Here is a 95,231-nt window from a genome sequence, read left to right as displayed (position 1 = left end):
GATCCGACAACCGCTCACCCGCAGGCGACTTGACCTGCCCCACCCTCGCCACACCACAACCAACGAGGATCGGAGGACAAAGTCACTGGCATTGGCCCTAGATCCACCCGTGCTCGCGGGCGATCCGCACCGCCGCGTGCCGGTTCTCCGCGCCCAGCTTGGTCGCCGCCGAGGACAGGTAGTTGCGCACGGTGCCCTGGGAGAGCGCGGCCCGTTCGGCGATCTCCGCGATCGGGGTGCCGTCCGCGGCCAGCTCCAGGACGTCCGTCTCGCGCGGGGTCAGCGGGGTCTCCCCGGCGCTGATCGCGTCCGCCGCCAGCTCCGGGTCCACGTACCGGCCGCCGGAGCGCACGGTGCGGATGATGCCGGCAAGGTCGGCCGCCGAGACGGTCTTCGGCAGGAAGCCCCGGATCCCGACCTCCAGCGCCCGCTTCAGATAGCCGGGGCGGCCGTGGCCGGTGACGATCATGCAGCGGCAGTCCGGCAGCAGCCGGCGCAGCTCGGTGGCCACCTCGATGCCGTCCTTGCCGGGCATCTGCAGGTCCAGCACCGCGATGTCCGGCCGGTGCGCCTGGGCCATCGCCAGCGCCTCCGGGCCGGAACCGGCCTGGGCGACCACCTCGATGTCGTCCTCCAGCGAGAGCAGCGCGGCCAGCGCACCGCGGATCAGGTGCTCGTCGTCGGCGAGCAGGACGCGGACGGGTGCGGTGTCGGTCATCGGCGGGGCCTTCCTCGGCGGCAGGGGGTCAGAGCGGGACGGTGGCGAGCATCCGGAAGGTACCGGGTGCGGCGGTCGGGACGGTCAGCTCGCCGTCGTGGGCGGCCAGCCGCTCGCGCAGGCCGCGCAGACCGGTGCCGCCGCCCTGGGAGGGGAGCGGTGCGGCGGGCACCCCGTCGTTCTCCAGCTCCAGGACCGCCCGGCCGTCCTGCTGCCGCAGCCGGATCAGGCAGTGGGCGGCCTCGCTGTGCCGCAGCACGTTGGTGGTGGCCTCGCGGATCACCCAGCCGAGCACGGACTGCACCGGGGGCGGCAGCCGGTCGGCCTCCTCGCCGAGGTCGATCTCGCAGCGGACGTCGGCGGCGCGCAGCACCGCGCGGGCGCCGATCGCCTCGGCGTGCAGGTCGGCGGTGCGGTAGCCGCGGATGACGTCCCGGACCTCGCGCTGCGACTCCTGGGCGATCTTCTGCACCTCGGCCATCTGCTCGGCCGCCTCCGGGCGCCCGCGCCGGGCGAGCTGGACGGCGAGTTCGCTCTTCAGCGCGATGGTGGTGAGGTTGCGGCCCATCACGTCGTGCAGGTCGCGGGAGAAGCGCAGCCGCTCCTCGGCGACGGCCAGCCGGGACTGCGCCTCGCGGGCGGCGTCCAGTTCCCAGACGATGGCGGTGAGCCAGGCGAAGCTGCGGCAGCTGGCCCCGAGGAAGGCCATGGCGACCGCCATGACCGTCAGGAACCCGGTGGCCGTGGGAACGCCGATCCCGGCCAGCACCATGGGCGGGCCGACCGCCAGCACCATGCCGAGTCCGGCGGGGGCGGACCAACGCGGGGGCAGCCCCACGCACACCGGGCAGAAACCGAAGATCAGCAGGTAGCCGACGACGAGCGCGGTGAACGGGAACCGCGCCGGTTCCGCCGTCATGTCGCCGACCGGTCCCACCAGCATGACCGCCCAGGAACCGGCCACCACCAGGCCGACGGTGAGGACGACCCAGCGCCGGTGGTCGGTGGGCCGCCGCAGGTAGTGGTCGAGGGTCACCCGGAAGGTCCGCAGCAGCACCAGGGTGGCGGCGAGGCCGATCAGGAGGGACACCTGGACCGCGGGGGTGTTCCCGGCCGTTGCGGCTCCGGTGCCGATGGCGGAGAGCACTCCGGGCAGGAGGAACAGGGCCATCAGGTAGAGGCACCAACGGAGGTAGAACTCGGTGCGCTGCGGCTTGCTCAGACGCCGCCAGTTGCGCAGCGGTGACCGCATTCTCAAAACTTCCGCCCCTGTTCGACAGCGATCATGCTTTCCGCCTTCCTACCAGAGGTCGAATCGGGGGCGGTCCTTCGGATCGCCTTTCCGCCGCGGTCAGCGACGCGGTTCCCAGCGGAAGTAGCGCACCGCGCCCCAGACCGCCAGACCGAGCCAGACGGCACCGGTGACCAGGTGCGGGGCGGCGGCGCCCCAGCTGCCGAGGAAGTCGGTCGCGGCGCCGGAGCCGTCGGTGCCGAACCAGCCGACCCGGATCAGCTGGAAGGCCGGGGTGGTCGGCAGCAGACGGCAGACGTCGGCCAGCTGCGAGGGCATGACCTCCAGCGGGACGAACAGGCCGGAGCCGAACTGCATCACCAGCATGACGGGCAGGGTGGTGATGCCCGCGCTCTCCACGGTCCTGGTGAAGGCGCTGGACAGCGCGGCCAGGGCGATCATGGTGGCCAGCAGCATCAGCAGGCCGACCAGCATCAGCACCGGGTTGACCGGGACGGCCAGGTGCAGGCGGATGCTGCCGCCGATCCCGATCAGGGCGGCCATGAACAGCCCGAGGACGAGCGAGGGGACGGCGGTGCCGAGCAGGATCTCCAGGTCCTCGGCCTCGCCGGTGCGCAGCCGCTTGAGCACCAGCTCGCCGCGCCGCCCCACGTACGCGGCGGTCAGGTTGTAGTACACGACGAAGGCCAGGATCATCCCGACGGAGCCGTAGATCAGCAGTGAGTGGACGTCCAGCCCGGGGTTGTTCTCGGACTGCTTCTTGAGCAGCCCCTGGAGGGAGCTGATCAGCACCACCGGCAGCACCACGGCGGTGAACAGCGCGGTGCGGTTGCGCAGCAGCAGGGTGGCCTCGGCACGGCCGAGGGCGAGCAGCCGGCCGGCGGTGCTGCTCGGCGGGCCGGCGACGGTGGGGGTGGCGTCGGTGGCGTCGGTGGCGTCGGTGGCGGCGGTGGTCATCGGGCGGATCCGATCAGGCGGCGGCGGGCGGGACGGTCGGCGGCGGGGGCCTGCGGCGGGGCCTGGTGGGCGGCCTCGGAGGCGATGGCGAGGAAGGCCTCCTCCAGCGAGGCGCTGCGGGCGTCCAGGGCGCCGAGCGCGATCCCGTGGTGCCGGGCCCAGCCGAGCAGGTCGGTGAGGGTGTCCTGGAGGCCGATGCTCTGCACGGTGACCTTGCGGCCGTCGATGCCGACCTCGGCCCCGGGCAGGACGGGCAGCGCGGCCCCGGTGAACTCCGGGAGCTCGAAGGTGATCCGGGAGGGCCGCCCGGCGATCACCTCGGCGACGGTGCCGGTGGTCACGACCTGGCCGCCGTGCATGATGGCCAGCCGGTCGGCGAGCTCCTCGGCCTCCTCCAGGTAGTGGGTGGTGAGCAGCACCGTGGTGCCCTGGGCGCGCAGCTCCCGGACCAGCCGCCAGACGGCGGCGCGAGCCTCCGGGTCGAGGCCGGTGCTGGGCTCGTCCAGGAAGAGCACCTCCGGGCGGCCGAGCAGGGCCATCGCGAGGTCGAGCCGGCGCCGTTCGCCGCCGGACAGCTGCTTGACCCGGACGCCGGCCCGGTGGCCGAGGCCGACCAGCTCCAGCGCCTCCGCGACCGGGCGGGCGCCGCTGGTCACCCCGGCCCAGGCGCGGCCGGTCTCGGCGGCGGTGAGCTCGCCGGGGAAGCCGCCCTCCTGGAGCATGACGCCGATCCGCGGCCGGACGGCGGCGCGCTCCGTGAAGGGGTCGCGGCCGAGCACCCGGACGGTGCCGCCGCTGGGCGCGGCCAGGCCCTCGATGACCTCCATGGTGGAGGTCTTGCCGGCGCCGTTGGTGCCGAGCAGGGCGAACAGCTCGCCGCGGCCGACGGTCAGGTCGACGCCGCGGACGGCGTGGTACTCGGTGGTGCCGGTGCCGTAGTGCCGGTGCAGGTCGGTGACCTCGATCACGTTGCCGCCGGGGCGACCGGGCTTGCTCGTTTCCATGCCCCAAGCCTTCCGCCGCCCCGGGCGCGCGGGCAGTGCGCGCCGTCATGGACCGGCGGTGCGGATCCACGGGTCGGCGATGACAAATGTCATGGGGAATGGGGGAAGGAGCCGGAATACGTCGAAGGCCCCCTCGATCGAGGGGGCCTTCGCTCTGGAGCGGACGACGAGATTCGAACTCGCGACCCTCACCTTGGCAAGGTGATGCTCTACCAACTGAGCCACGTCCGCATGGTCAAACTATTGAGTTGTGCTGTGCTCGCGCACTGCGAGCGGACGACGAGATTCGAACTCGCGACCCTCACCTTGGCAAGGTGATGCTCTACCAACTGAGCCACGTCCGCACGGTGCCTGGTGGGGCACCCGCCGCCTCTTCGGATCTCTCCGTTGCGGCGACGAGGAATACTCTACAGCATCGTTCGGGGTGGTCGCCCCACCCCTTCGGTCCGGGCGGGCAGGGCGACCGGGGGCGGTGCCCCGACGGGGTCAGTTCGCCTCGGCGAACGCCTCGTACACGTGCTTGGGGATCCGGCCGCGGGCCGGCAGTTCCATGCCGCGCGACAGGGCCCAGGCACGCACGGCGGCCGGGTCCGGGGTGAGCGCGGTGCGGCGGAAGGACTTTCCGGTGCGGCTCTGGCGCCGGCCGGCCGCGACGAACGGGGCGAGGGCCTCCCGAAGCTTTTCGGCGTTGTCCACGGACAGGTCGATCTCGTACGACTTCCCGTCGACGCCGAAGTGGACGGTTTCCGCGGCGGCGCCGCCGTCCAGGTCGTCGGAGAGCGTGACAACTACACGCTGAGCCATGGGTGTCAATCCTCTCGGGCAATTCGGCCGCCGGTTCACGGAGTGCGCCCCGTGGCCTGATGTGCACCAACTCGCGCAAGCGCACACGGGCAGGCCCGGTGGCCCGCCGGATACGCAGCACTTGCCGCGACAGGTGGCCCTATTCTGCACCCGAAGGGGGTCGAAATCGAAGAGTCCGGCATTCTTTTCCGGATATTCACGAGTCTTCGCGGGACTGCCGGATACCGATGTGCGGGACGGGCGGTTCTGTCCCCAAGTGCCGTATTCGGGTGTCCTCCGGGGGGTTCCCGTTCCGGGCGTCGAATCCCCGGAAACGGGCCGGCCCGGACGAGGGATGGCGGCGCCGGATCCCTTGCGGCGTAAGGGTCCTGGATCTACGCGCGTCACCTTCCCCGGCCAGCAATCCTGCCCCGAACGGCCGGTAGTCTGGAGTTCCCCCGCCTCACCGAAGACACCACCGGGAGTGCCAGTGGCACGCGTCGTAGTCGACGTCATGCTCAAGCCGGAGATCCTCGACCCCCAGGGACAGGCGGTGCAGCGTGCACTGCCCCGTCTCGGATTCACCGGGATCGCCGACGTCCGCCAGGGCAAGCGTTTCGAGCTGGAGTTGGAGGGCCCGGTCGACGACGCCGCGCTCGCCCGTATCCGCGAAGCCGCCGAGACCTTTCTCGCCAACACCGTGATCGAGGACTTCACCGTCCGCGTCGAGGAGGCGGCGAAGTGACCACCCGCATCGGCGTCGTCACTTTCCCCGGCTCGCTCGACGACCGCGACGCCCAGCGCGCGGTCCGCCTGGCCGGCGCGGAGCCGGTCGCCCTCTGGCACCGTGACAAGGATCTCCACCAGGTCGACGCCGTCGTCCTGCCGGGCGGATTCAGTTACGGCGACTATCTGCGCTGCGGCGCGATCTCCCGCTTCTCGCCGGTCATGGAGACCGTCATCGAGCAGGCCAGGCTCGGAATGCCGGTCCTGGGTATCTGCAACGGCTTCCAGGTGCTCTGCGAATCGCACCTGCTGCCCGGCGCGCTCACCCGGAACGACTCGCTGCACTTCGTCTGCCGCGACCAGAAGCTGCGCATCGAGAACGCGGAGACGGCCTGGACCGGGGATTACTCGGCGGGTCAGGAAATCGTCGTGCCGCTGAAGAACGGCGAGGGCCGCTTCGTCGCCGACGCGCACGTCCTGGACGAACTGGAGGCGGAGGGCCGGGTCGTGGCCCGGTACCTCGACGTCAACCCGAACGGTTCGTACCGCGACATCGCCGGCATCACCAACGCCGCCGGCAATGTCGTCGGCCTGATGCCGCACCCGGAGCACGCCGTGGAGCCGCTCACCGGTCCGACCACCGAGGGCCTGGGCTTCTTCACTTCCGTACTGAAGCAGCTGGTGAACGCCTGATGAGCCTCGACACCGTCAAGAACGCCGAGCAGACCCCGGACGCCGCCCAGCCGTGGGCCGAACTCGGCCTCAAGAAGGACGAGTACGCGCGCATCCGGGAGATTCTCGGCCGCCGCCCGACCGGCGCCGAACTCGCGATGTACTCGGTCATGTGGTCCGAGCACTGTTCGTACAAGAGCAGCAAGGTCCACCTGAAGCAGTTCGGCGAGAAGAAGCCGGATTCGGACGCGATGCTCGTCGGCATCGGCGAGAACGCCGGTGTGGTCGACGTCGGCCAGGGCTACGCGGTGACCTTCAAGGTCGAGTCGCACAACCACCCGTCGTACATCGAGCCCTACCAGGGCGCGGCCACCGGCATCGGCGGCATCGTGCGCGACATCCTGGCGATGGGCGCCCGCCCGGTCGCCGTGATGGACCCGCTGCGCTTCGGTGCGGCCGACCACCCGGACACCCGGCGCGTGCTGCCCGGCATCGTCGCGGGCATCGGCGGCTACGGCAACTGCCTGGGCCTGCCGAACATCGGCGGAGAGGTCGTCTTCGACTCCTGCTACCAGGGCAACCCGCTGGTCAACGCGCTGTGCGTGGGCGTCATGAAGCACGAGGACATCCACCTCGCGCAGGCCTCCGGCGCAGGCAACAAGGTCATCCTGTACGGCGCCCGCACCGGCGGCGACGGCATCGGCGGCGTCTCGGTGCTCGCCTCGGAGACCTTCGACGACACCAAGCCGGCCAAGCGCCCGGCCGTCCAGGTCGGCGACCCGTTCCAGGAGAAGCTCCTGATCGAGTGCACCCTGGAGATCTTCCGGGAGAAGCTCGTCAAGGGCATCCAGGACCTCGGCGGCGCCGGCCTGTCCTGCGCCACCAGCGAGCTGGCCTCGGCGGGCTCGGGCGGCATGCGGATCGACCTCGACACGGTGCACCTGCGCGACCACACGCTCTCGCCGGAGGAGATCCTCATGAGCGAGTCGCAGGAGCGCATGTGCGCGATCGTCGAGCCCGACAAGGTCGCCCGCTTCCTGGAGATCTGCGAGAAGTGGGACGTCATCGCCAACGTCATCGGTGAGGTGACCGACGGCGAGCGCCTGGAGATCTTCTGGCACGGGGAGCTCGTGGTGGACGTGCCCCCGCGCACCGTCGCCCACGAGGGCCCGACCTACCAGCGCCCCTACGCCCGCCCGAGCTGGCAGGACGCGCTGCAGGCCGACGCCCCGACCGCCGAGCGGCTGGCCCGCCCGACCACCGGCGAGGGCCTCAAGGCCGACCTGCTGAAGGTCGCGAGCCACCCGAACCAGGCCTCCAAGTCCTGGATCACCGACCAGTACGACCGCTACGTGCTCGGCAACACCGTGCTCTCGCACGGCGAGGACTCGGGCATGATCCGGATCGACGACGAGACCAACCTCGGCGTCTCGGTCGCCACCGACGGCAACGGCCGCTACGCCAAGCTGGACCCGTACACCGGTGCCCAGCTGGCCCTGGCCGAGGCGTACCGCAACGTCGCGGCCGGCGGTGCCAAGCCGCTCGCCGTCTCCGACTGCCTCAACTTCGGCTCCCCCGAGGACCCGGACGTGATGTGGCAGTTCGCCGAGGCGACCCGCGGCCTGGCCGACGCCTGCCTGGTGCTCGGCACCCCGGTCACCGGCGGCAACGTCTCGCTGTACAACCAGACCGGCGAGGTCGCCATCCACCCGACCCCGGTGGTCGCGGTGCTCGGCGTCATCGACGACGTCACCCGGCGCACCCCGGTGGCCTTCGCCGAGGAGGGGCAGCTGCTCTACCTGCTCGGCGACACGGCGGACGAGCTCGGCGGCTCGGCCTGGTCGCAGGTCGTCCACGACCACCTCGGCGGCCTGCCGCCCAAGGTGGACCTGGAGCGCGAGCGGCTGCTCGGCGAGATCCTGATCTCGGCCTCGCGCGACGGCATGATCGACGCCGCGCACGACCTGTCCGACGGCGGCCTCGGCCAGGCGCTCGTGGAGAGCTGCCTCAAGGGCGGCCACGGCGCGCGGATCGTCGTGCCCGAGGGCACGGACCCGTTCGTGTTCCTGTTCTCGGAGTCGGCCGGCCGCGCCGTCGTGGCGGTGCCGCGCAGCGAGGAGCTCCGCTTCAACGACATGTGCACCGCGCGTGGCCTGCCGGCCACCCGGATCGGTGTGGTGGACGGCGACTCCCTGGACGTCCAGGGGCAGTTCACCGTCTCGCTGGCCGAGCTGAAGGACGCCCACACCGGCGTCATCGAGGCCCTGCTCGCCTGACCCGGCGGTTTCGAGAGGCGGACGGTTCTCCGGAACCGTCCGCCTCTCGGCGTATGTTGGGCCCCATGCCTGCCAAGTCCCGTACGTACCAACCGCAGAAGGTCCGCGCCGCGCTGGCCGCCCAGACCGGGGCGCTGCGCGCCGCCGTGGCCGGGCTGGGCGACGAGCAGCTGGACCTGCCGACCAGGTTGGGGGACTGGCGGGTGCGGGAGCTGCTCGCTCACCTGGCCGTCCAGCTCGACTTCCTGCCCGTGCACCTGGACGACCCGCTGGAGGGGCGGCCGGCGCTGGACCTGCTGGGCTGGGTCTCGGCGGTCGGCACGGTCGCGCCGGCACTGGACTCCCAGACCCGGGAGCGGGCCGCCGCCGGGTTCGGCGGGGACGCGGCCTCGGCGGCTGCCGCCTTCGGGCGGGCCGCCGACGCGCTGACCGGGCTGCTGGAGCGCCCCGAAGCCGCCGACCCCGCACGGCGGTTGGAGATCCGGCTGGGCTCGATGCTGCTCTCCGATCTGTTGGTGACCAGGCTGGTGGAGACGGTGGTGCACGCCGACGACCTGGCCGACGCGCTGGGCCTCGCCGCCTTCCCGCACGACCGCCAGGCCGTCGCCGCCGTCACCCGGCTGCTGGCGGACGCCTTCGCCGACCGGGTGCCCGGCGGCGCGGTCGAGCTGCGGATCCCGCCGTACGCGGTCGTCCAGGCCGTCCCGGGGCCCAGGCACACCCGCGGCACCCCGCCCAACGTGGTCGAGACCGACCCGCTGACCTGGATCCGGCTGGCCACCGGCCGGGTGCCGTGGGCGGCGGCGGTGGCGGACCACGGGGTGGCCGCCTCGGGGGAGCGCAGCGACCTGGGGGAGTACCTGCCGGTGCTCGGCTAGCCGGTCAGTGGATCTGCCCGACCAGGGCTTCGGCGGCCTTGCGCAGCGGTTCGCCGGCGAGGGCCGGGTCCTGCGCCGCCCGGCCGGTGGTGTTCTGGTCGAGCATCAGCACCAGGTCCCCGTCGCCGTGCAGCGCGATCCGGGCGACGGCGGCGGTGCCCCCGCCCGGGGTGAGCTTGGTCTGGCCGACGGCGGGCCGGTCGGCGGAGAACTGGGAGAGCTGGTCCACGCTGAGCAGCCCGGCGCGCGCGATCGAGGGGAGCATCATGCTGATGCCGTAGTCGTTCTTCGGCACGGCCAGCAGCTCGACGTCGACGGTGGACGCGCCGACCGTGTACGAGCAGGTGATCTGGGCGCTCGGGGGAGTGGCCGGCATCTCGGTCACGGTCGGCGGGTGATCGGTGTTCCCCGAGGGCCAGGGCTGGGCCGGGACGCCCTCCCCGGCGTTGCCCGTGACGGAGCGTCCGTCGGTCACGGCGGGGGCGACGGCGCCGGTGATCCCGGCCGCGGCGGCGGCCTTGGCGAAGTCGAGGCCGAACGGGCAGGTGCTGGAGTCGTTCTTGAACAGGTCCAGGGCGGTCGACCGGACGCGGTCGTAGGAGAGCGCTCCGCCGCCGGTGGCGGTGGAGGTCGAGGTCGAGGACGAGGACGAGCAGGCCGCGGTGCCGAATGTGATCCCGGCGACGGCGAACGCGGCGGTGAGCCTCAGGCGTTGGGCAGCGGTCATGATCGGAGGGTAGGCCGTGGACGTGCCGGAGGGTTGCCGTTCAGGTCTCAACTCCGTTGCACTGCGGGACGGCGGCGAGGGGCCGCGGGACGGCTACGGCACCGCCGGGCCGCTCAGGTAGGTGCCGTCCGCCGAGTACGGCCAGGCGTTCGGCGCGCAGCCCTTGAGACCGTAGATCTGCTGCATCATCGCGGGCGCGGGCTTGCCGGGGCCGGGGCAGGTCTCGTGTCCGTGGCCGATCCGGTGGCCGACCTCGTGGTTGACGATCAGCGCCCGGTACTCCTCCAGCGGGCCGCTGAACTGCGGTGAACCGGTGTTCCAGCGCTTGGAGTTGACGAGCACCTGGTTGCCGACGTTGCAGTTGACCTCGCCGTGGGTGTCCAGCCCGGAGGCGCCGCAGATCTTGTCCACGGTGGCCGGGGAGGCGATCTTCACGGTGAAGTCGTACGAGCCGCCCGCGACCAGCTGGAAGGCGTTCTTGTGGTCGTTGGTCCAGCCGCGGCGGTCGCCGAGGATGCCGTGGATCTGCCCGGCGGCGGAGGCGGCGTCGATGCCTATGCCGTCCTCGACCTCGACCCGGTAGCGGCGCACGGTGCCGCGGCCGACGGCCTTGGCGCTGGCGGGGGCGATGCTGAAGGTGCCGGCGCCCTTGGTGGGGCCGGGGTCGGGCGCGGTGGGCGTGGGCGTCGGGGCCGTCGTGGGGGTGGGGGTGCCGGTGGGTGTCGGCGTAGCCGGGGCCGTGCCGGGTGACTGCTCGCCGGGCGGGGCGACCCGGGCCTGGGCGGTCGCGGCGGGGGCCGGGGCGTCCGAGGGGCGGTCCAGGGCGAAGGCGGCGACGCCCAGCAGCAGGACGGAGGCGACCAGTGCCGTGAGCATGCCAGGGCCGATCCGGCGGGGTGGCCTGCGGCGTCGACGGGCAGTGCGAGCGTTCTTCGGTGGAGCGGCTCGCCTGCGGGCGGTTCTGGCTGCGGGCACGAGCGACACCCTGGCATGCGAACGGGTGAATGTCTACATACCTGGTATGCAGCCGCGGCCGGCCCCGGTCGACCGACGGCCCCGGGGAGCGGACCGGGTCCAGCGGCTCGCGCCGGTACGGCCGGTCGGGCGGTGCGCCCGCGGGCCGAGGCGCCCCCGCAGCTCCGGGGCGGCCGGGCCGTGCATCCGCCCCGCGGGGCCCGGTGACCGGAGCGGGGCGGTTGACCCCTGGGCCCCGGGTGGCAGACTGCACTGCATGGCGATTCACAGGAATCTTCTCGACGGCCCCGACCCGACCCTCCTGCCGGAGGACGAGCAGCCCTACCGGATGCTGGCGGAGGAGTCGGCCTCACCGACCCAGGTGGCCGCCGACTTCCCGGCCTTCTGCCTCGCCTGGGCCATGCTCGCCGACGACGCCTACGCGGCGGGCCGCTACGTCGAGTCCTACGCCTACGCCCGCACCGGCTACCACCGGGGCCTCGACCAGCTGCGCCGCAGCGGCTGGAAGGGCCACGGGCCGGTGCCGTGGGAGCACCGCGGCAACCGCGGCTTCCTGCGCTGCCTGGCGGCGCTCGCCCGGGCGGCCGGCGCGATCAAGGAGACCGAGGAGGAGGCCCGCTGCTGGCAGTTCCTGAAGGACAGCAGCGCGGAGGCGTACGCGGAGCTCAAGCAGTAGGACCACGGAACCATCCGGACAAGACCGTGCCCCCGGCGGGATACCGCCGGGGGCACGACCGTTGTCACGCGCGACCGTCACCCGCGACCGTCACGCGCGCTCCGGCGGGCTCACTTCAGGCGCTTGCCGGCCGAGCGCAGCTGCTCGGCCGCCTCGACCACGCGGGCGGCCATGCCGGCCTCGGCCAGCTTGCCCCAGGTGCGCGGGTCGTAGGTGTTCTTCTTGCCGACCTCGCCGTCGACCTTCAGTACGCCGTCGTAGTTGGCGAACATGTGGCCGGCCACCGGGCGGGTGAAGGCGTACTGGGTGTCGGTGTCCAGGTTCATCTTCACGACGCCGTTCTCCAGCGCGGTGGCGATCTCCTCGGCGGTGGAGCCCGAGCCGCCGTGGAAGACGAAGTCGAACGGGTCGGTCTTGCCGTACTGCTTGCCGATCGCGTCCTGCAGCTCGCGCAGCAGCTCCGGCTTCAGCACGACGTTGCCCGGCTTGTACACGCCGTGCACGTTGCCGAAGGAGGCGGCCAGCAGGTAGCGGCCCTTCTCGCCCAGGCCCAGGGCCTCGGCGGTGCGCACGGCGTCGTTGACGGTGGTGTACAGCTCGTCGTTGATCTCGTGCGAGACGCCGTCCTCCTCGCCACCGGTCGGGGTGATCTCGACCTCAAGGATGATCTTGGCGGCGGCGGCCTGGGCCAGCAGCTCCTGGGCGATGGACAGGTTGTCGGCGAGGGTCTCGGCCGAGCCGTCCCACATGTGCGACTGGAACAGCGGGTTCTCGCCCTTGGCCACGCGCTCGGCGGAGACCGCCAGCAGCGGGCGGACGTAGCCGTCCAGCTTGTCCTTCGGGCAGTGGTCGGTGTGCAGCGCGACGGTGATGTCGTACTTGGCGGCGACGATGTGCGCGAACTCGGCGAGCGCGACGGCGCCGGTCACCATGTCCTTGTTGTGCTGGCCGCCCAGGAACTCCGCGCCACCGGTCGAGATCTGGATGATGCCGTCGCTCTCGGCCTCGGCGAAACCGCGCAGCGCGGCGTGCAGGGTCTGCGACGAGGTGACGTTGATGGCCGGGTAGGCGAACTTGCCCGCCTTGGCCCGGTCGAGCATCTCGTTGTAGACCTCGGGAGTTGCGATGGGCATGCGATCCGCTCCTGTCGGGTTGCGGCGTACGGACGGTGCTGTCCGACGCTGTGTACGCCTTCGTGACGACTCCGTGCCGGCCCGCCGACGCGCGGCGCTGCGGTGTGGCTCTCCGGCACCAAGGTTCGAGGCGACCTCCGCGGTACGGCCATGAGGGTGGTGGCCCGGCCGCGGACCGGACGCCTGTGCCATCTTCCCAGACTCGTGCCCGCAGGTCAGCAGGAGCCCGCCTGTCGGGACGTCGCCGGGGGAGGCTCGGCCGGAAGTCGACGGCGGGATCCCCGGACCTGGGCCGGACCCGGGCCCGATCGGAGCCGGACCTGGGCCGGACCCGCGCCGGACCCGGGCCCACCGGCTCGGCCGGGAGCCGTCCGAAAGGTACGCCCGCTATCCTGCGCCCGTGGACTACAACCAGCTGGCCGTCAATCTGCTCGACGCCAAATCCCTGATCTCGTCCCTCGGCGCCATCGGGCTGATCGCGATCATCTTCGCGGAGACCGGCCTGCTGGTCGGCTTCTTCTTCCCGGGTGACTCGCTGCTGATCATCGGAGGTGTCGCCGCCTCGAACGCCGCCTCCTCGGTGCTCGGCGACGGCGCCAAGCTGCCGATCGCGGTCCTGCTCACCGGCTGCCCGATCGCGGCGATCGCCGGTGCCCAGCTGGGACACCTGATCGGGGCCAAGGTCGGGCCGAAGATGTTCGACAAGCCCGAGTCGAAGATCTTCCGCCGCGACTACGTGATCAAGGCGGAGGAGTACTTCAACAAGTTCGGCTCGGGCAAGGCCGTGGTGCTGGCCCGCTTCATGCCGATCATCCGCACCTTCCTGAACCCGGTGGCCGGCACCCTGGAGATGCCCGCCAAGACCTTCTTCGTGTGGAACGTCGTCGGCGGTGTGCTCTGGACCGAGTCCATGCTGCTGATCGGCTACTTCTTCGGCGACGCGCTCGCCCCGGTGATCGACAAGTACCTGATCCCCGCGGTGCTGCTGATCGTGCTGCTGTCGATCTCGCCGATCCTGGTCGAGGTCATGCGGGAGCGCCGGAAGAAGAAGGCCGGCCTCGTCGAGGCGCCCGCCGCGGACGCCATGCAGGGCAGCGGCGGCGGGCGGCACCGGCGCGGCTGAGGTCCTCGTTCACGGCCTCGCTGCAAACGCTTCGAGGGCCGGGCCCCGTTCCACGTGGTTTCACGTGAAACAGGGCCCGGCCCTTCGTCTTGCCCGGGGTTCCGTACGCTCAGAGACCCAGGTCGTCCAGGGTGTACGCGGTCACGTACTGCAGGCCCTGCTCCTCGACGGCGCCCGCGCCACCGCGCTCGACGATCACCGCGACGCCGACCACCTCGGCGCCCGCCTCGCGCAGCGCCTCGACGGCCTGCAGCACCGAGCCACCGGTGGTGGAGGTGTCCTCGACCGCCAGCACCCGGCGGCCCTTCACGTCCGGGCCCTCGATCCGGCGCTGCAGACCGTGCGCCTTGCCGGTCTTGCGGACCACGAAGGCGTCCAGCTTCCGCCCGCGCGCGGCGGCGGCGTGCAGCATCGAGGTGGCCACCGGGTCGGCACCGAGGGTCAGACCGCCGACGGCGTCGTACTCCAGGTGCGAGGTCGCGTCCAGCATCACCCGGCCGACCAGCGGGGCGGCCTCGCCGTCCAGCGTGATCCGGCGCAGGTCGACGTAGTAGTCGGCCTCCTTGCCGGAGGAAAGGGTGACCTTGCCGTGCACGACGGCCTTGTCCTTGATCTGTGCCAGCAGGGCGTCGCGGTCGTTGCTCATGAGCGTTCAGTCTAGGGCCTGTGCCGGGCCGGGCGGCCCGGGAAGCGCTCGTGGCTAGCGGCGGCGCAGCGCCCTGACCAGCACCACGGCACCGCCCAGCAACGCCACCGAGCCACCGATCACCCACGGCACCGCACTGCGGCCACCCGCGCCCGGCACCACGATGCCGCCGGCCTCGCCGCCCCAGCGGGACGCCGCCCGGGCCCGCGCGCTGCGGGCCGGCAGCGCCGGGGCGTAGCGGCCGCGCGGCGGGGCGTGGTCCACCTCCTCGGCCGAACGGCCGACGATGCTGCGGCGGACCGGGCCGGTGAGCTCCGGCTCGTCCTCGTAGGCGAACAGCGGCTCGGCGGGGAGCTCCTCGGCGACACCGTCCTGGGGGCCGTCGCCGCCCTCCCCGGCGGCGTCGGCCGCGTCGACGTCGTCCTCGTCCTCCTCGTCGGCCGGGCCGGTGGGGAGGCCGAAGCGCTCGGCGTCGGCGTCGGAGAAGGCGATCAGATCGGAGAGGTCGTCGTCCAGGTCGTCGCCGGGCTGGTCCTGGCGCTCCTCGATGAAGAGGATCTCGGCGTCGGCACCGGTCCCGTCCGTGCTCTCGTTGCCGGCCTCGGTCCCGGTACCGGTCCCGCTCGTGAGCTCCTCGTCGCCCTCCTCCGGGGCGTCCGCCGCGTCCGGGGCGTCCGGCGAGGTGAGCGCGGTGGCGAAGCGCTCCAGCAGACGGCGACCGGCGGCGTCGAGGGTCTCGGCGTCGAACTCGGCCAGTCGGCCGGTGGCGCTCAGGTCGCCCGTGAACCGGACCGTCGCGGTGCCGTCCTCGGCGCCGTCCGTGACGCTCACCCGTACGGTGGCGGTCGCCTCACCGCTGCCCCGGGCCTCCTGACCCTCGGCGAGCACGGTGAGCACCCCGTTGCGCCCCTCGATCAGCGACAGCACGCCCTTGAAGGTGATCGTGGAGCCGCCGATCCGCAGCTTCAGCCGCCCACCGATCTCCTCGGCCGACCCGGCCCCGACCGCCGCCGGCTCGGTGCTCAGCCCGGGGACGCTCCGCGCCAGCAGCGCCGGATCCTGCAAGGCCTGCCGCACCAGCTCGGCGGACATCGGGACGACAACCTCATGCTCCATGCAACGGAGCCTACCGACTGGGCCCCGCCCGGTCCCTACCCACCACCGCGCGACTTTCCGCCACCCCCCGCACCCGCCGCGTCCGCTCGCCCGCGGGCCCGCCCGCGGCCCTACGGGCCGGCCGGTCCGCGCGGCGCCCTTCCCCTCGCATTCCGGCCGCCCTCCCTCCCTCAGCGGGGCCCGAGGAGCGTGAGCGGGGCCGGGGGGCGAGGTGGCCGGAGGGCGGTGAGGCGGGCGCTGGAGCTACGGAGGGCGTCGGGGGTGAGGGCGCGGGGCGGTGGGGCGTCGGGGCCGAGGGTGAGCGGGGGCGGGGTGGCGGCGGCCAGCACGAAGTCCTGGGTGCTGTCGGGCGGGCCGGGGCGGCAGGCCGCGGTGGCGCTGTCCTGGACCGCGTACGGGGTCGTCCGCAGGCCGGCGGCCCGCAGCCCCGACTCGATCCGCCACAGGCCGCCGCCCCCGCCTTCCCCACCCTCCCCGCCCCGGACGGCGATCCGGCCGCCGGGGGCCAGCAGCCGGGCCGCGAGGCCGTAGAACTCCTGGGAGTGGAACTTGACCGGCCCGCCGTCGGAGGGCGCGGGCAGGTCGGCGAGCACCACGTCGTACTCCTCGGCGGGCGCGCCGCGCAGCCAGGCCATCGGGTCGGCGGCGGTGGTGCGGACCCGGGAGTCGTCCAGGGAGTGGCCGTTGAGGGCGGCGAGCCCGGGGTCGGTGCCGGCGAGCCGGGGGAGGGTCGGGTCGGCGTCGACCAGCCGGACGGAGCGGACGCCCCGGTGCCGCAGCACCTCCCGCAGGGCGAGGCCGTCGCCGCCGCCGAGCAGCAGGATCCGGGCGTCGGACCCGGCGGCCAGGGCGGGGTGGACTAGTGCCTCGCTGCCCCGGTACTCGTCGGGCCCGCAGACCGCGAGCCGTCCGTCGAGGTAGAGCCGGAGCGGGCCGTCGGCGGGGCCGGTGAGCACGATCTCCTGGTACCGGCTGCGGGTGGCGTAGCGGACCTGGTCGCCGTAGAGGGCGTGCCGGGCGGCGCGTTCGATGGAGTCGGAGCCCGCGGCGGCGGCCGCGAGCACGGCGAGGACGAGGGTGCAGCCGCCCCAGAGCAGCCGTCGTATCCGGGGGGCGGGCTCCTCGCGGAAGAGCCAGAGCACCACGGCGGCCCCGGCGACGGCGTTGACCGCCCCGGTGAGCAGGGCGCCGTCGCCGGGGCCGAGCCGGGGCAGGATCAGGAAGGGGAAGGCGAGGCCGCCGATCAGCGCGCCCACGTAGTCGGCGGCGAACAGGTCGGCGACCGCCCGTCCGGCGTCCTCGCGCCGGATCCGTTGGATGAGGGTCATCAGCAGCGGGATCTCGGCGCCGATGAGGATGCCGATGAGGCAGGTGAGGCCGACCATCGCGGCCTGGTAGCGGCCGATCCACGCCCAGCACGAGTACAGGGCGAGGACGGAGAGCCCGCCGCTGAGCGCGAGGGCGCACTCGACCAGGGCGAAGGCGGTCGCGGGGCGGCGGGTGAGCCGCTTGGCGAGCAGCGAGCCGAGGCCCATCGCGAACACCATGACGGACAGCACGACCGAGGTCTGGGTGACCGTGTCCCCCAGCAGGTAGTCGTCGAGCGCCACGAGTTCGAGTTCGTAGACGAGTCCGCAGGCCGCGCAGACGAACGCGGCCAGCAGGACGGTGAGCCGGGCGAGCCGGGGGCGGGAGCGCAGCCGGGACCGACGGCGGGCGGGCAGGGGGATGAGGCTTCGCCCGGGCAGGGGTGGCGTGCCCTCGTCGAGGTCCACTTGCGGGTGTGCGGGCGGACCGGCCGGATGGTTGATCACGAACAAACGCTAGGGGACGTGTGTGACGGATAGCTGCGCCCATCCGACGGACAGTGAGGGCTGCCGGATTGACGAATCGTTCCTGCGTGCGATTCATGGGCTTGTACTGAATAGCGTATGACCGGACAGGTGGTCCTGCCCGGGTCGTTGGTCCTCACGGCCCCGACACCACCAGCGAGGAGCGGGTGCAGACCAGCTGCCCCTCCTGCGGGTAGGCGTGCCAGGTCCGCCAGAGCAGCCGGTCCGGGCCGCCCTGGGTGACCAGTGCGGTGAAGGCGCTCGGGTCGCCCGGGAACACCCCGGCGAGACCGCGCGGGTGGCCCTCGACCAGGGCCAGCAGCTCCTGGGCGCGGGCCGCGAAGTCGTGCGGCGGCAGCGCCTCGATCCGGGCGGCGAATTCGTACTCCCATCCGCCGACCTGCTTGGCGACCCGGGCGGGCAGCGGGGTGCGGCGGCCGGGCAGGCAGGCGACGGTCTCCAGGCAGTCGCCGGGGCCGGCCGAGATCACCACCTGGTGCGAGGCGCCCAGCAGCCGCAACTGGAGGGTGCCGGAGGTGTCGGGGTGGCCGCCGTCGAGTCTCAGGTCGCGGACGGCGAGAGCGGGCAGCGGATCGCCGCCGAGGCACCAGGCCAGGTCACCGGCGCGGGTGTCCGTGTAGGAGGTCTGCAGTGTGGTGAGCATGCTCGGCTCCGCGTTTCAGCTCCGTGCGCGCCCGCCGAGCAGCAGCGACTAGGCCTAGGCGATGGCGAGGCTGTGCGTGGCTGTGCGGCCCTGGGCGCGGCCGACCGTGGAAGGAGGGATTCCGGCTGGAGATTCAGCAGCAGAGAAGCATGAATACGCCGGGTCCGTCGGTGATTTACCCAACTTTGTGAAGCATTCACCGCTTCGAGCACACCTGCTTCCCGGCCCTGATCGACCCGATGTGCGACTTTGCACAGCGCGCGCCCCTGTCACCGGCCTGCGCGCCGTGCACGCCGGTTGTGCGCCCTTGGCGCGCTCCATGCGCCGCAGCCCTCCAGACACAGGGCGTGGAGGGCGGCCGGGAGTGCCAGGAGGGTCGCCGGATTTGCCTCACGGGCAGCAAAGAGGCCTTCCGTTCATGAAAGTTGAGTGGAGATCAGAACTGGCGTCGGAGCGGCACCGCCCCCGTTCGAGGGGGGCGTGCGAACCCCACGCCACGCCGTGAGCGCGCAACCCCCACCCGAAGCACCCTGCCTCCTTGCACAAACCCGCCCCAGCTGGGCTAAGGCCCACTCCCGGACCCCTCGCCTCCCGCTCCGACGGTCCGTCCGCCGGTCGCGGCGGAACCGTCAAGTACGGTTCTCAGCAGGGGACTTACCGGGTCTTGAGTGCCCTTCCGAGATGCTGGAGGCGGCCGACGGCCTCCTGGGGCACTTCGTCGCGCTTGCAGAAGGTGAAGCGGACGAGGCTGCGGCCGGCGTCGGTGTTGTCGTAGAAGACGGCGTTGGGGATGGCGACCACGCCGCAGCGTTCGGGCAGGGAGCGGCAGAAGTCGATGCCGTCCTTCTCGCCGAGCGGGGTGATGTCGGTGGTGACGAAGTAGGTGCCCTCGGGGGTGAAGGCGCGGAAGCCGGCCGCGGTGAGGCCGTCGGTGAGGTACTGCTTGGCGGTGCGGACGGCGGAGACCAGCGCGGGACTCACGGTGACCCAGCCGACTCGGTGTTCGTACACCTGTTTCTGGCGCTCCCGCGTGAGCGAATGTGCCCTCGGTGGGCGGATAGCTGCGCTGCACGGCAAGTGTGGAGGACGGGTGATTCCCGGGCAGCGCCAGTGCCGATTCGGCCCCGGCCCCGGAGAACGCGTTCAAGACTCACGCCCGTGACGAGCTGGCCGGTGAGCTGTTGAGCGTGGATACTGCAGATCATCCAGGGCGAGGCGAGGATCTCGGCTGGAGACCTGAGGGCGGAATCGACACGCTGACGGTCCAGGAAAGAAAAAACGGGCTAAAGGCCAGAGGCCCACACCCGCACCCGCAGTTTAGATGGACCGCACCGAGGATTGCAACCATCGGTTACGCTGAGCTGTCGGCGCTGGTCGATGCGCTGCCGCCCTGGGCTGGGACGAGCTGGTTGTCGCGGTAGATCTTGATGTTGAGTGCTTCGGTCTTGCAGCCATTGAGGAACGTCGCAACCTCGTACTTCTGGCGGACGTAGCCTGCGAGTTGGGCCTTCGGGCTTCGCAAGCCGGCCGCGCCTACGCTCTGGCGGAACTCGAACGCAACGGCGCTTACGAGCAGGTCGACGAGTTGTAGGGCGTCGGCGGCCCGCGAGTCGAGCCGGACGACCTTGGAGACGGCAAGGCGTTGGAGGCGCTGGTTGACGCGGGCCTTGATGGACTCCTCGAACGTCACGCCCGCCGGGGTGGAGTAGTTGTCCGCGAGGACCGTGACTACCTCGAACGGTCGGATGCTTCCGAGGAGGAGCTGGAACGCGAGGGATTCGTATGCCTCGAACTGGCCGCCGAACCGTGCTACTGGATCAGCGGCGTCGCGGTCGCAGACGAAGCACGAGAATACGGCATCCGACTCGACGAGCAGGTCAACTACCTTGCGGTAGAAAGGCAGTGTGTCACGCGTGAGGGCGACGTAGTGGATCTCCTGGTACCAGTGCTCCCGGTCGCGAAGCAGTTGTACGGCGCGGAGAAGCCGTGCAGGCTCCTCCAGCTTGAGGCACCCGACGGCGAAGAAGCGGTCTTTCGCGATGGCGCCGCTCTCATCCAGGAACGCGACGGCCGTTGGCTGGTTCATCGGCACCACCACGCGGTCCGCAGGTTCGAGCTTGCTGATCGTCCCCACCACTTCCCTGATCATCATTGACAGCCTTGCCAGTTGCGATCCTGGCAGAGGAGTTCGTCTGTACCGGCGCGCCGACGTGCTGGCGGGTGGATCGGGCGATTGCCCGTCCTTGCCTACGCTGGCACCCTACCGCGGTACTGGTCAACTCCACCGCGGTGTTGACGAATTGATCCGCGGTCAGAGAACCTTGGGCATCGTGCTACCTCTCTCGCGGCTGCGGGCTCCCCGGCTCGCCGAAAGGACCCGGTCATGGTGCAGTCCTCCGACTATCCGGTGCTAGACACCAGCTCACTGCCTCTGCCCGGAATGCTCTTGCCATGCCTCGTTATTGACGGGCGCAGGTTCCTCATCAGGCCGACGCTGGAGGAGATGGAGTCCTTCGTGATCAACCCGAGCCTCACGGAGGACCCGAGGCGGCGGGAGGAGGACTACCGAGTGCGGCAGGCGTACGAGATGCGCACAAGAGCCCAACGGATGATCGCTGACAACAAGGCCAAACGTGAGAACGTCCCGGCCTACGCTGCCTACCTGGAGCGAGGCATGATCAAGGGCGATGACTACGTCACGCCGCCGATGAGTCTGGTGTTCCTCGACAAGATCGGCGTCTACCGGATGTCGGAAGCACCGAACGCGGTGACGGTTGCTCACATCCCCCCTGGTGCCAAGGCGTTTCATGACGATGGTGAGACTCAGTACTTGGCTCGGCTCAGCCTGCGGAATCGTCACCCGGAGACCGGCAGCGAGCCGCTTGCGGTCGTCGTCGATCACGACCGCTCGCTCGGATGGAGCAGCCAGGCCTTCCACGATCTCAACATCCTCGGTGTGGCTGTCACCCCTGCGGTTGCCATTGCTGCGGACGGCCGGGACTCTGCCACGGCCCTGGCAAAGGCGCTCGCCGAGACCGTTCCCGCCCTTGTTGGCAAGGTGTCCTTCAACGCCCGCCAGGTCAGTGCCGGCGGCGACGCGATCATGACGCTCACCACCTTGCGTCGTGCTGTCGCGGCAAGCTTGATCGGCCGGAAGATCTTCGCCTTGGGTAACAGGCCGCTCGCGCAGGAGATGACAGATGGCGATCGCCATGCAGTCACCGCGCTTTGGTCCGAGGTGTTCGAGCACCTTCAGCGGCACCTGCGGCACGACACTGTCGTCGGCTTGCCAGTAGTCCTTACTGCGATCGGTATCGCAGCACATGAGGCACGGGGCAGGGAGAACGGTGTGCGGGAATTGTTGCAAGACCTGGCAAACGTGAATTGGGACAAAGCAACTCCTGACGGAGCCCGGAGGTGGGCGGGTGTCGCCGGCAAGCTGACCGACCGCGGCAGGTTCTCGGCCGCCGGCGGTGTCAAGGAACTGGGCCACCGCACCCTTGAAGCGTTGACCGACCCTGCCTCCGAGCTCTATGCCAAGATTCGTGCCATTCAGCCAAAGAGGTGAGCCTGGCGGCAGGAGGGGCAGCCCGGCTGGTGCCCACCCTTCCGGGCGCTTCCGGCAGGGCCTCATGCACTGGTAATGCGTCTTGCTGTGCACCAGTTCATCCCCCGCGGCCTCGGTGTTCAGGTCAGCGTCTTGAGCCGGGCCACCGCTTCCTGGAGCACCTCGTCCTTCTTGCAGAAGGTGAAGCGGACGAGGCTGCGGCCGGCGTCGGTGTTGTCGTAGAAGACGGCGTTGGGGATGGCGACCACGCCGCAGCGTTCGGGCAGGGAGCGGCAGAAGTCGATGCCGTCCTTCTCGCCGAGCGGGGTGATGTCGGTGGTGACGAAGTAGGTGCCCTCGGGGGTGAAGGCGCGGAAGCCGGCCGCGGTGAGGCCGTCGAGCAGCAGGTCGCGCTTGCGGAGCAGGTCGGTGCGCAGGGTGCGGAAGTAGTCGTCGGGCAGCCGGAGGGCTTCGGCGACGGCGTACTGGAAGGGGCCGGCGCTGACGTAGGTGAGGTACTGCTTGGCGGCGCGGACGGCGGAGACCAGCGCGGGGCTCGCGGTGACCCAGCCGACCTTCCAGCCGGTGAAGGAGAAGGTCTTCCCGGCGGAGGAGATGGTGACGGTGCGCTCGCGCATGCCGGGGAGGGCGGCGAGCGGGTGGTGGGTGGCGCCGAAGACCAGGTGTTCGTAGACCTCGTCGGTGATCACCAGCAGGTCGTGCTCGACGGCGAGGGCGGCGATGGCGGCCAGTTCCCCGGCGGTGAGGACGGTGCCGGTGGGGTTGTGCGGGGTGTTGATCAGCAGCAGCCGGGTGTGCGGGGTGATCAGGGCGCGCAGCTCGTCGAGGTCGGGGCGGAAGTGCGGGGCCCGGAGGGTGAGCGGGCGGCGGGTGGCGCCGGCCATGGCGATGCAGGCGGCGTAGGAGTCGTAGAAGGGTTCGAGGGCGATCACCTCGTCGCCGGGCTCCAGCAGGGCGAGCAGGGCGGCGGCGATGGCCTCGGTGGCTCCGGCGGTGACCAGCACCTCGGTGTCCGGGTCGTAGCTCAGGCCGTGGAAGCGCTGCTGGTGCTCGGCGATGGCGGTGCGCAGTTCGGGGATGCCGGGGCCGGGCGGGTACTGGTTGCCGTGGCCCTCGCGCAGGGCGCGTACGGCGGCCTCGCGGACCTCCCCGGGCCCGTCGGTGTCCGGGAAGCCCTGGCCGAGGTTGATCGAGCCGGTGGCCGTGGCCAGGGCGGACATCTCGGCGAAGATCGTCGTGCCCATCCCGGCCAGTCGGCGGTTCAGCAGCGGCCTGGTACCCATCGGTGGCTCCTCACGGCTCGTCGTCAGGGGCCATCCTGGGGCAGCCGGGGGCCGGGGACAAGGACGGCCCGGCCGCCCGGACCTGCCGGGGGCCGGGCCGCGGAGTGCTGCCGGGGGTGCTGGCGGGGGCCGGGATCAGGCCTCCTCGCCGTCCTCGCCCGCGCCTTCCTCGCCCTCGATCTCGTTCTGCAGGCCCAGGCGCTCGACGATCCACTGCTCGAAGCCGACCGCGGCCTGGGTCCAGTTCGCCGTGGTGGTGACGAAGTAGTCCAGGTTGACGCCGGTGCCGACGATCATCTGGGCCTCGCCGATCAGGCGGACCACGCCGTCCTCGTGGGTGTGGGTGTAGACCTTGGGCCAGAGGGTCTCGCGGTTCCACTCGTCGATCAGGTCGAGGATCTCGCCCTTCTTCTCCAGCGGGTACGCGCGGTCGTAGAAGGCGCGCACCGCGAAGAGCTCCTTCTGCTCGCCGCGGAACATGTAGTAGACGCGGAAGCCCTCCCAGGGGGCGGTGAGGTCGCCCTCCTCGTCCACGACGTGCTTGAGCTGCATCTGGTCGAGCAGCTGGGTGACCAGGGCCTGGTCCGGGACGATGATCGGCGGAGGGCCGGCCGGCCGACCGCCCTGGCCGCCGGGCTGGCCGCCCTGGGGTGCGCCGAACGACGGGATGGACGACGGGTCGATGCTCATGGGGGGTCCTCTTCCTCAGTGCACGTGGTGGCCGGCAATGAGAGGCCGCCCTTTCCACCTCCCATCCTGCCTCATTCGGGGCTCTGCTCACAGGGGCACCGAGGGGCGCGTCGATCTTCGTTCCGGGGTCCGCGGAGGCCGTCGTCGGACACGGGTGCCCGGGGTGCCGTCGTCGTGCCGTCGGGTTGTCGTCGGGGTGGCGTCGGGTTGTCGTCACCCCTTCGGCGCTCGGCCGGCCGCGGCCGTGCGCTCGGTGCGCGCGTGAGCCAAGTCACGCTCCCGGCGGGCGGGTTCGCCTGCCGTGCGGGCCGGATGCGGTTAGCGTGCGACGGAACTCACCTGCGGCAAAGACCTTCCGCCCCGGGAGAGTTGAGTTGGTCTGAGCTGAATGGGGGAGCGGTGATGGAGCGTACGGTGACCAGGGAGGGTGCCTCGCTCGGGACGCTGCTGCGGAACATCCGACTGGCCCGGGGGATGACGCAGGAGCAGTTGGGCGAGGCGTCGGGGCTGAGCGTGCGGTCGATCCGCGACCTGGAGCGGGGGGTTTCCTGCCCGCGGGTGTCCACGCTGCGGCTGCTCACCCAGACCTGGAACCTGCCGGAGTCCCAGGGGGCCGAGCTGCACCGGCTGGCGCGCGCGTGGCGGGACCGCTCGCGACAGCAGCAGCGGGCAGCGGCGCCCTAGGAGACGGTCTCGGGGAGGGGCTGCGGAGGCGGCCTGTCCCACCGAAAGCGGTACCGGCCGCGGGAGCGGCACGGCTCGCCGAAGCGGTACGGTCCGCACTCCTCGCCCGGGCGAGGACTGCGGACCGTACCCGGCGTGGCCGCTACTTCTCCAGCGGGCTCCGACCGCGGATGGCGAGGTGGTCGCCCTCGTCGTCCCGGTCGACCAGGACGGTGTCCCCGTCGTGCACCTGGCCGGACAGGATCGCCCGGGCCAGCTGGTCGCCGATCGCGGACTGCACCAGTCGGCGCAGCGGGCGGGCGCCGTACGCCGGGTCGTACCCGGCGAGCGCCAGCCAGTCGCGGGCGGCCGCGGAGACGTCCAGGGTGAGCCGTCGCTCGCGCAGCCGTTCGCCGAGGCGGGCCACCTGCAGGTCCACGATGCGGCTGAGTTCGTCGGTGCCCAGCGGGTCGAAGACCACGATGTCGTCCAGCCGGTTGAGGAACTCCGGCTTGAACGCGGCCCGGACTGAGTCCAGCACCAGGGCCTTCTTCCGGTCCTCCGGGATGGCCGGGTCCACCAGGTACTGGCTGCCCAGGTTGGAGGTGAGGATCAGGATCGCGTTGCGGAAGTCCACCGTACGGCCCTGGCCGTCGGTGAGCCGGCCGTCGTCGAGCACCTGGAGCAGCACGTCGAAGACCTCGGGGTGGGCCTTCTCGACCTCGTCCAGCAGCACGACGCTGTACGGGCGGCGGCGGACCGCCTCGGTGAGCTGGCCGCCCTCCTCGTAGCCGACGTACCCGGGCGGGGCGCCGACCAGGCGGGAGACCGAGTGCTTCTCGCCGTACTCGCTCATGTCGATCCGGACCATCGCCCGCTCGTCGTCGAACAGGAAGTCGGCCAGGGCCTTGGCGAGTTCGGTCTTGCCGACGCCCGTGGGGCCGAGGAAGAGGAAGGAGCCGGTCGGGCGGTCCGGGTCGGCGATGCCCGAGCGGGTGCGGCGCACCGCGTCCGAGACCGCCTGCACGGCCTCCGCCTGGCCGATCAGGCGCTTGCCCAACTCCTCCTCCATGCGCAGGAGCTTGGCGCTCTCACCCTCCAGCAGGCGACCGGCCGGAATGCCCGTCCAGGAGGCGACCACATCGGCCACGTCGTCCGGGCCGACCTCCTCCTTGACCATGGAGGCGGAGGCGTCCTGGTCCGCGGCGCGGTCCTGGGCTTCGCTGAGCTCCTTCTCGGCGGCCGGGATCTCGGCGTACATCAGCTTGGAGGCCCGCTCGAAGTCCCCGTCGCGCTGGGCCCGTTCGAGCGCGCCGTGCAGGTCGTCGAGCCGCTCCTTGAGCTCGCCGACCCGGTTGAGGCTCTTCTTCTCCTGCTCCCAGCGCGCCGTCAGCACGCTCAGCTGCTCGTTCTTGTCGGCGAGATCGCGCCGCAGCCGGGCCAGCCGGTCGACCGAGGCCGGGTCCGACTCCTTCTCCAGGGCCAGCTCCTCCATCCGCAACCGGTCGACGGCGCGCTGGAGTTCGTCGATCTCGACCGGAGAGGAGTCGATCTCCATCCGCAGCCGGGAGGCCGCCTCGTCGACCAGGTCGATCGCCTTGTCGGGCAGGAAGCGGGAGGTGATGTAGCGGTTGGACAGGGTGGCGGCGGCGACCAGGGCGGCGTCCGAGATCTGCACCTTGTGGTGCGCCTCGTACCGGCCCTTGAGGCCGCGCAGGATGGCGATCGAGTCCTCCACGCTGGGCTCGCCGACCAGCACCTGCTGGAAGCGGCGCTCCAGGGCCGGGTCCTTCTCGATCCGCTCGCGGTACTCGTCCAGCGTGGTGGCGCCGACCATCCGCAGCTCGCCGCGGGCCAGCATCGGCTTGAGCATGTTGCCCGCGTCCATCGCGGAGTCGCCGCCGGCGCCCGCGCCGACCATGGTGTGCAACTCGTCGATGAAGGTGACCACCTGGCCGTCCGAGGCCTTGATGTCGTTCAGGACGGCCTTCAGCCGCTCCTCGAACTCGCCGCGGAACTTGGCGCCCGCGACCATCGCGCTGAGGTCCAGCGCGACCAGCCGCTTGCCGCGCAGCGACTCCGGCACGTCACCGGCCACGATGCGCTGGGCGAGGCCCTCGACCACGGCCGTCTTGCCGACGCCGGGCTCGCCGATCAGCACCGGGTTGTTCTTCGTCCGGCGGGAGAGCACCTGGACCACCCGGCGGATCTCGTGGTCGCGGCCGATCACCGGGTCGAGCTTGCCGTCCCGGGCGGCCTGGGTGAGGTCGGTGCCGTACTTCTCCAGGGCCTTGTAGGTGCCCTCCGGATCCGGCGAGGTGACCCGGCCGCTGCCCCGGACGTCCTTGAACGCGGCCAGCAGCGCCTTGGGCGCCGCGCCCTGCTGCACCAGCAGCTCGGCGACCGCCCCGCCCTCGGCGGCCAGGCCGACCATCAGGTGCTCGGTGGAGACGTACTGGTCGTCCAGGTCGTCCGCGCGCTTGCCCGCCTCGGTGAGCACCGCGAGGGTGTCCCGGGCCAGCTGCGGGGCGGCGACCGTCGAGCCCATCGCGCTGGGCAGCGCCGTCAGCAGACGCCGCGCCTCGGCGTCGATCCGGGGCACGTTCGCCCCGACCGCCTCCAGCAGGGGCCGGGCGATGCCCTCGGGCTGCTCCAGCAGGGCGATCAGGATGTGCACCGGCTTGACGTCCGGGTTGCCGGCCGCGCCCGCCTGCCGGATCGCGGCGGACAGGGCGTCCTGCGTCTTGGTGGTGAACTTGCTCGCGTCCACTGCTGGGGAATCCTCCCTCGTCGTCCTTCACTGCTGCCACGTACAGCATGCACTAAGTTGAGTGTACTCCGCTCAATTTTTCCCCGGCCCGCTTCCGGGCCCGGCGGGCCTCAGCCCTTCCGCTTCGGTGCGGGCTTGCCGGAGCTCCTGCGGGTCAGCCCCAGCAACTCCCGGGCCGGTCCGCCCGGCCGCTGTCCGGCCGGCCACACCGCGCGCAGCGGCCGCCGCAGGTCCAGCTCCTCCGCCAGCGGCACCTCGACCAGCCGCCGGGTGGCCAGTTCCTCCACCACCGCCAGCTCGCTCAGGCAGACCGGCCCCGCCCCGGTCATCGCCGCCGCCTTCAGCGCGGTGGACGAGGCCAGCTCCAGCCGGGGCGGCACCGCGCCCCCGTACGGCGTCAGCGCCATCTCCAGCACCTCCCGGGTACCGGAACCGGGCTCGCGCAGCACCAGCGGCGTGGCCGCCAGCTCCGTCCCGGTCAGCGGGGTGCGGCGGCGCGCCCACCGGTGGCCGGGCGCCACCACGACCACCAGCCGGTCCGCCGCCACCACGGCGCCGGCCAGGCCGGGCGGGGCGGACGGGCCCTCGACGAAGCCGAGGTCGGCGTCCCCGGCCAGCACGTGCCCGGCGACCTCCGCCGAGTTCGCCGTCCGCAGCGTCACCGCCGTACCCGGGCTGGCCTCGGCCAGCGCCAGCAGCCAGCCCGGCATCAGGTACTCGGCGACCGTCAGGCTGGCCACCACCCGCAGCTTGGCGTCCCGCCGCTCGCGCAGCGCGTCGATCCCGGCGTCCAGCGCCTGAGCCGCCTCCACCACCTGCCGGGCCCACTCGACCACCAGCCGGCCCGCTTCGGTCGGCCGGCTGCCCCGGGGCGAGCGCTCCAGCAGCGGGGCGCCGATCTGCCGCTCCATGCCCTTGATCCGGGCGCTCGCGGTCGGCTGGCTCACACCCAGCTCGGCCGCCGCCCGGCCGACGCTGCCCAGCCGGGCCACCGCGAGCAGCAGTTCCAGGGCGCCCAGTTCGGGGACGTGCGGGGAGAGGGCCATAGGTTCAGGCTATGCCCTCATAGAACCCGTGGCGCTACCGGCCACCGGCCCGCTCGGCGACGGTGGAACCATGTCCATCTCGGCCGACGTCCGCCCGCTCACCCGCCCCGCCGACCGGTCCCGGTTCTCCCGCCCCTCCCGGGGCACCGGACTCTCGCCGCTCTCCCGCCTCGACCTCGCCCAGCTCGGCCCCAACTGGTACGCCGCCGTGATGGGCACCGCGATCGTGGCCAACGGCGCCGCCGCCCTGCCGGTCCGGTTGCCCGGGCTGATCGGATTCGGCGAGGTGATGTGGGCGCTCGGCGCGGCCGCCCTGCTGGTGCTGGCCGCGGCCCGGCTGGTGCACCTCACCCGGCACCGCGAGGCGGCCCGCGCCCAGTTGCTGGACACCCCGGCCACCGCCGTCTTCTACGGCTGCCCGCCGATGGCGCTGCTGGCGGTCGGGCTCGGCACCCTGCTGCTCGGCTCGCGGGTCATCGGCACCGGCCCGGCCGTCGTCCTGGACGCCGTGCTGTGGGGTGTCGGCACCCTGTACGCGCTGGCCGTCGCGGGCGGCATCCCGTTCCTGATGATCACCCGGCACCCGGTCTCCGCACTGGAGGGCAACCCGACCTGGCTGCTGCCCGTGGTCGCCCCGCTGGTCGCCTCCGCGTGCGGCCCGGCGCTCGTCCCGCACCTGCCCGCCGGCCTGCCGCGGCAGACCCTGCTGTACGGCTGCTGGGCGCTGTTCGGGGTCGGCCTGCTGGCCACCCTGGTGCTGCTGCCGGTGGTGTTCACCGGGCTGTTCCACAGCAAGGTGCCCGCCCTGGCGCTCACGCCCGCGCTGTTCCTGGTGCTCGGCCCGCTCGGACAGTCCGTCACCGCGATCCACCAGCTCGCCGACGCGGCCGGCCCGGTGCTGCCCGCGCTGGCGCCCGTCATGCTGCCGCTGGCCGAGCTGTACGGCGTCGCGGTGATCGGCGTCGCGATGCTCTGGCTGGCCGTCGCGCTCACCGCCAACCTGCGCGCCCGGCGGGCCGGGATGCCGTTCGCGATGACCTGGTGGGCGTTCACCTTCCCGGTCGGCACCTGCGTCACCGGCGCCTCGGCGCTCGCCCGGCACACCGGCTTCGGGGGCTTCACCGGGCTGGCCGTCGGCCTCTACCTGCTGCTGGGCACCGCCTGGCTGCTGGCGGCGGGCGGAACGGCCGCCGGGCTGCTGCGCGGCCGGCTGCTGGCACGCTGAGCCGCGGGGGCCCGGGACCGTCCGGCGGGCACCGGCCGCCCGACGGCGAGCGGACACCCGCCGTCAGGGGCGCGTCACCGTTGCAGGAACGCGCAGCTGCAGGACGACGGTGCACAGCCGGCCGTGGGCCGCCGTTCCCGTCCCCCGCTGGCCTCGGTCTTCACCGGAATCCGACCTGCCGGCCGTGGCCCCGCGCCCCCGCCGGGATGCAGATAGCTGCAATTGCGCGAACCTGCACTCGGGCGGCACTTGTCCACCGGCCGTCACGCTGTGAGGGTGGAGGCACGCCAGGCCGTCCGGGCACCGCAGCCCGATGGTGGCGACTTGCTCTTCAGAACTGACCACGGGTGCAACGTTCCGCAGCCGTGGAACGGGGGGGAAGAGCCCCGGCCGGGGTCCATGTGTGGTGATGGCCCCCCGGAGCCGGAGCCGGCGAGGCGTTGCTGCTCCGCCTCGACGGAAGCGCCCAGGCACTGGCGTACTGATGGGGACCCCCGGGATCCCGGTGTGCGACGGCACCCGGCCCCGGGGGTCCACCGTCCGGCCGGTACCGTGAGACGCCCCCCGGCCGCCGGTACCCGCGGGCCGTGCGTGCGGGTGAGGGATCAGGGGAGAGGCGTCCGGCAGGGAGAGTGCGACGTGGCGGCGGAACCGGCGGTCACGCCGCACCAGGTGCCCGAGGGCGGCGAACCCGGCGAGGCGGCCCGGCAGTTGTACCTGGCGGTCATCGCCCGAGGCGGCCGCATCCCGTTCGCCGACATCACCGACGGGGAACGCACCGCGCTCCGGCAGCTCCTCGACATCGGCCTGGTCATGGTCAACCGGATGGACCGCTGCTACACCGCCGTCAGCCCGCGCTCCGTCAGCGACCGCCTCGGCGCGGAACTGCGCAGCGAGGCCACCCGGCTGCTGGTCCGCGCCGAGAACCTCCCCGGCGCCCTGGACGGGCTCACCCGCGCGTACGACGCGATGCCCCGCCCGTCCGGCGGTTCCGGCGGCGCCGTCCACGTCGAGGGCCACGTCCACATCCGCCAGCGGATCTCCCAGCTGGTCTCCGACTGCCGCTCCGAGGTCCTCACCGCCCAGCCCGGCCAGCGCCCCGCCGACGCCCTGCAGATCGCCCTCGCCCAGGACGTCCAACTCCTCCAGCGCGGCTGCTCGCTGCGCACCATCTACCAGCCCGTCGCCCTCGCCGAACCGCCCGCGATCGCCTACGCCGAGGAGGTCACCCGGTACGGCTCGCAGATCCGGATCCTCGACGAGCCCTTCCAGCGGCTGATCGTCTTCGACCGCAGCGTCGCCGTGATCTCCGCCAACGACGACAACAGCGCCGCCGCCTTCATCAGCGACCCGGCCGCCCTCACCTACCTGATCAGCGGCTTCGAACGCGACTGGTTCCGCGCCGACACCACCGAAGCCGCCGCCGCCCTCGGCCGGGGCCCCGCCCGTACCATCCCCGACCGGGTCGGCCGCCTGCTCGCCCGCGGCCTCACCCAGCGTGCCGTCGCCACCCGCCTCGGCCTGAGCGAGCGCACCGTCGCCGGCCACATCTCCCGCCTCCGCGACCGCTACGGAGCCCAGACCCTCTTCCAGCTCGGCTGGCTGATGAGAGGCGCCCGAGATGACGGATGAGCCCGGCCCCGCCGAACGCGCCCGCTACCTCGCCGCCGTCCGCGGCGGCCGCCTGCTCGCCCGCGGCCTGACCCATTGGCAGATGCGGGGAGCCCGGGCGGGTGAGCCCGGTGGGTGAGCTCCGCTCAGCCGGTGGCGGCGCCGGTCGGCCAGTAGCCGGGGACGGCGGTCTGCTGCCGGGGGACGTTGAAGCGGTCGCCGGGGGCGGTCCAGAAGCCCTCGCGGAGGGAGAGCGCCATGCCGGCCCAGTCCAGGGCGGTCTCGACGGTGTGGTGGAGGGCCTCCTGCGACCAGGTGTCGTCGAAGACCAGCGGCAGGACGGGGGCGACCTGCTCGATGGTGGCGATCAGCGGGTTGTGGGTGATGGCCTCGTCGACGAGCAGGACGATCGGCTTGCGCAGCGCCGACGCCCAGCCGAGTTCGAGGCTCACCCCGGCCGAGAGCGGGGCTCCGACGTAGGCGAACACCAGGTCCGCGGACTGCAGCGCACGGAAGTCGGACGGCACCCTGGGCTCGGGGGCCCGGCCGGCGACGGTCCAGGCGTCGCTGTGGTGCGCGCTGTACACGGCGGCACCGCTGCGGAGGAGGGTGGTGCGGAGCGTCGTCAGCCGCGTCCGGCTGGCGAGCGTCACCACACTGTCTGCGGGGCCGGTCAGCCGCATCAGCGGCGCGGCCAGGAACACACGTGCACGCCGACCCTCAGGGGCCTGGCTGTCGTGCTGACGCAGGTAGGGCTCGGTCATGTCGACTCCGGGGAAATGGTCTTCCGGTCTGATCTGAGCATCGGTCGAATGCAGACTGATCAAGCTGGAGGGCCTACGGGGGAACGGGGGTGATGGCGCATTTGACTGAACATTGCCAGGATTGGGAACTCTGTCGGACCATCGAGAGCGAACTGATCGTCCATCGCTGAGGGCCTGCGCGTCCAGGGTTCACTGGTGTCATGTGGATGCCTGGCAGGGAGATGACGCGTAGGCGAGCTTGGCACGCCTGTACGACCTGAGGCAGCATATGGACGATGGTGCTTGTCTTGTTGGTTGATGCAGTGCGCGCGAGGAAGGGGTAGGCGCATGTCTCGTTTGCGCCGATTTGTCTACAAGGCCGTATTGATGTCGGTCGTTGGCATGACCGCCCTGGCTGGTTATTGCGCAGCTGCTGGTGCGACGGCCGGTTCGAATGACGTCGTCACCGCCAAAGCGGTGGGGGTGAGTCAGGATCTGGACATCGGCTGGGCGTGATCCGGCTTGTCGCAGGTGCACCGGCCTCACCGGAACACGCCTGTCCGCCCGTCAGCTCGGAGCGTGCTCGGCGGCGCGAGCCAGCGCGTAGCCGAGTTGGAACAGTGACTCGACGTTGTAGTCCTCCCGCATCTCGGCGATGTGCCGGGCGAGGGTTCGCTCACTGATTCCCAGGCGGCGCGCGATGACTCGGTGGTTGATCCCGGCGAGCATCAGGTCAATGATCGTTTGGCGGAGTCGTGATACGACCTGCTGCGGCACGGCGCGGTTGCCGTCGAACTCCAGGGCTCTGTTCCAGCTGGGCTCGAAGACTTCTTCCGCCAGGTAATTGGCGATGACGGGCTCGAATATGAACGCTGCCAGCGTCATGTCGTCGGCTACCGGTATGACCGCCACTCGCCGGTCTATGACGATGAGTCGGGTGTACGGCTCGTCCAGGGTGCGGAACTGCCCGCCGGCTTTCGCGAGCTTGGCAACATAATCTCTGGTCGGCTGGTGATAGCGCGTGCTGGCGTGGTAGATGGTCCGCATCGATGTGCTGCGGTTCAGCGCCTCCAGATCGCGTTCGACCATGGCGGCCAGCAGTTCCGGCGGACGCGGCCCGCCAGGCTGGAGAGCCAGCGTTTCCTCGGTGCCGGTCGTGAAGAGCTGATCGAGTCGCTGATTTATCAGGACCTTTCCCTGAACGTATTCGATTGCGCCGCCGCTCTTCTCCGGCGCGTGGAATTCCTGGGAGAGTTCGTGGAGTTCGGCGGGGAGGGACACCGCCCGCGACAGGAGGTCGAGAGCCTGACGCTGCCAGGTGCCGCTCAGCCGTGCGGAGAGCTGGGCAGGATCGACGGCAACCAGCTCGTTGCGGTCGTCGGCATCGGGCATCAGAAGCCCGATCTCCAGCAACTCGCTCAGGCCGTTCAGCTGGTGGTAGGGGGATTCTGCTGAAACGCGCCCGTCAGCCTTGACGATCTCAAGGTAGAGCGCCCGAGCCTCCGGTGACAGAACGGGAATCCCACCCGCAGTCGGACCGAGTTGAGCCCGTCCACTCATCTTCGGCTCCTTGCCGTATATCCGAGGCTTTCCAGGATCTGCCAGCACTGGAGTTTAGGCTGCGAGTCCAGTGACCTGTGACCGTGTGGTGTGCCGGCCAGCTTGTCAGAATGTCACTCTCTCACCAACACCCAGCCGCCGGCACCCCCCGAACAGGAGGGAGCCGGCGGCTGGGGTGAGCAGGGTGCCCGGGTCAGCGCTTGGGTCGCCAGACGACGAGGGCGCTGGACTGCGGGGTGGGGGGCTGGTACGGGACCAGGTCGCGGCGGTAGGAGGCGTGGACGGCGGCCTCGCGCTGCTGGAGGGCGGTGGCGGCGCCTTCGAGGGAGTCGACCAGTTCGGTGATGCGGGCCTGGAGGGCGGTGACCTGGTTCTCCAGCTCGATGATCCGCTTGATCCCGGCCAGGTTGATGCCCTCGTCCTGGGAGAGCCGCTGGACCTCGCGCAGCTGCTGGATGTCGCGCGCGGAGTAGCGGCGGCCGCGGCCGGCGGTGCGGTCGGGGCTGACCAGGCCGAGGCGGTCGTACTGGCGCAGGGTCTGGGGGTGGAGGCCGGAGAGTTCGGCGGCGACCGAGATGACGTACACCGGGGTTTCCTCGGTGAGTACGTACTGCGGCGGGGCGGCCGCGCGCCGGGTGCGGCGGGGGCCGCTGCCGGGCAGGCCCTCGCCGATCCCGGGGCCGATCGGGCCGCCGGCGTCCATCGGGTTCGTCGGGTTCATCGGATTCGGGGACATCTGGTCGTCACGCTCCCTTCGCCGCCCGGAAGAGGGCGGCTCGTGGGTCGTCGGAGGCGGTGGCCTCTCGGTACTGCTCCAGGGCGTTCAGCGCGTCGCCGGTGACGTGCTGGGGCACCACGACCTCCACGGTGACGAGGAGATCGCCGCGGGTGCCGTCCTTGCGGGTGGCGCCCTTGCCGCGGGCGCGCATGGTGAGGCCGTTGGCGCTGCCCGGGGGCAGCTTGAGCTTGACGGCGGGGCCGTTGAGCGTGGGCACCTCGATGGTGGCGCCGAGGGTCGCCTCGGGGAAGGTGACCGGGACGGTGACGGTCAGGTTGTCGCCCTTGCGCCCGAAGACCGGGTGCGGGTCGACGTGCACGGTGACGTAGAGGTCGCCGGGCTGGCCGCCGCGTTCGCCCTGGGCGCCCTTGCCCTTGAGCCGGATCCGCTGGTCGGCCTGGACGCCGGCCGGGATGCGGACCTGCATGGTGCGGGCCGAGCTGGCCCGGCCGCTGCCGTGGCAGTCGGCGCAGGGGTCGTCGACGATCATGCCCCGGCCGCGGCAGTCCTTGCAGGGCTCGGAGAGCGCGAAGGCGCCCTGGCCGCGGCTGACGGTGCCGGCGCCGACGCAGGTGGGGCAGACCCGCGGGGTGGTGCCGGACTTGGCGCCGGTCCCGTTGCAGGTGCGGCAGGGGGCCTGGCTGGTCATCCGCAGGGGGACGGTGGCGCCGTCCACCGCCTCCTCGAAGGAGAGCGTCACCTCGGTCTCGACGTCGGCCCCGCGCCGGGGCTGGGCCTGCCGGGCGCCGCCGCGGTTGAAGAGGCCGCCGAAGACGTCGCCGAGCCCGCCGCCGCCGGTGCCGCCCTGGCTGCCGCTGAAGAGGTCGCCGAAGTCGAAGCTGTAGCTGCCGGTGCCGGGCCCGCCGGTGCGGAAGCCGCCGTTGGCGAAGAGGCTGCGGGCCTCGTCGTATTCCTTGCGGCGCTTGTCGTCGGAGAGGACGTCGTACGCCTCGGAGATGTCCTTGAAGCGCTCCTCGGCCCTGGCGTCGCCCTTGTTCGCGTCGGGGTGGAACTCGCGCGCCAGCTTCCGGTAGGTCTTCTTGATCTCGGTGGCGGTGGCGTCCTTGGGCACGCCGAGGACCTTGTAGTAGTCCTTCTCCACGTAGTCCTTGCCACTCATGCGCCCACCTCGCTGCGCTCGGCAGCCGCTGAGCGGGACACGCACCTCTTCATGGTTCGCTCGCTGCGCTCGCTCACGGCTTCCGCCACCTCCCGATGTCCATCGTCACTGCGCTGTCAACAGCCGCCGAAGGAGGAGCCGTTGACAGCGCGCTGCGGAGCCGGCCGCCGTACTGGCTGGCACGCGACTCCGCAGCGCACTGGTTGTCAGCTGTCACAGGTTGTCAGCTGTCCGAGCCACCGTCGGACTTGTCCTCGCCGGACTCGGCCTCGGCGTCCGGCCCGGGCGTCGTCTGGGTGCCCGGCTGGGGCTCGGCCACGGCGACCATCGCCGGGCGGATGATCCGCTCGCCGATGCGGTAGCCGGGCTGGAGGATCTGCACGCAGGTGTCCTCGGTGACGTCCGAGGAGTAGCTGTGCATCAGCGCCTCGTGCTGCGTCGGGTCGAAGGGCTCGCCCTCCTTGCCGAACTGCTGCAGGCCCAGCTTGGCTACGACCGTCTCCAGGGACTCGGCGACGGACTTGAAGCCGCCCGTCACCTCGCCGTGCTCGCGGGCGCGGCCGATGTCGTCCAGGACGGGGATCAGGGACTCCAGGATGTTGGAGACCGCGATCTCGCGGACGGTCAGCCGGTCGCGCTCGACCCGCTTGCGGTAGTTCTGGTACTCGGCCTGCAGGCGCTGCAGGTCCGCGGTGCGCTCGGCCAGCTCGCGCTTGGCCGTGGCGAGCTCCTCGGAGCCCTCGCCCGCACCGGCGGCGGCGGCCTCCTCGGCAGCCTTGATCACGGCCTCCTCGGCGGCGGAGTCGTCGCCGGGCTTGCCGCCCTGCGGCTTGTCCGTCATGCCGACGCACCGCCCTTGGGCTTCTCGTCGTCCACGATCTCGGCGTCGACGACGTCGTCTTCCTTGGCCTGGGTGGACTCGCCGGCCGCGGCGGCACCGGCACCGGCGGCGTCGGCGTTGGCGTAGAGCGCCTGGCCGAGCTTCTGGGCGGTGGTGGAGACCTTCTCCGAGGCCTCGCGGATCTTCGCGATGTCCTCGCCCTTCAGGGCTTCCTTGAGCTCGCCGATGGCGGACTCGACCTCGGTCTTGACGTCGGCCGGGAGCTTGTCGGCGTTGTCGGCGATGAACTTCTCGGTCGAGTAGACGAGCTGCTCGGCGGAGTTGCGGGTCTCCACGGCCTCGCGGCGCTTGTGGTCGTCCTCGGCGTACTGCTCGGCCTCGCGGCGCATGCGGTCGACCTCGTCCTTCGGCAGCGAGGAGCCGCCGGTGACGGTCATCTTCTGCTCCTTGCCGGTGCCGAGGTCCTTGGCGGCGACGTGCATGATGCCGTTGGCGTCGATGTCGAAGGTGACCTCGATCTGCGGCAGGCCGCGCGGCGCCGGCGGGAGACCGGTCAGCTCGAACATCCCGAGCTTCTTGTTGTAGGCGGCGATCTCGCGCTCGCCCTGGTAGACCTGGATCTGTACGGACGGCTGGTTGTCCTCGGCCGTCGTGAAGATCTCGGAGCGCTTGGTCGGGATCGTGGTGTTGCGCTCGATGAGCTTGGTCATGATGCCGCCCTTGGTCTCGATGCCGAGGGACAGCGGGGTGACGTCGAGCAGCAGGACGTCCTTGACCTCGCCCTTGAGGACACCGGCCTGGAGCGAGGCGCCGATGGCGACGACCTCGTCCGGGTTGACGCCCTTGTTGGCGTCCTTGCCGCCGGTGAGCTCACGGACCAGCTCGGCGACGGCGGGCATGCGGGTCGAGCCGCCGACCAGGACGACGTGGTCGATCTCGGCGAGCGAGATGCCGGCGTCCTTGATCACGTTGTTGAACGGGACCTTGCAGCGCTCCAGCAGGTCCGCGGTCAGCTGCTGGAACTGCGCGCGGGTGAGCTTCTCGTCCAGGTGCAGCGGGCCCTCGGCGGAGGCCGTGATGTACGGCAGGTTGATCGAGGTCTCGGAGGACGAGGACAGCTCGATCTTGGCCTTCTCGGCGGCCTCGCGCAGACGCTGCAGGGCCATCTTGTCCTTGGACAGGTCGACGCCGTGGCCGGCCTGGAAGACCTTGACCAGGTGGTCGACGACGCGCTGGTCCCAGTCGTCACCACCGAGGTGGTTGTCACCGTTGGTGGCCTTCACCTCGACGACCCCGTCGCCGATCTCCAGCAGGGAGACGTCGAAGGTGCCGCCGCCGAGGTCGAAGACCAGGATGGTCTGGTCGTCCTTGTCCAGGCCGTACGCGAGGGCGGCCGCGGTCGGCTCGTTGACGATGCGCAGGACGTTCAGGCCCGCGATCTCGCCGGCCTCCTTGGTGGCCTGGCGCTCCGAGTCGTTGAAGTACGCCGGGACGGTGATGACGGCGTCGGTGACGGTCTCGCCCAGGTACGCCTCGGCGTCGCGCTTCAGCTTCTGCAGCACGAAGGCCGAGATCTGCTGCGGCGTGAAGTCCTTGCCGTCGATGTTGATCTTCCACCCGGTGCCCATGTGGCGCTTGACCGAGCGGATGGTGCGGTCGACGTTGGTGACCGCCTGGCGCTTGGCCACCTCGCCGACGAGGACCTCGCCGTTCTTGGCGAAGGCGACGACGGACGGCGTGGTCCGCGCGCCCTCGGCGTTCGTGATGACGGTGGGCTCGCCACCCTCCAGAACGCTGACGACCGAGTTCGTCGTACCGAGGTCGATGCCGACCGCGCGTGCCATCGTAGATACCTCCACGGAAGAGTTGAGCTTTACGGGCTCAAGGATGCACGACCCAACCGGGGGCGTCAACAGGTGTGAGTGCGAGCCGCTCAACTTTGCTGAGGCCGGTCCTGGTGCCGATCACCGCGCCGGCCCCCGCCCGGACCGGGGCGGCCGGGCCCTGCGGTCCGCGGTCGCGGACCGGGGCGGCGCGCGTGCGGTCACGTGACTGCCGCCATAGCTTGGGAGCCTTCTGGACAACTGTTGCTCACCGGTAATGTCCGGGCCGTCGGCCCGGCAAGTTACCGACCAGTACAATCTCTTCGGAAAACCGCAGAGACTGCTCAACCGCAAGCCGCAGGAGACGGAGAGCGATGCAACTAGCAGCGATCGTCATCTCGCTGGTCACCTTCGTGATCGGCACCGCGCTCGCCCTCCGTGCGGCGTGGCACATCTTCAGGGTGGTGCTGACCGGCGCGCCGGACTCCACCCGCTTCGGGAAGCCCGCCCAGCGCGTGAAGACCCTCGCGACCGAGTTCTTCGGGCACACCCGGATGAACCGCTGGGGGATCGTGGGCATCGCCCACTGGTTCGTCGCGGTGGGCTTCTTCAGCCTGGTGCTGACCATCGTCAACGCGATGGGCCAGCTCTTCGACGCCGAGTGGGAACTGCCGATCATCGGCAACTGGATGATCTGGCAGCTCTTCGTCGAGCTGGTCGGCACCCTGACCACCCTGGGCATCGCCACCCTGATGGTGATCCGCCTGATGAGCCTGCCGTCCCGGTCGGGCCGCAAGTCCCGGTTCGCCGGTTCCATCGCCTGGCAGGCCTTCTACGTCGAGTACACGATCCTCGGCATCGGCATCTGCATCCTGATGCTGCGCGCCCTGGAGGGCGCCCTGGCCGGCGTCGACTCGTACGGGCCGGAGCACCTGGTCTCGTACCCGATCACCTCCGCGCTGAGCGGCCTGTCGCACGGCACGCTGGAGAACCTGGTCTACCTGTTCGCGATGCTGAAGATCTGCATCTCGTTCGCGTGGGCGATCACCATCGGCCTCAACCCCTCGATGGGCGTGGCCTGGCACCGCTTCCTCGGCTTCTTCAACATCTACTTCAAGCGCGAGGAGGACGGCGGCACCGCCCTCGGCGGCCTCCGTCCGATGACCAGCAACGGCCAGCCGATCGACTTCGAGGACCCGGCCGACGACGCCGTCTTCGGCGTCTCCCAGGTCGAGCACTTCTCCTGGAAGGGCATCCTCGACTTCTCTACCTGCACCGAGTGCGGCCGCTGCCAGTCGCAGTGCCCGGCCTGGAACACCGGCAAGCCGCTCTCGCCCAAGCTGCTGATCATGAGCCTGCGCGAGCACGCCTACGGCAAGGCGCCGTACCTGCTGGCCGGCGGCGGCAAGGACATGGAGGGCACCGAGAAGGCCACCGCCGAGCAGCTCAAGGACGTCCCGGCGGCCGCGCTGGCCGAGGCCGAGCGTCCGCTGATCGGCACCGCCGAGGAGAACGGCGTCATCGACCCGGACGTGCTGTGGTCCTGCACCACCTGCGGCGCCTGCGTCGAGCAGTGCCCGGTGGACATCGAGCACGTCGACCACATCGTCGACATGCGCCGCTACCAGGTGATGATCGAGAGCAACTTCCCGACCGAGGCCGGGACGATGCTCAAGAACCTGGAGAACAAGGGCAACCCGTGGGGCATGGCCACCAAGGCCCGCCTGGACTGGGTCAAGGAGCTCAAGAAGGAGACCGGCATCGAGGTGCCGGTGATCGGCGAGGACATCGACCCCGCCGAGGTCGAGTACCTCTACTGGGTCGGCTGCGCCGGCGCCCTGGAGGACCGCGCCAAGAAGACCACCAAGGCCTTCGCCGAGCTGCTGCACACCGCGGGCGTCAAGTTCGCGATCCTCGGCAAGGAGGAGACCTGCACCGGTGACTCCCCGCGCCGCCTGGGCAACGAGTTCCTCTTCCAGATGCTCGGCGCGCAGAACGTCGAGACCCTGAACGCCGCGCTGGAGGACGCCCCCACCAAGCGGATCGTGGCCACCTGCCCGCACTGCTTCAACACCATCGCCAACGAGTACCCGCAGCTCGGCGGGCACTTCGAGGTGATCCACCACACCCAGCTGCTGCAGCACCTGATCGACGAGGGCAAGCTCGTCCCGGTCAACCCGGTCGAGGGCCTGATCACCTACCACGACCCCTGCTACCTGGGCCGCCACAACAAGGTCTACAGCCCGCCGCGCGAGATCATGGACAAGGTCCCCGGTCTGCGCCAGCAGGAGATGCACCGCCACAAGGAGCGCGGCTTCTGCTGCGGCGCCGGCGGTGCCCGGATGTGGATGGAGGAGCGCATCGGCAAGCGGATCAACACCGAGCGCGTGGACGAGGCGCTGTCGCTCAACCCGGACATCGTCTCCACGGCCTGCCCGTTCTGCCTGGTGATGCTCTCCGACTCGGTCAACGGCAAGAAGAACGAGGGCGCGGCCAAGGAGCACCTCAAGGTGGTCGACGTGGCCCAGCTGCTGCTCGACTCGGTGAAGGCGACCCCGCCGACCGAGGCCGAGGCGCCGGCCACGGTGGACGCGTAGCGGCGGACCGCTGTTCGACAGTTCTGCTACAACTGCCCGGCCCGGTGGACGCCGCCAAGGCGCCCGCCGGGCCGGGCCTTTCGGTGCCCCGGGCGACCACCGGCGGTACGGCGGACGGACGGCGAGTGACGTCAATCGCACGGCCGCCGGACGGGCATTCGGTCGGAAGGAAATACAGTAGGCGCCGGACCGGCGACGAGCCGGTCGACCCGTTCCGGACGGGAACGGACCACCGACGGAGGCATCGGCCCGCCGGGCCGGGCCGCAGAGAGCACAAGGGGAACAGCGCAGACCATGACCGAGGCGATCATGCTCGTCGGTGGTAAGGGCACGCGACTGCGTCCGCTGACCACCCACACCCCCAAGCCGATGCTGCCGGTGGCAGGCGTCCCGTTCATCGCGCACCAGCTGGCCCGCGCGGCCGCCGCCGGGGTCACCCGGGTGGTGCTGGCCACCTCCTACCTGGCCGAGGTGTTCGAGGACCACTTCCAGGACGGCACCCCGTACGGCATCGAGCTGGTGTACCTGACCGAGCGCGAGCCGCTGGGCACCGGCGGGGCCATCCGCAACGCCGCCTCCGGGCTGACCTGCGGCCCGGACGAGCCGGTCCTGGTCTTCAACGGCGACATCCTCTCCGGCCTCGACATCGCCGCCCTGCGCGACGGTCACGTGGCCGCCGGGGCCGACGTCACCCTGCACCTCACCCGGGTCGAGGACCCGCGGGCCTTCGGCCTCGTCCCGACCGACGCGAACGGGCGGGTGCTGGAGTTCCTGGAGAAGCCGGAGACGCCGGAGCAGATCGTCACCGACCAGATCAACGCCGGCTGCTACGTCTTCACCCGGTCCGTCATCGACCGCATCCCGGCCGGCCGGGAGGTGTCCGTCGAGCGCGAGACCTTCCCTGAGCTGCTGGCCACCGGGGCCCTGCTGCGCGGTGTCGTCGACACCTCGTACTGGCTGGACCTCGGCACCCCGGCCGCGTTCGTCCGCGGCTCGGCCGACCTGGTGCTCGGCAAGGTCGACTCCCCGGCCCTCCCCGGCCCGACCGGCGACGCCCTGCTGCTGCCCGGCGCCACCGTCCACCCGGGCGCGGTGCTCAGCGGCGGCACCGTGGTGTCCGAGGACGCGGTGGTCGAGGCCGGCGCGATCGTCGAGGGCAGCGTCATCCTGCCCGGCGCGGTGATCGGCCCCGGCACCCTGGTCAAGGACTCGATCGTGGGCGCCTTCGCCAGCATCGGCGACCGTTCCGCGCTGGACGGCGCGGTGATCGGCGACGGCGCGATCGTGGAGTCCGACAACGAGCTGCCGAGCGGCATCCGGATCGCCTGCGGCACCCTGCTGCCGGTCGGCGCCGTGCGCACCACGGCCGGCCCGGGCGGCTGCCCGGCCGGCACCGCCGCGGCCGCGGCGGTGCACGGGCCGTCGGTCACCGCCCAGCGCTAGCGGATCCTCGCGGGGCTCCTCGTGGGGCTCCTCCGCCGGTCCCGGGGGCGGCTTTCGGACCCGTTCGTCTCAGGCTCGCTGCAAACCGGCCCCGGCTCCGTCCGGGGCCGACGCGCATTGGGCCGGACGGGTACCTTCGGAGCGTGGCTGGTAATCGATACGACAGCGGTCAGGGCACCGACCGTCCGCGCGGCGGGTGGCCGGCTCCTCCGCCGCCGCCGGCGGGGGCGTCCGGGGGGTACGGGCGGGCGGACGGGCCCGTGGACGGGCCGGAGTACTTCACGGCCGCGCACCCGACGGCGTCCGGCGGGCCGGGCGGCCGTGGCGGGCCGGGCGGCACGGTCGGCGACGGGTACGACCCGTACGGGGCCGACCGGCCGGGCAACACCCGGGCCTTCCCGCTCGGCGACCCGTACGAACAACAGCACGACCCGTACCAGCAGCAGCCGTACCACGCCCCGCCGCCGGCTCCGGGCCACTACGACGACGGCGGCTACGGGCAGCAGCCGCCGTACGGGCAGCAGCCCCCGCCGCCCTACGGCGGCCAGGACCAGCAGCCCCCCTACAGCCAGGACAACGTCACCGTCTACCGCGCCGGCGGCCGGTCCGCCCCGCACGTCAGCGGGCCCCGGCCGCAGTGGCGCGAGCTGTTCGTCGGCATCTTCCGCACCCCCACCGCGATCTTCGACCGCACCCGCGACCACCAGGTCTGGCTGCCCGCCCTCACCGTCTCGCTGCTGTACGGCGTGCTCGCGGTGCTCGGCATCGGGCTGACCCACGACGACATCGTCAACTCGACCTTCTCGGTCGCGCTGACCGGCCTGTTCGCCGCGGCCGTCGGCTTCACCGTGGCCGGGGCGGTCTTCGGCGCGGTCACCTACGCGCTGGCCCGCCAGCTCGGCGGCGACGGTCCGTGGAAGTCGACGATCGGCCTGGCCGCGCTGATCGGCTGGCTGACCGACGCCCCCCGGCTGCTGCTCGACCTGGTGCTGCCCTCCGGCAGCGCGGTGGTCCAGGGCGTCGGCTGGGCCACCTGGATGCTCTGCGCGTACCTGCTGACCAGCATGGTCCGGCGGGTGCACGACCTGCCCTGGGGCAAGGCGGCGGGCGCCGCGGCCGTGCAACTGGTCGCCCTGCTGGTGTTGATCAAGCTGCCGACACTGGGCTGAGGGGCGAAGGGCACAATGGTGGGCGGGTCCGGCCGGTAGGCGCGGGGCCCGCCCACCCTCGTCCAGTCCCAGCCACGGAGTGCGCCATGACCCTCCCCACCACCCACGTCAGCTTCCCGGCCGGGGCGGTGACCGGCGAGTCCCCCGTGCTGGCGGTGCACCCGCTGGCCGACGGCCGGTACGCGGTGGTGACCGAGGCCACCCCGTTCCACCCGCTCGACCACACCTGGCCCGACCAGCCGGCCGACCACGGCACCCTCACCGTCGACGGCACCGAGCTGGCCGTGGTGGACTGCCTCACCGGCGCGGTCGGCCCGGACGGCGGCGCCCCGCTGGTCGGCGCCGAGATCCCGGTCAAGCGCGGCGACGAGGAGTGGTCCTGGCTGGTCCTGCACGTGCTGGCCGCCGACCCCGGCGACCTCACCGGCCGCACCGCCGTCCTCGCCGTCGACGCCGAGCGCCGGGCCGCCCTGAGCGCCTCGCACAGCGGCTGCCACCTGCTCGCCCTCGCCCTCAACGCCGCGCTCGCCCCGCGCTGGCGCAAGGACCCGGGCCGCTCGGACGCCTTCGGCAACCCCGACTTCGACAGCCTCGCCATGGCCAGTTCGGTGATGGACACCCAGGCCAGCACCGACACCTACCGGCTCGGCAAGTCGCTGAAGAAGAAGGGTTTCACCGTCGACGCCACCGAGGACTTCCCCGCCCTCGCCGACGCCCTGCCCGCCCTCACCGAGGCCGTCAACGCGCGGCTCGCGGCCTGGGTCGCGGCCGACGCCCCGGTCCGGATCGACGTCCCCGGCCCCGAGCTGACCGCCCGCCGCCAGTGGCACTGCGAGCTGCCCGAGGGCGGCGCGCAGATCTTCTGCGGCGGCACCCACCTGCACCACCTCGGCGAGCTCGCCGAGCTGCGCACCGAGCTGCGGCTGTCCGAGGACGGCGCCGAGCTGGTCGCGGTCACCAGCCCGAAGCGGGCCTGAGCGGCGCGGCGGGCCCGGGAAACGCCGCGGGCGGCCATTCCCTCGTCCGAGGGGATGGCCGCCCGCCGTGCGTGCACTCCGTCGTGGTGCGGTCAGGGTGGTGCGTGGTGCGGTCAGACCTGGCTGCGGTGGAAGTTCAGGTACGAGCGGGACGGCGTCGGGCCGCGCTGGCCCTGGTAGCGCGAGCCGTAGCGCTCGGAGCCGTACGGGTGCTCCGACGGCGAGGAGAGCCGGAACAGGCACAGCTGCCCGATCTTCATCCCCGGGTAGAGCTTGATCGGCAGGGTCGCGACGTTCGACAGCTCCAGCGTCACGTGGCCGCTGAAGCCGGGGTCGATGAAGCCCGCCGTGGAGTGGGTGAGCAGGCCCAGCCGGCCGAGGCTCGACTTGCCCTCCAGCCGGGAGGCCACGTCCTCGGGCAGCGTGATGACCTCGTACGTCGAGGCCAGCACGAACTCGCCGGGGTGCAGGATGAACGCCTCGTCGCCCTCCGGCTCGACCAGCCGGGTCAGGTCCGGCTGCTCCTCGGAGGGGTCGATGTGCGGGTACTTGTGGTTCTCGAACACGCGGAAGAAGCGGTCGAGGCGCACGTCGATGCTCGACGGCTGGATCATCGCCGGGTCGAACGGGTCGACGACGACCCGGCCCAGGTCGATTTCGGTCCGGATGTCCTTGTCAGAGAGCAGCACGCTTCGAGGTTACGTGCACGACGGGGCCCCGGACGAATCCGTCCGGGGCCCCGGGTGCCCTCCCGCCGGCCGTCAGGCCAGGAACTCAGCGGCCTCCAACCGCATCGCCTGCGCCAGTTGGGCCGTGGACAGCTCCCGCACGTCGGCCCGCACCGAGCTCCGGAGCCGTCCGCACTGCGGACAGCGGATCAACCGCCCGGGCCCGAGCCGGCCCGGACCGAGGTTCTGCATCGGGAACGTGGTGGTGCTGAACAGGTGCCCCTCGGCACAACGAACGACGGCGCGCTGCTCCATCGATCCCCTTCCCATCCCTAACCCAGTGCTCACCCGTACTCATCGCGCCCCGGCGGCCAGGCCCCGGGACAGCGTCACATTAGGGGATGTTCCGGACATTCCACACCATGGCTCGCCGCCCCGACCCCGCGCCCACCGGAGCACTCACACGCGGCCCAAACAGTACGCCCCCGGCCTTCCCCCGATCGGCTCCGCCACGGCCCCGGGCAGGCCGTGCAACCACAGCGGCTGATGGGGTACAGTGACACTGGATCGAGCGGTCTCTGACGGCTCATCAGGCGGGCGTAGTTTAATGGTAGAACATGAGCTTCCCAAGCTTAGAGCGCGAGTTCGATTCTCGTCGCCCGCTCCACTACCGAAAGCCGCAGGTCAGCGACCTGCGGCTTTCGCATTGTCTGGACCAGTCCGGCCCCGTCGTGCCCGATTCGCGCCAGGACGCCGTTCGGCCACCGATGAGTCGGGCGCACCTGCTGCCCCAGTATCCGGAAGCGTCGATTCCGGTCCGCCGGCCGGCCGTGGCTGACCTCGGGGCGGACGGACGCGGAGGACGAGCCCGGCCGGCTACCGGCCGGTCGGGTTCGTCCCGATGCGGGCGGTTACGCCTCGCGGGGCTGCGCAGTGGTGTCGGCGGGTTGCTTCGGGTGTCGGTCGAGGGCCTGGTCGAGGCGGCGGCGGAGGGCACGGCCGATGGGCTTCTCGACCACGCGGTGGATCAGTCCGGCCAGGAGGAGCATCGAGACGGTGGTGAGGGCGAGTCGGCCCCATGGGCCGAGCCAGTGGGCGTGGACGGTGAGTTCGCCGGCCATGGGCAGGCCGAGACTCTGGTGGACCAGGTAGAAGGGGTAGGTGAGCGCACCGGCCGTCATGAGCCAGCGCCAGCGGATGCGGGCGAGTGGGCCGATGGTGGCCAGGAGCAGGAGCGCCAGGAAGGCGGTCAGTAGTGCGCTGGCGACGGTCCAGGAGCAGAGCGCCTTGGACCCCCATTCCTGGTAGTGGCCGGACAACCGGATGGGGAGCATGGCCAGTTCGTAGCACCAGGCGAAACCGAGGAGTGTCCAGAGCATGAGGTTCTGCCCGAAGCGGTACATGAGGTAGACCGCGATACCGGCGACGAACAGGCCGGCGTACTGGCTGAGGACGAGGTCGTCCAGGAACTTGCTCTTCGTCTCCGAGGTGACGATCCCGGCGGCGAGCCAGACCACGCAGAACCCCATGACCCGGTGGTAGGTGGTGCCGAAGGCCAGGAGGACGGCCATGAGGAGGTAGAAGTGGGCCTCGACCGCGAGGGTCCAGGCGACGCCGTCCAGGAGGTCGGCGTGGAGGGCGTCGGGGAACATGGTGAGGTTGGCCAGGACGATCCGGGGGTGGATCACCGCGGCGACGTCGTGCGTCTGCATGGGGATCAGCGCGATCCTGGCCACGATCAGGACGAGAGCGCACCAGTAGGCCGGGTAGAGCCGGGAGATTCGCGAGACGGCGAACTGTCCTGCCGTGCGCCCCCAACTGCTCATGCAGATGACGAATCCGCTGATGAGGAAGAAGGCCTCGACGCCGAGCCAGCCGTACATCGATGCGTGGTGCAGCGGGTAGGCGAACTCCTTCGGGGACGGCCCCCACAGCGTGTGCGGGATCGCACTCAGGTAGTGGAATCCCGCAACGGCGAGCGCGGCGATCAGCCGCATGCCGTCGACGACGGCCAGCCGGGGCCCGGGCTCACCCCGGCCGCGGCCTTCGGCCAGGGCTCTCACCCGTGCGAGACCGTCCCGGGCCTGCCGACGGGTGGGCGGTGACGTGGGCGAATCAAGCACTGGCGGGAGTCCGATCATGTCGAGACGCCCGCTCTCGCCCGGGACCGCAGACGAGGGTCATGTGCGCAAGGGAACCGTGATGCCTCTCAGCCGTGCACGGGCACGCCACCCGCAGGCTGATCAACCGTGCGCTCATCCTAGGACAACGAATGTCGAGTCCGATTCCCGTTGCCCGCTCCACCACCGAAAGCCGCAGGTCGCATGACCTGCGGCTTCGTTGTTCCGCGCCGACGGTCGGCCGGGCCGGTTCAGGCGGTGGCGAGGAAGTCGCGGACGGTCTTGACGAAGGCGGCGGGCTCTTCGGCGGGGGCGATGTGGCCGGTGTCGAACTCGGTGTAGGCGCTGGTGGGGAGCGCGGCGTGGAGGCGGCGGGTGTTCTCGACCGGGACGGTGGCGTCCTGGGTGCAGCCGATCACCAGGGTGGGGGCCTGGACGCGGGGGAGGAGCGGGCCGAGGTCCAGGGCGAGGTCGAGGGCGATGTGGCGCAGGGTGCCGGGGGTCGGCCGCATGTAGGAGGTGTTGGCCTCGACGGCCTCGCGGCCGATGCGGTTGAGGAAGCCGCGGCTGAAGGCGGTGAGGGTGGCGTAGCGGCCGAAGGCGGTGGGGTCGTCGGCGAGGGAGAGCCAGGTGGCCATGGAGAGCCGCAGGTACTCGTCCTGTTCGGCGCTGATCCAGCCGGCCGTGGCGATCAGGCGGCGGACCTGGTCGGGGCGCAGGGCGGCGGCCGCGGTGGCGACGACGGCGCCGAGGGAGAAGCCGAGGACGTCGACCTGGCCGCGGCCGGCGTCGTCGATCACGGCGTTGACCTGCTCGGCGAGGGTTTCCAGGGTGAGCGGGGCGCCGTCGTCCTCGGCGGCCTCGCTGCCTGAGAGGTCGGGCAGCAGCACGGTGTAGCGGTCGGTGAAGGCGTCCAGCATGGCGTCCCACATCCCGGAGCCGGGGCCGGTGCCGTGGACCAGGACGAGGGTGTCGGGGCCGTCGCCGACGACGCGGTAGGGGATGCGGGCGGTGCCGACGGCGATGGTGGGCATGGCGGGGTTCCTCCGGATCGGTTCTGGGTCAGGGCTTGGGCGGTGCGGGCCTTGGCGGCTCAGAAAGTAAACTACACGGTGCAGATCAATGCTTCAACTGCACCGTGCAGTGCAATTTGAGCGAGCCGACAGAGGGAACTGTCCGTGCCCGACCACCGTCCAAGGAGTGACGGAATGCCTGCCCGGGTTGAACGCCGGGAGGAGTACGGAGGGCCCTGTGCAATCAGGTGGTGCCGAACTGAACCTCGGATGCCCGGACGGCTTCCGTAACGGTGCGTCGGCCGCGCCGGACTGGTGGCCGGTGCTGGCGCCCGATGTGACGGATGGTCAACTCGACGCCGCGGAGCACTGCGAGACGCTGCTCCGGGACACGATGGCCGCTGTTCGGCCGGCGCCGGTCTGGCGGGAGACGGTGCCGCGGGCGGGGATGCGGTTGTCCGCTCCGGGGCGGCGGGAGCCGGAGGTGCTCTGGTACGTCACCCGGGGGCGGGACCTGCTCACCGTCGTGTCGCCGGGCCGCAGGCCGGAGTTGGCGGCGATGGTGGAGCGGCACTGGCGGCGGCGGGGATGGACGATCACCTCGCTGAACGCCGGACAGGACCGGCCGGGAGTCGCGGCGACCACTCGGAGCGGCTCCCGACTGGTGCTGTGCTTCGGCGAGTTCGGCGAGGTGCGGCTGACCGCGAGCCTGCTCGGGGTGGCTCGTTCGGAGCGGGTGCCCGAGCTGCCCGGGGCCGGTGAACCCGACCCGGCGCCGCTGCCCCATGTGCACTGCGCGTACTGGAGTGCGCTGGTGTGAGCGCACGGCAGGGGCCGGGGGAGGCGTGGAGCGAGTCCCCCCGGACCCGCTCCACGCCGCCTCGTCGCGCGGCTTCGGCGCTGCCGCTCCCCCCGACACCCCGGCAATCCCGCCGCCCCCCCTGGCATCACCCTCCGGCGAGAGCGTCCGCACAGACCCCGGCGAGCCCCACCTCCGGGGGCGTCGTTGATCTCACGCTAACAAACCGCGTGGTTGGTTTGTCAATAGTGAGATCCACGAAAAATCCACAATCGTGGTGGTCCGGTCGGGCCGGTGTGATGGGCGTCCCACCAGGCAGTTGGGGCGTCGTCAGGGGCGTGCCGGGGTGGTGCGCTGTCGTGCCGCACGCCTGGGGCGCCAGGGATCGCGCGGCGCGGAATCCGACATTCCAAGCATCATGTCACCACGGAGCGACACCACGCGACTGCCCAGCGCAGTGAACGGTTCGGGTGACGGGTCGAGCGGGGGCCTCCCGAGGCGCGCGCTCAGCGCAGCAGTCGGCGCTCCTTGGCCACCGCCACCGCGCCCGCCCGGGTGTCCACGCCCAACTTGTCGTAGATCCGCCCGAGATGGGTCTTCACCGTCGCCTCGCTGATGAACAGCGCCCGGGCGATCTCCCGGTTTCCCAGCCCCTGCGCCAGCTGTCCGAGGATGTCCAGCTCGCGCACCGTGAGCTGCGGCGCGGGGGCCCGCATCTGCGCCATCACCCGGGAGGCGACCGGCGGCGAGAGCACCGTCCGGCCCTGCGCGGCCGCGTGGACGGCGGCGAACAGCTCCTCGGGCCGCTCGGCCTTCAGCAGGTAGCCGGTGGCGCCCGCGGCGATGGCCCGGGTGATGTCGGCGTCGGTGTCGTACGTGGTGAGCACCAGGACGTGCGGTCCGCCGGGGACGGCGGTGATCCGCCGGGTGGCCTCGACGCCGTCGATGCCCTCGCCGAGTTGGAGGTCCATCAGCACGACCTGCGGCGCCAGCTCGGCGGCCAGCGCGACGGCCTCCTCGCCGTTGCTCGCCTCGCCGACCACCTCGATGTCGCCCGCGCTGGCGAGCAGCGCCAGCAGGCCGGCCCGTACTACCGCGTGGTCGTCGCAGACCAGCAGCCGGACGGCCGACGGGCCCGGCGCCGTACCGGACGCACTGCCCGGTGCGTCGTTCGAGGTGTTGCGCGCTGTGTTCATCGCTGCTCCAGGGGGATCGCGGCGGACACGACGGTGCCCTCGCCGGGGGCGCTCTCCACCGTCAGCGTGCCACCCAGCTGCCGCAGCCGGGCGCGCATGGCCGGCAGGCCGTAACCGCGGGCGCTGCCTGCGGCGCTCCGCTCCCCGGCCGAGGGGTCGAAGCCCTGGCCGTCGTCGGCGATGTCCAGCACGGCCTGGTCGCCCAGGAAGGAGAGCGTGATCGCGGCCGCCGAGGCTCCGGCGTGCTCCCGGACGTTGGCCAGGGCCCCCTGGGCGATCCGCAGCAGCGCGGACTGGACGGCCGTCGGCAGCGGGACGGGCGCGCCGTCCAGGTGGAACCGGACCGGTAGTCCGCTCTCGGCGGACTCCCGCTCGGCCAGGGCCCGCAGCGCCCGGTCGAGGGTGCCGCCGTCGGCGAGTTCGGCCGGGGCGAGGTCGTGGACGAAGCGGCGGGCCTCGGCCAGGTTGCGGGCGGCCACCTCGGCGGCGGTGCGGACGTGGGTACGGGCGGTCGCCGGGTCGGCGTCCCAGGTGCGGTCGGCGGCCTGCAGCAGCATCTGCTGGCTGGACAGGCCCTGCGCCAGAGTGTCGTGGATCTCCATCGCCAACCGCCCGCGCTCGGCGAGCGTGCCCTCCCGCCGCTCGGTGGCGGCGAGTTCGCGCCGGGTGCGGACCAGGTCGGCGATCAGCGCGCGCTGCCGGGCGGCCTGCCGGGCCATGAACAGGAACACCCCGGTGGCCAGCGCGGCCACCGCGGGCGGCAGCAGCACGAGCGTGGCGTCCGCGGTGCCGGGCAGCCGGATCTCGGCGATCACCACCAGCACCGTCAGGGCCGCCACCAGCGGGATCGCCGCCTTCGCGGGCAGCGCCCGCAGCCCCGTGTAGATCAGCGGGACGGCGCACCAGGCGAAGCTCGGTGCGAGCAGCACCAGCACCACCCAGAGCGCGACCACCAGCGCGACCGGTCGGCGGCGCGGTCGGCCGGGAGCGGCCGGACGGCGGTGTTCGAGCCAGGAAGCGGCCGGCTGGGCGACGGCCAGGGCGGTGCTCAGCCCGATCACCCAGGGGATCCAGGGGCTGTCGGCATGGTGGGTGAGGTAGCGGCTGAGCGCGGCGGCGAGCAGCAGCAGGAAGGCGGAGTCCAGCAGCAGCGCCAGCCGGCCGGCGTCCGGGTCCCCGGCGTCGCGAGCGTCGAGGGACGGGCCGGCGGACGGGCGGGTCTGCTGCACGGTGGCTCCTGGCGCTACGGGCTCCGGACGTCGGTCGGTCGACTGCGGTGGCGGACCGGCGCTCGCCGTACGGACCTGTGCTCGGTGGCACCGCCCTGCGCTGTGCGCTCAGCGGTACGGACCTGCGCTCGGATGCGGCCGACCTGCGCCGATGCCTCGATGGTGACCCGTCCGGCCCGGTCCCGCATCAGCCGATCGGTTGACGGCGCCGTCCCCCATCATGCCCGGAGGGTCGCGCCGGACCGTCGATGCCGCGCGCCCGGAACCGGCCGGAGGATCGAAGCAGGAGCCGGGGCGGTCCCCCGCCGCCCGGCCCCGAATCCCTGCGGACCTCTGCGAGCCCACGGCCTCCCGTCGATCCCGCAGATCCCGCAGATCCCTGGACCTCGTAGACCCCGTGATCCCGTTGAGGAGCTGGACCATGAAGAAGACCTCAGTGCGCACCCGGGTGCTGGCCGGCACCGCCGCCGTCGCCGCGCTCGCCGTCGCCGCGCTCGCCGCCGCCGGCGTGGGCGCCGTCTCGGCCAGCGCCGAGACCACCGACACCCCGGCCGCGCCGACCGCCGTCAAGGTCGACACCCAGAACAGGAACCTCGCCCAGAGCACCGGCCTGAACGTCGACGCCGCCACCCGCGCCGCACAGGCCGCCCTGGACGCGGCGAACAAGGCCGGCCAGCACGTCTCGGTCGCCGTGGTCGACCGGGACGGCGTCACCCGGGTCCTGCTCAAGGGTGACGGCGCCGGTCCGCAGGCCACCGAGTCGGCCGAGCGGAAGGCCTTCACCGCGGTCTCCTGGAACGCCCCGACCTCGGAGCTGGCCAAGCGGCTGGCCCAGGCCCCGAACCTGAAGGACATCCCGGGCACGCTGTTCCTGGCCGGCGGCGCCCCGGTGCAGTCCAAGGGCGCCCCGGTCGCGGGCATCGGCGTCGCGGGCGCGCCCAGCGGCGACCTGGACGAGCAGTTCGCGCAGGCCGGCGTCGCAGCGCTGGGGAAGTGACCGCGGCGAAGTGACCAGCCATCGGCCGGCCGGCCCCGAGGGGTGGGCCGGCCGGGCGCACGGCTCCCGGAGCCGCCGCCGTGCTCCCGCCCACCACCCCGCCTCGTCCTCGTTCGGGTGAACAGGGGAGGGGTCGCCGCAGAACAGGCGATGACCCTTTGAAAAGCCGGTGTCGTTGTCAGTGCCGCGTGGCAGGCTTCCCGGTATGACGGTGTGGACCCTCAACGACATCGAACGTGCGATCCGCTCCTCCTGGGGTGTCGACACCTGCGCGCCCGAGGACCTTGCCCACTGGCGTCCCGACAATCCCGCCCGCGGCCAGTGCGGGGTGACGGCCATGGTCGTGCACGACCTGCTCGGCGGCGAGCTGATGATGGGCGAGGTGCACGTCGACGGGGTCCGGACGGACCTCCACTGGTGGAACCGCTTCGCGACCGGCTTCGAGATCGACCTCACCCGCGAGCAGTTCGGCCCGGACGAGCTGGTCGGCCCCGGCCGCCCCGTCGCCCGCCCGGCCCGCCCCGGCCGGCTCCAGGCCCAGTACGAGCTGCTGCGCCACCGCGTGGTCACCGAGCTGGAGCGCGGAGCCGCCGCGAACCGGCTCCGCCGTCCCGTCCGGGTCGCATAGGGCGCGTCCTTCGGATCACGCCGGGCGGACGCGCACGTAGCGCAGGTCGGGTACTGACCACCCCGGCCCCCTCGCTCCCCTGACGTACAGTCGGCTCGGACGGACCACCGTACGGGTGGCGGCGACGACGGGAGTGCGCGGATGAGCGGGGCGACGGTCGGTTTCGTGGGGCTGGGCGCGATGGGGCGGGGCATGGCCGGCAGCCTGCTGCGGGCCGGCCACGCCGTACGGGTCTGGAACCGCTCGCCCGAGCCGGTGACCGCCCTGGTGGCCCAGGGGGCGGAGGCGGCCGGTTCGCTCGCCGAGGTGTTCGCCGCCGACACGGTGGTCTCCATGCTGGCCAACGACCAGGCGGTCGAGGGGCTGCTGCTCGACCCCGGGCTGCTGGCGGGCGCGAAGGCGACCCTGCACGTCAACATGGCCACCGTCTCACTGGCACTGGCCGAACGCGCCGAGGAGCTGCACGCCAGGCACGGCATCGGCTACGTCGCCGCGCCCGTCCTCGGCCGGCCCCCGGTCGCGGAGGCGGGGAAGCTCAACATCCTGGCCGCGGGCGCGCCCGACCTGTTGGACCGGGCCGAGCCGCTGCTCGCCGCGATGGGCGAGCGCACCTGGCGCTTCGGTGACGAGCCCCGGCAGGCCAACACCGCCAAGATCAGCACCAACTTCCTGCTGGCCTGCGCGATCGAGTCGATGGCCGAGGCGTGCAGCCTGGCCGAGGCCCACGGAGTGCGGCCCGCCGACCTGGTGGAGATGCTCACCGGCACGCTCTTCCCCGGGCCGATCTACTCGGGCTACGGCTCGATGGTGGCCGAACGCCGTTACGAGCCGGCCGGGTTCCGGTTGCCGCTCGGCCTCAAGGACGTCGGCCTGGCGCTGGAGGCCGGGGCCGCGCGCCACGTCCCGCTGCCGTTCGGCGGCATCCTGCGTGACGCCTTCCTGGACGCGCTGGCGCACGGCGACGGGGAGAAGGACTGGGCGGCCGTCGCCGAGGTCGCCCGGCGCCGGGCCGGACTGCCGGACTGAGCGCCGCCCGGCAAGACCCCCTCGCCCTGCGTACCGAAGCGTCAGGCAGGGGCCGGGCGGGCTTCGGGGGTGTGCCCGGCGCGCGGGGCCCGGTCGGGGCGCGGGCGCGGAATACCCGGCGCGCGACGGGTGCTCGCACCCCTGTCCGCAACACCTGACCGGGGGAGTACCGATGACCGCCCAGCCGTCCGGCGCCGAGGCGCCGCGCCGTTTCCTGTTCCTCGACGCCAGCTCGCGCGCCGGTGGCAACTCCGAACAACTCGCCCGGCTGGCGGCCGAGGCGAGCCTGCCCGAGGGCGCGGAGCAGCGCTGGCTGCGGCTCGCCGACCACCCGCTGCCGCCCTTCCAGGACCTGCGGCACACCGGTGACGGCAGTTACCCGGAGCCGGTCGGCCACGAGCGGACCCTGCTGGAGGCCACCCTGGACGCCACCGACCTGGTCTTCGTCGCGCCGGTGTACTGGTACACGCTGCCGACCACCGCCAAGCTCTACCTCGACCACTGGTCGGCCTGGTTCCGGGTGCCCGGGGTGGACTTCCGCGCCGGGATGAACGGCGGCACGCTGTGGGGCGTCACCGTCCTGGCCGGCACCGAGGACAAGGCCGAGCCCATGATCGGCACGCTCAAGCTGACCGCGGAGTACATGGGGATGCGCTGGGGCGGCGCGCTGATCGGCAACGGCACCCGCCCGGGGGACGTCCTGCGCGACGAGCGGGCGCTGATCGCGGCCAAGTCCTTCTTCTCCGGCTGACCGGGCTGACCGGGCTGGCCGGGCTGACCGGGCCGACCCGGCGGCGACCCGGGTCGGCGCCGTGGCCCCGGGCGGGCACCACGCCACCCCGGGGCCACTGACGTATTCACGCCACCGAGGACCGTGCGGTACCGTCATTCCGGGCGTGTACCCGTCACTCTGCGGTCATCTTTTGGCAAATCGCAAAGGCCTTACCGGGGGACGTAGTTGGGCGATTCGGGCGCCCCGGCGCCAGGAGTGCGTCACAGCGGGGCACCTGCCTTCCGGATTGGCTGGATCGTTCGGTAATCTCCGTCGGACTTTCAGCTTCGCGGGGGGTTCGCGGCGTCTGCGGCCGCCCCCTCGCGCCCGGGCCTCGCCCGGACACTTCCGTGAGGTCTCCTTGTCCATACGTCGCAGTCTTGCCCTGGCCGGCGTCGCCGCGCTCGCGTCCTCGCTGGTGCTCACCGGCGCCCAGGGCGCCATGGCCGTCGGTTCCCCCGGCACCCCGTCCGCGGCCGCCCCGTCCGCCGCTGCCACGTCCGCCGCCGCTCAGGCCGGGCAGGCGAAGCACCAGAGCCTCGACCTCTCGGTTCGCGGCGTCCCGGACACCTTCGTCGCCGGCGGCCCCGCCCGCGTCTTCTCCTACCGGATCCAGAACTCGGCCACGAACGACTTCGTCGCCTTCCCGCTGCTGAAGTTCAAGAACAAGGCCGGCACGCTCAAGGCGAAGGACCTCAAGGTCGAGTACCAGCTGCCGGCCGGCCTGCCCGGCGGCGGCACCTGGCGGACCGGCTCGGTCGCTCCCGGTGGCGGTGACAGCGACGACAGCGCGGTGCTGATCCTGCTCGGTGGCGTGACCGACGGCGGCCCCGCCGACGACGCCCTGCTCTACCTCGCCCCGGGCAAGCGGATCGACATCGACGTCCGGGTCTCCTTCACCAAGGACACCCCGCTGGGCAAGGCCGGCGTCGTGCCGGTGGTCTTCTCGGCCAACGCCGACGACGAGTCCGACAACGGCCACTTCAGCTGCGACGGGATCAAGGGCGCCGGCTTCACCATCAAGGCCGGTGGCGGCAGTGGCAAGCCCAGCCCGACCCCCACCCCGACCAAGACCGGCAAGCCGAGCCCGACCGCCACCGCGTCGTCCACGACCACCGCGACGGGGACCCCCACCACCACGCCGACCACCACCACGCCGACCACCCCGGCGCCGACCACCTCGGCCACCGGCACCGCCTCGCCGTCCGCATCCCCGACCGACTCCGGTTCCGGTGAGACCACCACCCCGTCGCCGTCCGGTAGCAGCACCGACGCCCAGCAGCCGATCGACTTCCCGGTGGACGTCCCGAAGGTCGCCCCGCCGAAGATCACCCCGGCCGTCGTGACCAAGGCCAAGACGGCCGCCGCCGACGCGGACAAGAGCCTGGCCACCACCGGTGGCGGCGATGACACGACCGCGATCGCGGCCGCCGGCGGCGCCGTGCTGGTCGCCGGTGTCGGCACCCTCGTGGTGCTGCGTCGCCGCAAGGCGGGCCGGCAGAGCTGACCCGCGACCGTCGGGTCCCGGGTCGGCAGGGCCGGCCCGGGGCCGACGGGGCGGGTGGCTCTTCCCGAGTACCGCGTGTCGCCCGGCCGTTCTCACGGAGGACTGCCGGGCGGCACGGGCGGTACTCCTCCGTCACATAGGATGTCCGGCCGGAGGGGGGCGGAACGGCGGGGAGAGGGACAGGTGCGGGGAGAACGCACGACACGGGCCACCACCGACTACGAATCCGCGACCGGTCGGATCGCGGGTCTGCCGCTCCGCAGACACCATGTGCTGCTGACGGCGTGGACGGTGCTCTGGTTCTTCCTGGTCGAGCCCAGCGGCGGCTTCTCCTGGCACTACCTGCGCCAGGGCGAGCAGCTGCTCTTCAGCGGCCAGCCCGACGGCGGCCTCTCGCTCTACGCCCACCACCCCGAGCTGCAGATCGGTCCGGTCAGCCTGGCAGCCGCGCGGCTCACCGCCCCGTTCTCGCCGCACGTCGGCCAGCTGGTCGCCGAGGCGGTGAGCGCCGGGCTCGGCCTGGTGATGCTGGTGCTGGTCGGCCGCACCGCGGCCCTGTACTACCTCGGCACCGGCACCAACCACCGCCGGCTCCAGCAGCGACTGCTGATCGCCGGGCTGGCGTTCATCCCGATGTGGGTCGAGGTCTCGGTCCGCTTCGCGCACCTGGACGACGTCCTCGCGCTGTTCTTCACCACCCTCGCGGCCCACGCGCTGGCCCGCGGCAAGCCCGTCCAGGTCGCGGTCTTCCTGGCCCTGGCGGTCGACTCCAAGCCCTGGGCGATCGCCTTCGCCCCGCTGATCCTGGCCCTGCCCCGGCCCGCCTGGCTGCGCACCGCGCTCTGGTTCTGCGTCCTGGTGGCGATCGCCTGGCTGCCGTTCTACCTGGGCAATCTGGACACCATGGCGGCCGCCAAGTTCACCATCCCCACCCAGCCGGCCTCCGCGCTGCGCTGGTTCGGGGTCACCGACCCGTCCACGCCCTGGTGGGACCGCCCGACCCAGTTCGGGCTCGGGATCGGCCTCGGCTGCATCGCGGTCTGGCGCGGCCGCTGGCCGGCCGTGGTGCTGCTCGGCGCGGACGCCCGGATCCTGCTCGACCCGAGCGTCTACACGTACTACACCGCCTCGATCCTGCTCGGCACCCTGCTCTGGGACGCGGTCGGGCAGAAGCGGCTCGTCCCGTGGTGGAGCTGGATCGCGCTGGTGGCGCTGTACGGCGGCACGCTGTTCCTCCCGTCCGACCCGGCCCGCGGCCTCGTCCGGCTCGCCTTCGTGGTGGTCTCCGCCGCGTACGTGCTGCTCTGGCCCACCCAGCAGACCCGCCGACCGCGGCCGCCGGTCCGGGGCGGCGGGGACGGGCGCCGCCGGACGGCCCGGCGGCGCGAGCGGGAGCTGGTCGGCGCCTGAGCCCGTCCCGGGAGCCGGTCGGGTGCCCTGGGCCTCCCTGCTGGGAGCCGGTCGGCGCCCGGACGCCCCCGAAGCCGGTCGGCGCCCGAGCCCGCCCCTGGGGGCCGCGGCTTGACCCTCACGCGACGTGAGAGCGCAGGGTGGTGGTCACCACCAGGGAGGAGAGTTTCCGGATGAGCGAGGACCAGGGCCTCTCGGTCGGCGCCGTGGCGAAGATCGCCAAGGTGACCGTCCGCACCCTGCACCACTACGACGAGATCGGCCTGCTGTCCCCCGCGGGCCGCACCCGGGCCGGCTACCGCCGCTACGTGGACGCCGACCTCGACCGGCTGCAGCAGATCCTGTTCTACCGCGAGCTCGGGTTCCCCCTGGAGGAGATCGCGGCGATCCTGGACGACGACTCGGTCAGCCCGCACGAGCACCTCCGGCGGCAGCACCGGCTGCTGACCGACCGGATCCGGCATCTCCAGGACCTCGCCACAGCCGTCGAACACGCCATGGAGGCACGCAGGATGGGCATTCAGCTGACCCCGGAGGAGAAGTTCGAGATCTTCGGCGAGGGCTACCAGGAGGACTGGGAACAGGAGGCCGAACAGCGCTGGGGCGACACCGCGGCCTGGGCCGAGTCCCAGCGCCGCACCGGCGGCTACACCAAGGCCGACTGGCAGCGCATCCAGACCGAGATGACCGAGCTCAACACCCGCCTGGCCGCGGCGGTCACGGCCGGTGAGCCGGCCGACGGCACCGTGGCGACGGACCTCGCCGAGGCACACCGGCAGCACATCTGCCGGAACTTCTACGACTGCACCTTCGCCATTCACCGCGGCCTGGCCTGTCTGTACGTCTCGGACCCGCGCTGGAACAGCACCTACGAGGAGCTCGCCCCCGGCCTGGCGCAGTGGCTGCACGACGCCATCGTGGCCAACGCCGACCGGCACGAGCAGGCGTAGGGCGTCACACCACCCCGCGACCGAAGGAGCGCCGGTAGGCGGTCGGTGAGGTGCGCATCACCCGGCCGAAGTGGTGGCGGAAGGTCGCGGCGCTCTCGAAGCCGACCGCCGCGGCGATCTCCTCCACCGACCCCTCCGGCGACTCCAGCAGCGCCAGACTGGCCGCGATGCGCTGGGTGACCACCCAGCGCATCGGGCTGTTGCCGTTGCGGGCGGTGAAGTGCCGCAGGTACGAGCGGTCCGACATCCGGGCGGCCCGCGCCAGAACCGAGACGGTCAGCGGGTCGGACAGGTGGTCCAGGGCCCACTGCATGCTGCGGGCGATGCCGTCCTCGTCCTCCTCGACCGGACGGACCGCCGCCTCGATGAACTGGGCCTGCCCGCCGTCCCGGTGCGGCGCCACCACGAAGCGGCGGGCCACGCTGTTGGCCACCTTCGCGCCGTGGTCCCGCCGGACCAGGTGCAGGCACAGGTCGATGCCGGCCGCGCTGCCCGCACTGGTCAGCACGTCGCCGTTGTCCACGTACAGCACGCCCGGGTTGACCCGCACCCGCGGATAGCGCTGCTGGAGCAGTTCGGCGTACCGCCAGTGGGTGGTCGCCTCCCTGCCGTCCAGCAGCCCGGCGGCGGCCAGCGCGAAGGCGCCCGAGCAGATCGAGACGATCCGGGCGCCGCGCTCGTGCGCCGTCCGCAGTGCCTCGACCAGGCCGGGGGAGACCCCCCCAGCCTGGCGGCCGGAAGGTGCCCCCACGCCGCTGAAGGCGTCGCGTACCCCCGGGATGACGACGGTGTCGGCCGCCGCGAGGTCGTCCAGGCCGTGACGGGCCGTCAGCGCGAAGCCGCCCACCGCGTCCAGCGCCGTCCCCGGCCGGTCGGCGCACACCTTCAGGCCGTACCAGGGCGCCGCCAGCAGCCCGCCCAGCTCGGGCCGCGCCAGTCCGAACACCTCGACCACCACGCCGAGTTCGAACGGCGCCATGCCCTCGAAGGCGTACACCGCGACGTCGTGCACGGGCTCCGGGCGCCGACCGATGGTGACGGCCACCGGGCGGGACGAGGCGGCCCGGCCTCCGGCGTTCTGCTCGGCGGTGGGGCCGGCGATAAGCCCGGCGTTCTGCCCGGCGTTCTGCTCGGCGTTCTGCTCGGCCATGCGGAACCCCCTGCTCACGGGTGGCGGAATCCCGGTGAGTGTAGCCGTTGCGGCCACCCCGGATGTTTCCTCGGATCCCCCTGCAACCTCCGCCCGTCCCACACGTCCATCACTACGGGGGCGGAGGAAACGGGGCCGGAGGCGGCTGCGAAGATCTCCGCGATCAGGACCTTGATCAGTGCCTGACGGTGACGGCTCGCAAGCCGTCGCCGTCCCGGGGGAAAGCGGAACCGTACATGTCCATGGCCATCGGGCCGTTCGCCGCGCCACGGCGGGGTCGAGGCGTCTCCGTCCGCGGAGCCCGCGGAGTGCTCGTCGCCCTGTTCGGTGCGCAGGAGGCCGGTGAGCCCGACCACCTGGTCACCACCGACCAGCAGGCGGCCCGGCGACGCTCCGGCTTCCGGCTGCTGCTCGGCGGCCGCAAGCCCGCGGAGGACCGGCCCACCCTGACCGACCTGTACCACGCCCACCGGCTGGGCCTGGTCCGGATGGCCGTCCTGCTGGTCGACCACCAGGACCTGGCCGAGGACGTCGTGCAGGAGGCCTTCACCCAGCTCTACCAGCGCCACGGCGAGCACCTGGACGACCTCGACAACGCGCTCGGGTACCTGCGGACCTCGGTGGTCAACGGCGCCCGCTCGATGCTGCGCCGTCGTAGGACCGCCCGGGAGTACGTGCCCCCGCACGAGGCCGACGCCCCCTCCGCCGAGGACCACGCCGTGCTCAACGACGAGCACCGCCGGGTGCTCGTCGCCCTGCAGGAGTTGACCCCCCGCCAGCGCGAGGTGCTGGTGTTGCGCTACTGGTCCGACATGTCGGAGGCGCAGATAGCCGAGACCCTGGGCCTGTCCCGGGGTGCCGTGAAGTCCACCGCCAGTCGCGCCCTGGACGCCTTGGAAAAGCACCTGGAGAAGGTTCGATGACCGACAAGCTCCCCCGCCCGGGCGGCGGTGACGACGACGGATCGGCCGGTAGCCCGATGGAACGGCTGCTCCGCGAGGCGATGAACGCCCGGACATCCCTGATCACCGCCCACGACCTGCGTCCGGCCGCGCCCCCGAGGACCAGGGTGCGACGGCTGCGCCCGGTGTACGCGGTCACCGTGCCGCTGCTCGGCCTCGCCGCCGCGGCGGCGATCGGCGTGGTCACGCTGCACGGCAGTCCGGTCGCCAAGCAGGACGTCCCCCCGCCCCCGGCCGCCGGCCTCACCGCCTCGCCCGGTCCGACGCCCACCCCGACCCCGAGCGCCGGCGCCGGTGCCACCCCGACCGGTGACGCGCGGACCGAAGGCCCGCTGGCCGACGTCACCCCGACGTCGAGCCGGTCGGCCACCGGAGCTCCGACCGGTCCGGCCACGCCGTACACCTTCCGCGGCGTCAAGCTGAAGGTGCCGGCCGGCTGGCGGGTCTCGCCCGCCGACCCGGCGGACTTCCACCTGTGCGTGCTCAGCCCGGGGGCCCCGCAGGGCGCCTCCGCGCAGAACTGCCAGCCGTACGGGGTGGACCTGGCGGTCTTCGACACCGAGTCGCCGGGCTGGCCGTCGACCGCCGACCTCGACGCGCAGAGCGGTTGGGGCCACCAGCCCAACTGCCCGATCTGGGGCGATCCCCATCCGCCCGCCGCGGGAGAGGCCGTCAGCAGTACGGGACCGACGAAGAGCACGCCCACCGTCTCCGGCCGTCCCGCGCTCAAGTCGCAGTGGCAGGTGACCTGCGGCCAGTCGCCCTTCACGGCGCAGATCTGGGCGCTGCCCAAGGACCAGGTGTTCGTCTCGGCGGTCGGCCTCAAGGAGGACTACCAGCCCGGGCTGCAGTCGATCGTCAACAGCCTCGACGTGAGCGGGCACGGCCAGGCTCCACAGGCGACGGCGGCGCCCGCCCGAGCGACGTCGCGGTCAGCATCGACGGCCTCGCGGCCGGCCAGCAGCTGCGGGTGGGGAGTGCGGTCGTCACCTTCTCGGTGACCTTCCGGAACGACGGCCGGAGCGCCTCCGGCCAGCTGGAGCCCCTGGTCTTCACGGACCGCTACGCGGGCACGCCGACCGTGCCCGGCCAGCAGCTGCCCAACGACGGCAAGCTGGAGCTGCAGACCGACAGCGGCTGGATCACGAAGCCGATGTCCCCGGCCGGCGACACGTCCTACGCCACGGCACGGGACTCGGAGCTGTTCTCGCTGGCCCCGGGGCAGAGCAGGAAGCTGACCTACCGGCTGACGATGGGGCCCAGGAGCGGGCCCGGCGACATGCCCTTGCGGGCGCAGGCCGTGCTCCCGTACCACGGTGGTGACCTGACCGTGGTCGCCCGCCAGGACATCGCGGTCAGGCTCGTCTGGTAGTGCGCCAAGGGCCCGGCCCCCGTCACCGGGAGGCCGGGCCCTCAGCGCTCGGCCGGCGTTCGGCCGGCACTCTGGTCATCGGTTCAGGCGAGCGAGGCCATCCACGCCTCGACGTCCTCGGAGCGGCGCGGCAGCCCCGCCGAGAGGTTCTCGTTGCCGTCCGCGGTGACCAGGATGTCGTCCTCGATCCGGACGCCGATGCCGCGGTACTCCTCCGGCACGGTCAGGTCGTCCTGCTGGAAGTACAGGCCGGGCTCGACGGTGAGCACCATGCCGGGCACCAGCAGGGCGTCGACGTGCTCCTCGCGGCGGGAGTGGGCGCAGTCGTGGACGTCCAGACCGAGCATGTGGCCGGTGCCGTGGAGGGTCCAGCGGCGCTGCAGGCCGAGCTCCAGGACCTTCTCGACGTCGTACGCCGAGGCGTCCAGCAGGCCCCAGGCGAGCAGCCGCTCGGCGAGGACGCGCTGCGAGGCGTCGTGGAAGTCGCGGAACCGGGCGCCCGGCCTGACCGCGGCGATGCCGGCCTCCTGCGCGTCGTACACCGCGTCGTAGATCCTGCGCTGCAGCTCGGTGAAGGAGCCGTTGATCGGCAGGGTGCGGGTGACGTCGGCGGTGTAGAGGGTGTGGGTCTCCACGCCCGCGTCCAGCAGCAGCAGCTCGCCGGGGCGCACGTCGCCGTCGTTGCGGACCCAGTGCAGCGTGGTGGCGTGCGGGCCGGCGGCGGCGATGGTGCCGTAGCCGACGTCGTTGCCCTCGACCCGGGCGCGGCGCCAGAAGGTGCCCTCGATCCAGCGCTCCGAGGTGGCGACGGCCTGGCCGAGCTCGCGGACGACGTCGGTGAAGCCGTTGACGGTGGCGTCGCAGGCGGCTCGCAGCTCGCCGATCTCCCACTCGTCCTTGACCAGCCGCAGGCCGCTCAGGAACTCCTTGAACTCGGCGTCCTTGTCGGCGTCCAGCACCTCGGCGAGCGCGGCCTCCAGGCCGGCGTCGTAGCCGCGGACGATCCGGGTCGGTACGGCGGAGCCCTTGGCGCGCTCGGCCAGCTCCTCGGCGGCCTTGCGGACGTCGCGGGCCGGCAGGCCGAGCAGCTGCTCCTGCTCGCTCAGGCTGTGCCGGCGGCCGACCCACAGCTCGCCGTAGCCGTCGAGCCAGAACTCGCCGTTCTCGCGGTCGGAGCGGGGCAGCAGGTAGAGCGTGAACTCGTGGCCGGCGTCGCCGGTCGGCTCGCCGACCAGCACCGCGTCCTCGGTCTGGTCACCGGTGAGGTGCACGTACTCGCTGGCGGCGCGGAAGCTGTAGTCGGTGTCGTTGGAACGCACCCGCAGGTTGCCCGCGGGGACGACCAGGCGCACGCCGGGGTGGGCGGCGGACAGCTTGGCACGGCGCTCGGCCGCGTACCCGGCCTGGGCGATCGGGGCGAGGCCGTGCAGCTCGGTGTCGGCCCAGCCGGACTTCATCGAGGCGGACAGCTCGTCCGAGATCTCGCCGTAGAGGCCGTTCTTGCGGCCCTTGAACTGCGGCGGCTCCTCGCCGCCCTCGGCCTCGGGATTCTCGGCCACCGCGGGGGTCCGGTCCTCGGTCACGTGCAACGCCTCCTTGGGGGTGGTACCGCCGCCCTCGGGGGAGGTGTCGGGTCGCGACACGCGCGGGCGGCCGTGCGTCCATGGTACGGACGCCCGGCCGCTCACCGGTCCGGGGTTCGCACGCCTGCTCGAACGCCTACTCGAAGCGGGCGGCCAGCAGCATCAGGTCGTCGGTGGCCGGGGCGGCGTCCGGGTCCGGGCAGACGGCCAGCAGGTGGGCGCAGAGCCGGTCCGGGTCGATCCGCACGTCGCGCGGGGCGTCGGCGGCGGCCCGGCGCAGGTTGGCCTGTCCGGCGTGCAGGGTCGGGCCGCAGTGGCGGGCCAGGCCCTCGGTGTAGAGCAGCAGGGTGTCGCCGCGCTCGGCGGTGAACTCGACCCCGGGGGCCTCCCAGCAGGCCAGCATGCCGAGCGGCGCGGAGAGCGAGGTCTCCACGAACTCGGCGCCGTGCCGGCCGACCAGGACCGGCGGGCAGTGCCCGGCCCCGGCCAGGGTGATCCGGCGCTCCTCGGGTTCGACCCAGGCGTAGACGGCGGTGGCGGTGCGGCTCGGCTCGGTGGTCTTGAGCAGCAGTTCCAGGTCGCCGAGGACGGAGACCGGGTCCTCGCCCTCCAGCACCGCGTACGCCCGCAGCGCGGCTCGGACCCGGCCCATCGCGGCGGCCGCGCCGGGGGCGGAGCCGGGGCCCGCGCCGGGGCCGTCGCCGGAGACCGAGCCGACGGTGAGGCCGACGGTGCCGTCCGGCAGCGGGATGGCGTCGTACCAGTCGCTGCCGCTGGAGCGGTCCAGGCCGGCCGGGACGACCCGGCCGGCCAGGCGCAGCCCGGCGGCCCGGGGGAGGTGGTCCGGCAGCAGGCCCCGGCGCAGCGCCTCGGTGGTGCGCCGGATGCGCTCGCACTCCAGCTGCCCGGCGAGCAGCGGCGCGGCGAACTCGCAGTAGCTCCGGGCCAGTTCGCGCTGGCGCCGGGTGGGTTCGGCGGGCCGGTCGTAGAACCAGACGGCGGCGGCGAGCGGGCCGTCCTCGACGGTGGCGAGCGGCAGGCCGACGGCGCCGCCGAGGCCGAGGTGGACGGCGAGTTCGCGCAGTCGGCCACCGACGGCGGGGTCCTCGGCGAGGTCGGGGGAGTGCAGTTCCTCGGGCCGGTCGTGCTCGCTCAGCAGCCGGGCCAGCAGGCTCTGTTCGGTCGGGACGGTCTCCAGGGCGCCGAGGCTGGCCCGGTCGAGGCCGAGGCCGACGGGCTGGCCGGGGCCGCCGTCGGGCGTCAGGGTGACCAGGACGCCGCGGCCGGCACCGAGCAGGGCGGCGCCGGAGGCGAGGACGGCGTCCAGGGTGGCGGCGAGTCCTCGGGCGCGGGCCAGGCGCGCGGTGTGCTCGTGCAGGCTGGTGATATCGGACAGGCGTCCGGCCAAACGGTCCTGCAGGGTGGCGGACGGTGCCGCGGGGCCGTCGTCCACGCCGTCGGCGGGTCCGAGCAGGTCGGGCGGGTCGAGGACGGTGAGGCCGCCTGCGCAGCCCGGTTCGCCCGGTTCGGCGGTCGTCGGCGACGGGTGGGACGCCGACGGGTGGGAGTTGGTCATGCCGCCACTCCTGACGCGGTGCTACGTGCCATGCGGAACCCCCAGATACGGCCAACGTGGAGCGAGCACGGCCAAAGGGCGTGTTTCGCCTCGATTCGCTACTACTCGTCATTGATCGACAGCAATGCCACCACTTCTACACAGGCCATTCGGGGCATGTCCAGATCCGGGCCGACGCGGTGGCCGGTTGCGCGGCTGCTCGACCCGGTCGGAGGGCGTGCGCGGTCCCTGCGCGCGCCGGTCGTGCCCGCAGGCATGGAGCGAGCCGGGAACGGGCAGAACGGAGGGGACGGACCGGGCGGCCGTGCGGATCGTATGTCCGCGCCGCCCGCGCTCCCGGCTGGCCGGAAGTCTCTCACTCGTACGGTGGAACCAAGCGTGCCCGGGCGGCGTCCATCCGGTCGCGTACGGGATTCTCGTTCCAGGGGCTGTTCCAGTGCGCGGCCCTTCTCATGTCGTGCTCCACACCGTGCTCCACGTCGTAGCCGCGCCGTCCGCCGTGCCGCCCGCCCCCGCTCCGCGCTTCTCCGGGGCCGTGCCGCCGCCGGCCCGTGCGGCGGGTTCCGACGGTCGTCGGTGGGGCGGAGCGAACCGAGCGGTCAGGGAAAGGAACGAGCGCCATGCGTGAGAATCCGGAGAGCCCGAAGAGCCGGTCGCAGTCGCAGGAGTCGTCCGCCCGGCTGGCCGCGGCCCTGACGGCCGCCGTCGAACACCGTTGGCCGGTGGTGCCGGGCACCGTGCTGTGCGGCGGCCGCTGTTCCTGCGGCGACCCGGACTGCCCGGCGCCCGGCGCCCACCCGCACGACCCCTCGCTGCTGGCCGCCACCACGGACGCCCGGATGGTGCGCTGGTGGTGGGAGCGGCAGAGCCCGGACGCGCCGGTGCTGGCCGCGACCGGCTCCGCGGTGTCGGCGGTCAGCCTGCCCGCGGCGGCCGGCGCCCGGGCACTGGTGTACCTGGGGGCGCTGCGGCTGCCGCTCGGGCCGGTGCTCGCGATGCCGGGCCGCTACGCGCTGCTGGTGGCCCCGTACTCGCTCGACGCGTTGGGGGAGATGCTCGCCCAACTCCCCTGGGTGCCGGGCTCGTTGCGCTACCACGGCCCGGGCGGCTTCCTGCCGCTGCCGCCCGGCGGCGGGGCCATGGACCCCCCGGCCGGAGGCTGGGGGAGGGTGCGCTGGGTGCTGGCGCCGCGGCCGGCCGTGGGTGGTGGGGTCGCCCTGCCGCAGGTCGGGCCGCTGCTGGGCGAGTTGGTGGAGGCGACGGTCCGGCTGGACAGCGGCCGCTCGGCGCACTGACGGACCGCCGGTGCGTGCCGGACTCCGGGCCCGGCGGTGCGGGGCGTTCCGGAAAAACAAAAGATCCGGCCGCTGGCGACGGGGGATGCACCAGCGGCCGGACTCTTTAGACAGTAACAAGGATCCGCGTCCGCGCCAATTTCCAAGGCGCCCTCCAGGCCAGGAAATTGCGACTTCGCGGCGACAATGTGACGCGTATCACCCGGATCCTGCGCGCTTTAGTTCAAGGTGACCTGACGGTTCACCAGGTTCGCGCGGGCACGCCGCTCGTCGGCGGTCAGCGGAGTGGCGTCGGCGAGGACGGCGGCGAGCCGCTCGCCGAACTCGGCGGCCGGCTTCTCGCAGTCGGCGGCGGTCATGGCGAGCGGGAGGTCCCACACCGGGACGGTCAGGCCGTGCGCGCGGAAGGAGCCGACCAGGCGGGTGTCCGGGCCGAGCGAGGCCTCGCCGGCCGCGTTCAGCCGGGCCAGCGCGTCCAGCAGCTGCTCCTCGGGCACGGTCATCACCCAGCGCAGGTGGTTCTTGTCCGGGGTGCCGCACCAGTAGGCGGCGTCGACGCTGTCGAGCTTCTCGGTCGGGATGGCCGAGGCGTTGGCGCGCTCCAGCGAGGCGGCGACCTCGCCGGTGGCGGTCTCGGCGTCCTCCAGCCAGAACTCGAAGCCGGTGTGCACGGTCGGCGTGAAGGGGGCGGTGGTGTCCAGCAGGTCCTGCAGGCGGCGGCCGCCGGGGACGGTCCGGCGGGCCGGGACGGGGCTGCCCGGCTCGGTGGCCAGGGCCAGCTCCAGGGCGTCCGCGAGGTCGCGGCTGAGGTCGCCGGAGGAGGACTGGGTCTGCAGGCCCAGCAGGATCGAGCCGTCCGGCCGGCGCAGGGCCGGCCAGGCGAGCGGCAGCACGGTCGCCAGGGTCACCGACGGGACGTCACCCCCGGCGGTCGGGGCCACCCCGGCGGCCAGCGTCAGCGGCACCGTGGCGGCGGGCACCAGCTCGCGCAGCGCCACCCAGTCGGCCTCGCCCGGCAGGCCCTCGAACGGGCGGTGCACCAGCTCCTGCACGGCGTGCGAGGCCTCCCGGCCGTGGCAGGCCTTGTAGCGGCGGCCCGAGCCGCAGGGGCAGTCCTCGCGGGCCCCGACCACGGGGATCTCGCCCGTGACGGTGGTGGTGGACTGGCGCTGCGGCGCCTTCTTGGCGGCCTTCTTGCCCATGGTGCGGCTCTCCCGGGGACGGTGGTCCTGTTCACCGGGAAGCCTACTGAGGTTCCCCCGGCGCGCGGGAACACGCCGGGGCGGGCGTCGTGGCCCGGCGGACGGGCCCTACGCGCTGCGGGCGTCGCCCCCGGTGCGCCGGGCGTGCCGGGCGCGGGCGGGCAGCGCCGCCCAGACCGTCACCTCGCCGGGCGCGTCGCGGACGCCCCAGTCGCTGGCCAGTTGGTCGACGATGCCCAGGCCGCGGCCGCCGCGCGAGGACAGCGAGGGACTGGCGGGCGCCGGCCGGGTGGCCGCGCCGCCGTCGGTGACCTCCAGGGTGAGCACGCCGTCCGCGTGCATCTGCCAGCGGACCAGCACCCCGCCGTCCGGCTCGGCCGGGCCGTCCTCGCGCTCCCGGCCGCCTGGCGCCGGATGCGTCCCGGAGGGGACGCCGACCAGCAGCTGGTCCACCACCTCGGCCCGGGCCCCTCGGCCCAGGGCCCGCAGCGGGCCGAGCGGACGGGCGTACCGACAGGCGTTGCTCAACAGTTCGGAAAGGATCAGTACAGCATCATCGATGACCGGTTCCGGTATCTGCCGGTCACCGAGATCTCGACGCAGTCGGCGCCGTGCGACCCCGACACTCGCTGGGCCGTGCGGCACTGCCATGGTCGATGAAGTAGGCACTTCACGCGCCACCATCAACGCCACCCCCGGACCTCCTTCAGCGTATGCCGAGGGATGGATGCCCCTTGGTAATGCGTCGGAAACGACCATCGGGGGATCCCGCGAGTCCATTTCGAGCGGCGCGACCCAGGGTCGCCGAGGGGCCATTCCGTGCTCACCCTCCGTCGCCCGCGCGCAGGAATTCCGGCAATACCGTGCGCGGAAGGTTTGACTGCCGACCAGAGTGATCGGGCCCCACCGGTACGGCGGCGGTTCCCGTCCGGGACCACCGCCCGGGTCACCGCCCGAGCTGCGCCAGCACCTCGGCGGGCCGGTTGGTGATGATCGCGGAGACGCCGAGCTCCAGGCAGAGCTCGACGTCGGCCGGTTCGTCCACCGTCCACACGTGCACCTCGTGGCCCAGCTCGCGCAGCCGGGGCACCAGCTGCGGCCTGGCCTTGATCAGCTCGATGCCCGGACCGGCGATCCGCGCCCCGCCCGGCAGCGGACGGCCCGGCCGCAGCTGGCCGAGAAGCGGCAGCATCCGTTCGATCAGGAACACCCGGCCGTACGCGGGCGCGGTGACGGCCACCCGGTCCAGCGCGATCGAGGAGAAGCTCATGATCCGGGCGGACGGGCGGTCGCCCTCCCGGGTCGCGCCGATCTTGAACCGCTCCAGCATCCGCAGCAGCTCGGCCTCCACCCGGCCGCGGAACCGCACCGGGTGCTTGGTCTCGATCGCCAGGTCCACCGGGCGGCCGCAGTCCACCACCAGCTCCAGCAGCCGCTCCAGCCGCAGCACGCCGCGCAACTCGGGATCGGTGCTGGGCTTCCCGGTCTTCCAGGCGCCGAAGTCGTACGCCTCCAGCTCGGCGAGGGTCATCGCGGAGACGGTGCCGCGGCCGTTGGAGACCCGGCCGATCCGGCGGTCGTGGACGCAGACCAGGTGGCCGTCGGCCGTCACCCGGACGTCGCACTCGACCGCGTCCGCGCCCTCGTCGAGCGCGCGCCGGTAGGCCGCGAGGGTGTGCTCGGGCAGTGCATGGGAGGAGCCGCGGTGGGCGATCACCTGGACGGAGGGCGTGGTGCGCGCCGCCGCCGGGGGCAGGTCTGGGCTGGTCACGGGGCCAACGATAGGGGGCGCAGGTGTCGCGGAGGCGAAGACGGTCCCAACCTGCGGGGCCGTCTCCGCCTCCGCGCTCCTCCGCGGTCCGCCGTCGCCTCAGGCCCGGGCGGTGCGGCGGGTCAGCGGGGTGAGCGCCCAGGTGGCCAGCGCCGGGACCAGGAAGGCGAACAGCGAGGCGGAGGTCCACTCCTGCGGGGTGAAGTGCAGCGCCTCCTGGGCGGAGGTCCAGAAGTCCACCCACCAGTCGGCCACCGCGGTCGGCGCGATGAACTGGTAGACGGCGAAGCCCAGCACCCACGGCAGCAGCATCGGCCAGCGGGACGGGGCCCGCTCGGAGAGGTCCCAGCCGTGCCGGCCGGCGCCGAAGAAGTAGTCCACCGCCAGCACCGCCAGCAGCGGCACGAACACCGAGCCGATCAGGCCGAGGAAGTTGCTGTAGGTGTCGGTGAACCGGTCGATCCGCAGCGCCAGCACGGTGGTCAGCACGCCGATCCCGCCGCTCAGCACCCGGCGGTCCACCCGCGGCAGCAGGTTCTGCAGCGACATCGCGGTCGAGTACACGTTGGCGAAGGACTGGTCGGTCTCGCGCAGCACCAGCACCAGCAGGAACAGCCAGCCGGCCCAGACGCCGAGGAAGGAGTCGAAGATCCGGCTCGGGTCGCCGTCGGACTGCAGCAGTGCCATCAGGCCGAGCACGTAGCACCAGACCTGGGCGACGGTGTAGCCGGAGAAGCTGCCCCAGAAGGAGGAGCGCGGGGTGCGCGAGTGCCGGGTGTAGTCGGCGGCCATCGGGACGAAGGAGATCGACACCGCGATCATCGCGTCGGTGGCGCCCAGGAAGCCGTGCCAGTTGCCCGCGCCCGGGTCCGGCACGCCCTGCCGGCCCAGCTGGATGGTGAAGTACACCATCGCGACCGCGACCGCCCCGGCCACGAAGCGGCGCAGCACCGCGATCGAGCCCAGCGGCCAGATCGTCAGCGCGGTGGTCAGCGCGCCCGCGAGCAGCACGAACAGCCAGCGGTAGCCGGCGGTGTGGGCGACGGTCTGCGCGCCCGCCGCGATGGTCAGCAGCTCGAACACGCCCCAGCCGATGCACTGGACGATGTTCAGCACCGTCGGCAGGTAGGAGAGCCGGGTGCCGAACAGCCCGCGCAGGTTGGCCATCGCCGGGGCGCCGGTCCGGGCGCCGATCAGCGCGGCCACGCCGAGCATCGCGGTGCCGACGGCCGTACCGGCCACGATCGCGGTCGCCGCGGCGGCCAGCGACAGCTCGCTGCCCTTCTCGCCGAGCACGGTCGCCGCGGTCGAGAAGCCGATCAGGCTGACGCCCAGGTTCATCCAGAGCGCGAAGTGGTCCCGGAAACGCAGGGTGCGCGGCGGCTCGGTGTCCAGCACCAGCGGCGCCTCCACCCGGTGGTCGAGCAGCGCGGTGGCCGTGGCCGAGACGGTGGGAAGAGCGGAGAAATCCTTGGACTCGGGCGCGCCCGAAGAAGAGGATGGCGAAGCAGGCGGCATGGCCGATACTCCCTACGCCGGCATTACCCGGACAGGTTCCGGCGGTCAGCGCCCCCTCGACGGTCAGCCTGTCGCTCGCCTGGCGTACCGTCGACATGCGCACTCTCAGCCTGGTGGGTCCAAGCTCCCGCGTGTCAGTTTGGAGCGACAGGCTAACCGGCACGGGTACGAACGCCAAAGGCCGCGGGGTGCGCGGTCCGCATCGCGGGATGCCGGCGGGGGTGGGGAGCCCCGGTCGTCGGTGGCGGCTAAGGATTCTTATGAGTTCTTCAGAGGGGTCCTTACGGCAATCGAATCGACGGTGCGAAAAACTATGGTCCTTGGTTCTGTCAGCTATGGAGGTCGTCCGTGAGCACCGAGCGCGAGGTTGGGCCCACCGGGCCGCAGGGGGAGCAGCCCGCCGGGGCCCAGGAGGCGGCAGGCGCCGCTTCCGACAGCACCGCTCAGGGCGGCCACAAGCCGACCATGGCGTTCAGGCGGGTTCCGGAGCCGGCAGCGGAGCCCGTGGCGCAGGCGCAGGCGGTGAGCGAGGCTCCGGCCGACGGCGCTCCGGTGGCCGACAGCGGCCACAAGCCGACCATGGCGTTCAGCCGGGTTCCGGAGCCGGCGGGCGAGCCGGTGGCCGACCCGACCGCGGCGGACGAGGCTCCGGCCGAGGGCGGGCACAAGCCCACCGTCGCCTTCACCAAGGTCCCCGCGCCGGAGGCCCCGGCCGCGCCGGCCGTCGAGGAGCCGGCCGTCGACCCGGTCACCGGTTACATCGACGCCCCGCCGCCGGTCCTGCCGCCCGCGCCGCCCGTCGCGCCCGCCTCGGTCCCGGCCGCCCCGGTCCCGGCCGCCCCGGCCGTGGCGGCGCAGGCCGCCGCTCCGGCCGCGCCCGCCGTGCCGCCGGGCACCAACCCGTACGCGACCCCGACCCACGGAGTGCCCGCCGCCGGTGTCCAGGAGCCGTACGGCGCCCCGGCCGCCGGTGTCCAGGACCCGTACGGCGTTCCGGCCGCCAACGCCCAGGAGCCGTACGGCGCCCCGGCTGCCGGCGGGCCCGCCACGCACGCCCACCACCCCTTCGGCGCCGGCCAGCCGCTCGGCGGCTGGGGCGTCCACGACGCCGCCTCCGGTGGCACGGGCCACCCGGGCGGGCCGGGCGGCCCGCTCGGCTACCCGGCCGACTACCCCGGCGGCCCGACCGGCCCCGGCGGTCCGCGCAAGAAGCGCGGCGGCCTGGTGGCCCTGCTCGCCGCCGTCGCGCTGGTCGCCGGTGTCGCGGGCGGCGCGATCGGCGTGGTCGCCACCGGCCACAACGACGGCAGCAGCTCGGCCGACGACCACCGCAGCACCACCGTCCAGGCCAGCAACACCCAGAAGAACGAGCCCGCCCCCGGTTCGATCGCCAGCATCGCGCAGAAGGCGCTGCCCAGCGTCGTCACCATCAAGGCGCAGGGCTCCCAGGAGTCGGGCACCGGCACCGGCTTCGTCTTCGACACCGAGGGCCACATCCTCACCAACAACCACGTCGTCGCGCCGACCCTCAACGGCGGCAAACTGACCGTCAAGTTCGCCGACGGCACGTCCTACAGCGCCTCGGTGCTGGGCCACGCCGAGGGCTACGACGTCGCCGTGGTCAAGATCGACAATCCGCCGAAGGCCAAGCTGGCCCCGCTGGCACTGGCCGACTCCGACAAGGTCAACGTCGGCGACGCCACGATCGCGATCGGCGCGCCGTACGGCCTGGAGTCCACCGTCACCAGCGGCATCGTCAGCGCCAAGGACCGCCCGGTCGCCTCCGGCGACGAGACCGGCTCGCAGGCCTCGTACATGAACGCCCTGCAGACCGACGCCTCGATCAACCCCGGCAACTCCGGCGGCCCGCTGCTCGACTCCAGCGGCGCGGTGATCGGCATCAACTCGGCGATCCAGTCCAACGCCTCCGCCAACGGCCGGGCCGGCAGCATCGGCCTGGGCTTCGCCATCCCGATCAACCAGGCCAAGTGGGTCGCGGACACCCTGATCAAGACCGGCAAGCCGGTCTACGCCAAGCTCGACGTGCTGCGCAACGACGACTACAAGGGCGACGGCGCCCAGATCCAGACCCGCGACGTCCAGGGCCAGCCGGCCGTCACCCCCGGCGGCGCGGCCGACAAGGCCGGCCTCAAGCCGGGCGACGTCATCACCAAGCTCGGCGGTGCCCCGATCGAGAACGGCCCCGCCCTGGTCAGCCGGATCTGGACGCACAAGCCCGGCGAGACCGTGGACGTCGAGTACACCCGCAACGGCCAGACCATGACCACCAAGGTCACGCTGGGCCAGCGGGACGGCGACCAGTGACCCCCGGGCACGCCGAATCGTGTGCACCGAACCCCGCCGGACCCGTTAGGCTGACCTCCGCCTGGAGAGCTGCCCGAGCGGCCTAAGGGAACAGTCTTGAAAACTGTCGTGGCGTGACCCGTCACCGTGGGTTCGAATCCCACGCTCTCCGCCGGTAGGAGAACCACCTGCTCAGGGCGGGTGCCGACATCGAGTCGGCACCCGCCCTCGGTGTTTTCCGGAGCGGATCGGCGGCCGGGCTTGCCCCTGACACCGTGGGAGGCCGTGGAGTGGAAGCACCATGTTGAACATCGGAGACTTCGCCAGCCACGGCCGGGTGTCGGTGCGGATGCTGCGCCACTACGACGCGATCGGACTGCTCAGGCCCGCCCGGGTCGACCCGGTCACCGGCTACCGCTCCTACGAGGCCGGCCAACTCGCCAGGCTGAACCGGGTGATCGCGCTCAAGGAGCTCGGCTTCACGCTGCAGCAGGTGCGGGCCGTCCTGGACGAACAGCCGGACGCCGCCGAACTGCGGGGGATGCTGCGCCTGCGGCGGGCCCAACTCGCAGCGGCGATCGTCGCGGACGAACAGCGGCTGGCCCGGGTGGAGGCGAGGCTCCGAACGATCGAGAGCGAGGGGAACATGTCCGAGCACGATGTCGTGGTGAAGCCCGTGCCGTCCGTCAGGGTGGCCCAACTGACCGGTGTGGCGGCGAGTTACCAGCCCGAGGACATCACGCCGGTGATCGGCCCGCTGTTCGCGGAGCTGTGCCGCCGGGTCGCCGGGGCCGGGATCGAGCTGGTCGGTCCGTCCGTCGCCCGCTACGAGGACGCGCCGGAGGGCGACGGCTCGGTGCTCATCCGGGCCGCCGTGCAGGTCGCGCACTCGGTTCCGGGCGGCCGGGACGACTTCGAGGTGGTCGACCTGCCGCCGATCGAGGAGGCGGCGACCGTCGTCCACCGCGGCTCGATGGACGCGGCGATGGGCAGCTTCCAGGCACTCGCCCGCTTCATCGACGAGAACGGCTACCGCTCGGCCGGCTACGCCCGCGAGCTCTACCTGGAGGCCCCGGACGACGTGGCCGACTGGGTCGTCGAGCTCCAGGAGCCGGTGGTCCGCCGGTAGGGCCTGCACTGGCCGGGCCTTGCCCTCGACCAGGTCGAGGGCCCTAGCGTCGCCCGGCATGACCACCACCGCGCCGCCCCGCCCGTACCTGCCCCGGCCGTACCTGTTCTGGCTGGCCGGCGCCCAGGCCGGGCTGCTGGGTGACGCCGCGTTGGGCTTCGCGCTCGGCTGGGCCGCCTCCGGGTACGGGGGCGGCGCGGCCGGGCTGGTGCTCACCGCGATCACCGGGCCGCGCACCGCGCTCGTCCTGCTGGGCGGCGCGGTGGCGGACCGGTTCGGCGCCCGCCGGGTGATGCTCGCCGGGACCGCGGTGATGCTGGCCGCGACCGTCGCCCTGGCGCTCGCGGTGGCCGGGGGCCGGGGCACGCCGCTGTGGCTGCTGGTCGCGGCGGCGGCCGTGACCGGCACGGTCGACGCGTTCCACCTCCCGGCGAGCGGCTCGATGCCGCGCCGGCTGGTGCCCGCCGACCGGCTGCCCCGGGCGCTCGCGCTGCGGCAGGCCGGCGGGCAGAGCGCGGTGCTGCTGGGGGCCCCGCTGGGCGGCCTGCTGGTGGCGGCGGGCGGGCTCGCGGGCGCGGCGGCGGCGGACGCGGTGAGCTTCGGGGCCGTCCTGCTGGTGCTGCTGCGGATCCGGCCGGAGGGGGAACGGCCCGGTGTCCTGCACCGAGCGGGTCTGCTGGGGGAGACGGCGGCCGGGGTCCGGCTCGCCCTGGGCGATCCGCTGCTGCGGGCCGCGCTGCTGCTCACCGGCGCGGCCGCCGGGGCGCTGCTGCCGGTGGTGTCGCTGCTCGGGCCGCTGCTGGCCCGGGCACACGGCTGGGCGGCGGGGGCGGCCGGGCTGGTGAGCGGCGGCCAGGCGGCCGGGGTGCTCGCGGTGGCGGCGCTGGTCGCCTGGCGCGGCGGGCTGCCCCGGGCGGGCGTCGGGGCGGCGGCGGGGCTGTGCACGGCGTCGGCGGGCATCGTGCTGCTGGCCCTCTCCGTGGGCCCGGCGGGGGCGGTGGCCGGCAGCACGGTGGCGGGCCTCGGCTCGGGGCTGTTCGCCTGCCACCTCGGCCCGCTGGTGCTCGGCGGCGCTCCGGCGTCCCATCTGTCGCGGGTCCAGGCGCTGCTGACGCTGGTGCAGAGCCTCGCGCTGGTGCTGTCCACCGGCCTGCTCGGACTGCTGGCGGACGCTACGGGGCGCTGTACTGCCCACCCTCCTCTGCGCGCTCGCCACCGCCGCGGCCGGCCTGACGGCCCTGGCCGCCCCGGCCCTCCGCCGAGCCTGAGCGGGGCCCGCCCATCCCGTCCCCTGGTGCGCCTTCGCCCCGCCCGTGGGCGCCCGCCCCGCTCCGAGGCCCACTTGCCCGCCCCCGGCCCTGCGGGCAGAGTGCGGAGGTGGAGGCGGTGCGGCGGCGAGCGGAGGCGGCGATGAGTGACCTGACGGACCGACTGGCGCAGGGCCTCCCGGCAGGGGCGGTGGTGGTGGATCCGGACGTGACCGCCGCCTACAGCCACGACATGGCGGGCTTCTGCGCCGCCGGCGCACCCGCCGTGGTGGTGTTCCCGGAGACGGTCGAGCAGGTGCAGCACGTGCTGCGCACCGCCACCGATCTGCGGGTGCCGGTGGTGCCGCAAGGGGCCCGGACTGGGCTGTCCGGTGCGGCGAACGCCGTGGACGGGTGCATCGTGCTGTCGCTGGTGAAGCTGAACCGGATCCTGGAGATCGACCCGGTGAACCGTGTCGCGGTCGTCGAGCCGGGCGTGGTGAACGCCGAACTGTCGCGTGCGGTTGAGGATTTCGGGCTGTACTACCCGCCGGACCCGTCCAGCTGGGAGTCCTGCACGATCGGCGGCAACATCGGCACCGGCGCGGGCGGCCTGTGCTGCGTGAAGTACGGCGTCACCAGCGAGTACGTGCTCGGGCTGGACGTGGTGCTGGCGGACGGGCGGCTGCTGTCGACCGGGCGCCGGACGGCCAAGGGGGTGGCCGGGTATGACCTGACCCGGCTGCTGGTCGGCTCGGAGGGGACGCTCGGGGTGGTGGTGCGGGCGGTGCTGTCGCTGCGGCCGGCGCCCGCCCCGCAGCTGGCGCTGGCGGCGGAGTTCCCGAGCGCGGACACGGCCGGTGCGGCGGTCTGCGCGGTGATGGCGGCCGGGCTGACCCCGTCGCTGATGGAGCTGATGGACGCGGTCTCCGTCCGGGCGGTCAACGAGCTGGCGCAGATGGGCCTGCCGGAGTCGACCCAGGCGTTGCTGCTGGTGGCCTTCGACGGGCCGGACCGGCAGGCCGAGTCGGCGCGGGTCGCGGAGCTGTGCCGCGAGGCGGGGGCGACCGAGGTGGTGCCGGCCGAGGACCAGGCGGAGTCGGACCTGCTGCTGGCGGCACGGCGGCTGGCCCTGCCGGCGCTGGACCGGCTGGGGACCACGATGATCGACGACGTGGCGGTGCCGCGCTCGCGGCTGGCCGAGATGCTCAACGGCGTCGCGGTGATCGGGGAGCGGCACGCGCTGACCATCGGGGTGGTCAGCCATGCCGGGGACGGAAACACCCACCCGATCGTGATCTTCGACGGTTCGGACCGGGACCAGACGGTCCGCGCCCAGCGCTCCTTCGACGAGATCATGGCGCTGGGGCTGGAGTTGGGCGGCACCATCACCGGGGAGCACGGGGTCGGGCTGCTCAAGCGGGACTGGCTGGCCCGTGAGCTGGGCCCGGTCGCGCTGGACCTGCAGCGGCGGCTGAAGGCGGTCTTCGACCCGCTGGGAATCCTCAATCCGGGCAAGATGGTCTGATCTTCGAAGCGGGCGGATTCCTCCCTCCCGAGCCCCCGATTCCTTCGGCGCCCGCCTTTTTCGGTACGACTTTCCGATGGTCTGCGAATGGCTGGAAAAGTCGATATGGAAGGGTGGCCGAACTTTTCGAGGGCGTGTTCTGCTGCGGTGCGCGCCGGGGTGGTGCGCCCAGCGGTTCGCGTGATGGCGAGGCGCCGCTTCCCGACTGCCGTCGAGCGGCCGTCATTCGAGCGAATTCGCAGGTCATCGGCGGTGTGTCGGCGCGCTGTCCGATTCGGCGCCCGTTAGTCGCGGCCTCGTTGGATATCCCGCAAACGGGCGAAATACGCCCCGTCGGCTAGTGCTTTGTCGATTTGTTGCGGAAGGCTGTCTTCCGGCGTCGCAGCCGCAGGTGTTCGTCTGGCCGGCGAACCCCGCACTCCGCGCACCACCAAGGCACGATCGACAGCTACTTGGAGGCTCACATGGCTCGCATCGACACCCGCAGGGTGTCCGGGTTCCTGCTCGCCGTCCCACTGGCGGCGGGTCTGCTGCTGGCGGGTGCCGGGGCCGCCGCCGCCGACAACGGTGCGGGCGCCGCGGCCGGTTCCAACGCCGGCGTGGTGTCCGACACCGGGACGGGCAACGTGTTCGGAGGGGTCGACGGCAACTACGTCTCCAACCAGCAGACGGCCACCGGCTCCGGTGCCTCGAACCAGAACAACACCCTCGCGGCGAAGGACAACGCGGGCGACATCCTGGCCGGCCAGGACAACAAGAACGTCAACGTCGTCTTCTCCCCGTTCTTCGGCTGACCTCTCGGGCACCACCGCCGGCGGGGGCGCCGGAGGTGGGCGGCCGCGGGTGAGCTGAGCACCCGTGGAGGGAGATCGGACGAAAGCTTCGACCGGCCAGCGGAAAGGGTCGCCGCGAAACCGGCCCCGTGGGCGGTGCCGCCATCGGCATCGCCCACGGGTGTGTCCGGCGCCGGCCCTCGAAAGCGTGCGGGGTGCACCGCTCGTGCGAGCGGCCCGGATCCGCACACCGAGGGCCCGCGCCCGGAGCCGTCGGCCCACGGCGGTACGGTTGCGCTCCGACAGCGCTCCACGCGCCCGGGCCCGGAACGGACGGCCCGGCCGGGGCGGCGACCGCGGCAATCGGAAGGAAGGTGCGCGATGGCGGCGGAGGACGAGGGCCTGACCGGCCCGGACGGGGTCAGGCCCGCACCGGAGCCGCAGGCCGACGCGTGTCCGGCACCGCTGGAGGAGCGCCGGCCCGAGCCCAGGTCGGTCCCCGAACTGCTGCTCGGCCGCCCGCCGATGGCCCGCCCGCTGCCGTCCTTCGACCCCGAGGCCGCCCCCGCCGACCCCGGCCCCCTGTTCGTGGACTGGCTCGCCACCGCGCTGGACGCCGGGGTGCTGGACCCGCAGGCCTTCACCCTCTCCACGGTCGACGCCGACGGCATGCCGGACGCCCGGGTGCTGGTGCTGCGCGACGTGGACGCGGCCGGCACCGGCTGGAACTTCTCCGCCGCCGCCGACAGCCCCAAGGGCCGCCAGCTCGCCCACCACCCGGCCGCCGCGCTGACCGTCTACTGGCCGCAGCTGGGCCGCCAGGTGCGGGTCCGCGGCAGTGTCGAGCGGGCCGCCGACCTGGTCGCCGCCGCCGAGTTCGCCACCCGCTCGCCCGCCGCCCGGGTCGGCGCGCTGGTCGGCCGGCAGAGCGAGCCGCTCGGCGCGCTGGAGGAGTACGACGAGGCGGTGGCGGTGGCGCGCCGTCGGCTGGAGGCCACCCCGGACGCCGTCGCGCCCGGCCACGCGGTCTACACCCTGTGGGCGCACGAGGTGGAGTTCTGGCAGGGCGACGCCCAGCGCCGGCACGTCCGGCTGCGCTACACCCGCACCGGCCCGGTCCGCACCCCTGAGTGGTCCCGCACCCTGCTCTGGCCGTAGGCGCCCGGCGGCACGGGCCCCGCAGCCCCTACGGCCGTCACAGCCCCTACGGGCCCCGCAGGCCCCGCAGGCCCCACGGGCCCTACAGGTCCCGCAGGCCCGCGCGCCCGGTGAGCCGCAGCAGCGCCGCCCACCGCCCGGTCAGCGCCGTGCGGTCAGCGCCGCCCGGCCAGCGTGGCCCCCACGCTGGCCGCGACCACACAGCCGATTCCGGCCAGCTGCGCAGCCCCCAGCAGCTGGCCGAGCACCACCAGCCCGACCAGCGCGCTGACCGCCGGCTCCAGGCTGACCAGCACGCTGAACACCCGCTGCGGCATCCGGCGCAGCGCCGTCATCTCCAGCGCGTACGGGAGCACCGGCAGCAGCACCGCCACCCCGGCCACCGAGGCGAGCAGCACCGGCGGCGAGGCGCCGGGGGCGGTCAGCCCGTCCCAGGCCTCGCCGAATCCGAACGGCGCGAGGGCCAGCGCTCCGACCGTCATCGACACCGCCAGACCCTGGAAACCCTGGAAGGTGGCGCCGACCTTGTCGGTGAACAGGATGTACAGCGAGTAGCAGGCGGCCGCGCCGAACGCGTAGAGCAGGCCGACCGGGTCGAGCGAGCCGCCGCCGTCGCCCTCGCCGAGCAGGGTCAGCAGGACGACGCCGGCCGCGGCGAGCAGCGCCCAGAGCAGGTGGCTGGCGCGCCGGGCGAACACCAGGGCGACCGCCAGCGGGCCGAGGAACTCGATGGTCGCGGCGGTGCCCATCGGCAGCCGGTCGATCGCCCCGGCGAACAGGTACGTCATTCCGGCGGAGGCGACGCCGAGCAGGGCGGCCGCGGCGAGGTCGCGCGGGCGCTTGTCGCGCAGCCTGGGCCGGGAGACGGCGAGCAGGATGGCCGCGGCGAAGCCCAGTCGCAGGAAGGTGGTGCCGCTGACCCCGAGCGGGCCGAACAGCGGCTTGGACAGGGCGATGCCGGTCTGCACCAGGAACATCGCGACCAGACACAGAAGCGGCGCCGGGATCCGCTCCGGGCGCCGCAGGACCTTGCCGAGCCGGCCGGTGGACCGGCCGGCTCGAACCCCGGGGGGCGCCGCGGAGCCGGGCTCCCCACCTCGTCGCCAGCTGCCCCGCTCGCCGGCAGGCTCGCCCTTGGGGGCGGGCGGCATGGCAAGGGCCTCGGCGACGGCAGCGGCCGAGGTGGGGGCAGCGGTTTCGCTGGTATGGGAGGTGGGCATGCTAAGGAGTTTGCCGTAAGGAGCGATAAACGGGCAAGCTCGTTACAAAAATCGGGACGGATACGGACGGGTGCGCCGGAAAGGGCAGCCCCGCTCGGCCCGTCGATAAGGTGGCCGCTCACCGAGCACGAAGGGGGCGGTATGACGAACGGCCAGGAACGCCCGGGCGCGGCCGGGTACGGCGGCGCCCCGCAGCAGAACCCGTACGGTGCGAACCCGTACGGCCCCGATCCGTACGGCCCGAACCCGTACCGCGCGAAGCCGTACGCCCAGCCGGGCCCGCCGCACCAGCCGCAGCCGCACGCCGCCCCGCAGCCGCACGCCGCCCCGCCCCAGCCCCGCGCCGCGCTTCCCGGTCCGCTGCCGCGCCGCAACCGCCTGGCGGTGCTGCTGCAGTTCCTCCTGCAGTGGATCTACGCCCCGCTCTGGATCCTTGCCCTGGTGGTCGTCTTCGCGGTCCTCCTCGCGGCCGCGATCTTCTCCAACTACGGGGGCGAGGGCCCCAGTTCGGACGGCTGGCTGAGGGTCAACCGCAGCTTCGTGCCGCCGCGCCGCCTGCGGGCCGAGCTCACCGGCCGCCCCGAGGACTGGGAGCGGTACGTCACCCCGGTGCTCAGGCGCCGCATCGCCGCGGCCGAGGCGAACCACGCGGCCGGCGGCGGTCGGCTGCAGGTCGATCTCAGCCGCGAGGTGTCGGTCGAACTCGCCGTGCGGCTCTACCGGGGCCTCGGCGCGCAGGGCGTGGTCCGGGTCGCCGAGCGGTTCGGCTGGCAGGGGGCAGCGTCCGGCACCGACGCCGAGCGGGTCCGGCTGGTGCGCCGGATCCCCGCCCCGGCCGCCCTGGGCGCCCCCTCCCCGCAGGGCCCGCCGGCCGCCCCGGGCACCCCGTGGGGCCCGCAGCCGGGCCGCTTCGCGCCGCTGCTGCCGGTGATCTTCCTGCTCCAGATCGTCTACGTCCCGGTGTACGGCCTGCTGACCTTCTGGGTGAACCGCACCGAGCCCGACCACTGGGAGCGCTGGGGCGCCCGCTGGACGGTCGGCCCGCGCGCCTTCCGGGCCGAGTTCACCGGCAGTCCGGCCGCCTGGGACCGTCACGTCCGCCGCATCCTCAAGCGCGAGGCGACCCGTGAACTCGGCCGCACCGCCGACAGCTACGGCCGGCTGGTTGCCCCGGACGGCACCTTCCTGCGCCGCATCCAGCTGCACCGCGCCACCTACCGCGGAGCCGGTGCCCACCGCGCCCTGAGCATCGCCGCCGAACAGGGCTGGACGCTCGACCCGGCCTACGCCCCCGACCCCGCCAACTCGCTGCGGCTCTGCCGCCCCGACCACCGCTGAGCCGCCCCCCGCCGGTCCACGGGAGGAATCGGGGCGAATGCGTGATCCGTGCAACGGGTCCGGGATGCTGACAGCGGGTGGACGGAAACGGCACAATCGGGCACGTCCGCGGCATTACCGCCCGGTAGGTGTGCCGTTGGAGCCACCAGTGCCGCCAGGTCGAGGAGGACCCGTGTTCAGCACGATGCAGGACGTACCGCTCACCGTCGCCCGGATCCTGGAGCACGGGTCCACGGTCCACGCCCGGTCGACCGTCACCACCTGGGACGCCACCGGGCCGGTCGTGCGGACCTACGCCGAGGTGGGCGCCCGCGCCGCGCAGCTCGCCCACGCCCTGCGCGACGAGCTCGGGGTGGCGGGGGACGACCGGGTGGCGACCCTGATGTGGAACAACGACTCCCACCTGGAGGCCTACCTCGCCGTGCCCTCGATGGGGGCCGTGCTGCACACCCTGAACCTGCGGCTGCCCGCCCAGCAGCTGTCCTTCATCGTCAACCACGCCGCCGACCGCGTGGTCATCGTCAACGGCACCGTCCTGCCGCTGCTCGCCGCCGTGCTGCCGGACCTCGCACCCACCCTGAAGCACATCGTGGTGGCCGGCCCCGGCGACCGTTCGCTGCTGGCCGGCTTCGCGGGCGGCGTGCACGACTACGAGGAGCTGATCGCCGACCGGCCCACCGAGTACCCGTGGCAGCGCGACATCGACGAGCGCCAGGCCGCCGTGCTCTGCTACACCTCCGGCACCACCGGCGATCCCAAGGGCGTGCTCTACAGCCACCGTTCGATCTACCTGCACTGCATGCAGGTCAACACCGGCGACAACTTCGCCTTCACCCCGCGCGACACCGCCCTGCCGGTGGTCCCGATGTTCCACGTGAACGCCTGGGGCATCCCCCACGCGGCCTTCATGTCCGGCGCCAACCTGCTCATGCCGGATCGTTTCCTCCAGCCCAAGCCGATGGCGGAGATGATCGCCGCCGTCCGCCCCACCGTCAGCGCCGCCGTCCCGACCATCTGGAGCGGCCTGCTGGACGAGCTGGACGCCGGCGACTACGACACCTCCAGCCTGCGCATGGTGGTCATCGGCGGCAGCGCCTGTCCGCCCTCGCTGATGAAGGCCTACGACGAGCGCCACGGCATCCGGGTGCTGCACGCCTGGGGCATGACCGAGACCTCCCCGCTCGGCTCCTTCGCCCAGCCGCCGGGCGGCCTCACCCCCGAGGAGGAGTGGCCGTACCGGATCACCCAGGGCCTCTTCCCGGCCTCGGTCGAGGCCCGGCTGATCGGCCCGGGCGGCGAGCGGATGCCGCACGACGGCGTCGCGGCCGGCGAGTTGGAGGTGCGCGGCCCGTGGATCGCCGGGGCCTACTACGGCGGCGCCGGGCAGGACCCGGTCCGCCCGGACGACAAGTTCTCCGAGGACGGCTGGCTGCGCACCGGCGACGTCGGCACCATCACCGCCGACGGCTACCTGACCCTCACCGACCGGGCCAAGGACGTCATCAAGTCGGGCGGGGAGTGGATATCCTCCGTCGAGCTGGAGAACGCCCTGATGGGCCACCCCGAGGTGGCCGAGGCCGCCGTGGTCGCCGTCCCGGACGAGAAGTGGGGCGAGCGTCCGCTGGCCACCGTCGTGCTGCGCCCGGGCGCGACCGCCGGGCTGCGGGAGCTGCGGGCCTTCCTGGCCGAGCGGATCGCCTCCTGGCAGCTGCCGGAGCGCTGGGCGATCGTCGAGTCCGTCCCGAAGACCTCGGTCGGCAAGTTCGACAAGAAGGTGATCCGGGCCGGCTACGCGGCCGACGAGCTGGACGTCGTCACGCTCGGCAGGGAGTAGGACAGCAGGGAGTAGGACGGCAGGAGGGCCGGCCACCGTGCGGAACGGGGGCCGGCCCTCCGGCACGTCCGGGCTCAGCCCGCGGCGGCGACGCCCGCCTCGCCCATCGCGCCGATCCGGCCCAGCAGGTCGACGATCCGGGACTGGACGTCCTCACTGGTCGAGCGCTCGGCGAGGAACAGCACGGTCTCGCCGGTGCGCAGCCGGGGCAGCTCGCGCGGGTCGAGGTCCACCGAGGTGTAGACCACGAGCGGGGTGCGGTGCAGCCGGTCGTTGGCGCGCAGCCAGTCCAGCAGCCCGACCCGGCGGCGGCGGATCTGGAACAGGTCCATCACCACCAGGTTGGGCTGGACGCTGCTGGCCCGGGCGACCGCGTCGTTCTCGTCGACCGCGTGCTCGACGTGCATGCCGCGCCGCTCCAGGCTGCTGATCATGGCGGCGGCGATGTCCGGGTCGCCCTCGACCAGCAGCACCCGCGGGGCGTGGTGCTCGCCGTCGCGCGGGGCGAGGGCGCGCAGCAGCACGGCCGGGTCGGCGCCGTACGCGGCGTCCCGGGTGGCCTGGCCGAGGCCGGCGGTGACCAGCACCGGGATCCGGCTGTTGAGCGCCGCGGTGCGCAGCGACTGCAGTGCGGTCCGGGTGATCGGGCTGGTCAGCGGGTCGACGAAGAGCGCCGCCGGGAAGCCGGCCACCTGGGCGTCCACCTCCTCGCGGGAGCGGACGATCACCGGGAGGTAGCCGCGCGACTGGAGGGCCTGGCCGGTGGCCGGGTCGGGCTCGGGCCAGACCAGCAGCCGGCGGGTGTTGGCCAGCTCGCCGGACACGGACTGCGGCCGCTCGGCGTCCGGGCGGTCGCCCCCGGCGGCCGGCAGTTCGGCCATCGGACGGGGCGCGGCCGGCGCGGGCGGCTGTGCCGGGAGGGCGGGCACCGGCGGGGTGCCGACGGGGGCGACGACCGGGCGCGGCGGGGCGAGTTCGGCCAGTCCGCTGCCGACCGGGCGCGGGCCGGCCTGCTCCTCGGCGGCGGGCAGCACGGGCCGGGCGGGCTCCAGCGCGCCGCCGGGCTGCGGGGCGGGGGCTCCGGCCGGGGCGTCCGCGGCGGGCCCCGGGGGTACGGAGAGCCGCCGGCGGCGGCCGGTCGGTGCGGCGACCGGCTCGGCCGGAACGGGTGCCGGACCGGCGGGCAGGGAGTGCTCCAGGCCGGGGTACACGGGGGCGTCGCCGACGCCGGGCAGCGCGAAGCCGCCCGAGGAGTCCTCGGCCGGGGGCAGGGCGCGGCGTCGGCGCGGCTTGGCCTCGGCGCCGTCCTCGGCGGCGGATTGGCCCGGCTGGGCGGTGGCGTCGGCGGGTGCGGGGCCGAGCGCGAGCGGCTCCCGGGCGGCGGGACGGTCCTGCTGCGGGCGCCCGCCCTCGACGGGCACGGCGTAGGCGGGGCCGGAGCGGCCGTCGTCCTTGCCCCACGGGTCGCTCTGCGGCGCCTGAGGGGTGGCCAGGCCTCGGCGGCCGTACGCGGGATCGTTCCCGGTGCCGTTCCACTGCTCGGGGACGGCCCGCTCGACCCGGGCGGGGGCGTTCGGCCACTGGTCGGCCGGGTCGGCCGGGGAGGTGGCGGCCTCGGGGGCCGGGGTCTCGGCGGCGGGGCGGCCGCGGCGTCCGCGGCGCTCGGCCGGGGGCTCCTCGGCGGGTGCCTGGTCGGCTTCCGGGCCATGGGCGGGCCGCTCCCGCTCCTCGCCCGGGCCGCCCGCTCCGCCCGCTCCGGTCGGGGCGCCGGGGGCGGCCGGAGTGCTCCCGCCGTCGCCGGCGGCGTCGCCGCTGCTGGGCAGCTGGGGGATGCCCGGCAGCTCGGGAAGGACGGCGCTGTCGCTCTCCTTGGGCCGGTCGGAGCGGCCCTCGGCGGACGCGCGCTCGGCGGCGGCCTTCGCGGCGACCGGGTCCAACGGCAGCTCGACCACGTACGTGGTCCCGGCCTTGCCGGGCAGCTCGTGCGGCTGGAGCACGCCACCGTGGCGCTCGACCACCGCGCGGGCTATCGGCAGATGGACGGGGCTGCCGCCGATGCCGGGGCCGCGGATCTCGACCCGGGCGACCTCGCCGCGCTGGGCGGCGGCCAGGACGACGGTCGGCGGTTCGGCGGGCACGGCCGGGGCGGGCGGGTTGCCCAGCCCGGGCGCGGTCAGTCCGGGGACGGCCAGTCCGGGGGAGGGGACGGCGGGCGGGTCCAGCGTGAGGCCGGTGCCGCTGACGTCGGCGACCAGGTGGGCCAGCGCCTGGGCGAGCCGCCGCTCGTCGGCGATCACCTCGACCGCGGCGGCGTGCACCGAGAAGCGCACCCGGCCGGGGCCGACCAGCTCGCCGGCTTCCTCGACGGCCCGGCGGACCACCTCGTCCAGGCCGACCGGCACCCGCTGTACGGCCTTGCGCCCGTCCTTGCCGTCCTTGCCGTCCTTCGCGTCCCTGCCCTCGGCCGGTCCGCTCTCGCCCGCCTCGGAGCGCTGGTGTTCGAGGACCCCGTCGATCAGCTTCCCGAACCGGCGGCACTCGTCGGCGAGCCGGCGCAGGGTCCAGTTGGCCTCCGGCCAGAGCTGGCCGGCCGGGTCGTCGGCGAGCCGGTCCAGCCGCTGGTTCAGCGCGCTCAGCGCGCCGCCGAGCTCGCTCTCCAGGACGGCGGTGAGGTGCTCGTTGCGGGCGATCAGGGCGAGTTCGCGGCTGCGGTCGGTGAAGGTCATCACCGCGCCGACCAGCTGGTCGCCGTCCCGGACCGGGGCGGTGGTGAGGTCGACGGTGACCGGGCGGCCGTCCTTGCGCCAGAGCACGGTGCCGCGCACCCGGTGCTTGCGCCCGGAGGTCAGGGTGTCCAGCAGCGCGGACTCCTCCAGCGCCAGCGGGGTGCCGTCGGCCCGGGAGTGCTGGATCAGCGGGTGCAGCTCGCGCCCGCCCAGCTCGCTCGCCCGGTACTCCAGGATGTGCGCGGCGGCCGGGTTGACCAGCACGCAGCGGCCTTCGAGGTCCACGCCGAGCACGCCCTCGGCGGCGGCCCGCAGGATCATCTCGGTCTGCTTGTGCTGGCGGCGCAGCTCGGCCTCGACGCCGAGCCGCCCGGAGAGGTCGCGGACCAGCAGCAGGAGCAGGTCGGAGGACGAGGAGGCGCGGGGGCCGTCGCGGTACGGGTCGTACGGGGAGCGCCCGTAGCCGTCGCCGCCGCCGTCGGTGGCGAAGTCGTTGCCGGAGACCTCGACCGGGAAGGTCGTGCCGTCGGTGCGGTGGGCGGTCATCCGGACCGGGCGGTCGAGGGCGTCGCCGTCGCGGGTGGCCGGGCGCATCGACCCGGGGATGCGGCTGGGGTCGAACTCGGGCAGCAGGCCGAGCACGCCCATGCCGACCAGCGAGGTGCCCGGCGCCTGCAGCGCCTGGACCGCCGCGCTGTTGGCGTCCACGACGGTGCCGTTGCTGTTCACCAGCAGCAACGCGTCGGGCAGGGCGTCGAGTATGGCGTCGAGGCGAGCAGCGCCTCGGATCGGCCTGCTGCTCACGTCGACAGGTCTCCTCGGCTCAGGGCAGCTCCTCCGGAGTCGGCAGTATCTCATTCTTCTTTGCGGTGGGGACGACCCGCCTAGTAACGTTGGCGGTGGTTGGTGCCGAGCCCCACGGTTGTGGCATCATCGCTGACACACGGAACGGGTCCGCTTCGCGCGGGTGCGGTCCATGTGGGGAGGCTTCGCCTAGTCCGGTCTATGGCGCCGCACTGCTAATGCGGTTTCGGGGTTATTCCTGATCGAGGGTTCAAATCCCTCAGCCTCCGCAGCCGGGAGCCCCGTCGACGATCTTGTCGGCGGGGCTCCTCTGCATGTCCGGGGCGTGATCACCGGCCGGCCCGGAGGGGCCGGATCAATCGATTTCGTCCTACGTCGCAGGTCATGTAATGTTGTCCCCGCAACGCCCCGAGGACAACGTTCACCAGGGCGAGCGCTCATAGCTCAACGGATAGAGCACTTGACTACGGATCAAGAGGTTGCAGGTTCGAATCCTGCTGAGCGCACCAAACTCCGCAAGATCGGGTTCGCCCGTTCCTTGCGCTCATAGCTCAACGGATAGAGCACTTGACTACGGATCAAGAGGTTGCAGGTTCGAATCCTGCTGAGCGCACCAGCGAGAAGCCCTCGGCCATCGGCCGGGGGCTTCTCCGTTTTCCCGGCGACGGAGCTCTCGTGACGCGGGTCACCCCAGGTCGGTGCGGTTGATCCGGGGCACGTTCCGCCGGTCCGGGAACCGGTCCAGGAACCGGTCCACGGGCCGGGCCCGGAAGCCGGTCCGGGCCGGTCGGCGGTGAGCTGCTCCAGCAGCGCCTCGGTCCGCCCCCCGGTCGCGCCGGACGCGGTGTCCGCCGGACCGGCCGGAACTCCCGGCTCTCGTTCGTTCGGGTGGCCCGGTCGTTCGGGTTCCGTCCCCTGCCGACCGATGGACGGAAAACGGCCGCTCCGGGGCGTCCCGTCCTGCGGCCCGGGGCTGCCGAACGGGTGGGGCGCGGCCGGAACCACAGGTGTCGCGGGACGACCGGTCCGGGGTCGTGCTTCCGTTTTGTCGGATCTTGTGCCCGGACTGCCCGCCACTCCGGCAGCCGACAGTGAAGGAGAGCCGGATGAGCCGACGGTTTCCCCGCACAGCAACCGCCCTGGCCGTCCTCACGGTCGGGGCGCTGACCGGTTGGAACGCCCCGCTCTCGGTCGCCCGCCAGTCCCCTGACGCCTGGTCGGGGGAGCACCGGGCGGTGCTGCCCTCCCGCCTCACCGTCCAGCTCGACTTCACGGCCGCGCCGGGTACGGGTGTCAGCGCCGAGCCTGGCCGACTGGCCGACCGTTCCGGCCGGGGGCGTTCCGCGCCGGTGTACGCGGACGGAAAGCGCCCCGGCGACGCGGCCCAGGCCTTCCGGATCACCCCCGACCGTCCGCAGGCGGACGGTTCCTGGCACACCGCGGGAACCCTCCGGCTCGATTTCTCCCAGCCGGTCCGCAACCCCCGGCTGCATCTCAGCGGTCTGGCCGCCGTGGCCGCCGGCAAACCCGGCACCACCAGCACCGCGGCCCGGCTCGTCCTCACCGGCGGCTCGCCCGCGGCCCCCGCCCTGACCCGCCGCACCGACTGGCCCGGCTGGACGGTCGACGCCGGCTCCCTCGCCCCCCGGGGGAGCGACGGCTCCTCCGACGGAGCGCCCGGCTCCGCGGCCGAGGGCACCCTGGAGCTCACCGGCACCGTCCACACCGCGGTGTTCCGGGTCGAGCAGCGCTCCACCGCCCGGGACGGGAGCACCACCGCCCCGCCCGTGCTGCGTCAGGCCTTCACCGTCACCGTGGACGAGGACCTCGGCACCGCGCCGCGGTCCTACGGCAACGCCTCGCACGTGGTCTCCGACCTCTTCCTGGGCACCGGCGCCATCACCCCGGCCCGCCGGGACCGGCCCCGGCCCGGGGGCTCCGCGGACGGCGGGCCGGTGATCGAGCCCGACCATGGCGCCGTGCGGCGCGGCAACCCCTTCACGAGCCCCGCCGGCAGCCCGCCGCCGTCCGGGCTCCAGCCCGGCCGCGGCGAGTACCAGGGCGCCGACCCGTCGATCGGCTTCCCGGACCGGGCCGCGATCGGCCACTACTACCGGCTCACCGTCCCGGTCGCGGTGGGTGGCCGGCCCGCGACCCTGGCCGGCTGGATCGACTTCGACCACAACGGCCGGTTCGAGCCGGCCGACCGGGTGCAGACCGAGATCCCGGCCGGAGCCGACACCGCGACCCTGGAGTGGACCGTGCCGCCCGGCGCCGTGTCCGGCGAGACCTGGGCCCGGCTGCGGATCGGCCGCGACACCGTCCAGCTCGTCCCCTCCGGCGGCTTCGCCGATTCGGGGCAGGTATCCGACCAGCGGATCAGGCTCACCGTCGGTGCGGCGCGGCCCGAGATCGCCGAGCCGGTCGACGGCACCGTGCTGGCCGACGCCCGTCCGCGGATCCGCGGCGAGGGCGCGGTCCCGGGCGCCTCGGTGGAGGTCCGGGAGGGCGACGCCACGCTGTGCAGGGCCGGAGTCGAACTCGGCGGCGACTGGTCCTGTCGCCCCGCCGACGCGCTCGCCGCCGGGGCGAACCGACTCGCCCCGGTGGAGACCACCAGCGGGGGCGTGGTGCTGCGCGGCGAGGCGGTCGGGGTCGCCGTGAAGACCACGCCGCCGACCGCGCCCGCGCTCACCCTCCCCGCCTACACCAACGACCCCGGGCTGCGGCTCACCGGCACCGGTGAGGCGGGCAGCATCGTCTCGGTCACCGACCGGGCGACCTCCTCCGACCTGTGCAGCGGTTCCGTCCGGCCGGACGGCGCGTGGTCCTGCCTGCCGGTCGAGAACCTGGCGGACGGCAGCCACCGGCTCACCCCGGTCGCGGTCGACGCGGCGGGGAACCGGGCGGCGGGGCAGCCGGTGGCACTGGTGGTGGACACCGTGCCGCCGGACAGGCCGGTGCTCGGCTCACCGGCTGCGGGGGAGGTGCTGCGGGTGAGCCGGCCGAAGCTCGCCGGGCGGGCCGAACCGGCGGCGAACGTGCTGGTCACGGCCGCTTCGAGCGCGGGCGCGGGTTCCGGGCCGGGGAGCCGTACGGTGCTGTGCGGCGTGACGTCGGCACTGGACGGGAGCTGGAGCTGCACCGCCAACCGGGACCTGCCGGACGGGGAGCAGTGGCTGACCGTCACGGCGACCGACCGGGCGGGGAACGGGGGTTCGGCGGACCCGGTGCGGGTGAGGGTGGCAGCCGCGGCGCCGACCCCGGCGGCGGCCGACCCGAGTGCGCCGGTTCCGGCGTCGCCCGGTTCGGTCGCGCCGTCCCCGTCAACGGCCGCTTCCACGGCGGCGGTTGGGGCGGGTGCCACGCAGAGTGGAGGGACGACGCCGGTGGCGTCCTCGCCGAAGCCCGCCGGCCCGACCGCCGCCCCGGAGGTCCCGCCCGTTCCGCCGGGGCTGCTGCCGGTCGTCGTCCCCCCGGTGAGGCCGCTCGTGCCCGAGACCCCCGCCGGGGGGACGACGACCGGCTCGATCGCCCCGACCGGCTCGGCTCCGGCGCCGCGTGGTGCCGTTCCGTCCACGGGCGCCTCCTCCGACGCCGGTTCCTCCGGCGCTGCCCCCGCCCCGCAGGACGGCCGTCCGGGCCGGGCGGTCGAGCCCTCGGCGGTCGTCGCGGCGGGGCTCCCGTCGGCCGCTACGGCCGCTGACCAGGGCGGGTCCGGGGCCGATCGCGCCACCGCCCCACCAGTGCCCGCGCCGCCGGTCGAGGGGGTGGCGGCCGGGAGGCCCCGGGAGGCCCGTTGGCACGGCCTGCTCGCCGGGGTGCTGCTGGTGCTCGCCGGAATCGGGCTGATCACCCGGCGGGTGTTCGCCCGTGGATCCGGTGCCCGACGGCGCTGACCCGCGCCGAACCGTTCCGACCATCCGCTCATGTGTCTGCGCGTCAGGTCGGCTTAGGACGATACGTCAGGAAATGTCGACACACCTTGGCTCAAATGTCGCATTTGATGACGTATGAACTTAGCCTGGCTTCGGCACTGCCCGTCAGATCCGGGCCGCCCGTTGCGCGACACACCAGACCCAGAGGATCCGTGCATGGACGTCACCCGCGATTCTTCGCAGCGACCCGACAAGCTGCCCAGGCCGTTCCCGTCGGCTCTGCCGGAACGTTCCGCCTCCGGCGCCGGCCCGCTGGCCAAGGTCCCGACCGTCAAGCCGGCCGGCCCGGCCGACGGCGCCCCGGCGACCGCCCCGGTGGCCGTCGTCCCCGGTCCGTCCCCCGCCCGCCCCGCCGACCCGCGGGACCTGCGGGACCCGCTGGAGACGGCCGCCCAGGAGACCGTCGAACTCCCCGGGATCGGCCAGGCGGGTGCCCCTGCCGCCGCCACCTCGCGCCGCCCTCCGCGGGCGGACCAGGCGGTCCGCGAGCACACCGCGACCGCCGTGCCCGGCTGGGTCGCCCTGTTGGTCGTACTGCTCGGCCTGGCCGGGGCCGGGTACGTGCTGCTGCGCACCGGCGTCATCCCGCACTGGGACGTGCTGCCCGACCTCCGCGACGCCGCCGAGCGGGACGGCGGCCGGGCCTCGGTGGACGCCCCGGCGGTCGCCGCGGTCGGCGCGGCCGGCCTGCTGGTGGTCTTCGCGCTGGCCGGCCTGCTGGCCAACGCGGGCGGCGAGACCCGGGTGCTGACCCGCTGGGGCCGCTACCGGGGCACGGTGCGCAGGACCGGGCTGGTCTGGGTCAACCCGTTGCTGCGCCGCCGCCGGGTCGACGTGCGGCTGCGGCACTGGCGCAGCGAGCCGGTCAAGGTGGTGGACCGCACCGGAACGCCGATCGTCGTCCGGCTGCTGATCGTCTGGCGGGTCAAGGACACCGCGCGGGCGCTGCTGGCGATCGCCGACCACGAGGGCTACCTGCGCGAGCAGGTCCAGGCGGTGCTCACCCGCACCGCGTCCACGCTGCCGTGCGACAGCAACTCGGCTCCCGGCCCCGCGCTGCGCGACGGCCAGTGGTTCGCCGACGAGATGACCCGGGCGCTGGCCGCCGAAGCCGCCCCGGCGGGCCTGGAGGTCTACTCGGTGCAGCCGCTGGCGCTGGACTACGCGCCCGAGGTGGCGGAGTCGATGCGCCGCCGCCGGCTGGCCGACCTCGACGCGGGCCTGCGGACCGTGCTGGTCGACGACGCGGTGGAGGCGGCGGCGCTGGCCGTCCGCCGACTGGAGCGCGCGACCGCGCACGAACTGGACGAGGCCGCCCGCAGCGCGCTGATGGAGCAGCTGCTGGTCGCCTTCGTCGCCCCGGCCGGAGTGGCCGCCTCGGTACCGCCCCCGGCCGCCCGGGCCGGGCGGAAGGAAGGACGACCCGCATGAGGATAGCCACCGGCGCGTACGCCGAACCCGACACCGGTCTCGACGCCGACTCCGGTCTGATCGGCTTCGAGGAGCGCCTCGGCAGCATCCCCGCGATCACGGGCTGCGGCTGTCCGAACTGCGCCGCCCGGCCGCGCACGGTCCGGGCCGCCGCGGCGGGTGGGGGAAGCCGAATACGCCGGGCCGTGCGAAGTACCTGCCTGGCCACCACCGTGCTGGCGGGCGCCGGCGTGGTCGGCCTGACGGCCGGGGCCGGCTCCGCGCAGGCCGCGGCCGGCAAGCAGGGCTGGGACGGTTCGAAGTACTGGTTCGAGAACGGCGCCGGTGAGTGGCGCTGGACCAGCCGCTACGACGTCTACCTCGGCCGCACCGGCCGGTCCGGCGGCTCCGGCGGTTCCAGCGGCTCCGGTGCCGAGCCGGTGTCGAACGGCTCGGCCTCCTCCTGGGGCCTGCGCCAGGGCTGGGACGGTTCGAAGTACTGGTTCGAGAACGGCGCCGGTGAGTGGCGCTGGACCAGCCACTACGACGTCTACCTCAGCCGCACCGGCCGGTCCGGCGGAGGCTCCGACCAGGCCGCCGAGCGGCCGGACCACGGGTCGTCCTCGGGCGGCACGGCGTCCTCCCGGAGCACGGAGGCGGCCGTCGACTACGCGCTCGCCCAGCTGGGCAAGCCGTACGTCTGGGGCGGCGACGGCCCGTCCGGCTACGACTGCTCCGGGCTGGTCCAGCAGGCCTACCGGCGCAGCGGGATCAGCCTGCCGAGGGTGGCCGACGACCAGTACGCGGCGACCACGCCGATCAGCGCGGGGCAGCTGCGCCGCGGTGACCTGGTGTTCTGGTCGGACAGCGGCCGGGCCTCGGGAATCCACCACGTGGGGATGTACCTGGGCGGCGGCACGTTCGTGGAGGCGCCGCGGCCGGGCAGGACCGTACGGATATCGACGCTCAGCCCGGGCCACTACCCGACCCACTTCGGGCGGCCGTAGCCGCGGAGCACGCCGGGCCCCCGACAGCGGTGTGCTGTCGGGGGCCCGGTCGTGCGCTCAGGCGGAGGCCTCGTCCAGCAGCGCGGTCTGCTCCGGGGTGAGCTTCAGCGCCGCGCCGGCGAGCAGCGGGGGCAGCTGGTCGACGGTGCGGGCGCTGGCGATCGGGGCGGCGACCGTGGGGCGGGCGGTGAGCCAGGCCAGGGCGACGCTCGCGGGCTCGACGCCGTGGTCGGCGGCGACCGAGTCCAGCGCGTCCAGGACCCTGGGTCCGCGCGGTTCGGCCAGGTAGCGGGCGGCGCCCTCGGCGCGGGCGCTCTCGACGCCGGTGCCGCCCGGGCGGTACTTGCCGGTCAGGAAGCCGGAGGCTAGCGCGTAGTACGGCACGGTGGCGAGGCCGTGCTCGGCGACCACCTCGGCCAGCGGGCCCTCGAAGGTGCCGCGGGACACCAGGTTGTAGTGCGGCTGGACCGCGACGTACTTGGCCAGGCCCTCGCGCTCGGCGAAGGCCAGTGCCTCGGCGAGCCGCTCGGCGGAGATGTTGGAGGCGGCGACCGCCCGGACCTTGCCCGCGCGGACCAGCTCGTCCAAGGCGGTCACGAACTCCTCGACCGGGGTGTCGTCGTCCCGGTGGGTGTAGTACAGGTCGATGTGGTCCACGCCCAGGCGGCGCAGCGAGGCCTCGGCGGCGGCCTTGATGGTGGCCGCGCCCAGGCCGCTCGCCTCGGGGTGCAGACCGACCTTGGTGGCGATCACGATGTCGCCGCGGTTGCCGCGGCTGCGCAGCCAGTCGCCGATGACCGTCTCGGACTCGCCGCCGGTGTTGCCGGGGGCCCAGGCGGAGTAGAAGTCGGCGGTGTCGACGAAGTTGCCGCCGGCCGCCGCGTAGGCGTCGAGCACGGCGAAGGACTGCTGTTCGTCCGCGGTCCAGCCGAAGACGTTGCCGCCGAGGGAGAGCGGGTGGACGGACAGGTCGGAGGTGCCGAGGCGGACCCGGCTGGGGTTTCCGGTGGTCATGACCGCAGTCAACCCGCCTGCGCGGCAGCGCATTCCGTCGGTCACGGGGATTTCACGATCCCGTCGTACCGCCGTCGCACGCCCGGGTGGTCCGTGGGCCGGGGGAGGGGTCCGGGGTGTGCCTGAGGTGGGCGGATTCGTTAGAGTCCGTGCCATGGCTGACAACGACTACGACCCCGCCGGTAGCACCCAGATGTTCCGGGCGTTCGTCGACGAGAGCCCGGCGCGTCAGGCACCGGGTTCCGTCTCCACCTACGGCAGCAGCAAGAGCGGCAGTCGCACCGGCGTGATCGCGCTGGTCGCCGTCGTCGCCCTGGTCGTCCTGGGCGCCGTCGTCTGGCTGGCGGTCAAGTGACCCTCGCGCGGGTGGCTCCGGTCCGAGCCACCCGCGCGACGGTGGAGCCCGTCCTCAGCAGGGCTTGCGCCAGGCGTTGAGGTCGAGCTTCTTCTGCATCGAACTGAAGCCCAGCGCCTTGGTCTTGGCGCAGAACTGGTCCGCGTCGAGCTTGTACTCGACGTGGAAGACCGCCTTGCCCGCCTTGATGAAGGGCGAGACCCGGTCGCACTCGTCGAACTGCGAGCACTCCTCGTTGACCGCGAAGTCGAAGTCCGGCAGCAGCGCGGGGATCTGGTCCAGGTCGTTCTTCAGGCCGATGGCCATGCCGCGGTCGTGCGCGAGCTTCGCCAGCATGCGGTTGTAGGCGAGCTGGTCGTCAGGTGTCAGCGGGAAGCCGCTGTTCTGGTTGTAGGCCTCGATGGTGTCCGGCTCGATGGCGTCGAAGCCCTTGCTCTTGCACATGTCGAAGCGGGACGCCATCAGGGGCTTCAGCTGGTCGAGCTTGCGGATGTCGAACCACTTCTCGCCCTTCCAGCCGGTGTCCGAGCCCTGCAGGGCCTTGGCGAAGGCGGCGGAGTCGGGGCGGAAGTCCTCCCAGGAGCCCACCCGCCCAGCCCGCCGCAGGCCGGCCCGCCGGATCCACCGACAACCAACC

At 73.0% G+C, this 95,231-nt stretch carries 79 protein-coding genes, 7 tRNA genes, 2 pseudogenes and 1 riboswitch; of the genes and pseudogenes, 45 read left to right on the top strand and 43 right to left on the bottom strand.

What is annotated here, in order from left to right:
- Positions 1 to 97: 97 nt before the first annotated feature.
- The 7 genes from ACFV1W_RS18145 to ACFV1W_RS18115 all read right to left on the bottom strand — a co-directional run bounded on the left by ACFV1W_RS18145 (position 98) and on the right by ACFV1W_RS18115 (position 4,735).
- Positions 98 to 718 carry a response regulator gene (locus ACFV1W_RS18145; protein ID WP_380417660.1) on the bottom strand — a complete coding sequence of 207 codons (621 nt, stop codon included), beginning with the start codon at positions 716 to 718 and terminating at the stop codon, positions 98 to 100.
- 28 nt (positions 719 to 746) lie between these two features.
- Complete coding sequence (locus tag ACFV1W_RS18140; RefSeq protein ID WP_380417658.1) at positions 747 to 1,970, bottom strand: sensor histidine kinase; 1,224 nt, start codon at positions 1,968 to 1,970, stop codon at positions 747 to 749.
- A gap of 99 nt (positions 1,971 to 2,069) precedes the next feature.
- The gene (locus tag ACFV1W_RS18135; protein ID WP_380417656.1) at positions 2,070 to 2,927 is read right to left on the bottom strand and encodes an ABC transporter permease; all 858 of its coding nucleotides are present in this window, start codon (positions 2,925 to 2,927) and stop codon (positions 2,070 to 2,072) included.
- Positions 2,924 to 3,931: an ABC transporter ATP-binding protein gene (locus ACFV1W_RS18130; RefSeq protein ID WP_380417654.1), complete on the bottom strand. Its 1,008-nt coding sequence runs from the start codon at positions 3,929 to 3,931 to the stop codon at positions 2,924 to 2,926. The genes ACFV1W_RS18135 and ACFV1W_RS18130 overlap by 4 nt, the downstream gene beginning before the upstream one ends.
- Before the next feature lie 155 nt (positions 3,932 to 4,086).
- Positions 4,087 to 4,162 (bottom strand) — tRNA-Gly (locus ACFV1W_RS18125).
- A gap of 40 nt (positions 4,163 to 4,202) precedes the next feature.
- A tRNA-Gly gene (locus ACFV1W_RS18120) sits at positions 4,203 to 4,275 on the bottom strand.
- Positions 4,276 to 4,417: 142 nt separating this feature from the next.
- Entirely contained in the window at positions 4,418 to 4,735 is a 318-nt protein-coding gene (locus ACFV1W_RS18115; protein ID WP_030056585.1) for an Lsr2 family protein, read from the bottom strand.
- A gap of 469 nt (positions 4,736 to 5,204) precedes the next feature.
- Here ACFV1W_RS18115 and purS point away from each other — a divergent pair, with 469 nt between their 5' ends.
- The 4 genes from purS to ACFV1W_RS18095 all read left to right on the top strand — a co-directional run bounded on the left by purS (position 5,205) and on the right by ACFV1W_RS18095 (position 9,266).
- Positions 5,205 to 5,459, top strand: coding sequence for a phosphoribosylformylglycinamidine synthase subunit PurS (gene purS, locus ACFV1W_RS18110; RefSeq protein ID WP_030278336.1), 255 nt, complete (start codon positions 5,205 to 5,207; stop codon positions 5,457 to 5,459).
- Positions 5,456 to 6,133 carry a phosphoribosylformylglycinamidine synthase subunit PurQ gene (gene purQ / locus ACFV1W_RS18105; protein ID WP_380417652.1) on the top strand — a complete coding sequence of 226 codons (678 nt, stop codon included), beginning with the start codon at positions 5,456 to 5,458 and terminating at the stop codon, positions 6,131 to 6,133. The genes purS and purQ overlap by 4 nt, the downstream gene beginning before the upstream one ends.
- On the top strand, positions 6,133 to 8,388 hold the full coding sequence (purL, locus tag ACFV1W_RS18100; RefSeq protein ID WP_380417650.1) for a phosphoribosylformylglycinamidine synthase subunit PurL: 2,256 nt from the start codon (positions 6,133 to 6,135) through the stop codon (positions 8,386 to 8,388). Before purQ ends, purL begins: the two co-directional genes overlap by 1 nt.
- A gap of 65 nt (positions 8,389 to 8,453) precedes the next feature.
- The gene (locus ACFV1W_RS18095) at positions 8,454 to 9,266 is read left to right on the top strand and encodes a sterol carrier family protein (protein ID WP_380417648.1); all 813 of its coding nucleotides are present in this window, start codon (positions 8,454 to 8,456) and stop codon (positions 9,264 to 9,266) included.
- Between the two features lie 4 nt (positions 9,267 to 9,270).
- On the opposite strand, the gene ACFV1W_RS18090 is transcribed toward ACFV1W_RS18095, so the two are convergent.
- The gene (locus ACFV1W_RS18090; protein ID WP_380417646.1) at positions 9,271 to 9,993 is read right to left on the bottom strand and encodes a hypothetical protein; all 723 of its coding nucleotides are present in this window, start codon (positions 9,991 to 9,993) and stop codon (positions 9,271 to 9,273) included.
- A 93-nt stretch (positions 9,994 to 10,086) separates the two neighbouring features.
- Complete coding sequence (locus ACFV1W_RS18085; protein WP_380417644.1) at positions 10,087 to 10,869, bottom strand: DUF3152 domain-containing protein; 783 nt, start codon at positions 10,867 to 10,869, stop codon at positions 10,087 to 10,089.
- A 355-nt stretch (positions 10,870 to 11,224) separates the two neighbouring features.
- Between ACFV1W_RS18085 and ACFV1W_RS18080 the strand changes: the two genes are divergently transcribed.
- Positions 11,225 to 11,644 carry a DUF3151 domain-containing protein gene (locus ACFV1W_RS18080; protein WP_380417642.1) on the top strand — a complete coding sequence of 140 codons (420 nt, stop codon included), beginning with the start codon at positions 11,225 to 11,227 and terminating at the stop codon, positions 11,642 to 11,644.
- Between the two features lie 110 nt (positions 11,645 to 11,754).
- On the opposite strand, the gene fbaA is transcribed toward ACFV1W_RS18080, so the two are convergent.
- Positions 11,755 to 12,777, bottom strand: coding sequence for a class II fructose-bisphosphate aldolase (gene fbaA / locus ACFV1W_RS18075; RefSeq protein ID WP_380417640.1), 1,023 nt, complete (start codon positions 12,775 to 12,777; stop codon positions 11,755 to 11,757).
- A 400-nt stretch (positions 12,778 to 13,177) separates the two neighbouring features.
- Here fbaA and ACFV1W_RS18070 point away from each other — a divergent pair, with 400 nt between their 5' ends.
- Entirely contained in the window at positions 13,178 to 13,900 is a 723-nt protein-coding gene (locus ACFV1W_RS18070; protein ID WP_380417638.1) for a DedA family protein, read from the top strand.
- 109 nt (positions 13,901 to 14,009) lie between these two features.
- Here ACFV1W_RS18070 and pyrE read toward each other — a convergent pair whose 3' ends face one another.
- The 6 genes and pseudogenes from pyrE to ACFV1W_RS18040 all read right to left on the bottom strand — a co-directional run bounded on the left by pyrE (position 14,010) and on the right by ACFV1W_RS18040 (position 20,295).
- A complete protein-coding gene (gene pyrE / locus ACFV1W_RS18065) occupies positions 14,010 to 14,546 on the bottom strand; it encodes an orotate phosphoribosyltransferase (RefSeq protein ID WP_380417636.1) in 537 nt (178 codons plus the stop codon).
- Between the two features lie 54 nt (positions 14,547 to 14,600).
- Entirely contained in the window at positions 14,601 to 15,662 is a 1,062-nt protein-coding gene (locus tag ACFV1W_RS18060; RefSeq protein ID WP_380417634.1) for a hypothetical protein, read from the bottom strand.
- Positions 15,663 to 15,832: 170 nt separating this feature from the next.
- A complete protein-coding gene (locus ACFV1W_RS18055; protein ID WP_380417632.1) occupies positions 15,833 to 17,476 on the bottom strand; it encodes a polyamine aminopropyltransferase in 1,644 nt (547 codons plus the stop codon).
- Positions 17,477 to 17,630: 154 nt separating this feature from the next.
- The gene (locus tag ACFV1W_RS18050) at positions 17,631 to 18,158 is read right to left on the bottom strand and encodes a DUF2617 family protein (RefSeq protein ID WP_380417630.1); all 528 of its coding nucleotides are present in this window, start codon (positions 18,156 to 18,158) and stop codon (positions 17,631 to 17,633) included.
- 654 nt (positions 18,159 to 18,812) lie between these two features.
- Positions 18,813 to 19,157 (bottom strand): annotated as a pseudogene (locus tag ACFV1W_RS18045) (aminotransferase class I/II-fold pyridoxal phosphate-dependent enzyme); the annotation flags it as partial.
- A gap of 352 nt (positions 19,158 to 19,509) precedes the next feature.
- Complete coding sequence (locus ACFV1W_RS18040) at positions 19,510 to 20,295, bottom strand: DUF3800 domain-containing protein (RefSeq protein WP_380417628.1); 786 nt, start codon at positions 20,293 to 20,295, stop codon at positions 19,510 to 19,512.
- A gap of 246 nt (positions 20,296 to 20,541) precedes the next feature.
- On the opposite strand from ACFV1W_RS18040, the gene ACFV1W_RS18035 reads away from it, so the two are divergent.
- Positions 20,542 to 21,726, top strand: a complete 1,185-nt coding sequence (locus ACFV1W_RS18035) for a DNA sulfur modification protein DndB (RefSeq protein ID WP_380417626.1) — start codon at positions 20,542 to 20,544, stop codon at positions 21,724 to 21,726.
- A gap of 119 nt (positions 21,727 to 21,845) precedes the next feature.
- Here ACFV1W_RS18035 and ACFV1W_RS18030 read toward each other — a convergent pair whose 3' ends face one another.
- Both ACFV1W_RS18030 and ACFV1W_RS18025 read right to left on the bottom strand, forming a co-directional pair.
- Positions 21,846 to 23,009, bottom strand: a complete 1,164-nt coding sequence (locus tag ACFV1W_RS18030; RefSeq protein WP_380417624.1) for a pyridoxal phosphate-dependent aminotransferase — start codon at positions 23,007 to 23,009, stop codon at positions 21,846 to 21,848.
- A 135-nt stretch (positions 23,010 to 23,144) separates the two neighbouring features.
- Entirely contained in the window at positions 23,145 to 23,699 is a 555-nt protein-coding gene (locus ACFV1W_RS18025) for a YbjN domain-containing protein (RefSeq protein WP_380417622.1), read from the bottom strand.
- Between the two features lie 414 nt (positions 23,700 to 24,113).
- Between ACFV1W_RS18025 and ACFV1W_RS18020 the strand changes: the two genes are divergently transcribed.
- Positions 24,114 to 24,383, top strand: coding sequence for a helix-turn-helix domain-containing protein (locus ACFV1W_RS18020; RefSeq protein WP_380417620.1), 270 nt, complete (start codon positions 24,114 to 24,116; stop codon positions 24,381 to 24,383).
- A gap of 142 nt (positions 24,384 to 24,525) precedes the next feature.
- Here the strand turns inward: ACFV1W_RS18020 and clpB are convergent, their stop codons facing one another.
- A complete protein-coding gene (clpB, locus tag ACFV1W_RS18015; protein WP_380417618.1) occupies positions 24,526 to 27,132 on the bottom strand; it encodes an ATP-dependent chaperone ClpB in 2,607 nt (868 codons plus the stop codon).
- A 110-nt stretch (positions 27,133 to 27,242) separates the two neighbouring features.
- Positions 27,243 to 28,178, bottom strand: a complete 936-nt coding sequence (locus tag ACFV1W_RS18010) for a LysR family transcriptional regulator (RefSeq protein WP_380417616.1) — start codon at positions 28,176 to 28,178, stop codon at positions 27,243 to 27,245.
- Between the two features lie 70 nt (positions 28,179 to 28,248).
- Between ACFV1W_RS18010 and ACFV1W_RS18005 the strand changes: the two genes are divergently transcribed.
- From ACFV1W_RS18005 to ACFV1W_RS17995, 3 genes are all read left to right on the top strand, one after another.
- A complete protein-coding gene (locus ACFV1W_RS18005; RefSeq protein WP_380417614.1) occupies positions 28,249 to 29,403 on the top strand; it encodes a TDT family transporter in 1,155 nt (384 codons plus the stop codon).
- Positions 29,404 to 30,042: 639 nt separating this feature from the next.
- Positions 30,043 to 31,035, top strand: a complete 993-nt coding sequence (locus ACFV1W_RS18000; protein WP_380417612.1) for a LuxR family transcriptional regulator — start codon at positions 30,043 to 30,045, stop codon at positions 31,033 to 31,035.
- Complete coding sequence (locus ACFV1W_RS17995; RefSeq protein WP_380417610.1) at positions 31,025 to 31,153, top strand: hypothetical protein; 129 nt, start codon at positions 31,025 to 31,027, stop codon at positions 31,151 to 31,153. The genes ACFV1W_RS18000 and ACFV1W_RS17995 overlap by 11 nt, the downstream gene beginning before the upstream one ends.
- 7 nt (positions 31,154 to 31,160) lie before the next feature.
- Here the strand turns inward: ACFV1W_RS17995 and ACFV1W_RS17990 are convergent, their stop codons facing one another.
- The gene (locus tag ACFV1W_RS17990) at positions 31,161 to 31,778 is read right to left on the bottom strand and encodes a hypothetical protein (RefSeq protein ID WP_051824111.1); all 618 of its coding nucleotides are present in this window, start codon (positions 31,776 to 31,778) and stop codon (positions 31,161 to 31,163) included.
- Positions 31,779 to 32,105: 327 nt separating this feature from the next.
- On the opposite strand from ACFV1W_RS17990, the gene ACFV1W_RS17985 reads away from it, so the two are divergent.
- Complete coding sequence (locus tag ACFV1W_RS17985) at positions 32,106 to 32,273, top strand: hypothetical protein (protein ID WP_380417608.1); 168 nt, start codon at positions 32,106 to 32,108, stop codon at positions 32,271 to 32,273.
- Positions 32,274 to 32,324: 51 nt separating this feature from the next.
- On the opposite strand, the gene ACFV1W_RS17980 is transcribed toward ACFV1W_RS17985, so the two are convergent.
- The 5 genes from ACFV1W_RS17980 to dnaK form a co-directional block, all read right to left on the bottom strand.
- Positions 32,325 to 33,317, bottom strand: coding sequence for a helix-turn-helix domain-containing protein (locus tag ACFV1W_RS17980; protein ID WP_380417606.1), 993 nt, complete (start codon positions 33,315 to 33,317; stop codon positions 32,325 to 32,327).
- Between the two features lie 193 nt (positions 33,318 to 33,510).
- Positions 33,511 to 34,020 (bottom strand): heat shock protein transcriptional repressor HspR, encoded by a 510-nt coding sequence (locus ACFV1W_RS17975; RefSeq protein ID WP_380417662.1) that lies wholly within the window; start codon positions 34,018 to 34,020, stop codon positions 33,511 to 33,513.
- 40 nt (positions 34,021 to 34,060) lie between these two features.
- Positions 34,061 to 35,215 (bottom strand): molecular chaperone DnaJ, encoded by a 1,155-nt coding sequence (gene dnaJ / locus ACFV1W_RS17970; RefSeq protein WP_380417604.1) that lies wholly within the window; start codon positions 35,213 to 35,215, stop codon positions 34,061 to 34,063.
- 223 nt (positions 35,216 to 35,438) lie between these two features.
- Positions 35,439 to 36,056 carry a nucleotide exchange factor GrpE gene (gene grpE, locus ACFV1W_RS17965; protein WP_380417602.1) on the bottom strand — a complete coding sequence of 206 codons (618 nt, stop codon included), beginning with the start codon at positions 36,054 to 36,056 and terminating at the stop codon, positions 35,439 to 35,441.
- Complete coding sequence (gene dnaK / locus ACFV1W_RS17960) at positions 36,053 to 37,900, bottom strand: molecular chaperone DnaK (RefSeq protein WP_380417600.1); 1,848 nt, start codon at positions 37,898 to 37,900, stop codon at positions 36,053 to 36,055. Before dnaK ends, grpE begins: the two co-directional genes overlap by 4 nt.
- Positions 37,901 to 38,253: 353 nt before the next feature.
- Here dnaK and ACFV1W_RS17955 point away from each other — a divergent pair, with 353 nt between their 5' ends.
- The 4 genes and pseudogenes from ACFV1W_RS17955 to ACFV1W_RS17940 all read left to right on the top strand — a co-directional run bounded on the left by ACFV1W_RS17955 (position 38,254) and on the right by ACFV1W_RS17940 (position 44,065).
- Positions 38,254 to 40,476, top strand: coding sequence for a (Fe-S)-binding protein (locus ACFV1W_RS17955; protein ID WP_380417598.1), 2,223 nt, complete (start codon positions 38,254 to 38,256; stop codon positions 40,474 to 40,476).
- 294 nt (positions 40,477 to 40,770) lie between these two features.
- Positions 40,771 to 41,835, top strand: a pseudogene (locus tag ACFV1W_RS17950) (sugar phosphate nucleotidyltransferase); the annotation flags it as partial.
- A 344-nt stretch (positions 41,836 to 42,179) separates the two neighbouring features.
- Positions 42,180 to 43,088: a Yip1 family protein gene (locus ACFV1W_RS17945; RefSeq protein ID WP_380417596.1), complete on the top strand. Its 909-nt coding sequence runs from the start codon at positions 42,180 to 42,182 to the stop codon at positions 43,086 to 43,088.
- 86 nt (positions 43,089 to 43,174) lie between these two features.
- Positions 43,175 to 44,065, top strand: coding sequence for a metal-dependent hydrolase (locus tag ACFV1W_RS17940; RefSeq protein WP_380417594.1), 891 nt, complete (start codon positions 43,175 to 43,177; stop codon positions 44,063 to 44,065).
- A 113-nt stretch (positions 44,066 to 44,178) separates the two neighbouring features.
- Here the strand turns inward: ACFV1W_RS17940 and dcd are convergent, their stop codons facing one another.
- A complete protein-coding gene (gene dcd / locus ACFV1W_RS17935) occupies positions 44,179 to 44,754 on the bottom strand; it encodes a dCTP deaminase (RefSeq protein ID WP_380417592.1) in 576 nt (191 codons plus the stop codon).
- A 72-nt stretch (positions 44,755 to 44,826) separates the two neighbouring features.
- Complete coding sequence (locus ACFV1W_RS17930; RefSeq protein WP_380417590.1) at positions 44,827 to 45,048, bottom strand: hypothetical protein; 222 nt, start codon at positions 45,046 to 45,048, stop codon at positions 44,827 to 44,829.
- Between the two features lie 278 nt (positions 45,049 to 45,326).
- Between ACFV1W_RS17930 and ACFV1W_RS17925 the strand changes: the two genes are divergently transcribed.
- Positions 45,327 to 45,400 (top strand) — tRNA-Gly (locus tag ACFV1W_RS17925).
- Positions 45,401 to 45,644: 244 nt separating this feature from the next.
- Here the strand turns inward: ACFV1W_RS17925 and ACFV1W_RS17920 are convergent.
- Entirely contained in the window at positions 45,645 to 46,796 is a 1,152-nt protein-coding gene (locus ACFV1W_RS17920; protein ID WP_380417588.1) for an acyltransferase family protein, read from the bottom strand.
- A gap of 308 nt (positions 46,797 to 47,104) precedes the next feature.
- Entirely contained in the window at positions 47,105 to 47,887 is a 783-nt protein-coding gene (locus tag ACFV1W_RS17915) for an alpha/beta fold hydrolase (protein WP_380417586.1), read from the bottom strand.
- 217 nt (positions 47,888 to 48,104) lie between these two features.
- Between ACFV1W_RS17915 and ACFV1W_RS17910 the strand changes: the two genes are divergently transcribed.
- The gene (locus ACFV1W_RS17910; protein ID WP_380417584.1) at positions 48,105 to 48,686 is read left to right on the top strand and encodes a hypothetical protein; all 582 of its coding nucleotides are present in this window, start codon (positions 48,105 to 48,107) and stop codon (positions 48,684 to 48,686) included.
- Between the two features lie 485 nt (positions 48,687 to 49,171).
- Here ACFV1W_RS17910 and ACFV1W_RS17905 read toward each other — a convergent pair whose 3' ends face one another.
- Positions 49,172 to 49,861 carry a response regulator gene (locus ACFV1W_RS17905; protein WP_380417582.1) on the bottom strand — a complete coding sequence of 230 codons (690 nt, stop codon included), beginning with the start codon at positions 49,859 to 49,861 and terminating at the stop codon, positions 49,172 to 49,174.
- The gene (locus ACFV1W_RS17900; RefSeq protein WP_380417580.1) at positions 49,858 to 51,090 is read right to left on the bottom strand and encodes a sensor histidine kinase; all 1,233 of its coding nucleotides are present in this window, start codon (positions 51,088 to 51,090) and stop codon (positions 49,858 to 49,860) included. Before ACFV1W_RS17900 ends, ACFV1W_RS17905 begins: the two co-directional genes overlap by 4 nt.
- Positions 51,091 to 51,511: 421 nt before the next feature.
- On the opposite strand from ACFV1W_RS17900, the gene ACFV1W_RS17895 reads away from it, so the two are divergent.
- The 7 genes from ACFV1W_RS17895 to ACFV1W_RS17865 all read left to right on the top strand — a co-directional run bounded on the left by ACFV1W_RS17895 (position 51,512) and on the right by ACFV1W_RS17865 (position 58,380).
- A complete protein-coding gene (locus ACFV1W_RS17895) occupies positions 51,512 to 52,087 on the top strand; it encodes a heme-binding protein (protein WP_380417578.1) in 576 nt (191 codons plus the stop codon).
- Between the two features lie 205 nt (positions 52,088 to 52,292).
- Positions 52,293 to 52,715, top strand: a complete 423-nt coding sequence (locus tag ACFV1W_RS17890) for a hypothetical protein (protein WP_380417576.1) — start codon at positions 52,293 to 52,295, stop codon at positions 52,713 to 52,715.
- Positions 52,716 to 52,856: 141 nt separating this feature from the next.
- Positions 52,857 to 53,741 (top strand): NAD(P)-dependent oxidoreductase, encoded by an 885-nt coding sequence (locus ACFV1W_RS17885; protein ID WP_380417574.1) that lies wholly within the window; start codon positions 52,857 to 52,859, stop codon positions 53,739 to 53,741.
- 172 nt (positions 53,742 to 53,913) lie between these two features.
- Positions 53,914 to 54,492, top strand: coding sequence for a flavodoxin family protein (locus ACFV1W_RS17880; protein WP_380417572.1), 579 nt, complete (start codon positions 53,914 to 53,916; stop codon positions 54,490 to 54,492).
- Positions 54,493 to 54,874: 382 nt separating this feature from the next.
- On the top strand, positions 54,875 to 56,020 hold the full coding sequence (locus tag ACFV1W_RS17875; protein ID WP_380417570.1) for an LPXTG cell wall anchor domain-containing protein: 1,146 nt from the start codon (positions 54,875 to 54,877) through the stop codon (positions 56,018 to 56,020).
- Between the two features lie 183 nt (positions 56,021 to 56,203).
- Positions 56,204 to 57,430 (top strand): hypothetical protein, encoded by a 1,227-nt coding sequence (locus ACFV1W_RS17870; protein ID WP_380417568.1) that lies wholly within the window; start codon positions 56,204 to 56,206, stop codon positions 57,428 to 57,430.
- Positions 57,431 to 57,603: 173 nt separating this feature from the next.
- Positions 57,604 to 58,380, top strand: a complete 777-nt coding sequence (locus ACFV1W_RS17865) for a MerR family transcriptional regulator (protein WP_380417566.1) — start codon at positions 57,604 to 57,606, stop codon at positions 58,378 to 58,380.
- Positions 58,381 to 58,384: 4 nt separating this feature from the next.
- Here ACFV1W_RS17865 and ACFV1W_RS17860 read toward each other — a convergent pair whose 3' ends face one another.
- Positions 58,385 to 59,530 (bottom strand): helix-turn-helix domain-containing protein, encoded by a 1,146-nt coding sequence (locus tag ACFV1W_RS17860; RefSeq protein ID WP_380417564.1) that lies wholly within the window; start codon positions 59,528 to 59,530, stop codon positions 58,385 to 58,387.
- A 236-nt stretch (positions 59,531 to 59,766) separates the two neighbouring features.
- Here ACFV1W_RS17860 and ACFV1W_RS17855 point away from each other — a divergent pair, with 236 nt between their 5' ends.
- From ACFV1W_RS17855 to ACFV1W_RS17845, 3 genes are read left to right on the top strand one after another with little or no spacing between them, the layout of a single operon-like run.
- Positions 59,767 to 60,453 (top strand): RNA polymerase sigma factor, encoded by a 687-nt coding sequence (locus ACFV1W_RS17855; protein ID WP_380417563.1) that lies wholly within the window; start codon positions 59,767 to 59,769, stop codon positions 60,451 to 60,453.
- A complete protein-coding gene (locus tag ACFV1W_RS17850) occupies positions 60,450 to 61,493 on the top strand; it encodes a hypothetical protein (RefSeq protein ID WP_380417561.1) in 1,044 nt (347 codons plus the stop codon). Before ACFV1W_RS17855 ends, ACFV1W_RS17850 begins: the two co-directional genes overlap by 4 nt.
- A complete protein-coding gene (locus tag ACFV1W_RS17845) occupies positions 61,490 to 61,864 on the top strand; it encodes a hypothetical protein (protein WP_380417559.1) in 375 nt (124 codons plus the stop codon). Before ACFV1W_RS17850 ends, ACFV1W_RS17845 begins: the two co-directional genes overlap by 4 nt.
- A gap of 83 nt (positions 61,865 to 61,947) precedes the next feature.
- Here the strand turns inward: ACFV1W_RS17845 and ACFV1W_RS17840 are convergent, their stop codons facing one another.
- Together ACFV1W_RS17840 and ACFV1W_RS17835 are read right to left on the bottom strand one after the other, a co-directional pair.
- Positions 61,948 to 63,447 (bottom strand): aminopeptidase P family protein, encoded by a 1,500-nt coding sequence (locus ACFV1W_RS17840; protein WP_380417557.1) that lies wholly within the window; start codon positions 63,445 to 63,447, stop codon positions 61,948 to 61,950.
- 136 nt (positions 63,448 to 63,583) lie between these two features.
- Positions 63,584 to 65,023 carry a PP2C family protein-serine/threonine phosphatase gene (locus tag ACFV1W_RS17835; RefSeq protein WP_380417555.1) on the bottom strand — a complete coding sequence of 480 codons (1,440 nt, stop codon included), beginning with the start codon at positions 65,021 to 65,023 and terminating at the stop codon, positions 63,584 to 63,586.
- A 620-nt stretch (positions 65,024 to 65,643) separates the two neighbouring features.
- Here ACFV1W_RS17835 and ACFV1W_RS17830 point away from each other — a divergent pair.
- The gene (locus ACFV1W_RS17830; RefSeq protein WP_380417553.1) at positions 65,644 to 66,318 is read left to right on the top strand and encodes a bifunctional DNA primase/polymerase; all 675 of its coding nucleotides are present in this window, start codon (positions 65,644 to 65,646) and stop codon (positions 66,316 to 66,318) included.
- 218 nt (positions 66,319 to 66,536) lie between these two features.
- Here the strand turns inward: ACFV1W_RS17830 and ACFV1W_RS17825 are convergent, their stop codons facing one another.
- From ACFV1W_RS17825 to ACFV1W_RS17810, 4 genes are all read right to left on the bottom strand, one after another.
- The gene (locus ACFV1W_RS17825) at positions 66,537 to 67,520 is read right to left on the bottom strand and encodes a DUF5926 family protein (RefSeq protein WP_380417551.1); all 984 of its coding nucleotides are present in this window, start codon (positions 67,518 to 67,520) and stop codon (positions 66,537 to 66,539) included.
- Between the two features lie 108 nt (positions 67,521 to 67,628).
- Positions 67,629 to 68,171 (bottom strand): ATP-binding protein, encoded by a 543-nt coding sequence (locus tag ACFV1W_RS17820; RefSeq protein WP_380417549.1) that lies wholly within the window; start codon positions 68,169 to 68,171, stop codon positions 67,629 to 67,631.
- Positions 68,172 to 68,466: 295 nt separating this feature from the next.
- The gene (locus ACFV1W_RS17815) at positions 68,467 to 69,291 is read right to left on the bottom strand and encodes a glycerophosphodiester phosphodiesterase (protein ID WP_380417548.1); all 825 of its coding nucleotides are present in this window, start codon (positions 69,289 to 69,291) and stop codon (positions 68,467 to 68,469) included.
- A gap of 99 nt (positions 69,292 to 69,390) precedes the next feature.
- Positions 69,391 to 70,809, bottom strand: a complete 1,419-nt coding sequence (locus tag ACFV1W_RS17810) for a purine-cytosine permease family protein (RefSeq protein ID WP_380417546.1) — start codon at positions 70,807 to 70,809, stop codon at positions 69,391 to 69,393.
- A riboswitch (TPP riboswitch) is annotated at positions 70,802 to 70,950 on the bottom strand. (Overlaps the previous gene by 8 nt.)
- A 207-nt stretch (positions 70,951 to 71,157) precedes the next feature.
- On the opposite strand from ACFV1W_RS17810, the gene ACFV1W_RS17805 reads away from it, so the two are divergent.
- The 7 genes from ACFV1W_RS17805 to ACFV1W_RS17775 all read left to right on the top strand — a co-directional run bounded on the left by ACFV1W_RS17805 (position 71,158) and on the right by ACFV1W_RS17775 (position 78,948).
- Positions 71,158 to 73,134 (top strand): trypsin-like peptidase domain-containing protein, encoded by a 1,977-nt coding sequence (locus ACFV1W_RS17805; protein ID WP_380417544.1) that lies wholly within the window; start codon positions 71,158 to 71,160, stop codon positions 73,132 to 73,134.
- A gap of 63 nt (positions 73,135 to 73,197) precedes the next feature.
- Positions 73,198 to 73,285: transfer RNA gene (locus tag ACFV1W_RS17800), tRNA-Ser, on the top strand.
- A 129-nt stretch (positions 73,286 to 73,414) separates the two neighbouring features.
- Positions 73,415 to 74,242 (top strand): MerR family transcriptional regulator, encoded by an 828-nt coding sequence (locus ACFV1W_RS17795; protein ID WP_380417542.1) that lies wholly within the window; start codon positions 73,415 to 73,417, stop codon positions 74,240 to 74,242.
- Positions 74,243 to 74,300: 58 nt separating this feature from the next.
- On the top strand, positions 74,301 to 75,656 hold the full coding sequence (locus ACFV1W_RS17790; protein ID WP_380417540.1) for an MFS transporter: 1,356 nt from the start codon (positions 74,301 to 74,303) through the stop codon (positions 75,654 to 75,656).
- A complete protein-coding gene (locus ACFV1W_RS17785) occupies positions 75,653 to 77,017 on the top strand; it encodes an FAD-binding oxidoreductase (RefSeq protein WP_380417538.1) in 1,365 nt (454 codons plus the stop codon). The genes ACFV1W_RS17790 and ACFV1W_RS17785 overlap by 4 nt, the downstream gene beginning before the upstream one ends.
- A gap of 464 nt (positions 77,018 to 77,481) precedes the next feature.
- Positions 77,482 to 77,811 carry a hypothetical protein gene (locus tag ACFV1W_RS17780; protein WP_380417536.1) on the top strand — a complete coding sequence of 110 codons (330 nt, stop codon included), beginning with the start codon at positions 77,482 to 77,484 and terminating at the stop codon, positions 77,809 to 77,811.
- A gap of 360 nt (positions 77,812 to 78,171) precedes the next feature.
- Positions 78,172 to 78,948: a pyridoxal 5'-phosphate synthase gene (locus ACFV1W_RS17775; protein WP_380417534.1), complete on the top strand. Its 777-nt coding sequence runs from the start codon at positions 78,172 to 78,174 to the stop codon at positions 78,946 to 78,948.
- Positions 78,949 to 79,103: 155 nt separating this feature from the next.
- Here ACFV1W_RS17775 and ACFV1W_RS17770 read toward each other — a convergent pair whose 3' ends face one another.
- Complete coding sequence (locus tag ACFV1W_RS17770; protein ID WP_380417532.1) at positions 79,104 to 80,168, bottom strand: DMT family transporter; 1,065 nt, start codon at positions 80,166 to 80,168, stop codon at positions 79,104 to 79,106.
- Positions 80,169 to 80,309: 141 nt separating this feature from the next.
- On the opposite strand from ACFV1W_RS17770, the gene ACFV1W_RS17765 reads away from it, so the two are divergent.
- Both ACFV1W_RS17765 and ACFV1W_RS17760 read left to right on the top strand, forming a co-directional pair.
- Complete coding sequence (locus ACFV1W_RS17765; protein ID WP_380417530.1) at positions 80,310 to 81,506, top strand: hypothetical protein; 1,197 nt, start codon at positions 80,310 to 80,312, stop codon at positions 81,504 to 81,506.
- A gap of 172 nt (positions 81,507 to 81,678) precedes the next feature.
- A complete protein-coding gene (locus ACFV1W_RS17760) occupies positions 81,679 to 83,340 on the top strand; it encodes a long-chain fatty acid--CoA ligase (RefSeq protein WP_380417528.1) in 1,662 nt (553 codons plus the stop codon).
- A 74-nt stretch (positions 83,341 to 83,414) separates the two neighbouring features.
- Here the strand turns inward: ACFV1W_RS17760 and ACFV1W_RS17755 are convergent, their stop codons facing one another.
- A complete protein-coding gene (locus ACFV1W_RS17755; RefSeq protein WP_380417526.1) occupies positions 83,415 to 86,870 on the bottom strand; it encodes a PAS domain-containing protein in 3,456 nt (1,151 codons plus the stop codon).
- 178 nt (positions 86,871 to 87,048) lie between these two features.
- Between ACFV1W_RS17755 and ACFV1W_RS17750 the strand changes: the two genes are divergently transcribed.
- From ACFV1W_RS17750 to ACFV1W_RS17725, 6 genes are all read left to right on the top strand, one after another.
- A tRNA-Ser gene (locus tag ACFV1W_RS17750) sits at positions 87,049 to 87,139 on the top strand.
- A 164-nt stretch (positions 87,140 to 87,303) separates the two neighbouring features.
- A tRNA-Arg gene (locus ACFV1W_RS17745) sits at positions 87,304 to 87,379 on the top strand.
- Between the two features lie 31 nt (positions 87,380 to 87,410).
- A tRNA-Arg gene (locus ACFV1W_RS17740) sits at positions 87,411 to 87,486 on the top strand.
- Between the two features lie 490 nt (positions 87,487 to 87,976).
- Complete coding sequence (locus tag ACFV1W_RS17735; protein WP_380417524.1) at positions 87,977 to 90,769, top strand: Ig-like domain-containing protein; 2,793 nt, start codon at positions 87,977 to 87,979, stop codon at positions 90,767 to 90,769.
- 195 nt (positions 90,770 to 90,964) lie between these two features.
- On the top strand, positions 90,965 to 92,239 hold the full coding sequence (locus ACFV1W_RS17730) for an SPFH domain-containing protein (protein WP_380417522.1): 1,275 nt from the start codon (positions 90,965 to 90,967) through the stop codon (positions 92,237 to 92,239).
- Positions 92,236 to 93,225 (top strand): C40 family peptidase, encoded by a 990-nt coding sequence (locus ACFV1W_RS17725; RefSeq protein WP_380417520.1) that lies wholly within the window; start codon positions 92,236 to 92,238, stop codon positions 93,223 to 93,225. The genes ACFV1W_RS17730 and ACFV1W_RS17725 overlap by 4 nt, the downstream gene beginning before the upstream one ends.
- Before the next feature lie 57 nt (positions 93,226 to 93,282).
- On the opposite strand, the gene ACFV1W_RS17720 is transcribed toward ACFV1W_RS17725, so the two are convergent.
- Entirely contained in the window at positions 93,283 to 94,239 is a 957-nt protein-coding gene (locus ACFV1W_RS17720; RefSeq protein WP_380417518.1) for an aldo/keto reductase, read from the bottom strand.
- Positions 94,240 to 94,393: 154 nt separating this feature from the next.
- On the opposite strand from ACFV1W_RS17720, the gene ACFV1W_RS17715 reads away from it, so the two are divergent.
- Positions 94,394 to 94,594, top strand: coding sequence for a hypothetical protein (locus ACFV1W_RS17715; RefSeq protein WP_380417516.1), 201 nt, complete (start codon positions 94,394 to 94,396; stop codon positions 94,592 to 94,594).
- A 54-nt stretch (positions 94,595 to 94,648) separates the two neighbouring features.
- Here ACFV1W_RS17715 and ACFV1W_RS17710 read toward each other — a convergent pair.
- On the bottom strand, positions 94,649 to 95,231 hold a 583-nt coding region (locus tag ACFV1W_RS17710; RefSeq protein WP_380417514.1), incomplete at its 5' end, for an endo alpha-1,4 polygalactosaminidase.

This window comes from Kitasatospora sp. NPDC059648 (assembly GCF_042734825.1).
Taxonomy (GTDB): domain Bacteria; phylum Actinomycetota; class Actinomycetes; order Streptomycetales; family Streptomycetaceae; genus Kitasatospora.
This window is presented reverse-complemented; position numbering and strand designations above follow the sequence as displayed.

What these genes read in the sequence shown, in the direction of transcription:
- ACFV1W_RS18145 (WP_380417660.1), bottom strand. Translation starts at nt 718, where the DNA reads ATGACCGACACCGCACCCGTCCGCGTCCTGCTCGCCGACGACGAGCAC.
- ACFV1W_RS18140 (WP_380417658.1), bottom strand. Translation starts at nt 1,970, where the DNA reads ATGCGGTCACCGCTGCGCAACTGGCGGCGTCTGAGCAAGCCGCAGCGC.
- ACFV1W_RS18135 (WP_380417656.1), bottom strand. Translation starts at nt 2,927, where the DNA reads ATGACCACCGCCGCCACCGACGCCACCGACGCCACCGACGCCACCCCC.
- ACFV1W_RS18130 (WP_380417654.1), bottom strand. Translation starts at nt 3,931, where the DNA reads ATGGAAACGAGCAAGCCCGGTCGCCCCGGCGGCAACGTGATCGAGGTC.
- ACFV1W_RS18115 (WP_030056585.1), bottom strand. Translation starts at nt 4,735, where the DNA reads ATGGCTCAGCGTGTAGTTGTCACGCTCTCCGACGACCTGGACGGCGGC.
- purL (WP_380417650.1), top strand. Translation starts at nt 6,133, where the DNA reads ATGAGCCTCGACACCGTCAAGAACGCCGAGCAGACCCCGGACGCCGCC.
- ACFV1W_RS18095 (WP_380417648.1), top strand. Translation starts at nt 8,454, where the DNA reads ATGCCTGCCAAGTCCCGTACGTACCAACCGCAGAAGGTCCGCGCCGCG.
- ACFV1W_RS18090 (WP_380417646.1), bottom strand. Translation starts at nt 9,993, where the DNA reads ATGACCGCTGCCCAACGCCTGAGGCTCACCGCCGCGTTCGCCGTCGCC.
- ACFV1W_RS18085 (WP_380417644.1), bottom strand. Translation starts at nt 10,869, where the DNA reads ATGCTCACGGCACTGGTCGCCTCCGTCCTGCTGCTGGGCGTCGCCGCC.
- ACFV1W_RS18080 (WP_380417642.1), top strand. Translation starts at nt 11,225, where the DNA reads ATGGCGATTCACAGGAATCTTCTCGACGGCCCCGACCCGACCCTCCTG.
- fbaA (WP_380417640.1), bottom strand. Translation starts at nt 12,777, where the DNA reads ATGCCCATCGCAACTCCCGAGGTCTACAACGAGATGCTCGACCGGGCC.
- pyrE (WP_380417636.1), bottom strand. Translation starts at nt 14,546, where the DNA reads ATGAGCAACGACCGCGACGCCCTGCTGGCACAGATCAAGGACAAGGCC.
- ACFV1W_RS18060 (WP_380417634.1), bottom strand. Translation starts at nt 15,662, where the DNA reads ATGGAGCATGAGGTTGTCGTCCCGATGTCCGCCGAGCTGGTGCGGCAG.
- ACFV1W_RS18050 (WP_380417630.1), bottom strand. Translation starts at nt 18,158, where the DNA reads ATGCTCACCACACTGCAGACCTCCTACACGGACACCCGCGCCGGTGAC.
- ACFV1W_RS18035 (WP_380417626.1), top strand. Translation starts at nt 20,542, where the DNA reads ATGGTGCAGTCCTCCGACTATCCGGTGCTAGACACCAGCTCACTGCCT.
- ACFV1W_RS18030 (WP_380417624.1), bottom strand. Translation starts at nt 23,009, where the DNA reads ATGGGTACCAGGCCGCTGCTGAACCGCCGACTGGCCGGGATGGGCACG.
- ACFV1W_RS18025 (WP_380417622.1), bottom strand. Translation starts at nt 23,699, where the DNA reads ATGAGCATCGACCCGTCGTCCATCCCGTCGTTCGGCGCACCCCAGGGC.
- ACFV1W_RS18010 (WP_380417616.1), bottom strand. Translation starts at nt 28,178, where the DNA reads ATGGCCCTCTCCCCGCACGTCCCCGAACTGGGCGCCCTGGAACTGCTG.
- ACFV1W_RS18005 (WP_380417614.1), top strand. Translation starts at nt 28,249, where the DNA reads ATGTCCATCTCGGCCGACGTCCGCCCGCTCACCCGCCCCGCCGACCGG.
- ACFV1W_RS17995 (WP_380417610.1), top strand. Translation starts at nt 31,025, where the DNA reads ATGACGGATGAGCCCGGCCCCGCCGAACGCGCCCGCTACCTCGCCGCC.
- ACFV1W_RS17990 (WP_051824111.1), bottom strand. Translation starts at nt 31,778, where the DNA reads ATGACCGAGCCCTACCTGCGTCAGCACGACAGCCAGGCCCCTGAGGGT.
- ACFV1W_RS17985 (WP_380417608.1), top strand. Translation starts at nt 32,106, where the DNA reads ATGTCTCGTTTGCGCCGATTTGTCTACAAGGCCGTATTGATGTCGGTC.
- ACFV1W_RS17980 (WP_380417606.1), bottom strand. Translation starts at nt 33,317, where the DNA reads ATGAGTGGACGGGCTCAACTCGGTCCGACTGCGGGTGGGATTCCCGTT.
- ACFV1W_RS17975 (WP_380417662.1), bottom strand. Translation starts at nt 34,020, where the DNA reads ATGGACGCCGGCGGCCCGATCGGCCCCGGGATCGGCGAGGGCCTGCCC.
- dnaJ (WP_380417604.1), bottom strand. Translation starts at nt 35,215, where the DNA reads ATGAGTGGCAAGGACTACGTGGAGAAGGACTACTACAAGGTCCTCGGC.
- grpE (WP_380417602.1), bottom strand. Translation starts at nt 36,056, where the DNA reads ATGACGGACAAGCCGCAGGGCGGCAAGCCCGGCGACGACTCCGCCGCC.
- dnaK (WP_380417600.1), bottom strand. Translation starts at nt 37,900, where the DNA reads ATGGCACGCGCGGTCGGCATCGACCTCGGTACGACGAACTCGGTCGTC.
- ACFV1W_RS17955 (WP_380417598.1), top strand. Translation starts at nt 38,254, where the DNA reads ATGCAACTAGCAGCGATCGTCATCTCGCTGGTCACCTTCGTGATCGGC.
- ACFV1W_RS17940 (WP_380417594.1), top strand. Translation starts at nt 43,175, where the DNA reads ATGACCCTCCCCACCACCCACGTCAGCTTCCCGGCCGGGGCGGTGACC.
- ACFV1W_RS17930 (WP_380417590.1), bottom strand. Translation starts at nt 45,048, where the DNA reads ATGGAGCAGCGCGCCGTCGTTCGTTGTGCCGAGGGGCACCTGTTCAGC.
- ACFV1W_RS17915 (WP_380417586.1), bottom strand. Translation starts at nt 47,887, where the DNA reads ATGCCCACCATCGCCGTCGGCACCGCCCGCATCCCCTACCGCGTCGTC.
- ACFV1W_RS17905 (WP_380417582.1), bottom strand. Translation starts at nt 49,861, where the DNA reads ATGAACACAGCGCGCAACACCTCGAACGACGCACCGGGCAGTGCGTCC.
- ACFV1W_RS17895 (WP_380417578.1), top strand. Translation starts at nt 51,512, where the DNA reads ATGAAGAAGACCTCAGTGCGCACCCGGGTGCTGGCCGGCACCGCCGCC.
- ACFV1W_RS17890 (WP_380417576.1), top strand. Translation starts at nt 52,293, where the DNA reads ATGACGGTGTGGACCCTCAACGACATCGAACGTGCGATCCGCTCCTCC.
- ACFV1W_RS17885 (WP_380417574.1), top strand. Translation starts at nt 52,857, where the DNA reads ATGAGCGGGGCGACGGTCGGTTTCGTGGGGCTGGGCGCGATGGGGCGG.
- ACFV1W_RS17880 (WP_380417572.1), top strand. Translation starts at nt 53,914, where the DNA reads ATGACCGCCCAGCCGTCCGGCGCCGAGGCGCCGCGCCGTTTCCTGTTC.
- ACFV1W_RS17865 (WP_380417566.1), top strand. Translation starts at nt 57,604, where the DNA reads ATGAGCGAGGACCAGGGCCTCTCGGTCGGCGCCGTGGCGAAGATCGCC.
- ACFV1W_RS17860 (WP_380417564.1), bottom strand. Translation starts at nt 59,530, where the DNA reads ATGGCCGAGCAGAACGCCGAGCAGAACGCCGGGCAGAACGCCGGGCTT.
- ACFV1W_RS17855 (WP_380417563.1), top strand. Translation starts at nt 59,767, where the DNA reads ATGTCCATGGCCATCGGGCCGTTCGCCGCGCCACGGCGGGGTCGAGGC.
- ACFV1W_RS17850 (WP_380417561.1), top strand. Translation starts at nt 60,450, where the DNA reads ATGACCGACAAGCTCCCCCGCCCGGGCGGCGGTGACGACGACGGATCG.
- ACFV1W_RS17835 (WP_380417555.1), bottom strand. Translation starts at nt 65,023, where the DNA reads ATGACCAACTCCCACCCGTCGGCGTCCCACCCGTCGCCGACGACCGCC.
- ACFV1W_RS17830 (WP_380417553.1), top strand. Translation starts at nt 65,644, where the DNA reads ATGCGTGAGAATCCGGAGAGCCCGAAGAGCCGGTCGCAGTCGCAGGAG.
- ACFV1W_RS17825 (WP_380417551.1), bottom strand. Translation starts at nt 67,520, where the DNA reads ATGGGCAAGAAGGCCGCCAAGAAGGCGCCGCAGCGCCAGTCCACCACC.
- ACFV1W_RS17820 (WP_380417549.1), bottom strand. Translation starts at nt 68,171, where the DNA reads ATGGCAGTGCCGCACGGCCCAGCGAGTGTCGGGGTCGCACGGCGCCGA.
- ACFV1W_RS17810 (WP_380417546.1), bottom strand. Translation starts at nt 70,809, where the DNA reads ATGCCGCCTGCTTCGCCATCCTCTTCTTCGGGCGCGCCCGAGTCCAAG.
- ACFV1W_RS17795 (WP_380417542.1), top strand. Translation starts at nt 73,415, where the DNA reads ATGTTGAACATCGGAGACTTCGCCAGCCACGGCCGGGTGTCGGTGCGG.
- ACFV1W_RS17790 (WP_380417540.1), top strand. Translation starts at nt 74,301, where the DNA reads ATGACCACCACCGCGCCGCCCCGCCCGTACCTGCCCCGGCCGTACCTG.
- ACFV1W_RS17785 (WP_380417538.1), top strand. Translation starts at nt 75,653, where the DNA reads ATGAGTGACCTGACGGACCGACTGGCGCAGGGCCTCCCGGCAGGGGCG.
- ACFV1W_RS17780 (WP_380417536.1), top strand. Translation starts at nt 77,482, where the DNA reads ATGGCTCGCATCGACACCCGCAGGGTGTCCGGGTTCCTGCTCGCCGTC.
- ACFV1W_RS17775 (WP_380417534.1), top strand. Translation starts at nt 78,172, where the DNA reads ATGGCGGCGGAGGACGAGGGCCTGACCGGCCCGGACGGGGTCAGGCCC.
- ACFV1W_RS17770 (WP_380417532.1), bottom strand. Translation starts at nt 80,168, where the DNA reads ATGCCCACCTCCCATACCAGCGAAACCGCTGCCCCCACCTCGGCCGCT.
- ACFV1W_RS17765 (WP_380417530.1), top strand. Translation starts at nt 80,310, where the DNA reads ATGACGAACGGCCAGGAACGCCCGGGCGCGGCCGGGTACGGCGGCGCC.
- ACFV1W_RS17735 (WP_380417524.1), top strand. Translation starts at nt 87,977, where the DNA reads ATGAGCCGACGGTTTCCCCGCACAGCAACCGCCCTGGCCGTCCTCACG.
- ACFV1W_RS17730 (WP_380417522.1), top strand. Translation starts at nt 90,965, where the DNA reads ATGGACGTCACCCGCGATTCTTCGCAGCGACCCGACAAGCTGCCCAGG.
- ACFV1W_RS17725 (WP_380417520.1), top strand. Translation starts at nt 92,236, where the DNA reads ATGAGGATAGCCACCGGCGCGTACGCCGAACCCGACACCGGTCTCGAC.
- ACFV1W_RS17720 (WP_380417518.1), bottom strand. Translation starts at nt 94,239, where the DNA reads ATGACCACCGGAAACCCCAGCCGGGTCCGCCTCGGCACCTCCGACCTG.
- ACFV1W_RS17715 (WP_380417516.1), top strand. Translation starts at nt 94,394, where the DNA reads ATGGCTGACAACGACTACGACCCCGCCGGTAGCACCCAGATGTTCCGG.